We start from the raw sequence: 115,343 nt of genomic DNA on the forward strand, positions 1-115,343 counted from the left end.
TCATCATGCGATACCTACCTTATGGTAAGTGGGTTTCCCCATTCAGAAATCTCCGGATCACAGGATATTTGCCGCCTCCCCGAAGCTTATCGCAGGCTATTACGTCTTTCATCGCCTCTGACTGCCAAGGCATCCACCACATGCACTTAATTACTTGACTATACAACCCCAAACAGTCGTTAATCCCTACAAGGAGGATCAACAATGTGAACTTAATCACTTCTATTTGTTGCCTGTGAACTTAATCACTATACAGCTTCAATTTAATTCATATACCAAAACGCTTGATTCAGTTTTATCGCTAGTGCTCATTTCATTCAACATTAACAATTGCTTGCTAACATCAACTAAAACGAGTTTAAACAATTATTTCAACTCAAATATATTCTGTTAATGATTCACTACCGCCTCGTCAGCGAGTAGTTAACTGTGATAAATCACAGAGATTATCAACTGGCGCGTATACTACGCCATCCATTTGTTAATCTCTAGGATCTAATCAACTATATGCTTATTTCTTAACTTATCTTACGTCTATTTGAACATTTTAAGTTCAATGTAAGTGATGGTGGAGACTAACGGAGTCGAACCGTTGACCTCCTGCGTGCAAAGCAGGCGCTCTACCAACTAAGCTAAGTCCCCAGCTTAAGATCTTAATATATCTGCTCTTCTGTGTTCAGTAGACTTGGTGGGTCTGACAAGACTTGAACTTGTGACCCCACGCTTATCAAGCGTGTGCTCTAACCAACTGAGCTACAGACCCTCAGATACATCAATGAAGAACAACTTGTTGTGGATTCTTACCAATCGTCAATCTTTCGTTAAGGAGGTGATCCAGCCGCAGGTTCCCCTACGGCTACCTTGTTACGACTTCACCCCAGTCATCGGCCACACCGTGGTAAGCGTCCTCCTTACGGTTAGACTACCTACTTCTGGTGCAACAAACTCCCATGGTGTGACGGGCGGTGTGTACAAGGCCCGGGAACGTATTCACCGCGGCATTCTGATCCGCGATTACTAGCGATTCCGACTTCATGGAGTCGAGTTGCAGACTCCAATCCGGACTACGATCGGCTTTTTGAGATTAGCATCCTATCGCTAGGTAGCAACCCTTTGTACCGACCATTGTAGCACGTGTGTAGCCCTGGTCGTAAGGGCCATGATGACTTGACGTCGTCCCCGCCTTCCTCCAGTTTGTCACTGGCAGTATCCTTAAAGTTCCCACCCGAAGTGCTGGCAAATAAGGAAAAGGGTTGCGCTCGTTGCGGGACTTAACCCAACATCTCACGACACGAGCTGACGACAGCCATGCAGCACCTGTATGTAAGTTCCCGAAGGCACCAATCCATCTCTGGAAAGTTCTTACTATGTCAAGACCAGGTAAGGTTCTTCGCGTTGCATCGAATTAAACCACATGCTCCACCGCTTGTGCGGGCCCCCGTCAATTCATTTGAGTTTTAGTCTTGCGACCGTACTCCCCAGGCGGTCTACTTATCGCGTTAGCTGCGCCACTAAAGCCTCAAAGGCCCCAACGGCTAGTAGACATCGTTTACGGCATGGACTACCAGGGTATCTAATCCTGTTTGCTCCCCATGCTTTCGTACCTCAGCGTCAGTATTAGGCCAGATGGCTGCCTTCGCCATCGGTATTCCTCCAGATCTCTACGCATTTCACCGCTACACCTGGAATTCTACCATCCTCTCCCATACTCTAGCTTCCCAGTATCGAATGCAATTCCCAAGTTAAGCTCGGGGATTTCACATCCGACTTAAAAAGCCGCCTACGCACGCTTTACGCCCAGTAAATCCGATTAACGCTCGCACCCTCTGTATTACCGCGGCTGCTGGCACAGAGTTAGCCGGTGCTTATTCTGCGAGTAACGTCCACTCATCCTAGGTATTAACTAGAAGAGCCTCCTCCTCGCTTAAAGTGCTTTACAACCATAAGGCCTTCTTCACACACGCGGCATGGCTGGATCAGGGTTCCCCCCATTGTCCAATATTCCCCACTGCTGCCTCCCGTAGGAGTCTGGGCCGTGTCTCAGTCCCAGTGTGGCGGATCATCCTCTCAGACCCGCTACAGATCGTCGCCTTGGTAGGCCTTTACCCCACCAACTAGCTAATCCGACTTAGGCTCATCTATTAACGCAAGGTCACAAGTGATCCCCTGCTTTCCCCCGTAGGGCGTATGCGGTATTAGCATCCCTTTCGAGATGTTGTCCCCCATTAATAGGCAGATTCCTAAGTATTACTCACCCGTCCGCCGCTAGGTCAATTACCGAAGCAATCTCCCCCGCTCGACTTGCATGTGTTAAGCCTGCCGCCAGCGTTCAATCTGAGCCATGATCAAACTCTTCAGTTAAAAATCATTAGTGACTTAAGGTCACAATTCTGGCTCATCAATGTACTGACAAATTCTCTCAAATAAACTTCGAGTAATTTAAACCAATCAATCAATGATAATATTTCGATCAATCAATCAGTAAAAATCCACACAAGTTGTTCTTCATATTCTCTTAATGATCTTCTCAATGCTTCGTCAGCATCAAGCTAGGTCGGCTATACTACTCTCTATCTCTAAAAAGTCAATCAATAATGTTAATTATTTTTTCTAACAAACCCAACTCTAACCTCATCTTAAAATCTCAATTCGAAATCTTAACAACTTAATCAAGTACCTGATTTATCAGAAGTTTTATTTAACATCACCGCCGATGGATGTGCATTCTACAGCATTCCTTACCCAACACAACCCCTTTTTTTAATTATTTTTCATTTTATCTATCACTTGTTTATTTATTCTTCTAAAACAGCACTTTTTCTTTAAAAATCTGCTTTTTTGCATAAAAACACAGCAATAAAAAACCAATACCCCATCATATATTCACTAAAATAACTAAAACGGCCTCTTGTATGCCCTTAGCATTGTTATAAATGCAATTTAATAGAGATACGGCGATTAAAATCTATATAAGGAGATAGATCACTTTTATCATTGAATAAAAACAGCAAACTATTCCCAATAAAGAGATCAATGTTCTGTCCCAACTCAAACAATACTTAGCCTTGCTAAAACCAACGCTATAAAACCAACTCTATAAAATCGGGTTCGATAAAACCAAGCTTTATTTGTATTTGGATGTATGTCTATATAAGTCGAGTACAATCTATGAATCCCCCTCTCCCCATTAAATAATTTTCCTAAAGTGAATTAGGGTTGGCACCTTGCTCTAGATAAGCCAAAATCATCAAAGTTAATTCTTTTTTTAGCTGCTGTTCTGAAATTAGAAAATTATTATGACTGACATAACGCATCATAGTAAAAAGCGTACTATTGATAATGACAAAGGATTTATTTTTAAGTACTTCAAAACTCCAATGATTAAAAAAACGGCTAAATACATACAATCCCACTTCATAGAAATGCTTTTCTAACACTTTTGCTGCTTCTGAATTGTTATAGCCATGCCAATGTTTAAGCACTTCAATAAAAAAGCCACCATCGGCTTTCATCATGTCAAAACCGAATTGAAGACTAAGTGGAATGATTTCTTCTAAGCTCAATTCTTCTTGGCTAATCGCAATCTGTTTCAACGCAAGCCCCAGCTGCTCACTTTTACGACTTAAAAGCTCCTGAATAATTTCTTCTTTATTTCCAAAATACTGATAGATAGAACCAACACTGACACCTGATTTTTCTGAAATTTTGGGTGTGGTGACGTTGATTAAGCCATATTCAGCAACACATAATTGAGTTGCTTCCAAGATACTATCTACGACATTCCGAGCACGTTGTTGTTGTGGTTGTTTTCTCATTTTGCGGTTCACTCCAAAATGCGAATTGAATGCGAATAATTATTCATATTAGAGTTTGACTAAACAATAATCAGGTCGCGCTCAAAATGCAAACATTAATTAAGCCACAACGCCTTGCCTCATTTGAGAAGATGGCACGAACAAATATGAAGTCTAAGCTTTTTTATTATTTTACAGACCAGCAGTTACAACCGAGTTATGACGAATATCTTTCACTCAATCGTGCCTTGCAGACTGGTGATATCGCGATGGATAAAGTTATGGATTGGGTGATGACCAATCCTAGACAAAATAGAAAGCTTTTTGAAACAGCCTTGTATCAAGGTTTGGATAAACTTCCCAATGAAATCCCTGAATTAATTGATTTTTTTAAAATGGTTGAACAAGCGCCTACTTGGCTTGATCCAGCTAAAATTGAAACTGCGATCAAATTTACCCATCGTTTAGGGACAAATGGCACTTTTATTTTACGCGATGTGGCTTTAATGACGGGTTATCAATACCCTGGTTTTAATCAACCGTTAATTATGACAGGTGCTTTACATAAATACGCGGGAAAACGCTTAGCTGAAACCCACAAATGGTGGCTTGATGTCAATCAACAAGATAGTTTCTCTCGTTTTAACAATGGTTTTACTTCAACCATTTATGTGCGTTTTATTCATTCGTTGGTACGACATCAACTCAATAAATCCAAAGACTGGGATAACGATATATGGGGAGCGCCGATCAATCAATATGATCAAGCCATGACCAATATCGCATTTAGTGCGGTGTTACTTCTCGGTGTCAGAGCCATTGGTATTTTTCCAAGCAAAACCGAATCAGAAGCCATCATGCATTTTTGGAAATATACGGGCTGGTTAATGGGAGTAGATGAAAAATGGCTAGTCAATAAAGAGTCTGACGCATGGAAACTACTGCAATGGATGAATTATGCCCACCCCAAGGCCGATGAAAGTAGCAAAGCTTTAGCCATCAGCTTATCCAAAGAGCCTTTTGAACGACACTACAAACACTTCAATTCCTTTTTGCAAAAAAAGGCCTATCAAAATCATTTGGATATTACTCAGTTTTTTATTGGGCAACGTAAAATGAAAAACCTAGGACTCAAGCCACGTACTTTGGCTTGGTATCCGCTTTATTTAATTGCAAAAAATACCCTGCTCTACCGGAGCGCTAAACATATCGACAAACTGGATCAATATTTGCAACAGAATGGTCGTGCAGAACAAGAATATGCACTCGAACTTTATCAAAATGCCGAGAAACAATTAGCGAGTATGCATCAGTAAACAAAGGAAAAGTTAAGGCTTATGCCTTAACTTTGTTTTTCTAAACGGCGTTTATAGATATTGAGAACAACATCACTAAATTCATTAAGTACATAGCGTGTCCACAAGTCCGCATACCAATTCACTTCTGTTGATAAACGATAATCAATGGTTAACACCATTTTCGTTTGCTGTGGATTAACGGCGTCCAATTGATAGTCTGTTGTCAACAAATTAAAATATGCACCCCCCATTTTCAAATGATCATCTAAAGACCCTTTTGGAAATGATTCTGGTGTAAAAATATATGTCCAAGCCAACTGTGTAGGTGCATGAGACTGAATAATTTTCTCTTGAAAATGAATACCACGTTGCCAATAAATTTGACGAATCAAACCATCATCAGTTTGTTCCGTCATTCCAGAAATTGGTTTTGGAAAGCCCATTGTAAAAATTGGACTATATTTTATTTCATTTGGTTGAATCTGTTGGATATTGTTAATTGAAGCAAAAACATCATGAATAGGTGCATTGACAATAATTTCTTGGCGCGTAACACCATTATGATATTGGGATAGATCTGGTAATAAGAACAACCCCAACAAAGGTAAAAGTCCAATGGAATAAACTTTATTATAGGGCTTCCATAAACGTCTACACAAAAAATGCATACTAGTTGCACCTAAAGTCGTACAGAGCAAAAATATAGGTGCTGCCATGATAAGACAAATAACACCCTCTCTTAAAATCACTGCACCAACAACAATGATCCCTAATACAATATAAATTTGCTGAAAGAATGTTTGTTTTAAAGAATTTGGGGATTTTAAAGATTTCACATATTCAATGATCGCACCCAGACTAAAAGGTAAAAATAGCAGAAATGCAGTTGTCAGCATTTTGTCTACGCTTAAAGCAATGAGAGAGATGATTAAAAAATAACAAAACACGATACATAGCAAAGGTAACCAACGAAGAAATACCGTTCTTGCAGGATATTCCTGAAGAACTTTCATACTTGGTTGGTGAAATAACCTGCAAATTAATTTTCGATCAGGTTGTACAATGGCCTGATAAATTCGAATTTCATCAATCCCTTCAGTTTTTAGTTGTGCTCTAAATGCTTGTTCAAATTCAGTTGTCCAGTCATCATTTGCAATGGAAACTTCACCATATTGTTGAAAAATATTAAGATAAGCCTCTAGTTTTTCATTCATTTTTAATTATCTATACTGTTTGGCCCTATTTTAAATATTCTCAATGTAAAAGGAAGCCCTAAGGCTTCCTTTTACATTTCACGAGCTATTCACTTATTCATTATGACCATGCACTGGTGCAGAAGCCGAATGATCCATGTTTGGCATACTTTCATGACTCATCTTAGACATATCATGTTGCTGAGCTGCATTCTGTTTTTGGCTTGGCATATAGTCAGGCTCGTTGGTAATCGCCAAATAGAAGATTCCCATAAAAATACAGCTTAAAATAATTGCGATAATCAGCAACTTCCATCCCCAAAACGATTTTTCAGGTGACAACTTATTACTGTCATTACTCATAGAACATCCTCATATTTCTGTAAAAAATCAGTTTTAAATCAATTAAAATTTCATGCTAATACGAGCCCAATAATTACGCCCTGTATTATTAAATTGTTGAGTACCGACTTGACCATCTGCACCTACACCCAATTTGTTTAAATGCTCGGTATAGGTTTTATCTAAGACATTGTCGACACCAACAGCAAGATTTAGATCTTTTTGAATGTTATATGACGCATTCAATGCCAAGGTGGTAAAGCTTTTACTTTCACCAGTGTCATAACCCACAATATTACCTTGATTTAAGCTAATACGATCTTGTTTCGCCACTGCACGCCATAATAAACCTAAAGAATATTTATCTTGAACATAACGTAAATTCAAACGACCTTCTAAAGGTGCAATTTGTGGCAATGGTTTATGTGTATCGGTATTTTCGCCCCATGCATACATTGCACTTAAATCCGCTTGGATCGCATCAGTAAATTGATAACCAATCCCTGCTTCAGCACCCGCGATAGTTGCATCGACATTTTTTGCCCCAGCACTGAATGAAGAACCGTGATCATGCCCACCCATTCCAGCTTTTGGATGATTATGATAACTCAATAAAATAAAGTCATTAATCAACCCTGCATATGCTGATGTCCATACACTCAATGCATCATGTTGGTATTGATAACCGAGATCCAACTGTAAAGTTTTTTCAGTGTTTAGATCATTAAACGTCGGTTTAGACATACCAGTATTACCATGTGCAGTACTGAATAGCTCCCAATAATCTGGAACACGTTCCACATAACCTAAACCAATATAAGATTTGGCATTATGTTCAGGAGATTGATTTTCTAAACGAATAAATGCACTTGGCAAAGTTTCTTTACGTTGATCATTCAGTTTTAATGCATCAATTTTAACTTGATCAATTCGTGCACCTGTCACCAATTTATAAGCATCATTGAATTGATAGGTCATTTCTCCGAAAGCACCATAAGATTGGAAGCGCATATCCTCTCTAAATGCAACATTCATGGATGGCATGGTCGGTGATGACATACTGCCGCCATGTTTGTTCAGCTGAGAATCCACCCCAGTAATTAAACTGAGCTTATCCCATTCACTGGTCATGGCTAAACGGCTATTTAAAGTACGACGTGTCACCTGCATTGCCATTGGGTTTGGCATCAACATCTTCATGCCACCATGTGTCATTTCTGCCAATGGTGGAGTACGTAAACTAAAGTTATCCATAATATGGTCGTTATAACTATAGTTCACTTGCCCTTCGAGCTTTTTAATCACAGGGCTTAAATTCTTCTTTTCAACTCGTAAGCCTAAGCTTTCACGTGCAAATTGAGAACCATCCATGGTTCGGCCTGCGTATTCAGCCTCACCATCGGCTTTACCACCCGTCAGTTCAACCCATGTATCTTCATCGGGTGTCCAGCCTAAGGCTAAATCAGTATTCCAGCGCTCCCAAGAAGAAGGCACTTTATTGCCATCACCATCCTCATAGCTGTTTGACTCAGAACGATTGGCATTGATACGCATGTATTTTTTACTGTCACCTACAGCAGCTTCAATATTGTGATCCAAACGTCCAAAAGAACCGACTAAAACACTGGCTTGACCTTGATAATTTTTATCATCTGTTAAGGTTGGTTTTTGACGTTCAAAAATCACCGTGGCTGCTGAACCTGTATTGGCATATTGAACCGTCTGAGGTCCCTTTACCACCGAAATACGGTCAAAACTTTCAGGTTGAATATATGACGTAGGTGCATCCATGCGTGCAGGGCATGCACCTAAATTTTCCGTACCATCTGTTAAAATTTTAATCCGTGAACCAAACATGCCGCGGAATGTGACATCTCCATTGGTTCCACCGCTTTTAATCGAATTAAAGCCTGCAATACTTTGCAAATAATCAGCACCATCTGTGGCAGGTACAGGTTGAATCGGCTGTTTTGGATCAGCATGAATAATCAAACCATTGGCATCATTATTCAACTGTGCTGTAACCACGATTGGAGCAAGTTGAGATGCATGTTCCTGATCGTATGCAAATGCCGCTGTAGAATAACAAGCAACACAAACCGCAGCCGCTAAAGGCTGTAAAAAGAATTGAGGTTGAGCCATTTTCTTTCTCTTAAATCATAAATTAAACAAGGCTGGAGTCAATGAAGACCCTAAAAATTAAGTTTTTGATTTATGCAAAAAGTGGCGGGGCTCGCCCTTGGGGAAGTAGAAACAAACGTTGCAATACAAAATAGACATGTCGAAATGCTTTTTGAAATGCAACCAGTCGCACTTGGATACGATCTAATATTTCTTTGATTTCAAGTTCAGGAGGTAAAACCAAATTGCCATAGACTGTACAGTATTGGCACTGGTGACCCGCATCATGGTGATGTGAACTTGGTTGCTCTGGCGCTGCATGTTCAGCATGGGCCAATAGATGGTCATGACTGGCAGCTTCATGTGCAGAAGATGCAGATTGATGTTGATGATGGGTGCTATGTTGATGCTTTTCGTAGAAATGACTTTGTACTAAAGCTTGAGTAATAGTTTCACAGACCGGCGCAATTTGATATTGCTTCGGTAGCAAAGGCTGTAAAAATACAGCAATCTGTAAAAAAACTGCGGTAAAACCGAGCAGTAAACCTATTCTCAACAAAACGTTCGTCTCAACATTTTTCGAGCCAGAGTATAACAAAGCCCAAACAAAATTGGGCTTTGTATTACAGGAAAATTTTAAAAGTTTTTAAAATTCAACTGACTCAGATCAACGTTTTGCTGGAACTTTTTGCTTTTCACGCTGACGAACCACTTTTTCCACTTTTTCACGCGCACGTTGACGCTTTAAAGGGGATAAGTAATCCACAAATAATTTACCGTTTAAGTGATCCATTTCATGTTGAATACATACCGCCAATAGATCATCCGCTTCGACTTCAAAAGCTTGACCTTCAAGGTTAATTGCTTCAATTTTAACTCGTGACGGACGCTCAACTTTATCGTATATTTGAGGAACAGAAAGACAGCCTTCCTCATAAGATAAGGTTTCTTCTGTAAGCGGTGTTATTTTGGGGTTAATGAACACCATAGGTTGGTCTTTGTCTTCAGACAGATCCATTACGATAAGCTGAATATGCTGATCGACCTGTGTAGCAGCCAGACCAATACCTGGCGCTTCATACATGGTTTCAAACATGTCTGCTGCTAACTGGCGAATTTCATCAGTTACCACATCGACAGGTTTTGCAATGGTGCGTAAACGGGGATCAGGAAAACTTAAAATAGGTAATAAGGCCATACTGTACCCTCTGTTGCTATGCCATTGATCTTAAAACTAAATGAAGAATATGCTTCATTAAAAAAATGTGTGTAATATGCGTATTATAACGCATATAGAGACATAATTTTAGGAATTATGATAATGAAAAAGGTTTTAACTGGCATAACGAACTTTCATGCCAAGGGGTTCAAGAAACAATTACTTGCTGTGACACTATGTTTAAGTGCAGGATTCACTTACATGGAAATCACACACGCAAGTCCAAATACCAATCCACCTGCACTTAAATCCAGTGCACCCAATGTCTATGTGGTGAAACGTGGTGATACTTTATGGGATATTGCGGGGAAATTTTTAAGCAAGCCTTGGCACTGGCCTGAAATCTGGGCAAGCAATAAGCATGTTAAAAATCCACATTGGATTTATCCAGGCGATAAATTATTGTTGTGTACTTTAGATGGTCGCCCATTGATTGGTGTAGATGAAGGTGATGGGTGTGATGGAATTATCCGTCGTCATCAAGGTGGAACATCTTTACGCCCTCAAATACGCGTTGAATCCTTAAATAATGCGATTTCAGTAATTCCATTATCAGATATTCAACCATGGTTAGAACACAGTATTGTGGTCAATCCTGAATCTTTACAGAACATCCCTTATACCATCGGCGCTGCTGATAATCGTGTGATTACGGGTGCAGGACAAACCGTTTATGCGCGTGGAAATGGCTTAGTCGTGGGTCAACGTTATGGGATCTACCGTGAAGGCAAACCTTATACTTTCCTCAATGCTGAAGGCAAAAAGTTTAATGCAGGCATGGAATTAACTGAGGTTGCTTCTGCAACTGCAGCGGCTGGTGAAAATGATGTCACCACCCTTGAGTTAACCAAAAGTTATAATGCTGAAGTGCGTAAGGGCGACTATGTCCTACCAAGCTATGATGCTGAATTGCCGAGTTTGTTCTATCCAACCACCACCAATGAAGTCATCAATGGCGGTAAAGTGGTTCGTGTACAAGGTTCAATTGGTACAGCAGCGCAATATAGTGTAGTCACCATTGACCGTGGTAGCTTACAAGGTGCTAAACCTGGGCAAGTCTTTAGTATTTACCAACAAGGTGAAACAGTCCGTGACCCAAAAACTAAAGAGTCTGTGAAATTACCAAGTCAAAAAATTGGTACACTGATGATCTTTAAGAGTTTTGATCACCTCAGCTATGCCTATATTTTGGAAAGTAATTTACCAATTAAAATGGGTGCTGAAATTAAACCACCTGCAATTGCAGATAACTAAGTTTTTCATGATGTGATTTAAATATGTTGAAGCAAATATCCAATGACCAATATGATGCCATCAGACTTTGGTATTTGGTTCAACATTCGCTCAGCGCTTTTCGTAAATTAGAAACACATTTTGGTTCTATCGCAAAAGCGCTGCAAGCTGAAAATTTAAACCGCTGGTCTGAAGCCAAAATTCATAAAAACCATCTTGAAAGAGCCAGTGAATTTTTCACTGCGCTTGGGCAATCCAAATTTCAAGTTTGCTTCGATAAAATTCAACAACATACAGATTTTATTCTTTTAGATACCGACCCTCATTATCCTCAACAACTGCTACCTTATCCTGATCATCCACCAATTCTATTTGGTAAAGGTGCATTTCAGAATCTAAGTCAACCGCAAATCGCCATCGTGGGTAGCCGAAAGCCAAGTCCGCATGGCAAACAAGTGGCTTATGATTTTGCTTACTATTTGAGTGAAAAGGGCTTTTTTATTACCAGTGGCCTAGCACTGGGAATTGATGCCGCTGCACATATGGGTGGACTAAAACACCATCGAACCATTGCGGTGATCGGTACAGGCTTAGATCTGGTTTATCCTAGTCAAAATAGACAGTTACAAGAACAAATTTTGCAGCATTCAGGAACGATTTTGACTGAATACCTGCCAGAAACTCAGCCTATTCAGCGCAATTTTCCCTATCGAAATCGGATCGTGAGTGGTTTGAGCTTAGGTGTTGTTGTCGCAGAAGCCCAACTTGGTAGTGGTTCACTGATTACGGCACAAGCTGCCGCAGAACAAGGTAAAGTGATTTTTGCAATTCCGGGGCATATTTATGGAGAGCATCATCAAGGATGTCATCAGCTCATTCGTGAAGGGGCCATTCTGGTTGATCATCCAGAACAGATTGTTGAAGATTTAGCACTTCCCACCCAATGGCATTGTGCACAACAGTCTGAATCACAATCCCCAATGCCAGAAATTCCCGAGCATTTATTTAAGCTGTATCAATTGCTGGATTGGATTGGGCAAGACTTAGATACGCTTGCTCAAAACGCAAATTTAGACATTGCACAACTCACAAGCGATCTTATGGAATTAGAACTTTTGGGTCACTGTATTCAACAATCTGGGCTGTACTTACGTTGCCGAGTCAGTTATTAAGGTTCACAATAGTGGCTTATTCCACGAAATGGCAAGGTAAACATAGATGATTACAACCTCAGTTGCTGAAGCTGCACAAATTCTTCAACAAGGTAAAGTCTTGGCTTATCCAACAGAGGCAGTATGGGGTTTAGGCTGTGATCCGTTCAATGAACAGGCTTTTTTAGAAATTTTAAGGCTTAAACAACGCCCTATAGAGAAAGGCGTGATTTTATTGGCAGGACAGCTCTCACAAGTTGAGCATCTATTAACAGAAATTGACCCTATTATTCGTGAACAAATCATTCAATCATGGACGCAACGCTCTAGAACAGAACGGGCAACAACTTGGCTACTTCCAGCTGATGATAAAATTCCACAATGGATTAAAGGCCAGCATGCTCAGGTTGCAGTTCGTGTAACCAATCACCCTTTGTGCATTGCCTTATGTAATGCCTTTAATGGTTTTATTGTGTCGACCAGTGCAAATTCGGCAGGTTTAGAACCGGCAAGATCTTTACAACAAGCCAGTCAATATTTTGGTTCTGAATTGAATTATTTAAATGGTGATCTTGGTTTAAGTCGCGAACCAAGCAAAATCATTGACGCATCTACAGCGCAAGTGATTCGCGCTTAAACACGTTAAAATATTCATTCAAACATGGGTTCAGGGCCTGTTGGCATTTCATAAATGGCTTGCGTTGTAGGTTAAAATTGAGCATGAGACGTATACGTCGTAAAGCAGGAAATGAAGAGAATAGCGAGACTATTTTCGAGTTTCATAACGTAGGCTGAGATAATTTTAGCCACAACCCCGAGCAAGAACAAAGCACTGCTTTGTTTGCAGCGCAAGGCGTAGGCGAATTGTCAACAGACCCTCATATTACCAATAAAAAGGCAAAAAAAAAACTCAGCCACATATAGGGTTGGCTGAGTATAAAAAAGGATGCGTTAAACACATCCAGAGGGTATGAAAAATTCAGTGTAGAACAATTTAATTAAGAAATTCTTAATTCGCTACGATGAAAATATTATCCTATAAATTTTTTTTGAATACAAATATATTCTTCTGAGCAATATCTGTTCATTTGAGTGAATTGCAAATAACTTGGATTTCAATAATAAAACTAAGTGTTTAAATTTGTTTTACTATTTGAATTTTCAACAGTTAAATCACTAATTAAAAAACAAATTTTGCTCAGATTTAACACTTAAAAAGCGTTAAAAATAAAGATTTAAATGAACAATTTTCACTCAAAACACTTTAAATTTTAACTCAATAATGTACTTTTTTTGACACTAAGTGACTTTTTTTGTGCCAATGCAATTCCTACTAAAATGACAATACCACCAATTGTATGCGATATCGTCCAAGCCTCATGCAACCAGAAGTAGGCAATGATTGCAGTAAATACTGGCATTAAATTCATAAAAATGCTGGTTCGATTTGGACCTAGATATTGCACAGCCATCATCCACAATAAAGGTGCAACAAGAGAAGGTAATATACCCGCATATAAAACGCTAGCGACATTACCTTGATTAATCGCATCAATGCCATAATAAAGCACAAATGGTAAATGGTAGACCAAGGTCAACGCAATTTGCACATAGAGACTCAACAGTAATGGAACTTTCAATTGCCATTTTTTCAGAAAAACCCCATAAAAAGCATAAAAGAACACAGCCAAGACCATGATCAAATCACCAGAGTGCCCTGCCAATTGAGTCAAGTTGCTAAAATCCCCTCGGCCAATCACATACAGTAAACCAAGAAAAGACAAGATACTGCCGACAACAGCGAAGCGATTGGGAATTTCACGTAAAATAAGAATCGAAACAAAAATGGTAAATACTGGAATAAAGGCGTTGATAATGCCCATATTGGTTGCTGTGGTGTAATGCGCTGCGCTATATGCCAAGCCTTGATACAAGAACATACCAAAAGCACTCAGCACCACAAATTGCATAAAATGTTGTTTAACCAAATGACGTTGCTTCCACACTTGGGGCAACATAAATGGGGTCAAAATAATAAATGCCACTAACCAGCGATAAAAGCTAATACTGACAGGTGAAATATAATCCGAAACATAACGTGTAACTGCAATATTCATTGACCAAATCAATACTGCAATGATCGGTAAACTGATTGCCCACCACATGGGTTTTGAATTGCTATACATAATTTTGACTGTCGAATAGGATCTGGAAATGATTATCGATGAAGTCGGAATAAATTTAAATATGGCATTTCAGACATCTATAGGGCTTTTCAGACAAATGCTATTTTATGCTTTTTTAAACTTAGAATAATTCCCAAGTTTTAATTGCCAAAGTCACCACACTTTGTAATTGTTCAGCACTAACCCCATCACGAGCTTGCATGGTTAAACCTTGAATCACCGTTGAATAATAATCTGTCATCGCTTGAATATTGGCGTGTGGGTTTAAGTCACCTTCTTTGACACCCTGTTGCAAACGTTGGTAGATATTTTCTTTGACTTGTTGTCTTTTCAGCAAAAGATCATGCTGAATCGGTGCATGTTCTTGTGAACAATTCATGGTTGCGGTAACCAACATACAACCCGTCGGTTTATTTTGTTGAACCAGTTTTTTAAGGTTTTCATACAAATAAATTTCAATGGCGATTTTTGCTGTTTTGGCTTGTTGAAAAATAACCTCCAAAGGACATGCCTCATGCTTTAAGTAGTATTCCAAACAGGCATGAAACAGCTGTGATTTATCTCCAAAACTACTATATATGCTGGGTGCAGTAAGATTTAAGGCTTTGGTTAAATCGCTCATCGATGTGGATTCATAGCCATATTCCCAGAACAACAACATGGCTTTTTGTAGCGCTTGTTGTTCATCAAAACATTTAGGACGGCCACGCCCACGCTTAGGTGCTTGTTTTTCAGCGACTAAAGCATGTTTTTCAGAATCAGCCATAACTTTCACATATATTTTTATAACGAACATTATTAAATTAATTGACAACACAAAATTAATCAAATATTTTATTTTTATAACGATCGTTAATGAATTAAAAAATACCTCCATATGCTTTCGCTTTACAGCAGGAATATATCTTCATGAATATGATGCAATCAGAAGTTTCAGAACCACAGTCCTCTGAGATTCCCCCCAGTAGCCAAGGGAGCTGGTTGGCGCTATTGACAGTCGCAATTACTGCTTTTGCTTTGGTCACCAGTGAGTTTCTCCCAATTGGTGTCCTCAACGACATTTCCAGTGATTTGCATGTATCTGTTGGTACAGCGGGTTTGATGATCACTCTCCCAGGGATCATGGCCGCCATAGCAGCACCACTCCTTCCCGTTCTAGTCAAAAATTTAGATCGACGTTACTTACTCCTAGCCCTGTCTGCAACGATGGTGTTTGCCAATGCCATCACTGCAATTGCATCAACTTTTGAAATTTTATTGCTGAGCCGTTTCATTCTTGGATTTGCGATTGGTGGATTTTGGGCGACTGCGATTGCCTTAAGTGGTCGTTTAGCACCAAGCCATTTACCTATTGCGAAAGCAACAGCAACTGTCATGGCTGGGGTAACTTTAGCCACTGTTCTTGGTGTACCGATTGGGACATGGTTAAGTGATGCATATGGCTGGCGAACATCATTTGGAATTACCTCCGCCATCGGCTTCGTTGTTTTAGTGTTGGGAATTAAATTTATCCCAAGCTTAAAACCTGAATCCGCCATTCATTTTAAAGACTTACCTGCATTGCTAAGAATCAGTAAAGCCAGACAAGGTTTGATTATTATTTTGTTGATTGGTTTAGCTCATTTTTCATCATATAGCTATCTGACCCCGTTCTTTAAAAATTCAGCAGGCTTTGACAGCGCCACTATCAGTTCTCTACTGTTATTATTTGGTATCGCAGGTATCTTTGGGAATGCTTTTGCTGGTTATAGCGGTAATTTGAATGTGCGTTATACCTTTGCATTCGTTGCCATCTGTTTTGCGGTTGTATTCTTTGGCTTTCCTCTATTTGCCATTCATCCATCAGGCGCATTTATTCTTACAGCGCTTTGGGGTTTTGCATTTGGTGCATTTCCAACCACTGCCAATATTTGGATGTTTTTACACGCCCCTCAAGCTGTAGAAAAAGGTATGCCGTTATTTGTTGGTTTCTTCCAAGTTATGATTGCAACAGGTGCATTAATCGGTGGCTATGTTGTTGACCATTTTAATGCCAACATTTTATTGTATAGTGTACTGAGTTTTATTCTTTTGGCCTTTATTTCAATCTTCACGCTAAGTCGTGGATTAAATAACCCCAAAGCTGAAAACACTGCCATTCAATGTGAGAGTTAAGTCTTTTCAACTATGTATTCAGCGCTGATTTCTGTAGAAGAATTTTTCTACCAAAAGCATGATGTCGTTACACCCCATTCAAATTTATGGGGTGATTTTAATTTGAGTTTAAATGGGACTTTAGAACTCAATGTCGCAGAACAAACCTATCTGTCTCCACCAAGTTATGGTTTGTGGATTCCACCGCAAACCGAACATTGTTGTACAGCTGTGGATGATCAACTGACGCATTACATCTGTATCCGTATTCACCCTCAGCTTTGTCAAAGCTTATCCCAAAGCACAAAGACTTTAAGTATTCGCCCTTTTTTACGTCATACCATTGAAGAAGTTTTAGCGCAGCAGAAACAAGGGATTCCATCATCTCCCTATTATCAACACTTATTAGAACTGTTGGTCGATCAAATCCAAAATAGTGTGTGTTATGAGCATTATTTACCGCAAACCAACCATCCCATACTCAAGCCTATTCTTGAGCATTTGTCGGATACAACACGCTTCCCCCAAAGCCTTCAGGAAATTCTCGATACTTTTCAGATTACTGAACGGCATGCACTTAGACTTAGCCAAGAGCACCTTAAACTTTCGCTGTCTGAATGGCGTAATCGCGCCAAGATTATTTATGCAATTTCATTGATCCAACAAGGCGTCTCAATTAAAAAAATTAGCTTAGACCTCGGCTATCAACATACGTCCAGCTTCATTGAGTTTTTTAAGCGTTACACTCATCAAACCCCAGCACAAATGCGAAATCTTTAAGACTGGGGTGTTTTTCAAGCAGCCTAATTCCACTTTATTGATAAGTTTATATACAAAAATACTATAGAAAATTGCCTTAAAATTGTGCATTTTGCATCTTATGCTCTAGATTAAGCATATAACTTTTTGAATTTGTATATATTACCGTCAAATTCATAAGAATTTTAAATAATGAAGGGTTCGAATAAATGAAAAAATTACTACTAGCTACACTATGTGCTTCAGCGTTTGCTTTAACTGCATGTGATAAAAAACCAGCTGATTCAGCTTCAGGAACTGAGAACAAACCTGCTGCAGCTGCGGTTTCTTTAAGTACCAACAATACTGCTGATATCAAAAGCGATTTAACTGCACTTCAAACAATGTCTACAGCGAAAGCTAAAGAAGCATTGAACTTCCAAACAGAAGTGATGCAAGCTGCACAAAAGGGTGATAAAGATGCACTGAAAGGTGTTGTCGATAAAATGAAAACTTATGTGGATGGTTTCAACAAAGATCTTGATGGTTTAGCACTTAAAAGTACTGAAGTTGCGTCTGTACGTGACAAAATGAAAGAGTCAAATAACCTAGGCGTTGAAATGTCTGAAGCTGGTTTAGCGACTTCACCAGATCCACAAAAAATCATGGAACTTCAAAAGAAAGGTACTGAGTTACAACAAAGCCTGTTAACTGAAATGCAAGCACTTCAAGCCAAAGCAAACGCTGCACCATAATCGATTAAATTTGATGCAGTTTTTAAAAGCAGATCCTATGATCTGCTTTTTTTATTACACTTATATACAAATGTAACTTGCTGAAATCTTGGAATATCGCTAAAACATTAGACATATTTCTAATCACTGTCTTTTGATTTTTAAGGATACCCCTATGAGCAATTCCGTTTATGACATCCCAGTCAATACCATCAAAGGTGAAGCGACGACCTTGAATCAATATCAAGGTAAAGTTCTTTTAATCGTTAACGTTGCATCTAAATGTGGCCTTACTCCACAATATGAAGGTTTAGAAAAGCTATATACTGAAAAGAAAGATCAAGGTTTAGAAATCCTCGGCTTTCCTGCAAATAACTTTCTTGCGCAAGAGCCTGGAACAAATGATGAAATCGAGCAATTTTGCTCTTTAACTTACAATGTCGACTTCCCACTTTTTGCTAAAATTTCAGTTGCAGGTGATGATAAGCATCCACTTTATGACAGCTTAATTCATGCAATCCCTGAACGTATTGGTGAAGGTCCTTGGTGGAAAGACTTAGTCGATTATGGCCTAACACCAAACCCAAAACCTGAAGTCCTTTGGAACTTTGAAAAATTCTTAATCGGTAAAAATGGCGAAATCGTGGCACGTTTTGCACCAGATATCACTGCTGATGATCCACGAATTACATCTGCGATTGAAGCTGAATTAGCAAAATAAATCGAGCATTAAAAGCTCTATGCTTTAAATAAATTTTTATATTTTGCAGTTTTGATCGAAAATTTTATATTTTCGATCAAAACTCCCTCTAGCTTTATTCACAATTTAAAATTTCAACCACCTTCAATAGCGTGCTAAAAATGTATTCTTTTTTGCTTTTGTTTGAGTAGAAATGAATCTCTAAAGTTACAGACTGTATGTCCTTTGCAACAATCCTCAATCTCTACACTTTTGCAAATTATAGTGAATTCATAACCGATTAAATTACTTTTGGACAACGATGAAAAAGCTTTTACAAGGTGCGGTTTTGCCTTTTGTTATTTTTATTTCTGGCATGTTACTACTAGGCTGTAATCAAGCAGCTGAACAATCACGTCAACAAGATGACGCTCAAGCGATTGAAACTGCGCAAATGAGTGAGAATACATCCGACTCAAATAATAATAATCAATCAACAGCAAAAAGTACTGAAGATTTAAAACAAGGCAATATGTTTTATATCGCACGTGATGTTGCCAACGTACAGCTGAAAACTGGTGACTATGTTGAAAAATTACAGCAAAGCCAATCTAATTTACAACAAGCGATACAATCACAAAATCAAGCTGAGCTACAACAATCTGTCAAAACATTGACTCGTGAACTACAAGGCTTTAACACAGCATTGATTTCATTAGATTTAAAAAGCCAAGAGATTGATGGTATCCGCCAACAAGTGCTACAAGCCAATAAGCAAGTGCTTAACTCAGCACTGTTAAACGGTGATTTAGACATTTCAAAAGTTGATTTTAAGAAAATCGAACAACAAATGAATACCATCCAACTAGATATGCTTAAACTGGCAGGCATGATGATTCCTTGATCAAATACAGAGCAAGCTACTGAACAGAGTTAATTAGATTTGAACAGATCAGCCTTAGCTTGGCTTTGTAACATTACATAATGGATCTTGTCCTAGCGCGCGTTTAGCATCTAACTTAAAACGAGCTTGAGCAGACTTATAACTTGCGGGTAAAAATAGCGTTAAACGGGTTTTATTCTTTCCAATGGATTCCACCAAGGTTTTTGATAAATACGCCCCACCCTCTGTACGGGTAAACAAGGTTCCCATTTCTAAATCTCGTTCTAGTCGATTGTCGGTAAAGACAAAATCTTTTTCGCCAGTAAACGCAACACATTGCCCATAGGCCATTTTCAAATTTTTAAATGCGACAACATAATCGATATCTAATTCTGTTTCTAAACCATTTCCCACTGAATTTGCCACCAAACTTGCTTCAGTGGGTGCATTTGGTGTAGTGACAAATTGACTTTGACATGCTGAAACAGCACTCAGTAGAAGTATTGAAAATAAATACCGACATTGAACTAATTTTTTCATTTTAAGTTTATTGGTTTTCTACAACAATGAATGGATTGTAGCAAAGTTCATGAACATGATTTAATAGCAGATTAACCGTATTTTTGTAGTGTTTCATGCAACTGATTTTATTCACAGGCGTACAAGCTTCGGGTAAATCTACTTTTTATCAACAGTATTTTTATCATACACATCTACGTATCAATCTCGATATGCTAAAAACACGCCATCGTGAAAAGATACTGTTTGAAGCAGCTATAGCCTCTAAAACCAAAATCGTGATAGATAACACCAACATGAGCAAAGCCGATCGAGCCCGTTATATTCAACTTGCCAAAACTGCTGGCTTCGAGGTCATATCATATTATTTTGAAACGGATCTAGACAGCACTTTACAGCGTAATGCACAACGTGAGGGTAAAGCCAATATTGCTGAAAAAGGCGTTAAAGCCACCTTTTATAAATTAGAAGTCCCGAATCGTTCAGAAGGTTTTGATGCGCTGTTTAAAGTAAATATGATAGAAAATAATGGCTTTTCAATTACTCATAACTGAATAAAAATTTAATGTTGGGCCAATCGCCATGTTTTAAATGCGGTTTGCATCTGTTGTTGTATTTCTTTAGATACCTTACGAGCTGCTATATTGGAAAAATCTCCACGATAGGTTTCAGCCACAATTGAACTTGCCAAATCTTCGATCGCAATTCGACCTTTGTTGTGATACGCCTGAATTTCTACTCCGGTTAAATAAATATCCCAACATGAAACAACAGAACTCATATCTACGGCAATGCTGAGATAGTAGTCATCTTGCGTTTGATAAAGTTCCCAAAAGTGCGCTTGCTGTTCGATGAGGTGCATTAATATTTATGACCTAAATAATTAAAAAGCATAAACCAATTCATACACTCCACATTAAATAACTCACATAAATTGGGTACTTTTATATGCCTTTGATGATCTGGATTTTCCCAATTCAAAATTTTTGAGCGTGTTTCAGATGTTAAAACAACCGCATCATTTCCCAGAAATTTCGCAAAACTAACTATGTCGGAATCGCCATAATTATCTCTTGTCACATGTGGGCTTTTTCTAGCAGCACTGAAACCAAGTAAAGTTTCTTTTAATTCTAAAGTCTTCGAACCAAATTCATCTGATTCTGGAAAAATTACTTTATATTCTTTAATAAATACTTCGAAAATCGATACATCTAATTCATGTAACTCTATATAAGATAAAATTTCTTGATAAATTGAAGAGGTAATATAAAATCTAATCTGACTTGCTGATATACAACTAAGCAGATTTTCCCATAAGGCTTCAAAAACCTCATTTCCATAAAATCTATAACATAAATCTAATACAGCATTAGCATCTAAACTAAGCATTTTCATTGTTTAAAACACCTTTGACTGTAATCTTCCAAATGAATCTGTATTATTTTTATCATGGAAACGCAGTATATGCTTTGCAGTTGAGGCGGGAATAGCTTCACTCCACATTGCACTCATTACTTTTTCAACAAAATTAAAACCAAAATAATTCAACACTAAAGACTCCTTTTTAGGGCCACCTTTAATATCTCCATGTCTAGTATCTAAATCCGCAAGATACATAGTTAACTCTTTCTGAGATATAAGACCAACATTTTTGAATTGAATTGCTATCGCAGCTTTACTAGCCTTCGTAATACTTCTAATTTTTAAGATGTTACTTTCTAGTGAATTTAATGGATCATATTCCTTTTCGATAATACTTATTGGTGCAACTACATGCCCTGCAACCTCATCGCAATACCGTTCTAATTTTGAACTACTATGTAATAACTTACCATCAAAAATACTTTGGCCTAAGCCCAGATGAACTAATTCATGGATCAAAGTAAATAATCTTCTCGAATAACTTTGTCCCGTGCTTAATATACCTATTATAGGTACAACATCAAAAAATAGACAAAGCCCATCAGAACCAAAATCCTCTTTCGGCTTTTCTAAAACTAAGATTGATTTATCTTCAACAAGTGCTCTCCAAGATTTAAAATAATCGTCTTGGTTTTTTAAACTTTTTTTATGTTGATAGAAGCCAAAATATGAAATTATTAATTCCGCATCTTTAATAGCACTATCTCCTGATAATACTAATCTAAAAGGTAAAGGCTCTTCGTCTAAGCTATCTAAAACCGTTAAATAATTACTTCTTACAGCGCAAAACTCTTGGATTAATGCTTTATCCCTATATGAATTTTCAACAAAATTTTCTAAATTTCTAAATTCTGTTAGTTCTGGCTGTGTTCTTTCATAAATAAAACTATCTGTACTTAAATAAACTGTAGGAACAAATAGCTTTTCTGCAATCTTTTGAAGTTGCGATAGTTTAAGAACTTTTTCATCTGTACTTAAAACGCTGTCTATTTTATTTTCTGAAATACCTGTTTTTTTGGCGAGATCAGCTGCTGATATGTTCATATCAGTCATATAACGCATTAAAGCGATAGATGAATGTTTGACTAATTCAGCAGGCATTTTATAAAAACCATCATTGAGAGTATAAAGATTATACTATTTTTTATAATTTTAACTATAAAAAAACCACCCTCGCGGGTGGTTTTTCAATCTCAAACTGCGTGTTATAGCGCGCGGTTTTTGATTTTGCGGATGGTTTCCAACTGAGCAGCAGTTTCTGCAAGAGCAGCCAAAGCAGCAGCAGAGTCCAAATCGCTTTTTTGATTTGCAAGCAATTGTTCAGCATGTTTACGTGCTTCAAGAATTGCAGCTTCATCTAAGTTGTCAGCACGAACTGCAGTATCTGCAAGCACAGTAACAACATGCGGTTGAACTTCTAGAACACCACCAGATACATAGATTAACTCTTCTGTACCGTTTTCAAGCAGAACGCGAATTGCGCCCGGCTTGAGTAAGGTGACTAACGGAGCGTGACCAGGCATGATACCCAATTCACCGCCAGCACCTTTTGCGATAAGCATTGTCACAGTGCCTGAGTACAAAGACTCATTAACACTTACAACATCACATTGCATAGTCGACATGTGAATCTCCTAAATTAGAGTTGCTAATTAAAGCTTCTCGGCTTTAGCGATCACTTCGTCAATACCACCAACCATATAGAACGCTTGTTCTGGGATGTGATCGTATTCACCAGCTAGAAGACCTTTAAAGCCACGAATTGTTTCTTTAAGTGGTACAAGTTTACCAGGAGCACCAGTAAACACTTCAGCTACGTGGAACGGTTGAGAGAAGAAACGTTGGATTTTACGCGCACGGTAAACAATCAACTTATCTTCTTCTGCTAACTCGTCCATACCCAAGATTGCGATGATGTCTTTAAGCTCTTTATAACGTTGCAATACGTTCTGTACAGAACGTGCAATTTCATAATGCTCAGCACCAACAACAAGTGGATCTAACTGACGTGAAGTAGAGTCAAGTGGATCGATCGCTGGGTAAATACCAGAAGATGCGATGTCACGGCTCAATACTACAGTTGCATCTAAGTGAGCAAATGTAGTTGCAGGCGATGGATCTGTTAAGTCATCGGCAGGTACATATACCGCTTGGATAGATGTAATCGAACCAGACTTAGTCGATGTAATACGTTCTTGAAGAACACCCATCTCTTCTGCAAGCGTCGGTTGGTAACCTACTGCAGATGGCATACGACCTAAAAGAGCAGATACTTCAGTACCAGCCAATGTGTAACGGTAAATGTTGTCAACGAACAACAATACGTCACGGCCTTTACCGTTTTCATCTTTCTCATCACGGAAGTATTCAGCCATGGTCAAACCAGTTAACGCTACGCGTAAACGGTTACCTGGTGGCTCATTCATCTGACCGTAGACCATTGCTACTTTGTCAAGAACGTTAGAATCTTTCATCTCGTGGTAGAAGTCATTACCTTCACGAGTACGCTCACCAACACCAGCAAACACAGATAAACCTGAGTGAGCTTTCGCGATGTTGTTGATCAATTCCATCATGTTTACAGTTTTACCAACACCGGCACCACCGAATAAACCAACTTTACCACCTTTAGCAAACGGGCAAAGTAAGTCAATGACTTTAATACCAGTTTCTAAAAGGTCAGTAGAAGCAGCTTGTTCAGCATAAGAAGGTGCTTGACGGTGAATCGGCAAACGCGCTTCAGTCGCAACTGGACCAGCTTCGTCGATTGGGCGACCAAGAACGTCCATGATACGACCTAAACATGCAGTACCTACAGGTACAGAAATAGGTGCACCAGTATTAGATACGTTTAGACCACGTTTAAGACCTTCTGTAGATCCCATTGCGATGGTACGAACTACACCATCACCAAGTTGTTGCTGAACTTCTAAAGTAGTTTCAGTACCGTCAACTTGGAGAGCGTCATAGATCTTAGGAACGCTATTGCGTTCAAACTCGACGTCGATAACCGCGCCGATGATCTGAATGATACGACCGCTACTCATTGCTGTCTCCTCAATTCAAAATAATGTTAAACGGCAGCGGCACCACCAACGATCTCAGAAATTTCCTGAGTAATCGCGGCTTGACGCAGCTTGTTATAAATGAGTTGTAGGCTCTTGATAAGATCACCTGCGTTGTCAGTTGCAGCTTTCATTGCAACCATACGAGCAGACTGCTCACATGCGATGTTTTCAATCACACCTTGATAAACCATAGACTCAATGTAACGAACCAATAAACCATTTAAAAGCTCTTCAGCTTCTGGTTCATATAGATAATCCCAACCATATTGGCGGTTAAGATCCTCGTCCGTATCAGCCGCAGCTAATGGAACAAGTTGTTCGATTTTTTGGTTTTGAGTCATGGCATTGACAAAGCCGTTTGACACAAGATAAATACGATCTAACTCGCCTTTATCAAATGCATCTAACATCACCTGTACAGAACCAGTTAACTGTTCAAGACTTGGAGCATCACCTACTTGCGTAGTTGCGCCAAGTACTTTACCGCCGTAGTTTTTAAAAAACGAAACCGCTTTTTGACCAATTAAAGCAAATTGAACTTCAATTGACTGCTCTTGTTGCTGTTGTACGTGTTTTACCACTTTTTTGAACAAGTTAATGTTCAAACCACCAGCAAGACCACGATCTGAAGAAACAATGATATAGCCAACGCGTTTTACAGGGCGTTCAACCATATAGCGATGTTTGTATTCAGGATTCGCTTGGACCAAATGAGCAATTACACGGTGCATATTTTCGGCATACGGACGGCCCTGAGCCATGCGCTCTTGCGCACGACGCATCTTAGAAGCTGCTACCATTTGCATCGCGCGAGTAATCTTTTGCGTGCTCTTGATACTAGCTACTTTGGCGCGAATTTCTTTTAAATTTGCCATACGCTTAACCTAGTATTCGAAAGCCCTTTCGAGCTTCCGAAGGTTGATCCGTGAACCAAACCATAACTAACAACAACATACATTGAAATTAGTAAGTTTGAGTCGCTTTAAAGCTTTCAATACCTGCTTTGATTGCAGCTTCGATGTCTTTGTCGTAGTTACCAGTTTCATCGATGTTTTGCATTAACGCAGCATGTTCTGAACGGAAGTAAGAAATTAACGCAGTATCAAAGTCTACGATTTTCTTCACTTCAACGTCAGCCATGTAGCCTTCGTTAGATGCATAAATTGAAACAGCTTGGTCAGCAATTGAATATGGAGCATATTGTTTTTGCTTCATTAATTCAGTTACACGTTGACCATGTTCAAGTTGCTTACGAGTTGCTTCATCAAGGTCAGAAGCGAACTGAGCAAATGCTGCCAATTCACGGTATTGCGCCAAAGCAGTACGGATACCACCAGACAATTTTTTGATGATCTTCGTTTGAGCAGAACCACCAACACGCGATACAGAGATACCCGCGTTCACAGCAGGACGAATACCTGCGTTGAATAATGATGTTTCTAAGAAGATCTGACCATCAGTAATCGAAATTACGTTTGTCGGTACGAATGCAGATACGTCACCCGCTTGAGTTTCAATAATTGGCAATGCAGTTAATGAACCAGTTTGGCCTTTAACTTCACCATTAGTGAATTTCTCAACATAGTCAGCAGATACACGAGAAGCACGTTCAAGTAGACGTGAATGAAGATAGAACACGTCACCTGGGTAAGCTTCACGACCTGGTGGACGACGAAGAAGCAATGAAATTTGACGGTAAGCAACAGCTTGTTTAGACAAGTCATCATAAATGATAAGTGCGTCTTCACCGCGGTCACGGAAGTACTCGCCCATTGTACAACCAGCATATGGAGCAAGATACTGCATTGCTGCAGGATCAGCTGCAGCAGCTGCTACAACAGTTGTGTACGCCATAGCGCCAGTTTCTTCAAGCTTACGTACTACGTTTGCAATTGTTGATTGTTTTTGACCAATCGCAACGTATACACACTTAATGCCTGATTGTTTTTGAGCAATGATCGCATCGATCGCCATTGCTGTTTTACCAGTTTGACGGTCACCGATGATCAACTCACGCTGACCACGACCAACAGGGATCATTGTATCTACTGATTTATAACCAGTTTGTACAGGTTGATCCACTGATTGACGCCAAATTACACCTGGTGCTACTTTTTCAACAGCATCAGTAAGTTTTGCATCAATAGGGCCTTTACCATCAATCGGGTTACCCAAAGCATCTACTACACGGCCTAAAAGTTCTGGACCAACCGGAACTTCTAATACACGACCTGTGCAACGAGCTTTTTGACCTTCTTGAAGGCTTAAGTAGTTACCTAAGACAACGGCACCCACTGAATCCTGTTCTAGGTTCAGTGCCATACCAAATAAGCCGCCGTCGAATTCGATCATTTCACCGTACATTGCATCAGCAAGGCCGTGAATACGCACAATACCGTCGGAAACCATAACAATGGTCCCTTCGTTCTTAGCGGTCGCGCTGGTGTCCAGATCGCCGATACGCTGTTTAATGAGCGCACTGATCTCGGATGGATTCAGTTGTTGCATTGCGCTATACCTCAATCTTTTTAAAGTTCAGTCTTCTTTAGACGTAGTTATTTTTAACAATTACGCTAGAAGACGAGTCCGCATTTTTTCAAGCTTGCTAAGCGCAGAATCATCTATCACTTGGTCGCCTGCACGAATAACAACACCAGCAATCAATGCTGGATTTACTTCAACTGTAACTTTTACAGCGCTGTTCAAGCGTTTTTCTAACGCATGAGCCAACTTCTGTTCTTGTACTGAATCCAATGGAAAAGCGGATTCAATCACAACGTCTACAGTGTTGTTATTTTGCGATTTGAGTTGCTCAAATTCTGTGTCAATTTCAGGTAACAATGCTAAACGGCCATTGTCTGCAAGAAGTGTCAAAAAGTTTGACACAGCCGCAGTTTGTTCATTACCTAAAACTTTCGCAAAAAGATCAACCTGCTCTGCAGGTGTCAACTCAGGGCGATTTAAATAAGCGGAGAATGCTTCATCTTGCACCGCAGCACTGAGCAGTTGTAATGCATTTGACCAAGCGTCAGTTGCATTTTGCTCAGATGCATAAGCAAATGCTGCTTTAGCGTATGGGCGTGCCAACGTCAAGAATTCAGCCATATTCGCCTCTCTTAAAGTTTAGCAGCCAGCTGATTCAGCATGGCATTATGAGCTTCTGCGTCAACTTGTTGGTTCAGAATTTTCTCTGCACCAGCAACTGCAAGAGCAGCAACTTGTTGACGTAATTCTTCACGAGCAGAATTGATGTCTTGGTCAACAGCATCTTTCGCTTGTTGACGAATACGCTCACCTTCAGCAGATGCTTGAGTACGCGCTTCTTCGACCAATTGTGCCGCACGACGGTTCGCTTGTTCGATCAATTGAGCCGCTTGTGCTTTCGCCGCATCAATTTCTTGCTTAACTTGTGCTTGTGCATCAGCAAGATCAGCTTTCGCTTTCTCTGCAGCATTTAAGCCATCAGCGATTTTACGCTGACGCTCACTAATCGCATTGATTAGTGGTGGCCATACAAACTTCATGCAGAATGCGACAAATATCGCAAATGCAATCGCTTGGCCAAACAATGTGAGGTTGATATTCATTGCAAATTCCTCAAATAGTGAATTTCGGAATTAAGCTGATTAACCTACAAATGGATTAGCGAAGATGAAGAACAAGCCAATACCAACACCGATCATAGGCACAGCATCAAGAAGACCTGCGATTAAGAACATACGAGTTTGAAGTTGTGGAGCCAATTCTGGTTGACGAGCAACAGCTTCAAGGAAACGGCCGCCTAAAAGACCAAAACCAATCGCAGTACCTAAAGCACCAAAAGCGATCAAGATAGCAGATGCAATTGCAACTAGACCTAAAGTGAGTTCCATGATAATTCCTCAGAGGTTAGGTTTATACCAAATTAAAGTAAAAAAATTATACCTAACCACCGGATGACAGTTAGGCAATACCATTAATGTTTTTCGCTTGCCATGCTCAAGTATACGATTGTTAGCATCATGAAAATGAAGGCTTGCAATGTAATAACAAGAATGTGGAAGATAGCCCAAGGCACAGACAACGCCCACTGGATCCAGAAAGGTAACAACGCGATAAGAATGAAGATTAACTCACCCGCATACATGTTGCCGAATAATCGGAGTGCCAATGAAATTGGACGTGCAAGGAATGTTACTAATTCTAGAATTAAGTTCACTGGAATCAATAACGCTTTTGCAACTGGGTTACTTGGATTAAATGGGTTAAGTGCCAATTCACCAACGAAACCGCCGATGCCTTTTTCACGAATACTATAGAACAAGATCAACGCAAATACAGACAAAGACATACCAAGGGTAATGTTAGGGTCTGTAGATGGAACAACCTTGAAGTAAACGTGGTGAGGGTCCATACCAAATACGTTTGCACCAATCAATTGAGCTGTATACGGAATCCAGTCAACAGGAATTAAGTCCATCGCATTCATGAGGAAAATCCACACGAAAATGGTCAAGGCTAAAGGCGCAATTAAACGTGATTTACCATGAAACGTATCACGAACACTTGAGTCAACAAACTCGATAATCATTTCGATTGCAGACTGGAACTTGGTAGGAACACCAGAGTTTGCAGCTTTCGCTACGCACCAGAATATCAAACAGAAAATCACACCAAGGCCAATTGACCAACCCATTGAATCCAAGTGGATAGCAGTGAACCCCATCTGTTGAGCTTCTGCACCACTTTCAGCCAATTTCCAAGTACCATCTGGCATTTTGCCATAGGTCATATTGGTCAAGTGATGCTTGATATACTCGGTCGAAGTCAGGGCATGTTCTTCAGCAGCCATAAATCACACCTGGTCAATGTCAAATAATAAATAGAGTTAACGAATATCGCGTGCTGCATGATATCTCGTTAATCCCCAAAAAAATTTTCAATTTCTGCTGCGCTTATACTCGTTTTTGTTGCCGTGCTACCCAAAAAGGTGCAATCCACGACATCGCTTGAACGAGAATAAAACCACAAAACAATGCCACCGGAGATAACGGTTTGACATTGCATAAAATTAAAATGAAACCAACGATCACAATTGCAAATTTGCCCATTAAGCCTCTATACATGTTCGAAAGAACCTGTTTTGAAGCACGCGCCCCTGCTGCTCGAAACGACTGCCAAGAAAAATAACAACTGGCAAGCCAACATATCAGTGCACCTAACGCTGCACTCAGAGCCGCAGTCGAGTCTTTCAAGACCCACGCTACCAAGGCTGAAACAGGAATCATAAACGCTTGCAAATAGACCAAAGCTTTTGCTAATCGTCGGTCAATCAAGCGACTAGTTTGGCTCATTTTTTATCCACTCACAGCATAAATGCTTGACAAGTTTAGCTGATGATCGTTTTTAATCGCAGGCATTATAGAGTTACACCCCTGAACATGCAATCTTTTCCCGACCTTAGTCGTGTTTTTTTCGATATACAGGTTGCTTTGCATATGAACAATTGTTGATTAATTTTTGCATCATTTCCGTGCATTAAGTACGCAAGCTTGTGTTTGTTGAGCCAAAGTCTGCCATGCAACCACAAAATCTTGTTGTTTAGCCAAAGTTTCGTCTACCGCTTGAAATGAAATTTCACCCAATTTTCGGTACTGACTTGGGCTTGCGCTGCCTTCTGCCAGCAAGCACATTTTTTTGTAAGGTCGCGTGTCATTTAAAAACTTGATTTGAGTCACGGTCGGCGCAACATGCGGATCATCTGTCATCGCACCTGCAAATTTTAAGTTTAATGAGCGCTCTAAGTATTGGTAAGCATCATGATAAGCCCAGTATGGACGTGCGCTACCAGCGCTGATACTTTTCTGTGAAACGCGCAGCATTTCACTGGCAAACTTCTTCGCATTATTCCAATAGGCTGCTTTATTTTCTGGATGCTGTTGTGAACGTAAGGCGGCAATAAAGAAACCAATACGCACAGCATTGTTTGGATCTAACCAAACATGTGTATCAATCGTATCTTTCAGTGCAACACCTTTTGGACTTCTTAAAGGAAGTGCTTGAATAATGCCTGAATTGAGTATTGAAATCGCCTTTGTATTCTCACCTAGAACCTTTTCCAAAGGCGCTTCATGTTCTTTTCCCAGCCAAATCACCAATGAAGCGTCCATAATCGTTTTGCGATTATCTGGTGTAAGTTGCACATCATGCCCCGTTTGATTTCCCAAAAGCAAAACAGGCTCTTCTATGCCTTCAGTTATTTCTTTTGCAATCAAATAAATAGGATGAGTTGATACCACTAAAGGCGCTTGAGCCCAAGTGACACTAATAAATAATGCACATAAGCAAAAGGCGATAATGCGATTCATGGGAGTGTATTACCAAAAAAAATTTATGTTATAGTATAACAGAAGTTAAAAAATACCTACGCCATTCGTAAGTTGATAGAGCTTCATGTTAATATTTGCGATTCTCTTCCATTCAAATAACAAGTTTTGAGGTCTGATATGAGCTTATGTTCACACGAGCAGCATGATACTTTGCATGGTGTACACGATCATCTCAATGTAGAAGCTCGTTTATCAGAAGCAGAAAGCCTTTGTGCAACCTCAGGTGCCCGCCTTACCCCTTTGCGTAAAGAAGTACTTGAATTAATTTTGAATGCCTCAGGTCCTGTAGGTGCTTATGATCTTTTAGCCAAGATGAAAGGTGCTGCAGAACGTCCAGCTGCACCGCCTACCGTGTATAGAACCTTAGATTTTCTCTTAGAAAAAGGTTTTATTCATCGTTTAACCTCTATTAATGCTTATATCCCTTGTTGTCACCCACGTGAAGGACATCAAGCCGCATTTTTAATTTGCACTGAATGTCATACAGTGAAAGAAGCTTCAGCAAAAGGTTTGATTCAAGAATTAAACCACTTAGCCGCGTCAGATCACTTCAATGCACATCACAGTATTATTGAGATTTCAGGAATATGTCAGCAGTGCTCGAACAAAGCGTAAACTCCCCTCTCGTTCAACTGCAACAAATTAATGTCCGAATTGATGATCGTGACATTCTAAAAAATATAGATTTTTCATTACAAGAAAAAGAAATTGTCACGCTTATTGGTCCCAATGGCGCAGGCAAATCAACCCTGATCAAAGTATTATTGGGTATTTTAAAACCCAATGCGGGCAAAATTATCAGCTCAAAAAAAATTAAACTGGCATATGTACCACAAAAATTTAATCCCTCTCATAGTCTGCCTTTAAGAGTTAAAGATCTACTGAATCTTGAGAAATGTGATAAGGCCATTAAAGCTGAAATCATTCGAGATACAGGTATTGCCAAATTAGAGTACGCCAAAGTACAACAACTTTCAGGTGGTGAACGTCAGCGGGTTTTATTGGCGCGTGCTTTATTACGCCAACCCGATATTTTGGTTTTAGATGAACCTATGCAAGGTTTAGATATCCAATCTGAAGCTGAACTGTATGAATATGTGCGTAGCCTGCCACAACGTTATGGTTGCGCCATTTTAATTGTGTCTCATGATTTACAATGGGTAATGCAAGGCACTCAGCGAGTTGTCTGTTTAAATAAGCACATTTGCTGTAGTGGTTTACCTGACAGTATTCAGCAGCATCCAGAGTATCAGGCTTTGTTTGGCGACACATTTGGAAAATACCACGCTTTTTATCAACACCATCATGACCATTGTGCACATGGTGACTCCGCCAAAACTTGTGAACATGGCCCACATCCACACATTCACCCAGAACCGGAAGCTTAAACCATGATGGAATGGTTAGAATTACTGTTACCTGCATGGATTATGGGAACACTTTTAGTGTTTCTAACAGCGCCACTAGGTTGTTTGATGCTATGGCGCAGAATGTCTTTTTTTGCTGACACGATGGCGCATGGTACCTTGCTGGGTGTTGCGTTAGCTGCTGTTTTAACTTTACCGCTTTGGGTCGGTGTTACCTTTACTGCGATACTCTTGGTGGCTGTACTTTGGGTTTTACATGACCCTCGTTTACCCAATGACGCCTTACTTGCATTATGTGCTGCGACCTTACTCTGTTCAGGTCTATTGTTAATTCAACATTTACCCGCATTACGTCCTGAGTTATTAAGTTATTTATTTGGCGATTTATTAACAATTGAGTGGTCAGACCTACCGATTTTTGCAACTGTGATTATTGTTGCTTTAGCTGTCCTCTACCGTTACTGGCAAGCACAAATTCAAATTGCGATTGATCCAGATATTGCGGTAAGTGAAGGCGTAAACGCCAAATGGCAGCGCTTAATTTTTATGTTGTTATTGGCTTTATTCACCGTACTCGCTTTACGTGCCGTTGGTTCGTTATTGATGGGTGCGTTATTGGTTATTCCAGCACTGGCTTCACGTCTTATTTCGCACTCACCGAAACAAATGGTGATTGGGGCATTTGTGATTGCTCAAATTGGTGTGACTGTGGGGTTATGGTCAAGTGCAGCCCTAAACATTTCTACAGGTCTAAGCATCGTATTAACCATGTCTTTGCTGTTTGCTGTGATTTTCTGTGTAATGAAAGTAAGAAAGATGGCTTGATGGATCAATCATTTCCATCTTTAGCCGCACTCAATATTTAAACCATGCTTTTTAACGAAACATATAAACCATATACAGCAATGACAATCAGAATTAATCCGCAAAGCCCTAATATTTTTGGATAAATTTGACTTTTAGAAAGCTTATTAAACGACAGATAGACCAAAGATAACGTGAGAAAATCTAAAATAATCCATGTGACGACTAAGATGACTAGACTGGTATTTATATCAGCATGAATATGAATAAACTGCGGAAAAAATGATGAAAAGAAAATGATATCTTTAGGATTTGAGATACCCACTAAAAAGCCTTTGCTTAGCCCACCATCCACAGGCGACAACATCGTATTGAGTTGATGCTCCTGCTGGGATAATACTTCTTTTAGAATTCCATAACCTAGATAGGCAATATAAAGACATCCTAAAACTTTAATGATCAAGAAAAGGGTTTCATTGACACTAAACATGCCTTTTAAAATTAAAATAGAGGCTGTGATAAGTACCAAAGAAGCCAAATTTGTCCCAATAATGGTCAGTAAAGACTGTCGGTAGCCACCTTTTAAACCTGCACTTGCAACCAAGATCATGACTGGACCAGGCGTTGCAATCATGATAATCACACTAATGGCATACAGATAAAATTCTAAATAATTCAAAGTAACCTCGAAACAATGGCTTATTTATAGGGTCAAATCTCTAATATATGACTCAGTTAATCGCCTATGTTGTTATTGGTGAACCAGGCTTAATAAGCCAGCAGCACAACTAAACAAGACAGCAAAGGTACGGTTCATATATTTTTGTTGTTTTGGTGATTTTAATAGTCTTAACACTTTGGCTGCCAATCCCGTATAACCAGCCATGACTATCAAATCAATCGTGATCATGGTCGCTGCCATAATCACATACTGAATCCATTGTGGTTTAGACAAGTCTAGAAACTGTGGCAAAACAGCAAGTAAAAAGACGATGGCTTTTGGATTACTGATATTGACAATAAAGCCATATAAGATCAGCTTGGGAATAGATTTTGTCGGTTGCTCAGTTGGGATATCTATCGACTGTGTTTTCGTTGTCCATTGTATGTAGGCTAAATATAATAAATATAAAACCCCAAACCATTTCACTACGAAAAACGCCAGCGGTGTGGTTGCAAACAATACCCCAACCCCTGCTGCGACAATCGCAATTTGAACCAACAACGCCAGTTGTAAACCGATTGCATTCCAATAACCACGGCGAAAACCATAATTTAGACCGCTCGACATAGATGCGATCGCACCCGCACCAGGTGAAATACTGATCACCCAGCACGCCAACATATAAGCAAACCAGACTTGATACGACATAACAAAAGGATAGAAAACTTTTAACACGCTATTATAGCGGTTTTAAAACGATACATTTCGATTAATTTAATTGGTAAAAAGTATAAGACTTTACTATTCAGCTGTTGCTTGATCATGCACAATAAGAGGATTGATAAATAAAAATTGAGGAGCCATCACCATATGACAGCCCAATCTGTAATTCTACCTTTACCTTCTAATCATGCTCGTTTCATTGTTTTAAATTTAAAAAATCTGTCTATTGATGGTTTAAAAGAACAACTCAATGCGTTGTTAAATACACGTGATCGTTTAATTACCCAACACCCTGATGCTGAAATTAAAACATCTATTGCTTTTGGTCCTGAACTTTGGGCAAAACTTTATCACACAACTCCTGAAGGGTTTAAGCAGTTAGAACCGATTCAAGGCGCATTTGAGATGCAAGTGGTTCCTGCTGATGTTCTGATTCATATTGCGTCTGCACGTACAGATATTTGCTTTGCGCTTAGCCAATCCTTTTTTGATGGCATCCAAAATCAAGTTGAGGTTCTGGATGAACGGGTATGCTTCCGTTATCTTGATGGTCGTGACCTGACTGGTTTTATTGATGGTACTGAAAATCCTCAATTCCCTGATGATCGTGCGGAGACTGCGTTATTAGGTGAAGATTCAGGTATTTTTGAAGATGGTTCTTTTATTTTTGCACAACGTTATGTACACGAGCTTGAAAAGTGGAAACGTTTAAAAGTTGATGCACAGGAAAATGTGATTGGTCGTTCTAAATTAGAAAGTATTGAGATGGACGATGAACACAAACCTGAAAATGCCCATATTGCTCGTGTTGTCATTGAAGATAATGAAGGTGAAGAATTAGAAATCCTACGCCACTCTCTTCCTTATGGCGATGGTCAAGGTGAGCAAGGTCTATTTTTTATTGCCTATACCAAAGACTTAACCCGTATTGATCGTATGCTAGTCAATATGTTTGGTACTCAAGGCGATGGGATTCATGACCGTTTACTGCACTTTGTAACACCTATCGATGGTGCTTATTTCTTTGCACCGAATGAAGAAGTGTTGGAAGAGATTTTGGAAGATTGATAAATACTCATGAACAAGCAGCTTTATGAAGCTACTTGTTCATGAAAATAAAATTTTTTACGTTTATCGTATTTTTAATTAGATAGAAAGTACTTTAAAGATTCTCGCTTTTAAATGAGCTTTAATAAAAAATTAAAAGTAATTAACTTATCTTCTTAAAATATACCTTTTTACCTTCAGAACATACTCCATAGAAAATCCCATAGAAACCTTCTTTTACTGAAGGATTAGCCATATAGCTGTCACATTCCAAAAATAAATTCCCTGCTGTCTTCTTAAAAACTATTTTTTGCTTTTGATAATATGGAGCACCTTCATAATTATCATTTAAATAATACAATCCTAGTTTAGAATTTCTGGATTCAGCTTGCTTGCTCGCATAGCCATTCTTTATAAAATCAATCCCACCTAGAGTCAGGTTAATTTTATCAAAATTTAAACTTAGCTCACTGTTATCATTTCTATCAACTTTAGCTTTAGCCCATCCAACTTGAACATCTTCACTATAAATATTCTTATAGTATAAATAAAAGTCCCCATTACTCTCTTTTATATAAAACTCATCATGAGCTGGTTCAAGTTTTTTAAATAGATAATTATTTATCTTTTTTGTCGGTGTTAAATTCTGACATTTTCCAGATTTTTCACAGATTCGATATGAATAGTATAGTTCAGTATTACTTGGCTTAGGCGGATTAGCTTCAGTTGTACATGCAAACATCAAAATTATTACAAATAAAAAAAACAATCTATTCATCATTGAGTAATCTCTATATGCATAGCACCTTCTCCTGGCACATCTGCTGAAATAAAACCGGAAATAATTCCATCACTTAAAGCTTTCTCACAAGCAGCTTTAAACCTTTTCCCTACACTATTCAAAGTATTTCCTGTTCCAAAACCATTACTGTTCATGCCTAAATCAATAATATTATTTTTTCTATATTGCTCTTCCGAAACACAATGTTTCGAAACTCTCTGCCCTTTATTTTGGAACTCAACAATTTTTTCAACCATTTTTTGGATAGTCGCCTCTTTTCCAAGCCCCTTAGCAATACAGTCTGCTTTAACTTGTTTTACAGCCTCTCCAGGTCCAGCATATCTCGTTGCTTTAATATACATTGCTTCTGCTTGAGCTCTTGGGCTCCTTATTGTACTTGTAATAAAAAGTCTATTCATATTTGCTTCTTTAGCTAGATAAGCTAACACATTTTTCGTTTTCTGGCTTACGATAACTTGTCTTGCTTGCTCCTTAACACCGTTAAAACTTATTGTTACATCGGATACACTCGGGATAGCAGGTCTATCTAATTTCAGCTCAAAAGCTTTCATTCCTCTGCTAATTTCCCCATCAAAAACAACAAACTCCTTTCCAGCACTAGTAGCTGTAATTTTTATCTTTTGACCAATTTCCCCTTTATGTATTTTTTTCCCTAGACCATTCATGCCACTTGAATGCCCCTTTTTCTTACCTTTATATTCAATCGAATAATTACCACCACTAAATAATTGATTAGTTTTTTGATCATATGTATACACTGTAAATTCAGCTTCACCATTATCATTAACTAAAGTTTTTGGATGACCATCACCACTCGTTGATTGTTTTTGATCTCTTTTAGGTGTTTGATCTATACCTGACTGTTGTTTAGGGACTGGTATAGATTGAGTTGTATTACTTTTTTGTGGAGTATTTTCACTCACATCTGTTTTTAACTTTTTAGATGCTGATTCAATAACACCTTGTTCAATATAAATTTCCCTTTGTGTTTTATTCTTATCTACTTTTACAGCACCAATATTAGTACCATCTCTTAATTTATAATTTAATTCAAACCCAGGCATCGCCTTAACTGTAATTTTACCATTACTATTGGTAACTTTAGTTTTAGTTTGCCCTCTATAAGTCTGTACCAAATTTAAACTACTTATAGGCTTCTTTGAACTGTTATTATGATAAAAAATAATATCAAACGAATGTAAATCTATTTTTACTACTTGCTCTTTCACTCCTTGTGAAACAGTAAAAGATTTAAGAACTTGACGAGTGTCCTTCCCACTTATTTCAACAGAAATTTTTTCCCCTGAAGTAGCAATTATATTTTTTTCAATGCCATCTGTTCCAACTGAATGCTTTTTATCACTTCCTTTATATTTTAAAAAATATGAAAAATTGGGTAGTGCTTTATTTTCACTATCTACTATTTTAATATCAAACTTAACATCTGATGTATTACCATTCATTTGCTCTTGATCTACTTTTTTTTCATTATTTTGAGTATTTGTCGTACTTGATGGTTGTTGAACTATTGGAGATGGTGTTTGATTATGTATATCTGTTTTTGATTTAACTCCTCCTTTTCCGTTATTTACCACAATAACTGAAGCATAATTTCTACCATCTCCCAACAAAGATATTTCTTTATTATTCTTATCTTTTACCAAAACACCATTAACCTTAAATCTAGCACCCATATAGTTACAAACCTTAAGCTTTTTTATCCTGCCCTTTTGGTCTGTAATCAAATCCTTGAATAATGGCACTGGTTTTTTATCATTATATACTACATCAACTGTTGCGCCAGCTAATGGATTTCCAGCATTATCAACAAATGAAACATCAAATATTGAAGTTATTACCTTATACCAACGCATATCATCTTTTTCGGTCCCTGGTATTTGAACTTGTTGAGTAGGATTAGATTTACTCACCACAAAAGGAGGGACTAAAGAAGGATAATTAGATGGATCAGATTTATGCAATTCTGCTTGAGCCTTAGGGCTATAATAATATACAACTCCACCTGTAAAATCAGGCTCTGTTCCATTAAATATTGGTTCTACTGCTCTAATCAAACTCATTAATTTAGGTGAAATATCACCAGAATCCAAAGCTTTTTTTGCTCTTTTATAGGGTGGATTTTTTTGAGTGTACGCATCGTATCCTGTTTTCGTAACGATTTGTATGATATTACTCCATGATTTCCAGTTTGCAAAACCAATTCTATTTCTGATTGTATGTGCAATAACTTTCCATGAAGTTTCACCGCAATTTTCAGCTTCACCATTAATAGTTGCAACAAATATTTTAAAGTCTTCGCTATAATTCATTTTATTACTCACAAGTTTTCTTAATTATTTTGTTAAAATATAAACTATCACCATTTTTATCTACATCCGCCAACATTGCTACCAAATGTAATTGTCCTTTATCATCAAAATACGATTTTTCTTGAAAAGAGTTATATACAGCAACATCTACTGGAACACTATTAAATTCTTTATTTTTCAAATTAACTATTGTTTTTTTATTTTTATTAAATAGTTTTCTAGCATATATAACATTATTTTTAGAATCACTTTCAATTAAACAGTTATTTTTTTTATCTAAAGCAATAAACTCTTTAGTTTGGTCTTCTTGCATTTTACTTATGAAAAAGTGATATTGACATGGTGAACCACAACTACCATAAGCATGAAAAATATTTTCATTTACTTTATCAACCTGAGGGTATCTCATATTTTTTAAGATAAAATTGGTTTTATTATCAGAGTTTTTTACAATATCACAATACTCTTGATCATGACCCTTACATTTCAATTCAACATTGAATATATCTTTTGCATAGATATTTGAACCAATAATAGCTCCACAAAATGTAAGAACTAGAATGATTAAATTTTTAATATGAAATAGAAAAAAATGTATTATCTTCATTTGCAAAATTTCAATCATGTTCATGCTCTTCTCCACAACCACATCCAGTAATTTCTTCTTCATCCAAAGACTCTATTTCTTGTTCAGAAATTAATTCTTTAATTTCTGTCAAATAAGCTCCTTGTACTAAAGCAAGTTCTACATTATCAGCAGAATCACTGTAAACACGTGCACTACTTTCTTGCTCAAACTCATATTCTGCTTCAATTTTCTTTGAATGGTTGATTAATTTATATTTCATATTCTTCAATATATTAGTATCAAATATTTGACTCAGATCAAATCTCATACTATACATCCCACTCTCAGGCATTTTCGGCAATTCAGCATTCACTGTTGCCCCACTGGTAAACAACTGTTGCCCCGACTTCACTTCAAACTTTCCACCAGTTTTAATAAAGACACCACTACCATTAACCACAAGCTGAGTCCCACCTGCTTTTAAGTCAATTTCTTTAGAACTGGTCAGCTCAATCTTATCTTCAGTCGCGATCAGTTTAATCACTTTCTTGGCAATGATTTCAATCAAATCATCTTGCGCCTGAACTTTGATCGGACCCTTTGCAGCAAAAGCACTTAAACCTTTCTGAGCTGCAAACAAGCTGATCTTATCTTGTGCATGACCGACAATATTCTTCTGTGCACTCAAATTAATTGAGCCTTGCGCACTTTCAGCAATATCTTGTGAAGCTTGTAAGACAATATCTTCTGGGGTTGTCAGTGCAATCCCATTGGGTGAAGCCAGTAACATCAATGCCTGACGAAAGATCTTACCTTGCTCTTGTTTGGCACTATCACCACTATTTTCTAAGTCTTTTGTATAACTCTCCATAAAGCCCTGTAAGGAGCCTAAAGCCTGCATCGGATTCACATCCAATTTACTGCCTTTATTAAAAGTTCCACAAACACTGGTTAAATCAAAATCCTTAATTTCAACATTGGCAATTACCTTACCCACGTCTTTTAAAGCACTTAATGGTTCTGTATCAAATTTGTCTTTTAAACTGGTTAATTTTCCTTTTAAAACATCCGAACCATGTTCTTCAATATTTTCAATAAAACTCTTTAAGTTCTCAATCGACTCTTTGGAATCATTAAAAAAGTCTTTAAATTCGTCTACAATATTCTTGGTATCTTTACCAAATTTCTGGATGTCCTCAATAAAATCACCACTGTTTTTCAGTGCTGAAATTGGATCACTCCCCACAGCATTTTTAAATAAACCCACGGTTGCCTGTAAAGCCTGATTTGCACCTTTTAGTTCTAAAGAATTAATCAGTTTCGGCAAACGATTGACAACATTCAATGCATCCGTTTGTTGTTTGACTGCTATTTCACTCAGCACTTTCATACTTTCTGCACCTTGATTTAACAAGGACTGCGCTTGTGCTGCTTCTAAGTGGTCTGCAATCGCATTTTCTTGGGCATACGTCGTGATAAGCATGCCTTTGCCTGCACGCATGGCACCATAAGCATCGGTTCTTAACTCAAAACCTTCACCACGCCCATTGCTGGTTTCCTTATCTTTCGGATGGCTTAAGTTCCCGAGATTAAGTTGTGTCGCTGCATGACTACTTTGTAGCTGCGTACTGATTTGGCCTGTTGTATCATCAAAGCGGAGTTGATTAAAACCTGATCCACCCACTTCCGATGAGCGAATACCACTTAATTTTTTGGTATCAGGCAACTGGCCTTTGATATCAAACATGGTTTGATGACGTTCTGCTTCATGTAAACGTCCCATCACAAATGGACGGTCGACATTGCCATCAAAGAAATCAATTACTACGATTTCACCAATTCGTGGGTGGAATCTTGTGCCATAACCTTCTCCGGCCCAAGAGGTCAATACATCAACCCAAGCTGAGTCTGTATCATTGTCATTCGAGCCTGCACCACCATCATGACTATTGTCATCGGTACGGGTAAAGAGGAAACGAACTTTGATTCGCCCCCATTGATCGACATAAATCGTTTCGCCTTGCGGGCCAACCACTTTGGCACGTTGTGGAAATGCAGAAGGTCTATGCACTAAAGGGTTATACTCAGGAACAATCGGGATTCTACGGCGTACCAAGGACAACTCATTGGCTTGGCGTTGGTCTGTTATTAAATGGTTCCAATAGTTTAAATTAAGCAGCTTGGATAACTGATCTTGTAACTCTTTGGGTAAATTATTTTGATTGTAAAAAGTCTTTCCTAAGATTAAAAATTCACGATCTGAACCATCATGTTGATCAATTTCAGGGTGCTCTCTTAATTCAAACCAATAGCCAACTTGCGCATCGCGCACTGAACTGGTTGCGGTAAAATATTTGGACTGTAATTCTTGGTATTGTGTTAGTTGGGTATTTAATTTATCAACTTGAGCTGAACTGGAAACTGTGGTTTGGTCTTCACCATTGAGATCACTGGTCCAAGCTGGGCTAATTGTCCAAGCCTGCTCTAAACTTAAAGTTTCATTATCTTGTTGATCACTATGTTGGTGATTACTTAACTGGCTATCGCCCTGATCTTGTAAAAGGCTATCCGCTTGCCAACGTTGTACTTGTATTGCTGTTGATTGAATTGAGCGCTGGGCAATGAGGCTGGTGATCGTGTCAAAGCGTTCTGTTGCATGACTGCGATGGAAGCGTATACTGCGTCTAGGCATTGCCTCATATTGCGTATTGTCATCAATCAGACGTAATTTCTGTGCCTGAATCTGCGTTGCCGAAATAGGCACAATTCGTACAGACTCATCAACTAACCAGTTAATACCTTCACTGCGCCACAAGCGAGTTAAAAACTCATAATCCGTTTCATTGGCTTGCATTACAAAAGGACGGATATCGTATTGTTTTTTTAAACCACTACTGTCCAGACTGAGACTGGCAGAAAATAAGGCACTTTTCGCTTGCCACTCTTTAAATAAGATTTCCGATATTTCCAGAACACTTTTGTTCATAAAAACACGGCTATTACGACGCTTATGCCAAAGACTGGTTGCATCTTCAAGCGTTAATTTATAAACGCTTAACGCCCCATCACTCTGCCCTTGGCTTGCCCCTGTTACAATTCCAGTGGTTCGGTACAGTTCACCAAAATCGGTGACTTGATCAACTGCAACCTGACACCCGATAAATTGTTTCAAAGCAATATGCGCATTGGTTGAAAGGCAGAGTAATTCTGCCTTTAAGCCTTGGTTGATCTGTTGTTGCCCCTGAATGCATTGCAAGAATACACTGCTGTTTAAGGCTTGATTTGAGAATTGAACGTGGATCGCTCGTGTTTGTAGTCCCAAGCCAAAACTTTCAAGTAAAGTATTAATATTTCTAAGCATTTTATTTTTAAATGTTAAATTTTGTATAATAGTATTATAACTAATGTTCAAAAAATATAAACAGACCTAAATTACTTTTTATAAAAAAACTACAAATAACTAAATAAATAACATGATTACTTAAGGTTATTTTAAGGTTATTTTAAGGTTAATAAAAAAGGGGCGTATAGCCCCTTCTTTACAACATCCAAAAATTTCTAGAACGGTACACGTTTATAATCACGATATTCTGGTTTCCAGAAGTTCTGTTCAATACTTTCTAGCAATTGCTCATCACTGATCATCGGCGCTACACCATCTTGAATAGCGGCTTTGGCAACTTTAAACGCGATAATTTTAGACACTTGCTGTAATTCATTTAAATCAGGCAATAGGTCTGCGTGGATATCTTGCAACTTCGGTGAACAATCAGCCAAAGCTGAACTAGAAGCCATCAGCATATTGTCTGTAACACGGGTTGCTTGAACTGCTACCACGCCCAAACCAATACCAGGGAAGATATAAGAGTTATTGCACTGTGAAATCTGATAAGTTTCACCATGATAATTCACTGGGGTAAATGGGCTGCCTGTCGCAATCAATGCTTTACCATCTGTCCATTGAATAATATCAGCTGGCACGGCTTCAACTCGTGAAGTTGGGTTGGATAAAGGCAATACAATCGGATATTCACAGTTTTCAGCCAGCGTTTTAATGATTTCTTCTGTAAATAAACCCGGTTGACCCGATACCCCAATCAATACGGTTGGTTTGGCATTTTTCACAACATCAAGCAGTGAAATGATTTCCTCAGCATTACCCCAATGTGCAACATCTTCAGGTTTCTGCGCAAGCTTACGTTGGAAATCTAATAAGTTTGGCTGATTTTCAGTGATTAAACCAAAACGATCTACCATAAATACTTTGGCACGCGCTTCAGCATCCGTCAGCCCTTCAGCAACCATCTGTGCAATAATTTGTTCTGCAATACCACAACCTGCTGAACCAGCCCCTAAGAAGGTAATTTTCTGATCTTTGAGCTGTTTACCTGCGGCTCTACTCGCAGCAATTAAAGTACCGACACAAACTGCCGCTGTCCCTTGAATATCGTCATTAAAACAACAAATCTTATCACGGTATTTTTCAAGTAAAGGCATGGCATTTTTTTGCGCAAAATCTTCGAATTGAATCAATGCTTTTGGCCAACGACGTTTAACCGCTGCAATCACTTCATCGACAAATTCATAGTATTCATCCCCACTGACACGAGGTTGCGACCATCCCATATAAATCGGGTCATTCAATAATTGTTGATTATTGGTTCCCACATCTATGGTAATCGGCAATGTATAGGCTGGACTAATACCACCACATGCAGTGTAAAGAGACAGTTTTCCAATTGGAATGCCCATACCGCCAATACCTTGGTCGCCTAAACCAAGAATACGCTCACCATCTGTGATCACAATCACTTTGACATTTTTACGGTTTACGTTGTGAATGATTTCATCAATGTATTTACGGTCAGGATAGGAAAGAAATACTCCACGATGACGGCGATAAATATCGGAGAAACGCTGACATGCTTCACCCACTGTCGGTGTATAGATAATCGGCATCATCTCACTTAAGTGGTTTTCAATCAGGTGGTAAAAAAGCGTTTCATTGGTGTCTTGAATATTTCGTAAATAAATATGCTTATTGATCGCTTCACTGAAAGAACAGAACTGTTGGTATGAACGTTGACTTTGTTCCTCGATACTTTCGATCACATGAGGAATTAAACCGTGTAAGTTAAATTGAGTTCGTTCTTCTTCTGTGAAGGCTGAACCTTTATTTAATAAAGGCAGCTCTAATAAGGCATTACCTGCATAATGAATATATAGAGGATATTTTTTCAGGGTTTCCGTTGGCATTTCCATTCTCATTGAAGCAGACTGCCTGCTTCTATCTTTTGCTAAGCTACGACTTTGGTCTGATACAAGCTTAAGCCTATTTTTGACTAAATGGGTATTTAGATACGTGATAATGATATTCAAAGTATTTTACAGAATGATAAATTATTCTCAGTTTTACTGATCAAATTCTGGTTTTTATCTAATTTCATATTTTGCCCTAAAATAATGAGCCATGATCACGCCATTAAAACTGTATATTTGTACGCAATTTTGACCAATCATTGATTTTTTTTCTGTTTAGATTTATTTTGTTTAAAATACGATGAAGCTAAACCAATAACAATGAACACAAAGATCTCTCTACTCCTTCTTAGCACAGTCATTGCATGTACTGGCTGCCAAACTGCAAAAAAAGTCTCTTCTGGTGTTTCTAAAACCACTGAAAAAGTCAAAAGCATGGTGGGCTTAGGCGAAGCCAAAGTTCCAGAAGTTGATCAGCAAGGTGTGGTTGATGTCAGTAAAGCCACCCTCGAAAAACTAGAACAAATGAAGATCAATATGCCCACTGGACAATGGGTCTATATTGAAAATGATCTTCAAGGTATTTACACCTTACAAAACAAATCCAGTGATGGAAACGTCCTATATTTGCGTTTGAATTGTAAGATTCCTTCGCAGAAGTCTGGTTTTGCGATTGAAGATAAAGATGGCAAAGAGCTGCTTAAAGCACATGATGCGCAAACCGGTCAGGTTCAATTTTTAATCGACAATAAAAACTATGGCAATCCATTTGACTTAGTCAATGCGAAAAAAATGCCGACATTTAAAACGGCACTGAGCAAAGCCAAAGTGATTAAAATCTTTAACAATTCCAAACTTTATACCTTTACAAATGGCCATGCTGAGTTACTCAGCAAGCCTGTCACATGTAAAGAGTAGATCCATTATTTAGGCATATCCACAAATACGGCGGTTAAACGTCGTACTAAGGGTAAAACAATCAAAACCACAGGATATGCCACAGCCCATGATACCATCCATGCAGCAAGCCATTTGACCCAAAATCCGTTAATCAAACCCACATTGATCAACATATTAATCAATGACACCATGCCACTCATTAAACAAGATAAGAACAACGGCATAATCCATGCTGCAAATTTTGCAGGGAGTTTTGGGATATTGCCAATAATTGTGGGCGGAGTATTTGACATATATCGCTCTAAATTTACAAACAGGACACATTTTATTCCTTTAATGAACCTGAAACAATTAATCCTTCCACGTAACCTTAACCACATTTATAAAGAGTGAAATCGAGCATACTGCCATTTTTCTTATCGAATAAGTTTTATTCTATACAAATGCATTCACCTAAAAGGCGCAAAATTTGCTATATTTAGCGTTTTTCTGCGACATTTATTTCTCTATAGATTATGAATACGGCCATACAAGCAGCTCTTGATCATGCAGTGCAATCCCTACAAGCTGAAGGGACTCTTCCATCTGACTGGAAAAACACGAGTGTTTTAACGCGAACTAAAGACCGAAGCCACGGTGATTTCGCATCAAACATTGCCATGATGGGCGCTAAAGTTGCTGGTATGAAACCACGTGATCTTGCAGAGAAAATTTTGGCAAATTTACCCGAAGTAGTCGATATTGCCAAAGCTGAAATTGCAGGTCCGGGTTTTATCAACTTCTTTTTAAATGCCGATCAACGCTTTACTGTGCTGGATCAAATCCAAGCACAAAAAGAACAATTTGGTAAAACCCAAGCAAATGCAGCCAAGAAAATTCAGGTTGAATTCGTTTCTGCCAACCCAACCTCTAGCCTGCATGTAGGTCATGGTCGTGGTGCTGCATATGGTATGACTGTTGCAAACTTACTTGAAGCAACAGGTGCCAAAGTTGAACGTGAATATTATGTCAATGATGCTGGCCGTCAAATGGACATCCTCGCCACATCAACTTATTTACGTTATTTAGAATTAAGCGGCCAAACTTTAGTTTTTCCTAAAAATGCTTATCAAGGGGATTACGTTAAAGAAATCGCCCAAGGTATCATCGACAAACATGCTGATGCTTATGTACGTAGTGTGGCTGATGTTTACAAAGATGTTCCAGAAGATGTGCAATATGCTGAAGAGCTTGATGCCGATGGCAATAAAGTGGTTATTTCAGGCGATAAAGAAAAGCACATTGATGGCTTAATTCACAACTCACAATCTTTAGTGGGTGAAGGTTATCGTGTATTCCATCAAGCAGCTTTACATGCCATTTTAGATGACATTAAAGATGACCTTGGTGAGTTTGGCGTAACGTTTAATCACTGGTTTAGTGAAGCATCTTTGGCAGAAAAAATTGATGAAGCCTTACAAACATTAGACCAACGTGGTTTTCTTTATGAAAAAGATGGCAACATTTGGTTTAAATCAACTGAATTTGGTGATGAAAAAGACCGTGTAGTCAAACGTCGTAATGGACAAACCACGTACTTTGCCTCTGACATTGCCTATCATTTAAATAAATTACAACGTGGCTTTACTGACCTTGTTGATATTTGGGGTTCAGACCACCATGGCTATATTGCACGTGTTAAAGCTGCAATTGACGCGATGGGCTATGACTCATCTAAATTGACGGTACTTTTAGTGCAGTTCGTCAGCTTATGGCGTGGTGGTGAGATGGTACAAATGTCATCTCGTTCAGGTCAATTCGTGACATTGCGTGATCTTCGTAAAGAAGTCGGCAATGATGCAGCTCGTTTTTATTATGTGATGCGTAAATCTGAACAGCACATTGATTTCGATTTAGATTTAGCAGTATCTCAAAGCAAAGACAATGCCGTGTATTATATTCAATATGCACATGCTCGTATTTGCCGTATGTTAGAAAAAGCAGCAACAACAAACATTCAATTTGATACTGAAAATGCACGTCAATTTGCTGCAAAATTAGAACTTGATGCTGAAACTGAAATTTTAGCGAAACTTGCGGCTTATCCTGAAGTGCTTATTCGCGCTGCAAATAATTATGAACCACATCAGGTTGGTAATTATTTGAAAGAACTTGCTGCTTTATTCCATGGTTGGTACAACGAGAATAAAGTATTGGGTGATGATGCGGAATTGACTCAAGCCCGTTTATTGCTTTCAGCAAATATCAAACAAGTCTTACATAATGGTCTTGAATTATTGGGTGTCTCTGCACCTGAAAGTATGTAAGTCAAGAATTGCTTTACATGTTCCCAAGACCAAGGTCTGGCTCAACGTAAGCATTGAAGTGTGTAATAAATCATTACTTTACATCGTGTTCAAGCAAAACTATGCTTGAACACGATCTAAGCAATACATAATAAGAGGGTTCCACGTGTTTGGAAAAACGCAACGCGGTGTTTCAGAAAGGCCAACCAAACCTAAACAACCATTGATTCCTAAATGGTTAGGGATGCTTGTCGTCATTTTAATCGTGTTAAGTTTTGGTGTCGCACTGATGCTCTGGAAACCGTGGGCGCCCGTCCAACCCAAAAACGAAATCACATCTGAGCATTATCAAGAAGATACCAACAAAGACTATCGTTTTTATGATCTGTTACCACAACAACAGGTTACCCCTATTCCTGAACAAGCTGTTCCTGAAAGCAGAAATCAACAACAACCTGTAATTGTTGAAGCGCCCTCTCAATCTGAAAATGTTGATGTCGGTGTAAATGCTGAACGCACAACACCTGTTCAACCTGAATATATTCTTCAAGTTCGTAGTTATGATGATCCTGATGCTGCTGATGCACGTCGCGCTGAAATTATCTTAAATGGTTTATCTGCCGATGTGGTTCAAAGCACAGAAGCTGGAAAAACTTGGTATCGTGTGATTTCAGGCCCTTATGAATCACAAAATGCAGCAGTGATTGCCCAACAAACCTTACAACATAGCGGTATTGACTCTATAGTGGTTAAACGCTGATCTAATTTTCAGGCATGGCCTGATCAATCAATCGTTAAAACAGGATGCTTTTGCATCCTGTTTTATTCTTCAAAATCGTTTTTTAACCTTACTTAGATATGTGGACAAATTGAATAATTTTTACTCAAAAGAAATATAATTCGATAAAAATTTACCCAAATTGATCAAAATTAGAGTAATCTATTTTCCGCAATACATTACCCATGTTGTTGCCGAGATATCAAAAGTCACCAATACTTTTGATTTGCTGTCCTGTGATTGGCGTGACGATCAAATCCGAAGATTACAGGGCGCTCAGAAATTCACATGGGTAAAAGCCCACACCAATAGGCATTCAGCCAATTTCAAACAATAAAACAGTTCATCTAAACTTCACTGAAAATTCATTCGCCTAAGTATTTCAATTTGAGTACACTCCTATTGAGATTATGAGTTTTTAAATGCAATGAATAATAAAAAACAGATTTTATGTGTAGAAGATGATGCTGCTATTCTTATGCCGTTACGATATGCACTTGAACGAGAAGACTGGCAAGTGACTTGGGCCAATTCAGGCCTGCAAGCCATTGATTTTATTCAACAGAAACCCTTTGATTTTATTATTTTAGATGTTGGATTACCTGATTTAAATGGTTTTGATGTCTGTAAAAAAATTCGTCTCTTTAATCACACACCCTTGCTATTTTTAACCGCACGAGATGACGAAATAGATCGTATTGTGGGTTTAGAAATTGGCGCAGATGACTACTGTACCAAGCCATTTAGTTCGCGTGAAATTGTGTCTCGGATTAAAGCCATTTGGCGCAGAATGGAGATACAAAATCAGTTACAGCACACCTCACAGCCAAATACACAGCTTTCTACAACACCAGCTAAAGTTTGGCAATGCAATGATGAGGCTTTGCAAATCCATTACTTAGGTACAATACTGCAGCTGACTCGCTATGAATATCGCTTACTTAAATTATTGATTCAACGCCCTGAACAGGTGTTTAGCCGTCAACAATTGATGGATCATGTATGGGAGCACCCTGAGCATAGTTTAGAAAGAACAGTCGATACCCATATCAAAAGTATTCGCAATAAACTCAAGCAGATCTCTCCTGAGCAAGACCCGATCGAAACCCATCGAGGCTTTGGCTATAGTTTAAAAAGGCAAGCATAAACCATGTCCATTTTTATTCGTATTTGGTTCTTCTTTGGATTGATCATCTTGCTGGGTTTATGGTTTATGTCTTATACCTTCAATCAACAAGTAAAGCCCAATGTACGACAGGTCGTAGAAGATACCCTTGCGGAAAATGCTAATATTATCGCGATGTTAGTGGCTGAAGATGTCTATGAAAATAAAGTCAGTACCATTCAGTTTGATGAAAAAATTCAAAAAGCGCTGAATCGAAAACTCAATGCCACGATCTGGAAACATAATAAAAATGAGATCAATCAACAAATCTATATTACCGACAACAAAGGTATCGTCATTTATGACTCACAAGGTATCGCTACAGGACAAGATTACTCACGATGGAATGATGTTTACCTGACCTTAAAGGGAAAATACGGCGTTCGCTCTACACGCAGTTATGAAAAGGACAGCAATAGCAGCACTATGTTTATCGCAGCGCCAATCTATTATCAAGTTGGTCAACAACAGCAATTGATTGGCGTTGTCAGTATTGGAAAGCCCAATATTTCAGTACAGCCTTATATTCAGCGCGCTGAAAATCAGCTGATCCGACAAGCCGCTTGGATTACATTACTCAGTCTGTTTCTTGCCAGTTTGGTGGCCTATTGGCTAAAACACAGTATTGACCGTGTCCGTAAATACGCGCAGGCACTTGCACCTGTCAATCAAACCCCCTATTTTCGTTCGGCAAAAGAACTCAATCAAGTTGCTCAAGCAGTTGAAAATATGCGAGAAAAACTCGAAGATCGTGCTTATGTGGAACACTATGTCAATACACTGACCCATGAACTCAAAAGTCCGCTTACCGCAATTCAAGCCAGTGCAGAACTACTCAAAGAAGATTTACCACTAAATGATCAACAACAATTTGCCACGCATATTCATGAACAAAGCCAGCGCTTACGTAGCCTGATTGATCGAATGCTCTTATTGACCCGTCTGGAAAAATCTAAACATCAAATTGAAATGCAAGATTTCAATTTATCTGAACTGATTCAACAGACTTTAGACCAGCATGCCAGTCAAATTCAAGCCAAAAAAATCCAGTGTTTACTGGATATTGAAGCCAATTGTATGATTGGTGCAGATCGATTTTGGATTCAACAAACCCTAGCCAATATTTTAGATAATGCGCTGGATTTTTCTGCAGATTCAGCAAAAATCCTGATTCGGCTTCATCGTCAAATACACCAGCAGATAGAATTACAGGTTTTTAATGAGGGCGAATGGATTCCAGATTATGCACTCACGCAAGTGTTTGATACTTATTTTTCCTTGCCTCGTCCGATTAGCCAACAACGCAGTTCTGGTATTGGACTGAGCATTGTTAAACAAGTCATTGAACAACACCATGGACAGATTCACATTGGCAATATTCAAGGAAATGAAATCACCATCTTACAACCCCACCAAAAGGGTGTATTGGTAAAAATTCAATTGCCTTAGCACGACCAAACTTCACTTAAAATTCATATAAAAAACCTATACGCCTCAAACAAAACACATTGCTGTTTCGCACACTCAACACTGACAACAAACAACGGCGAAGGAAAACAGTGATGCGATCCAACTTTATTACATTCAAAATTATTGCAATCGCAATTTTAGTTGCCTTATTTGGGATAGGCTTACTCTTTATTACCAGTCTGGTCTCAGAACGACAAGATTATCAACGGGCATTTCTGAAAGAAATTGCACAAAACAATATTAGCCCTCAAACCGTGATTTCACCGTATATCCGTGTGCCCTACAATGAGCAAAAAAACTGCCTCGATGAAAAGAAGGTGGCCTATTTGTGTACTGAGGAACAATGGCTATATATCAGTGCTGACAGCACGCAATGGTCATCCAACTTTAATGTTTCTGACAACACTTATAAACGCACCATCTATCGAGCAATTAGCTACACCGCAAATCTCATGGCCAAAGGCGTATTCCAAAAACCAACACTTGAAAAGAAAGATTACCAATGGGAACGAGCTGAAATTATCTTCCCTGTACATGATCCTCGCGGCTTAGATACCCAACCGAACTTAAACATGCTCAATAAAAGTTATGCTTTTGAAATGAGTGCTCAAGGCAGTAACAGTTCTGGTTTTGACTTTATGTATGTTTCTGCAAAAAAATATCCTGAATTAATCAATGCCATTCAAAATGGTTTCACTTTTGATTTAACCGCCAATATTACGGGTCTGGGAAAATTCACCCTGATCCCAACCAGTCGTAGTGTCACTTATCAGGCCAAAGGCAATTGGGCGGATACCAAATATTCAGGACAAAACTTACCTTTTGCAAAAACCAGTACACCGCAACAATTCACCGCACAATGGAAAAATATTGCTCTAGGTCATCAAAACATCAGTAAATTGATTGATTGCGACAACAATGAGTGTATTCGCCAGTTTAGTAATGGCTATTTTGGCCAAGAACCGGCTTATATGGGAGAACCTAGTCAAAGTATTGGTTTATCAACAGAATTCCTAGAATCAGTCAATGTCTATACACAAACAGATCGTGCGATTAAATACGGTATCGTGATTATCATCATCACCTTTGCTTGTTTCTTTCTCTTCGAAGTGCTTAAAAGCTTACGGATTCACCCCATTCAATATTCTTTGGTGGCGATGGCTCAAGTGGTGTTCTTTGTTTTACTGCTTTCGATCAGTGAATACTATGCCTTTGCATGGGCTTATTTCGTTGCTGGAATTGCCTGTGTCGGGCTCATGAGCTGGTACTTATACTATGTGATGAAAGGTTTTAAAGCCGCTGGCCTATTCAGCATCATCCTGAGTTCACTTTATGCCGTGATGTATATGCTATTGCAATCTTCAGGCAAAACCTTCCTGATCGGCTCTATCATTTCATTTGTTTTACTTGCTGTAGTGATGTTTATTACACGGCATATCGACTGGTATCAAATCAACAATAAGCCTGAGCAAAAACTCAAATCCTATACGCCTCCGCAAGCTTGATAACGGCACAGTGAATAGCTCAAAGCGATTCACTGGCTTAAAAATAGATTCTAAATAATAGGTATTTCAATGAATATTTCCATACCACAGGAGCAGCAACACTTTAAGCAGTTGCAACAACTTTGTCCTCTGCAATGTTCGATTGCATTTTGTTTAAATCAGTTACGTGACGCGCAGATTCAATTTTTAAATTTAGGCAATTTCATTATTTGCCCAGAATATAACTGTTTGATTATTTTTAAGTATAAAATCCTCATTCGTATAGATAGATTCACCAACAAGCAACAAAGTTAATTTGCAGATTGTAAATGATGACGTAAAATTTAAAACATAAACAAACTTTGAGAATGATCATGACTGTACAACGTTTGCACGTAGAAAAACGCTTTTCTGAAATCGCAATTTCGAGAAATTTAGTTCACTTGGCGGGTCAATTGGCTACGGATTTAAGTTTGGATATCAAAGGGCAAACTCAACAGACCTTAGATATCATTGATCGTTTTCTTGCAGATGCGGGCACAGATAAAAAGCACATTATGTCTGTGATGATTTTTTTAAAAGACATCGAAAATGATTATGCAGGAATGAACGAAATCTGGGATGCATGGTGTTCAGATATGCAAGCTCTGCCGAGAACTTGTGTAGAAGCAAAGCTTTATCGACCTGATGTTTTAGTTGAAATGACGGTTGTTGCGGTCAAACCAGAATAAGCTCAATACTAAATTTTGAATGAACTAAAAAATGCATGTTTAAACATGCATTTTTTGCTTAGCTATATGCGCGATTTGAGTACAGATCAAACTTCCCCAGTACATGTTCCTCCAACATTTGCGAATGGCTCATTTCTGAAAATTCTGTTAAAAAATCTTCTCGCAAATCCTGATACTCTGGAATCCCCATATAACGAATCACACGATAACCTGCCGACTGTAACAAGGCATCTTCATAGGTATTTTGATTCGAGCGCTTAATCGCATTGATATCATCTAAAGCAATCACAGCTAAAACTTTATAATCTTTGTCCAGCACAACAAAGTCTGCAAACATTTGCTGATACTTACGACGTGTATGTAAATATTTTGTCGTTAACAAGGCATCAAAAGATACATGAGCCAAGATATTGGCTTCAGGTAAAATTTCTTTTAAACGCGTAAACGTAATTTGTTCATGTGAGTTAAATACTGCTCTTCTTCGTAAAGCACTATCTGCTTGTTGCTTATTTTTCAATCCTTTATAAGCAGCGGCAATCACGACAGCAAGTAATATCAAACTCGCAACGATTATCATGTCCATTTTTCATTTCCTAATTCTTTATTATAATTTGGTCTACGACCAGTTCTTGTGTATCAAAGATACTATTTTTAATCAGTTCAATTTTGTAATATGCCAGACGCATTCTCATATTTGCTTTTTCAAAATAATCAAATAAATCACATTTTTAACTTATTTATTGAACTATTATTTGTTTTATTCACTTGGTATTTCAACCAAATGAATTGAATTGCATCTCATATATATCGCGTATTGAATGCGAATACAACTGAATTTAATGAATCTTGCGTACTATTGTAGGACAAGGATATTCGAGAATTGTGTGTTTTTAGTACACTAAAGTTTTCAACAGTTTACAAAGACTTATCCACAGTTGCGTATTTTTATTATTCAATTGCTGATTTAAGAAAGGATGTTTAGGCATCCTCTCTTATTACTATTTCAAACAGCACCTAAGCTCTACTTTTTGACTTAGACTTTGCTTTGCTATTTCCAGCAAATGGTTTTTTATCACCTGTTTCGCGCGGCGGTAAACCTGTATGTTGTGTCAATATTTGACCACGTTCAGGACGCTTTTTGGTATTGGAAGGACGCGATTGCGTTTTCGCCTGTGAATTACGGCTATCCCCAGTACGCTTTTGCGAATCACCGTCAACAGTCGAATTTTTCTTACGCGCAGATTGGTATTGCCCTTCAGTTCCTTGCGGTTGATAAGTTGGAATCAGATGATGCTTAGAGTTACCAATCAAATCTACCCGGCCCATTTCACGTAATGCATCACGTAGTAATGGCCAGTTGTTTGGATCATGGTAACGCAAGAAGGCTTTGTGTAAACGACGACGCTTTTCACCTTTTACAATATCCACACTTTCGGTATAACGAGCCACTTTGGCCAACGGGTTTTTCCCCGTGTGATACATCGTGGTCGCTGTCGCCATTGGTGATGGATAAAAGGTTTGCACCTGATCGGCACGGAAACCATTTTTCTTAAGCCAGATCGCAAGATTCATCATGTCATAATCCGTTGTTCCCGGATGTGCAGCAATAAAGTACGGGATTAAATACTGTTCTTTACCTGCTTCCTTACTAAAACGATCAAACATCTGTTTAAAGCGATCATAGGTCCCGATTCCCGGTTTCATCATCTTCGACAATGGACCTTTCTCGGTATGTTCTGGTGCAATTTTTAAATAACCGCCAACATGGTGTTGAACCAGTTCTTTGACATATTCAGGGTTCAATACCGCAAGGTCATAACGTAAGCCTGAACCAATCAGAATCTTTTTGATGCCTTTTAATGAACGTGCTTTGCGATAAAGTTGAGTAAGTGGTGCATGGTCGGTATGTAAATTTTGACATACACCTGGATACACACAAGAAGGTTTACGACAGTTCTTTTCAATCTCAGGATCTTTACACTGCAAGCGATACATGTTTGCAGTTGGACCACCTAAATCTGAAATGATGCCTGTAAAACCTGGGGCTGTATCACGAATTTTTTCTACTTCACGTAAAATTGATTCTTCTGAACGGTTTTGAATAATACGACCTTCATGTTCGGTAATCGAACAGAATGTACAACCACCAAAACAACCACGCATGATATTTACAGAGAATTTGATCATATCAAATGCAGGGAAACGCGCTTCACCATAAGCTGGATGTGGTAGACGCGCATAAGGCAAGTCAAACACATAATCCATTTCTTCGGTGGTCAATGGAATCGGTGGTGCATTTAACCATACATCACGTTCACCATGCTTTTGTACCAATGCACGAGCATTCCCCGGATTGGTTTCAAGATGCAAGATGCGGTTGGTATGTGCATAAAGTACAGGATCCGTTGCCACTTCTTCAAAAGCAGGCAAACGAATCACAGCCAATTCACGCGGCGGTAATTTATGTTTAATTGCTTTAGATGTCGGCAATAAACGTACAATCTGGGTATTCTCATCCAGTTGATCACCTTCACGAACAACAGGATTTGCCACCAATTCTTTTTGGAAATTTTGATATTGGGTTAAAGAATTTCCTTTGCCTTGTTCAATTTCACAACCATCTAAATCTTCAGTCATTACATATGGATTGATGATTGGATCAACACGACCAATCGCATCAACATCATTCGATGCAATTTCAACAAACTTGGCTTTAGAAACACGATTAATTTTATTGACGATGAATGCCGTACCACGAACATCGGTGATTTCATGAATTTTTTCGCCTTTGGCAAGACGATGCATAACTTCAACAACAGACCGTTCACCATTGCCATACATCAATAAATCCGCTTTGGAATCCATCAGCACTGAACGACGAACTTTGTCTGACCAGTAATCATAATGTGCAATACGGCGTAATGATGCTTCGATACCGCCCAATAATACGGGTACATCAGGAAATGCTTCACGGCAACGCTGACAATATACAGTTGCTGCACGGTCAGGACGTTTATTGGGTAGATTATCTGGTGAATATGCATCATCAGAACGGATTTTACGGTCAGCCGTATAGCGGTTGATCATAGAATCCATATTACCCGCGGTCACACCCCATGCAATATTCGGTTTGCCTAATACTTTAAATGCTTCGGCAGAAGTCCAATCTGGTTGTGCAATAATCCCGACACGAAAACCCTGTGCTTCAAGCGTTCGGCCAATAATTCCTGAACAGAACGATGGATGATCGATATAAGCGTCACCACATACCAGAATAAAGTCACAACTATCCCAACCGAGTTGATCCATCTCCTCACGTGACATTGGCAAAAATGGTGCTGGTTCAAAGCACGATGCCCAATATTTGTCATAATCAAACAACGCAGTAGGCGCTGTCTGAGCAGTATAAGCGGTCGACATGGTGAGTTTCTCGATTGGCAGTTGGCGATCGGGAGAGATCTAAAATGAAAGTTGATCATTTTACCATGAATTTTACTCATGTTGTTTGATTAAAAAGTAAACATTTCTTCTTATCTTCTATTTAGTCTGTTATTGATAGCTTTTTAAGATGTTAAAGATATTCGTCATCCGTTATAAAAGGAAAATTTACCTATCATGATGGATCGTTTAAAAGCGCAGCGAAATTGAATAGAAAAGCTTATTTAACGCTATTTAGATGCAGCAGCTCATACTTTTACCTGATCTTTATGAAGTGTTTGATTTAGTTTTAAAGCCACCAAGAGCCCGATACAAAGTACACAAGTCATCGTAACTGTTAGGCCAAACCATCCATATTTTTCCCAGACTAAACCACTACTGCTGCCCAAGAAACTTGAACCAAGATAATAACAAAATAGATAAAGCGAAGAACCGACAGCGCGATACTGTAAGGATTGTACCGATACCCAACTGCTTGATGTGGAATGGGCGGCAAAAAATGAGAAAGTAAAAATCAATAGGCCAATCAAAATCACCCATAGTGATGGAATCAGCATCATCCATAAACCCAAAATCATGCTTGAGAACATCACAATCAGCACTTTACCTCGTCCAAATTGACGACTCCAACTGGCTGCACGAGGTGAACTATAAATTCCAGATAAATAGGCTATCGAAATTAAACCAATCCAAGTTTGTGACAATTCAAAAGGTTTTTCTAACAGATGATAGCTCATGTAATTAAACACGGTCACAAAGCATCCCATCAGAATAAAACCTTCGACAAACAATAGTCTCAGCTTTGGGTCAGAAAGATTTTTCTTAAAGGATTCGATAAAACGTGTGAATTGAATGGGATAAGATTTAAAGTGTTTAGAGGCAGGTAAGGCTATGTAAAATGTAATCGCGATCAATAAATTAAGTAGACCAATAATCATCGTCGCAGTTTGCCAAGAGATATAATCCAGCAATACCCCTGCAATCAAACGCCCGCCCATTCCCCCTATTGCTGTCCCTGAAATATACAGCCCCATGGCAAAGCCAACATCTTTTTGTGCAATTTCTTCACCGATATAGGTCATTGCTACAGAAGCAACACCACTAACAGCCAAGCCAATCATCATACGTGTTGCAAGGAATATTTCCCAATACGGTAAAAACGAACTCAGCAATAATAAGCTTGCGGTGGAAAATAAAGAAATGGCCATGATCTGCTTACGACCATAACGATCTGAAATCAGCCCCGCAAAAAGAAGCCCTAAGGCTAAGGCAATGGTGGAAAATGAAAGCGGGAAACTGCTATGGGTTGGCGTAACATGAAAAAAACTTGCCAAAAACGGCATCATCGGCTGAACACAGTACAACGATGAAAATACAGCAAAGCCAGCTAAAAACAATGAAAGTAAAATTGCGATAAAAGGCCGAGTGCCATACTCAATATAAGCTGTAGATTCAGGTGCTTCAGACATAATCATTCCTCATGTCCGTTCAGTATACGCCTATTTTTAACTCTTGATAAAAGCTAAAGTTTTATTACAGACTATGTCTTGATGATTCAAATAAGATATAAATCTTAAATATTTGATTTAAAATAAAATTAGATTAGAAAATGCAGAAATTAGAAAATAAAAAAGAGCATATTTTTAATACACTCTTCTCGTAATTTTTCAATATATTGAGGTTGAATTTAACCCGCAAAAATCTTAAACTTTTCGTTCTTCAATATTTAGTGCATTGATTGCGAGTACCGCTTGAGTACGGTTCTGTACACCTAATTTACGGAAAATTGCCGTCACATGCGCTTTAATGGTCGCTTCCGAAACATCAAGTTCATAAGCAATTTGCTTATTCAATAAACCTTCTGCAACCATCATCAATACACGGAACTGTTGTGGTGTTAACGATTGAATACGTTCAGCTAAAGCTGTTTCATCTGCAGCACGCGGGTCAAAATTCATATTCGCTGCGGGTAAGTTTGGTGGTAACCAAATATCACCATCAAGCACTTGGCGAATTGCTTCCCCAATATGGCTTGGATGTGCAGATTTAGGAATATAGCCCATTGCGCCATGTGCAATTGCACGTTGAATAATGGACGCATCTTCGTGAGCAGAAACCACAATAATAGGAAGTGCAGGATACTGTGCACGAACATGTACCAATGCAGAGAAACCCGATGCGCCTGGCAGATTTAAATCCAACAAGACGAGATCTGGTTCTGGACCATTTTCCAAACGCTCATAAAATTCATTAACAGCCGCAGTTTCACTAATTTGAGCCTGTGGCAAACTATAACGAACCGCCTGAATTAACGCATGGCGAAACAGTGGATGATCATCAACGATTAAAATATTCATAAGCGAAGCGAGAGATCTCTAGCGCAGTTATTTCATTCTAACCGCACTATTGCTATTTAGGATACGTAAATATTAACGAATTTTTGAATAATTTGTCGGCTTTAATTAAAATTCCCTACAATCTTTAGGTCATTTATCGAAATTAAGATTTAAATATCACTTTTAAATATAAAATAAACAGTTAAAAATGAATTACTTATTCATTTTAAGAATATTATTTAACTTCAAATACTTAAAAGACGAAATCGTGCATTATTCAAAGGCTTTCTGGTTTATCTTAAAAACAGATAACCAATCTGTTTTTCATTATTTTACAGCGCTTCGTCAAATATAGATTAATGAATGGCATTCCGAGATTCAATTTATTAGGTTGCCAACATGTCTATTTATACTCAACAAAAACCATTAAATATTGTTGCTGTTTCAGGGGGATTAAATAACCCTTCAAAAACCGAAAGTTTAGTGCAAGCGATTTTAGATGAGCTTGGTCAGGCAACACCGATTCATGTTCATTTTATTAAATTCAGTGAAATAGGCCATTTATTAGGGGGCGCAATTTATCGCAACCAACTGCCACAACGTGTTCAAGATGACTTAGCTGCCGTAGAAGCAGCAGATGCGCTCATCGTGGGAACTCCTGTTTATCGTGCATCATTTACTGGTTTATTTAAACATTTCTTTGATTTTGTTGAACAAACAGCGTTAGTCGATGTTCCTGTATTGCTTGCTGCATCGGGTGGTAGTGACCGTCATGCTTTAGTTCTAGAGCATCAGTTACGTCCATTATTTAGCTTCTTTCAAGCGCAAACTCTGCCTATTGGTGTCTATGCAACAGATCGTGACTTTACGCCTGAGTACACCATTAAAAGTGAACACATCCAAGACCGTATTACTTTAGCTGTCGCACGTGCATTGCCAATTTTAGAATGGGCGCCTGCAAAAGGTCAGCGAGCAGAAGTGGTGAAAGCCAAAACAGAACAAGCCAATCAAAATTTAGGCATCAACAAACAGATTGAGCAAGATGATGTGCTTCCTTCCGCGGCGATACCAGACTTGGATGCTGCAGAGTCTCGTCTACATGCAAAATCCAAAACACCACAATCACAGGTTGCTTAAACGTAACCTTGTTATGAATAAATCATAAAAAATTGAGGGTTATGATATGTCACAGTTTTCATCGAATAATGGTCAAGCAATTCGATTTGCCTATTGGGTTCCCAATGTCAGTGGCGGCTTAGTGGTCAGTAATATTGAACAACGTACAGACTGGAGCTATGACTACAATGTACGTTTGGCACAAGCTGCCGAAAAAAGTGGTTTTGAATATGCCCTCACCCAAATTCGTTTTACCGCAGGGTATGGCGCTGAAAATCAACATGAATCTGTGAGTTTTAGTCATGCACTTTTAGCCAAAACTGAAAAATTAAAAGTAATTGCAGCAATTCTTCCAGGACCTTGGAAACCGGTTTTAGCCGCAAAACAGTTGGCGACCATTGATTATCTGACCAATGGACGTATTGCGATTAATGTAGTAAGTGGCTGGTTCCGTGGCGAGTTTGATGCCATTGGTGAGCCATGGCCGGAACATGATGAACGCTATGTTCGTTCAGAAGAATTTATTCGTACGTTAAAAGGTATTTGGACAACAGATAACTATAGTTTTGATGGTAAATATTATCAGTTTAAAGACTACACTTTAAAACCAAAACCTTTGCAGAAACCCCATATTGAAGTATTCCAAGGTGGAAGTTCACGTGCTGCACGTGACATGGCTTCGCGTGTTTCGGATTGGTACTTTACCAATGGCAATACACCTGAGGAACTCAAAAAACAAATCGATGATATTCGTGAAAAAGCCAAGCTAAATAATCACTCAGTCAAAATTGGGGTCAATGCGTTTATCATTGCTCGTGACACTGAAGAAGAAGCTAAAGCAGTGCTACAAGAGATTATTGACCAAGCCAATGTTGAAGCGGTCAATGCCTTTGGCGATGCAACCCGTGAAGCGGGCGCGGCATCTAAAGAAGGTGAAGGTAACTGGGCAAAATCAACATTTGAAGACTTGGTGCAATATAACGATGGCTTTAAAACTAATCTGATTGGCACACCGCAACAGATTGCAGAACGTATTGTTGCACTCAAAAATGTAGGTGTAGATTTAGTGTTATCTGGCTTTTTACATTTCATTGAGGAAGTTGAATATTTCGGTGAAAAGGTCTTGCCTTTGGTTCGTCAAATTGAAGAAGCACAAAAAGATCAAATTACTGCAAAATCAGCTTAAGGTTTATCTCTTCATCGATGGTGCTGTGAAAACAACAATAAATAACTAAAACAGCTTTGCAGCTTTCCCTCTTGACTCGGCTTGAGGGATTTTTTTTTTAGAATAAATAAAAAGTATTTATAAAAAATAGAATCGTATAAATCAGTACAATTATCCTTATATAAATTAGCAAACTTTTGCTTTTTGTTTTATTGAATCATCGAGTGTATTTGTTCTATACATATACTCAACAACCGCAATCTTGGAAAAAATTTCTTTCAACCTTAAAATACGCCCTTTTTGTAGCATAGATGGAAAAAGTGGGTATGGTAGTTTTAAATAAAACAAAAACGATATTTTGCGTCCTCATCGGCAGCATGAGCTTGACGACCTATGTAAACGCCAACGAGATACCTGCAACGTCTATAAAGGTTGAAACTGCGATGAATACTGCATTTCAGCCATTAATGAAAACTTATGCAGTGCCCGGTATGGCAATAGGTATTTTGTATAACGGAAAAAGTTATGAAAAATACTACGGCGTACAATCACTTGCGAATGCAAAAGCCGTAAATAAAAATACTCTTTTTGAACTAGGTTCAGTCAGTAAGATTTTTACTGTAACAGCAGGTACTTATGCACAAAATTTAGGCAAAATTTCTCTTCAAGACCATCCCGGTAAATATATACCCACATTAAAAAACTCAGACATTAATCAAGTCACACTCTTAGAATTGGCCACCTATACCAGTGGTAATCTTCCATTGCAATTTCCTGATCAAATAAAAACAGATGCGCAAACACTTAAATATTTTCAAGATTGGAAAGTCAAAAACCCGATTGGTCAATTTCGACAATATTCTAATCCAAGCATAGGCTTATTCGGTGAAGCGACCGCTAAAGCCATGAACATGCCTTTTAGCGCTTTATTAGAACAAGTGATCTTCCCCAAACTAGAACTCCAACATACTTATGTTCAAGTTCCTAAAGCACAACAAGGCAACTATGCCTTTGGTTATGATCAAAATAATCACCCGCTTCGGGTCACTGCTGGCGCTTTTGATGCGCAGGCCTATGGTGTAAAATCTAGCCTACCGGACATGCTACATTTTTTAAATTTAAACTTAAATCCAGATCAAGCCAAAGCAGCGATTAAACCCGCAATTCTAGCGACACATACTGGTTACTTTAAAATGGGTGGTATGACCCAAGCCCTTGGCTGGGAATCGTTCAGCTACCCAGCAACATTAAACACACTATTAGAAAGCAACTCTGATCGGGTTGTGATGCAATCCAACCCTGTTGAAAAAACCCTCGTGAAGACTGGTTCAAGAGTCTTTCATAAAACTGGCTCCACCAATGGTTTTGGGACATATGTGATTTATATTCCACAAGAGAACTTTGGCTTGGTGATGTTGATGAACAAAAAAATCCCCAATGCTGAGCGAATTAAGGCAGCGTATGAAGTGCTCAATAGCTTAAAGCAAAAATCCAATCCTTGATGCTGAAACATGTCAGATCTGGCTAGGCTTTTGCTTTGTACATTGTTAAATCATTCATACTGTATCTATTGCATGGCAACATAATTGTCGCTGTTGGTAGGGGTATAACCTACCCCTTATCCAACACAGATTTTTCAATCTAAGATAAGGCAATACCAACGCTAAAGCGCTAAGAATGAACTTCTATAAAATGTCATCGGTCGGCTTAGGTTCAAGCGTAAAAACTTGGATCGGGCACTTTTCCAGTCAATACCCATTCCCCTACTTCCTGATACTTATAATCAATCGGATCATGCAAAGTCTGAGTACGGACATTTCGCCAAAAACGATCTAAATTCAATTTGGCTGTTGTCGCTCTGGCACCCATCACTTGAAAAATATTCTGCGTTATAAACAGTGAGCTATTGGTTGCAGCAATTTTTGCAGTCGCAATGGCAATTGAGACTTCACCACGTTGTTCTGCTGTTAATTGCTCACCAATATTCCAAGCCGTTTGCAATGCTGCAATGGCTTTATCGGCAAGTAAACGTACACTTTCAAGCTGTACATAAAACTCAGCAAAATGCTTCTGGTTAAACGGATCATTCACCGCATTTTCAGCCAAAGACGTTGACCATGCTTTCTGACTTTTTATTGTTTGTCGCGCAAGGTCAAAGGCACCTTCAGCAACGCCTAAAAACAGATGCACAAAAATCAATTGTGCAATCAAAGGTCGTAAACTGGAGTAAGGTGTACTTAATGGTCCTGGATTTAACAGTAACTCATCTTTGTGAATTTTGACCTGTTCAAAATGACTGGTACCGCTATCTGTTTGACGCTGCCCCATATTATTCCAATCACCTAAAAAACTTACCCCTTCTCGACATGTTGGGATCACAGCTATCAGTAATTTTCCAGCATCATTAAAGCCCGAACAAAGCAGTATGTCTGAATCTATTGATCCTGAGCAAAAGCTTTTATCACCATGAAAAATAAAGTCGTTCTCAGTGAGTTGTTGTACCTTCGTGCGCTGATCTAAAGGGTTTAAAGTATTACCCCAAAACAAGTTATTGCGGGCGGTGTGTTCAAACCATGACGAATATTGTTCAGGCTGAGCAAATAACTGCACAGTGGCGATTAGTAAATGATGAAAGCCATATACATGTGCTAAGGAACTATCGACTTGTGCAATACTTTGAATGGTCTGGAAAATTGTTTTCCAGTTTGCTCCTTGCCCGCCATATTGTTGTGGAATAGACAGTCCCAATAAACCACTTTGACGAATCAAATCCCGTTCCAGCTTCGGATTACCACCTGCTTTATCACGCTCAGCAGCAGTCTGCGCAAATTGTTCTGCCAATTGCTTTGCCGTTGTTAAAGCAGAAAGGTTTAACGCCTGTTGAGGTGCATTCATCATATTTACTCTTATTCCCAGTGCCTTGAGCTTATCAAATCAAGTAAGATTTCCTTATCTCAATGCCTGCATTACTTATTCTGTGGGTTGAAAATCAATAACAAAAAATACCGCTAGAATTTCTCTAACGGTATTCAACTTTTGGCTAGCAAAATCAAGAGACTTCAAACATTAAGAATTGGCCTTAACCTCCGTAATTAACTGATCTACCACACCTGGATCAGCCAAAGTAGAAGTATCGCCTAAACTATCTAGCTCATTGGCAGCAATTTTTCTTAAAATGCGTCGCATGATTTTTCCAGAACGGGTTTTTGGCAAAGCAGGTGCCCAATAAATTGCATCAGGTGTTGCCACAGGTCCCAGCACTTTACGTACCCAACTGACCAATTCTTTACGTAATTCTTCAGTTTCAGCTTCACCCGCCTGCAAGGTCACATAGGCCGCTATCCCTTGCCCTTTAATCTCATGTGGCATACCAACAACTGCTGATTCAGCAACTTTTGCATGCGCAACCAATGCACTTTCAATTTCAGCAGTGCCCAACCGGTGACCTGAAACATTCAGAACATCATCTACACGACCCGTAATCCAGTAATAACCATCTTTATCACGACGCGCACCGTCACCAGTAAAATAACTTCCAGGATAAGTTGAGAAATACGCTTCAATAAATCGCTCAGGATCACCCCAAATGGTCCGCATTTGCCCCGGCCAAGAATTCTTAATAATCAAATTGCCTTCTGCTTCACCTTCGAGTTCTTGACCCTCAGCATCAACCAATGCAGGTTGTACACCAAATAACGGACGAGTTGCCGAACCTGGTTTAAGTGGAGTTGCACCAGGTAGTGGGGAAATTAAAATACCACCTGTTTCAGTTTGCCACCATGTATCCACAATTGGACAACGGCTTTCACCCACAACGGTATAGTACCAATTCCATGCTTCTGGATTAATCGGCTCACCCACGGTACCCAATAGACGCAAACTGCTACGGTCACTTTCACGCACAAAAGCATCACCCTCACGCATCATGGCGCGGATCGCTGTTGGTGCAGTATAGAGAATGGTAATGTTATGCTTATCTACAATATGACCTGTACGTGCCCATGTTGGATATTGTGGGATACCTTCGGACATGACGGTGGTTGTACCATTGGATAATGGTCCATAAAGCACATAAGAATGCCCCGTAATCCAACCCACATCTGCGGTACACCAGAACACATCATCTTGTTTAATATCAAAAACTTCACGGAAAGTTGAATTTACATAAGTTAAATAACCACCCGTAGTATGTAACACCCCTTTAGGCTTTCCTGTTGATCCAGACGTATATAAAATAAATAAAGGATCTTCGGCATCCATCGGTTCTGGCGGACAGATATCTGTGACCGTCATAATTTCCATGTGATACCACAGGTCACGCCCCTCCTGCATTGTTATTGGATGACCTGTTCGATGCACCACAATCATTTTTTCAACGGAAGTGGTTCCATCCAACGCCAATGCTGCATCTACATTCTCTTTTAAAGGAATCGTTTTACCACCACGCATACCTTGGTCGGCTGTAATCACCAATTTAGCTTGACTGTCATCTATTCGACTTGCCAATGAGTCTGGAGAGAACCCACCAAATACCACACAATGCACTGCCCCTATTCGAGTACAGGCCAACATGGCGATCGCCGCTTCAGGGATCATCGGCATATACAAAATGACTCGATCACCTTTCCCGATTCCATTTTTCTTTAAGACATTGGCAAAACGACACACTTCATCATGTAGCTCTTCAAAAGAAATGATTTTATGGCGAGATGGATGATCCCCCTCCCAAATAATTGCTGGTTTCAGTGGGTGTTCTTTTAAATGACGATCTAAACAGTTGGCACTGACATTCAGTTGCCCATCTGCAAACCATTCAATTTTAAAATTATCTTTGTCGTAGCTGGTATTTTTTACTTGGGTGAAAGGCTTAATCCAGTCTAACTTCTTTGCAGCTTCTGCCCAAAACTCATCTGGATGGTCTACTGACTGTTGATAACGATCAAAGTATTCTTGTTCATTGGTCCTTGCTGTTTTTACAAATTGTTCTGGAACTGGATAGATTTCATTCATATTCTGCTTCCTTGATGTATCACCTCATCACGAGATGTATGCCTACTTTCTTGATTTTATTTGCTGCATGTCTTCAGTATTACGATAGCGCATTTCGGTTAACAATTGTGCTTTGGTCGTAGACACGGGGGTCACTTTAACCATCGGAAAATCTTAAGTCATTTGCCAAAATATTCGAATTTTCAATATCTATGGAGTTTTTTTGATCTTATAATTTGTATTCAGAAGTGCATATGGTTTTTTTCAGAAAAAAACATTTCCTTACCGAACTCATTCAACTGGACACGATCGTCATGCAAATACAAGAATCGTCGACATTTTTTTCAAAGCATCAAGTATCACCGGTAGATTATCCTCTTTCAACTCAAGGTCGTTTTAACCGCTTAAGTTATATTGCTTGGTTTGGATTCTTGCATCTCATTTTTACTGTTGCATTGCTTGCCCTCGGTCTAGTCTTTGGCATTGTGAATTTAAATTCACTGCAATTCAGTCAACATGCAATAAATTCGATTTCAGGATTAGGACAGTTCACTTACCTCTTACTCAGCTGTCTTTATTTTTATGCAATGATAGTTGTAATTATTCGCAGGCTGCATGATCGTAATAAATCTGGTTGGTTTATTCTGTTATTGCTGATTCCAATTGTGCAATTCTTGACTCTACTGTATTTACTCTTTGCGCGTGGTTGTAATCGTGCCAACCGTTTTGGCCACCCACGCCCATCGACTTTTATTGAAAAATTAATGGCTTGGCTCATGATAATAGGCTTTATCATCAGCTTATTGACCTCTCTAAGCGTAGTGTCATTTATGATGGGGACTGGAGAAATTGAAAATCCAACAACAATCATTGAAAAAGGAACTAAATATTTTTAAGGATAATTGGGGTCTGTTGACAATTCGTCTATGTTTGCGACTACGTGTGTTTTTTAGGCGATACTAGGCGCGAAATACGAAATTTAGTCATTCTAAATGATGAGAAACGTCGTTTCGCAAGGTAACGACGTAGCGGCAAAAAACACGCTAGTCCCCCGCTGCGCCTTGCGCTGCAAACAAAGCAGTGCTTTGTTCTTGCTCAGGGTTGTGGCTAAAATTATCTCAGCCTACGTTATGAAACTCGAAAATAGTCTCGCTATTCTCTTCGTTTCATGCCTTGCCTGCTCAATTTTAACCTACAACGCAAGCCATTTATGAAATGCCTACAGACCCCATTCCTTGATGATCCACTAACATGGGTTGAATATTGATTCACAAATATTATTTTTAATAGTCCGTCATAAGAAAAACTGTAATCAAAGCTTAACTTCTTTGAAATTTCAGGCAAAATATGCCAATTATTTTATTGGACATGATTGTGGCTGAAGAAGCAAATGCATTGAGTACCGTTGCGCAAGACACGACTCAATTGATCCATTCTGCAGGCGAAAAAACTGCACAAACAGTGATTCAACATACTGAAAAATATAAAGACGCATACTCAACCATCGATAAGTTTGTTGATGGTTTTTGGGAGCGTATGCCATATTTATGTATTGCGCTGATCGTCATCACTATTTTCTGGTTGCTGTCTAAGCTTTTTAAATTCTTTGTCCGTAGAACACTCGAAAACCGTACCTATACGCGCCAAAATTTAGTTCTGGTACTGAATCGTGTCGGCAGTACCGCAATTATCTTTTTTGGTTTCTTAATTGCCATGGTCATTGCAATTCCAGGCTTTACTCCTGCTCAACTGATGAGTGCTTTGGGGATTGGTTCGGTCGCGATTGGTTTTGCATTTAAAGATATTTTCCAAAATCTACTTTCTGGAATTTTGATTCTTTTGGGCGAACCGTTCAAGATTGGTGATGACATCATTGTCAACAATATGGAAGGTACTGTTGAAGATATTCAAATTCGTGCAACTTTTTTACGTTCCCCTGATGGACGACGTATCGTGATTCCAAACGCAACTGTGTATACCAGTGCCGTGACGGTAAATACCGCTTACCAACGCCGTCGTTGTGAGTTTGTGGTTGGGATTGGTTATGAAGATGATGTACAGAAAGCCAAAGATATTATTCTTAAATTGCTTGATAAAGACCAACGTATTTTAAGCCAGCCGGGCTTTACTGTGAATGTTTCTGCTTTGGCGGATTTCTCTGTCAATTTAACCGTTCGTTGGTGGGTAGATACCACCCAAGTGGTTACTGCAGCATCAATCAGTGAAATTCAAGAACGGGTACTTGAAGCCTTTGCGGATAATAATATTTCGATTCCCTATCCTGTTCAGGAAGTCAAAGTTTACCGCGGTGATCCATCAGCGGATGACATTGAATCAGCTCGTGCTAAATAAACGCCCCAATACATAAGGGATCGCGGTTTCAGTACGCAAAATACGGTTGCCTAAGTTCACTGCTTGGCAGCCGTTTTTTATCAGTAAATCTACCTCGTAAGGTATAAAACCACCTTCAGGCCCAATGATCACAGTACATGAATGATCGATAGCAAATGGCATTTTTTGTTCGGTATACGGATGCGCAATATAAGCAGGATTCTGTGGCGTAATGAAGCTAGGTAAGACATCTTCAACAAAGGGTTTAAAGCGTTTATATAGTTCAATTTCGGGAGCAATTGTGTCTCCTGCCTGTTCTAATCCCAAGATGATGTAATGATCAATTTGCTGTAAAAAAGGACTTTGCCAATAACTTTTGTCAACCCGATAACTATGAATTAAAATTAATTTTTCTACCCCCAGTGTCACCGCATCCATGATTAAACGGCGTAAAACTTTGGGCCGTGGTAATGCCACTATTAAAGTTACGGGCAATTTTGCTGGAACAGGCTGTTCTTGAATTGGTCGAATTAAAATCCTATGTTCCGAGGTATCAACAATTTCAGTTAAATAACGACTGGCGCCTCGAACGCCAACTTTAAGCATATCTCCGACTTTCGCAGCAAGATGTGTGTGCAAATGTTCAACTTGCCTTTTTGAACTGATTGTCCAAGTTTCAGCTTGTGTTTGATGAGGATCAAGAAGGACGATATTCATAAAATTCTGGTTCGTTTTACTTTTAGCTAATGGTGTTTATTCATCAGCAATGTATAAATTATAAATATTGATCAATCACTGCAATATGTTTGTATAAAGAACCCTTATTACGCTTTAAAACATCAATCGCATGTTGGCTTAACTGCTGGGCAAAAGCTTGATCTTCCAAACAACGCACCAATAACTGAACCACCTCATCGACTGTTTTCCCTACTTTTAAGGCATCTGCCTGTAAGAACTCATCCACAATCGCTTGAAAATTAAAATAATGTGGTCCAATTACGGTGGGTACATCTAAAACCATAGCCTCTAAAATATTATGCCCACCACCGGGTTCATTTAACGATCCACCAACAAAACAAGCTTGGCTCAATGCATACCACAGCCACATTTCGCCCATACTGTCTGCCAAATAAACTTGGGTATTCGACTCGATCGCTTGCTCTAAGCTACGACGCTGTGTGGTTAAATTTAAACTTTGTGCAGCAGCAAAAACCTCATCAAAACGTTCAGGATGGCGAGGAACAACAATCAACAACCAATCTGGATATTGTTCTAAATAGGTTTTAAATGCGAGAAATAATTTTTCTTCTTCAGGTGCATGTGTACTGGCGATGGTGATGATTTTTCGATTTGCTAAATTCCAGTCCTGCTGCAATTGTTGTGCTTTATGAATAAATTGTTCAGGTGCAGAAATATCAAATTTAATACTTCCAAGTACTTGTGTTTTATCCTGTGGCATACCTAAATCTATAAATCGTTGTTGCGTAGCAGTATCTTGCGCCAATAACTGATCTAATTTCTGTAGCATTGGACGGGTTAGGCTTGGAACTTTGGCATAGCCTTTGGCAGATTTTTCTGAAAGCCGTGCATTCACTAAAATACAAGGCACTTTAAACTGTTGAGCTTGGTCAATAAGATTTGGCCATAGTTCAGTTTCAACCAAAATCAGCAATTTGGGTTGGTATTTCTGATAAAAATCAGCAACTAAATAGCGCTGATCGGCAGGCAAATATACCGCTTGAAATAATGCTTGATAAGGTGCTTTTAAGAATAACGATTTGGCACGTGCTTGACCTGTTTTTGTCGTATTGGTGACTAAAACACTATGACCTGCTTTTAAATAATGTTCTATTAAAGGCTGAGCAGCATTGGTTTCTCCGACTGAAACACAATGAAACCAAATGGCATGCTGATTCTTTACATCTTGAAAGGGGCCAAATCTCTCAACACATTCTTGTTGGTATTCTGCGCTATCTTTCGCACGCTTTTTGATACGCCATTGATATAAAGGCTTAACGATTTTAAGTGCTGTGTTATACCAAAAAGGAGTAGCCAAGCAGAATGTCTCAATATAGATGAATCGGCAAATATAACAGAGCCATATTCAGTTGTTAATGAATAATATTTAACGATTTGTTGTCAGCATGGTACTAGACCTTATGCTAGAGCAAATCTGATCTATCAACCAGCAATAACGCTGGCAAAACTTGGCTTTGCAGGGATGAAAAACGGTTTTTGGTTAAGAACTATGTTGTACGCCTTAACCAATGGCGATATCCATATCGCCATCCACTGGATCAGCGCTGTAGTGGTCAAATATTCAAAGACTAAGCCTTTGAATATACGATGTGGAATGTATTCCATGCATACTAACAGAGCATATAGTCTCAATATTATACTAAAGCAGGATAATCAATATAGCCTTCTGCAGTTTGTGAACCAATCATATTTTCGAACACCAATTCATTTAAAGGTGCATCTTGAATCAAACGTTCATACAAATCAGGATTGGCAATATAAGCCTTGCCGAAAGACACAGCATCTGCTTGACCTGATGCCAAGAGTTTGATGGCATCCTCACGGCTTAAACGCATATTGGCAATATATGGCACACCGTTTGAACGTTGTTTCATATATTCACTGATACTGTCATCGGCTAAATATTCACGTGTAAAGAAGAACGCAATTTTACGCTTACCCAATTGTTCCAAGACATAACCAAAGGTTTCACGTGGATCAGCATCACCCATATCATGCTCATCACCACGAGGCGCTAAATGTATGCCCACACGGCCTGCGCCCCATACTTCAATTAAAGCATCCATCACTTCAAGTAAAAGACGTGCACGGTTTTCAATAGGACCACCATATTCATCTTCACGATGATTGGTTGAGCTTTGTAAGAATTGATCAATCAGATAGCCATTGGCTGCATGTAATTCAACGCCATCAAAACCAGCCGCTTTGGCTTTAATTGCAGCCTGTTTAAACTGTTCAGTGATGGTATGAATTTCGGAGATTTCCAAAGGGCGTGGCACGACATATTCACGTTTTGGACGTAGTAAGCTGACTTGTCCTGCTTGTTGTATTGCACTTGCAGATACAGGCGTTTCACCATCGAGTAGATCTGGATGTGAGACACGTCCCACATGCCATAACTGCGCCACAATCAAGCCACCTTGATCATGAACTGCTTGGGTTACAGACTTCCAACCTTCAACCTGTGCATCGGTAAATAGCCCTGGTGTATTTGAATAGCCATTGGCTTGTTCAGAAATCACTGTTGCTTCAGAAATGATTAAACCCGCACTGGCACGCTGTGCATAGTGTTCAGCCATGATTGCTGTGGGTACCCGATCAGCAGTAGCACGGCTACGGGTTAAAGGCGCCATCACGACACGATTTTTTAAATGTAAATCACCAAGTACAAGGGGAGAGTTAAGTTCAGCCATATTTGCCTCATCACTCGCTTTCTGATTGAGATCAGGCGTTAAAGCGAGTTTTGTAGATAATCAATATATTGCTGAATGAGAGCTTCATTACGCGAGAAATATGACCATTGCCCATACTTTTCGGCCTGAATTAATCCTGACTGTTGCAAAACAGACAAATGATTTGACATCGTAGATTGAGAGACATTACCGAGCTTCTCGATATTCCCTGCACAGACACCACGACCAAAGCCACCGCACTGCTCTTCCGACAAATATTGTTGTGGCTTCTTGAGCCATTCCAAAATTTGTCGGCGAGTCGGATTCGCTAATGCTTTAGAAATTAAATCAATATCCATCTTAGACACATTCAATTCAGAGCAAAGCTCCATTCAGCATCTTTGCACCCAATATATCGCATTTTTTCGATTTTAATATCGATTTTTTTAGATATATTGCAAAAATACGAATAAAGCTTTGCTTTTGTTAAAAATTTAAATTAAAGACCTTGTTTTAAGCTGGCTTCAATAAATTTATCTAGATCGCCATCCAATACTGCACCCGTGTTCGAGTTCTCAACACCAGTACGCAAATCTTTAATACGAGAGTCATCCAGTACATATGAACGAATCTGACTCCCCCAGCCGATATCCGACTTTGAATCTTCAAGTGCTTGAGCAGCTTCATTACGTTTACTCATTTCCAGTTCGTACAATTTTGCACGTAACTGTTTCCAAGCATGATCACGGTTTGCATGTTGTGAACGCTGATTCTGGCATGCCACCACAATCCCAGTTGGTGCGTGAGTCAAACGTACTGCTGAGTCAGTTTTGTTAATATGCTGACCGCCTGCACCAGATGCACGATATGTATCTGTACGTACGTCAGCAGGATTAATATCAATCTCAATATTATCGTCCACTTCAGGCGATACAAATACTGCCGAGAATGAGGTATGACGGCGATTACCTGAGTCAAATGGTGACTTACGTACTAAACGATGTACGCCAGATTCGGTACGTAACCAACCATAAGCATACTCGCCTTCAACACGGATTGTTGCAGATTTAATCCCTGCAACATCACCATCTGATTCTTCCATTAATTCTGCTTTAAAGCCATGACGTTCGATCCAACGCATATACATACGTAACAGCATTGAAGCCCAATCTTGTGCTTCTGTACCGCCGGAACCCGCTTGAATTTCCACATAACATGGATTTGGGTCCATTGGATTACTAAACATACGACGGAATTCAAGTTTTGCTAACTCTTCTTCCGCTGCAGTCAATTCCGACTGAACATCTGCCAATAAGCTTTCATCATCTGCTTCAACAGCAAGATCAAGCATCGCTTGTGCATCATCAAGCTGTGTCGCCAAGCCTTCTAAAACGTTGATCACGTTTTCAAGCTCGCCTTTTTCTTTTGCCATCGCCTGTGCACGGCTTTGATCATTCCAGATCGCTGGATCTTCTAACTCGCGGAGAACCTCTTCTAAACGCTCTTTCTTTAGATCGTAGTCAAAGATACCCCCGTAGTGTTAGACCACGGTCATTTAAGTCTTTTAGCTGAACTAGATAAGGATTAATTTCCACGAGTTTTAATCTCACATTTGACGTCTTTTAATTCGCAGGCATTCTACCACAGAGTGGAAAAAGTTGAGATATGGGATTTTATAGATCCATCTATAGCTCAATAACGCTATAACAAGAGAAGTGAAATGCATTGATTTTTTTGCAATCAGAAAAATCGTCATATCGTAGTCAAAGCTTGTGTTGATAAACTCTACAATTGATCATTTACTTAAAAGTATTTTAATTTCCGAATACTTTTTTATTACTAATTATGTCCAAGCCTTACTCAAAGCGTACCAATATCCACACTATCTACACAATTTTAATAAAACAAAACATAAGTTTTATACATTTATTTTCAATAAGTTAAATAAATTTTGTTACACAAACTCACCAATATTACATTTCAGTTACTATAGCGTGGTTGACGATTTTCATATTTGCCCTAGACTCGAAATTGTAACCAAACATGTATAAATCAATCAATTCTTCATAGGGGCGAATTCCATGAAAAAATTAGCAATCGCATCTGCAATCTTTTCCGTAGCCGCTTTAACTGGCACTGCACATGCTTACCAAGCCGAAGTTGGTGGTTCATATACATATAATGATCCAGATAATTTTGATGCAACTCATAGCTTTGGTGTAGATGGTACTTATTATTTTAAACCAGTACAAACTCGTAATTCACCGCTTAATGAGGCTGCATTCTTAGATCGCGCAAGTAATGTAAAAGCCAATGTAAATTATGCTAAAAATGATGGTGTAAAAGACAGCCAATACGGTGCAGGTCTTGAATACTACGTACCTAACTCAGACTTCTATGTAAGTGGTCGTGTAGGTCGTGATGAACTTGAAGTTGATAACACCAACATCGACAATAAAGTAACAACTTATGGCGCTGAAGTGGGTTATTTACCAGCTCCTGGTTTATTACTTGCACTTGGTGTGACAGGTTATGATGTTAAAGATGGTGATGACGGCGCAGACCCAACTGTACGTGCTAAATATGTAACTAAAGTAGGTCAATATGACGCTAACTTTGAAGCTTTTGGTGCATTCGGTGACTTGGATGAGTACAAAGTACGTGGTGACTTGTATTTAGATAAGACCTTAAGTGTAGGTGCTGACTACTACAACAATGATTTAACTGATCGTGATGAATGGGGTATTTCTGCGAAGAAATTCTTTAATCAAAATGTTAGCTTAGAAGGTCGTGTAGGTTTTGGTGATGACTACAACACTTACGGCGTTCGTGCTGGATACCGTTTCTAAGTTTAAATCTATTTAGCAATCGCTCTTTTGGAGCAACAAAAGCCAGTCAATTGACTGGCTTTTTTATAGGTGTATGAATCTTAAGTAAAGTGACATTGGCAGCATTACACAAAATCGAGAGAAGTTAAGTAATAATAGTCATTAGCTCATATAAATTGTGTATTGTTGATTATTACGCATCACTAAACTCCTTGATACGTTGCCAATTTTCAGCGATATCTTCCATACTGAAACATTCAACTCGCGCGAGGTTTTCAGGATAAATAACCTCTGGATTCTCGCAAAAACGTGTTGCTGTAAACTGGCTATTACTGGCACGGAGAATGATACCTGTATCTTGGCATAATGAGCTCGCCAAATAGAGAACACCTGGGCTTACCCATTCTGGTTTAAGGTCCTCTGATGGTTGAGTCATCCCCCACATACGGGTTTTCGCAACAGGGGAGATTGCATTAACCAGAATACCAGATGGTTCGCCTTCTTTGCTTAAGGCGTTCATGATTCCTATTTGAGCCATTTTACCCGCTGCATAAGCAACAAGACCCGACTGTGCATACTGTTGATACATGGCGCGGTCAGATGTGTTCAGTACAATCCGTGCAGATGAAGACTGCTTGAGATGCGCCCAAGCATACTTACTTAACCAAATCGGTGCACGCACATTAATACCAATTGCACGCTCAAGAAAATCATTTTCCTGGTCTGCTATTGACTGATAACCCACCCATCCAGCGTTATGAATCAAAATATCCAACCCGCCAAATTTCTCAATAGCCAGCGCCACAAGCTGCTTGCAACCAGCCTCATCATCTAGGCGCCCACTGTGTTCAACTAACTGCCCATCAGATGCTTTCAAAGCACGGACTGTCTCGGCAACTAGGCTCTCATCAGCTCCCTGACCAAGCCGATCTGTACCTAAATCACTGATGACGACACGAGCACCACGATCAAGTAATGCTTGTGCATAAGCGCGTCCAAGCCCTTGGCCTGCGCCAGTGACGATAGCAACTCTATCTTTAAAAATCTTATTTATGTGAGTATATTTCTGTTCCATCATGCATCTTCGTAAACCTCAATGTCATGATGATGGAACATCTACCTGAGTCCGTAAAATATATTATTTATACCAAAACAATATTTAAAATATCTCAATCTTCGGCTCGAATGCCATTATGTCACGTACTGTATTAATCAACCTGTCCCGAATTGCGCAGTGTTTATGTTCATTCCATACCATCAACAATTCGACATGCAGTAATGAATCTGGCGCAACCACCTGAATTGGACGAAATACCACGTCCTTTCGCTCGTGCTGTACAAGTGAAGCTGGCAATAATGCAACACCAAAACCACCAGCGACTAATGCCACCAATGTTTGAAGTTGTCTTGCTTGCTGGGCAATAAGTGGAACAAAACCTGCTGCCTGACAAAGCTGAATTAGTTGGTCATGAAAACCCTGACCCAAATGTCGGGGTGATGAAACAAAAGCCTCTTTACAAAGTTCAATCAGCGAGACTGTCTCAGAGTTTGCAAGAAAGTGTGTACTCGGCAGAGCGACCACGATGGACTCTCTCAGAATGGGCTCAAATCGAAGGCCTGGTGCGGTTCTACCAGGCCTTCTCATAAAAGCAAGATCAGCATTACCACCTTCTAGAGCTTCAACCTGTTCTTGTGTCGTGGCTTCTTGCATCGTAAATGAAACAGCAGTATAGGTAGAATGGAAATGGCGTATTGCTGAAAGTAATCCGACATAAGGTGTGATGTTAATGAAAGTTAACCTGAGATGACCATCTATACCTTGTGCCACACGCCGGGCTTGTTCAACACTATCATCAAGAAGATACAGCACTTTTTTAGCCGACGCTAAAAAGTTTGTACCAGCCGGCGTTAGTGATACACTACGATTGGAACGCTCAAAAAGCGGTGTACCAAGCTGCTGTTCCAACCGACGAATAGCTTGGCTTAGTGGCGGCTGTGCCATGTGAAGCCACACAGCTGCCCGATTGAAATGCAATTCCTCGGCTACAGCAATAAACTGGTAAAGCAATCTGGTTTCTATCATAAGACTTTATTTATATCACTATGCATGCATTTATATCTAAATAATATGATTAATCAGACTACTGGTCGAGCCTGATACTAGTGATCGTGACGTTAAAACTATTAAGATAATTCACTTTTTAAAGTGGGTGTCTGTAGGTTGAGAACGTCCAATAGTAATTACATTCCGCCTTCATGATAAGCCACCCCCTCTTTTTCTTATAAATTTTATCTGCAAGATGATGAGACAAAAAAGAGCACCTAAGTGCTCTTTTTAAAAGTAATTTATCAAATTCTACCAAGAATAAAGCCCTTGGCGTAATTCAGGCAAGAAGCTTCGCTTCTTGAAATCCTGCTTCCGCGAGCATAGCTCTTGGCGTAAAATCAGTAAAATGCGTTGCATTTTGAAACCCTGATTTTACTCCCATTCAATTGTTGCTGGTGGTTTAGAAGAAACGTCATACACCACACGAGAAACATCTTTAATTTCGTTCATGATACGTGTTGAAATTTTATCTACCAACTCATATGGAAGATGCGCAAAGCGAGCCGTCATAAAGTCAACAGTTTCCACGGCACGAAGTGCAATGACCCATGCATAACGACGGCCATCACCTACAACACCTACCGATTTCACAGGTTGGAATACTGCAAATGCTTGAGCAGTTTTGTCATACCAACCACTTGCACGAAGCTCTTGCATAAAGATGTCATCAGCAAGTCGAAGAATATCAGCATATTCTTTTTTCACTTCACCCAAGATACGCACGCCCAAACCTGGACCAGGGAATGGATGACGATAAAGCATTTCATGTGGTAAACCTAAAGTTGTACCTAAACGACGTACTTCATCTTTAAATAGGTCACGAATTGGCTCAACCAATTCAAATGCTAAATCTTCAGGTAAACCACCCACATTATGATGTGACTTAATCACATGCGCTTTACCATTTTTAGTTGCCGCAGATTCAATCACGTCAGGGTAAATCGTACCTTGCGCAAGGAAGTTTACGCCATCAAGCTTACGCGCTTCTTCAGCAAAAACTTCGATGAATTCACGACCAATAATTTTACGTTTTTTCTCAGGATCAACTTCACCAGCAAGTGCAGATAAGAAACGCTCTTCTGCATCCGCACGAATCACACGGATCCCCATGTTTTTCGCAAACATGTCCATCACTTGCTCGCCTTCATTTAAACGAAGTAAGCCATTGTCTACGAATACACAGGTCAGTTGATCACCGATTGCTTTATGCAACAATGCTGCAACCACAGATGAGTCAACACCACCTGAAAGACCTAAAAGAACTTTTTGATCACCAATTTGTTCACGTAATTGTTCAACACGTAAATCAATAATGTTTTCAGAATTCCAAAGATTACGGCAACCACAAATGCTGTGAACGAAGTTAGACAGTAATTCTGCGCCTTTGGCAGTATGTGTCACTTCTGGGTGGAATTGCACCCCGTAGAAACGGCGCGTTTCATCACTCACTGCAGCAAATGGGCAGCTTGGTGTGCTTGCAGTCACTTTAAAGCCTGCTGGAATCGCAGAAACTTTGTCACCGTGGCTCATCCAAACATTGAGTTTGTCATCACCATCATTTAAATCACCAAGCAATTGATCACGTACTAAAACGTCAACCGCAGCATAACCAAATTCATGTACTGTACCTGGCTCTACTTTACCGCCAAGTTGTTCTGACATGGTTTGCAGACCATAGCAGATCCCCAATACAGGTACACCCAAGTTGAACACAACTTCTGGCGCACGTGGACTACCTTCCTCATGCACACTTTCAGGACCACCAGACAAGATGATACCGTTCGGATTAAACGCGCGAATGTCTTCTTCAGACATATCAAAAGCATACATTTCAGAATATACACCAGCTTCACGTACACGGCGTGCAATAAGCTGGCTATATTGAGAACCGAAATCCAAGATAAGGATACGATCTTCAGTAATTTGAGTATTGGTAGTCATGAGTCAACAACTATGCAGGCAAACGAATATAAGCGCCATATTCTATCATTTTTATAAGCCGTACGCACTCCATTCAATCAAGTTACTTTGCTTTCTAAAAAATCATTTTAAATAATCAGCTTATAGATTCATTTTGGCTTTAATGATGCCAATCAGTTCACTGGGAGTCATTGTTAAAAATGAATTGAATATTTTTAAATAGCATACACCAAGTGAACCATTTGAATGACGCTAAATAAACACACACAAAAGCCAGATAGAGATCTGACTTTTCAAAACTGTATTTATGTTTAAATTATTTTTCTATTACATGATCGACACTCAATTTCCCTGCACCATGCAACATCAAGAAAAACAAACCACCTGCCATTGCAAAGTTTTTCATAAAATTAATTGCATCTGCTTCACCACCATGAAATAACAACGCAGTAATCAAACTAAATATACCTAAACCAAATGCTGCAAAGCGTGCCTGAAAACCAAATAGCAATGCCAAACCACCACCAAACTCAACCAGAATGGTCAAAGGTAACATGGCACCTGGTACACCCATTGATTCCATATAACCGACAGTTGCGCTGTAAGCCGTGATTTTGCCCCAGCCTGCAACAATAAAAATATATGCCATAAGAATACGCGCAATCAATGCAATGATCGCATTCGCGGTGGGTTGATTCACAATATTTTTAACAACGATATTTGGATTAAACATGCTGTGACCTAATTTGTATTTCGTTCTGAAGATGTATACATATTAATCACTAAACATTTCAAGTTAAATACTTAAAAACTAAACTCATCGTTGCAAATTAAGAACAATAATAAGTTTTAAAAAATTACTTTTTAATACTGACTTTCATAACTCACACTGCTAGGATTTGTGCACCAATTCGCATAGTTTCTTCCTTATGGATCTGATTGACTTTATTTTGCACGTAGATGAACACCTATTTGAATTTATTAGAAATTATGGTATCTGGGTGTATGGAATTTTATTCCTGATTATTTTTGTTGAAACAGGTCTAGTGGTGATGCCTTTCCTGCCCGGGGATAGCTTACTTTTTGCCGCGGGTGCTTTAGCAACCTCCACGGGTGCAATGGATCCTATGGTTTTAATTCTTCTGCTATTTATTGCGGCAGTTCTTGGTGATACCCTCAATTATCATATTGGGAAATATGTTGGACCTCGTGTTTTTGAAATTGATTCTAAATTTATCAACAAACAACACTTGTTGAAAACATCACAATTTTTTGAAAAACATGGTGGAAAAACCATTATTTTTGCCCGCTTTATCCCTTTTGCCCGTACTTTTGCACCCTTTGTCGCGGGTGCAGGAAGCATGAATTATAAGTATTTCCTAACTTATAATGCAGTCGGTGCAATTTGCTGGGTTGGCTCGTTTATTACTTTGGGTTATTTATTCGGTAATATGCCGATTGTGAAAGATAATTTTACCCATTTGGTTTTCGGTATCATTATTTTGAGTGTCTTGCCTGGTATTATTGGCTATATACGTCATAAATTTTTTAATAAAAATAAAATGCCCAACAATTAATAAACACTATGTTAAAAGTGATAAAAAGCCGATTTCTAAAATCGGCTTTTTATATAACATCAAAACAGTTATTTTTTGACATCCTGACGCTTAGGGACATAAGGACAATTTTTAAATTGAGCTGCCTGTGAAAGGGCATCTTGTTCACCATACAATCGGGAAAGCTCAGTATTTTTGGTATTTGAAGATTGCCCTAAATTTACAGAAATACTTGGACCAATGCCCCAACCACCACCGACGCCTAATCCAACACCCACGCCTGTACGTTTCGCAGGTTGTACACCATTATTAATGTATTGTTGGATACGGTTAAATTCTGTATTCAATTGCATACAGTTCATTGCCTGATATTGCGTAGGCGATACATATGTAGGTTTAACCGTCGTCGTACAAGCAGATACGACCATTGTCGTTAAAGCAACGACTGATAATTTAACAGAAGTCATTTTCAATGATTTCATCACGATCTCGAAATTATTTTTTATCAATCTCATTGAACAATGATTGATAGGCTTGAGTCAATTTATGATCTGTAGCCAAATGAATTAATGGTAGATTTTTATGATGCGATTCTTTCATTAATACTGAAGGTGGCAACATATTTTCTAAAACAGGTAAACCTTCATCTTTAAGCTGTTGTACTACTTCACGTGGCAATTTAGCCTGAGCTTGATATTGATTGACCACAATCCCTTCAATTTCAAGTCGATCATTATGGTCATCTTGAGTTTCGATAACATTTTCAATGAGGGTCTGTAATGCACGTTTTGAAAATACATCACAATCAAACGGAATCAGGACACGTTCCGCTGAGATCAGTGCTGATAAGGTAAAAAAGTTAAATGCTGGCGGTGTATCAATATAAATACGATCATATTGGCTGGTTAAAGTCTGAATCGCATCACGTAACTTATAAATTTTATGCTTTGATTCTAAAGCATGCTCTAACTCACCTAAAGTGGGACTAGCGGGTAATACATCCAAATCTTTAAACGGTGAACGATGAATATATTGCTCGAAACCTTTATTTTTTGTTTTTAAAAGACTACCAATGGCATTACCAATCAATCCTTTTTGTTGATGATTCCCCAGCACATCATTAAAAAAATTTTCAATATTGGGTTCTAATGCGGTTTTTTCAGCCGAATAGGTGGCGTCATCACCCAAAAGATATTGGCTTGAATTTGCTTGAGGATCTAAATCAATTACCAGAGTTTTAAAACCCTGATATGCACTAATCGCAGCAAGATTCACTGTAATACTTGATTTTCCCACACCGCCTTTTTGGTTAAATACCACACGAGTTAGCATACAAGTTCCCCAAGCTATCATTATTTTTAAACTTGTATCTAGTTTAACCTAGACACTCTCCAAGTGTGAAATTCATGTCTAACAATCAGCTAAAAACTGGTTTAAGCACCACCAAAACTAAAGTTGCAAGTAAAGCAATTCCGCCAATCACTAAACCCGCTCGACGTTGTGCCAAAAGAATAGTGTCATCCTTTTTATAGGCTTTTATTTGTGAGGAAAGGAAAACCATAAACAAAATAATTTTCGCATAGAACCAAGGCTGCACTTTAAACTCATTCATGATCAATAAAGTTAGACCTGTAAATATAACCACCGTGAGGGAAAGATGTTGCAAGGCAACAAAAGCCACCCGCCCTTTAGGATTCGGCTGCTGGTTGTGTGTTTTAATAAATAATGTTGAAGCGCGTAAAACAAAAACCAGTATCAATAATGCAACACTGGTCATGTGAATGATTTTGATCAGCAAATGTATATCCATTTTAAATTACTCTGCACTTTATACTTTAGGTGCGTGAGCGCATTCTGGGCTTGCTGGTGCTTGACCTTGCCACTCACTTGGAAGATAAGCATGGATCGCTAAGGCATGAATTTTTCCAGGACTGAGTAAGTCTTTGGCTTCTGCGTACACTTTTTGGTGGCGTTGTACCAAACGTAACCCTGCAAATTGTTCACTGACAATGATCACCTTAAAATGCGACTCTTTTCCAGGAAAATACCCACCATGACCAGCAGACTCATTGATCACTTCTAAATGTGATGGCTCAAGTTGATTTAAACTTTCAATCAATTGTTGTTCTAAACTCATGCTGATTCCTTAGAGATCGATCAATGGATGAATGACATAGTATAGCGGATTCTTTGAGCATCGCTGAGTGTTCAACAAAGCTTTTGCTGTTCGATTTGATTTTTTTAAATTAAATTTTGATTTTTTTTCATAAAAATGTCTTTATTTTATGCAATTAGTGTTTTCCTTTGCAGAAAAATCTTGACCCTACCATCTGTTGATGTATTATACACCGCATGCGGGAATAGCTCAGTTGGTAGAGCATAACCTTGCCAAGGTTGGGGTCGGGAGTTCGAGTCTCCTTTCCCGCTCAAATTTTTTTATTCAGTTTTTTATTTAAAAAATTGGACAGACTCCGCGGGAATAGCTCAGTTGGTAGAGCATAACCTTGCCAAGGTTGGGGTCGGGAGTTCGAGTCTCCTTTCCCGCTCCAAAATTTTTTTATTCAGTTTTTTATTTAAAAAATTGGACAGACTCCGCGGGAATAGCTCAGTTGGTAGAGCATAACCTTGCCAAGGTTGGGGTCGGGAGTTCGAGTCTCCTTTCCCGCTCCAAATTTAAAAAGCCCTGATCGAAAGATTGGGGCTTTTTTTGCATTATTAATTTATAAATCATCAAAATACACTTACACACTTTATGCTGATTCATTCAATCAGTGTGTTGATCACAAAACGGTAAAAGCACAAAAAAACCAATCCGAAGATTGGTTTTTTAAAATAATCACCACATGATGCAATTATCTTTCTCTTAAAGCCTCTTTGGCTTTATTAAATGGTTTCAATAAATATTCAATAATTGTTTTTTGACCAGTACGAATATCTACCGTTGCCACCATACCTGGTGTTATTGAAAAGGATTTACCCGCTTTATTGGTCAACTTATCTTTATCTGTACGAATATAGACTCGATAGTAAAACTGATCTTGTTTAACTTCATCACGGATGGTATCAGGAGAAATCACTGTCACTTTCCCTTCCAAGCCACCATAAATTGAATAATCATATGCTGTGATTTTTACCAATGCAGGTTGACCAGGGTGAATAAACGCAATATCTCGTGGCGAAATCCGAGCTTCAATTAATAACTGCTCATCAATCGGTACAATAGTCATCAATTTGCCATTTTGTGGAATAACCCCACCAATGGTTGTCACCGCAATTTCTTTAACCACACCACGTACTGGTGCTTTAAAAGTAGAGCGTGTCACTGAATCATTACGACCAGCAACAACTTGCTGTAATGACTGAATATCAGCGTTGGCTTTTGCCAATTCTTCACGTGACTTTACATAGTAGTCATTACGCTTATCATTGATTTGATTTTCAAAATTATTGATATCTCGTTTTAAGCGTAGCACTTCAACTTCAGAAGCAGCGCCTTTTGCCACCAAAGGTTGTGTCATTTGCAATTCATTTTGAACCAAAGATAATGCATGTTTTAAACCAGTAATTGATTCGTCTAAATTTGCACGACGCGAACTATACAGTGCACTTTCTTCTCTCACTAACGCAGGAACGGCCAAAACCTGTTTTGGAAACTTGATCGCTGTCCCATTTACTTCAGCTTCTAAACGTGATGCAGTGGCCAGTGTGGCAAGTAATTTCATTTGGCTTTCACCCACTTGTGACTCAAATCGAGTAGGATCAATTTGCGCAAGCGTCTGCCCCTTTTGAATAATGTCTCCCTCTTTGACATCTAAGCTGGTCAACACACCACCATCTAAAGATTGAATCGTCTGTTCTTTTGATGACGGAACAACCTTACCCGTTCCTGTAGAAACTTCTTCCAATTTAAATGCACAAGCCCAAATTAAGAAAGCCAACAAGCCAATTGCAACGATCCAAATAATAAATGTGGATTTCGGTAAAGGCGGTTCTGAAAATTTTAATGCAGAGGGATTAGTTGGCCGTTGTAACACATTGGAGACATGATCAACTTGAGCAGGTTCAGCATCTTGAGCTGTGATATTTTGGTCATTTTTTTCTTGGCTCATGTTGAAGTCCCTCCTGCATTTGCCTGCTGGGCAGGATTCAAAATGGCATCACGTGGCCCATCTTTGATAATCTTACCTTCATGTACAACGATAATACGATCAACAAGTTGCAAAACCGCAGGACGATGCGTCGCAACCACTAAAGTCCGATGACCTAACCATTCTTTTAAATGCTGGATCAACACTTTTTCAGAAACATCATCAATCGAAGCAGTCGGTTCATCCAATAACACAATATTTGGATTTCGGAGCAATAATCGTGTGAGTAACAGTGCTTGTTTCTGTCCTCCAGAGAACCCCACACCACCCTCAAGAATAAGATGATCTAGGCCTTCCTTTTTTTGTTCCACGATTTCTAAAGCATTGGTGATTTTTAAGGCTTGGATAATTTCATCATTGCTTGCTAATGGTGCACCCAGAGTTAAATTTTCACGAATGGTACCAAAGAACAAATGCGCGTTTTGATTTAGTAATGCCATATCACGGCGAATATCATCGGGATCAAGTAAAGATTGATCGACACCATCCAAACTGATCTTGCCCTGTACTGGCAATTGCATTCCTGAAAGTAACTGTAATAAGCTAGATTTCCCTGCCCCATTACGTCCAAGAATTGCAACTTTTTCACCTGCCTGAATTTTTAACTGTGGAATGACTAAAGTTGGGCGTGGATCATCTTCAGTATATTTAAATATCACACCTTTAAAATCATAATCACCTGAGAGGACTTTACGCTGAATCAATTGTGCTCGATCAGGACGGTCTACTGGCTTTTGCATCAGCTCATCTAAACCATTTTTAGCCACTTTGGCTTGTTGCCAACGACCTAATACACCTGTGATTTGTGAAATTGGCGCAAGCATACGTGAAGATAAAATCGAACACGCCACCAATGCCCCAGTGGTCATATCCCCTTTCATCACCGCAAAACACCCCACTAAAACCACAATCGCATAGGTCAGTCCTTGAATTTTTTGTGTCCAAGCATTTAACCAACCCACGATTTTACGTTGACGCATACTGACATCTGCAGACACTTCATTCATGTGATTCCATTGATTTTGAAATCTGGCTTCAGCACGTAATAACTTGATGTCCTCAATACCTTGAACCGCCTCGACCAAAATTGCGTTGCGAATTGCAGATTCACGCATCCCTTCAGTGGCTAAATGAGCTAACTTTTTCTGCACCAAGAACCCAGGAATAATCATCAGTGGTACAACCAGTAACATCACCCAAAAGATGTTGCCGCCAATAATCCAGAAAATCGCTAAAAATAGGAAGAAAAATGGTAAATCTGCAATTGCACTGATTGTTGTTGAGGTCACCAACTCACGAACACCTTCGAGTTCACGAATCTGTGATATGAACGAACCCGTTGAGCGGGCACGATCTTTATTTCGAATACGTAGTGCATGACCAAAGACGCGGTCTGAAATCTTGAGATCTGCGCGTTTACCAATAATGTCTGACAAATAAACCCGTGCAATGCGTAACACAAACTCAAAAACGGCTGCAATCAACACCCCACCTGCAAGCACCCACAAGGTTGGGATAGATTGAGATGGCACAACTCGGTCATAGACTTGCATAGAGAAAATAATGGTTGCCAATGCCAAAATATTGGCAATCATCGAAGCAACCATGATGTCTGTATAACGTTTCCAATCTTTTAAAACGATGTCCCAGAACCAGCTTTTTTCATAAGGTTTGATATATTCATCAACACGTGCATCGGGAATCGATGTTTCTGGTCGAAAAATATAAACACGACTGGCATTGGCTTGAAGTTCATGCAAGTTAAAAGTTTGTGAAAGGCCTTGATCACCACTTAACTGTAAGCTTGCATTACCCTCATTGTCGACTTTCTCGATAACCGCAACTTGACCATTGTTAAACTCTACAACAACCGGCAACCTCCATGGATTTAGTACATCCGTGGTGAAGTCTGCTTTGCGAACATTCAAACCCACTTGACGGGTAATAATGGACAACATGTCATCAATATTTGTGTATTTATTCCAATCCAGTTGCAGTCGAATTTGTTCTTCAGCAGGTTGCATCCGATAATGCTGAGCAACCGTAATGATCGCTTGTAACCAGGGTTGATAATTTAATGTTTTTGTATTCATGGTTGAACTTCAAACCCCTGAATTTGAATGTTATTTAAATGATAAGCATTTCTACTTTTACCGGTTACCTTGATATACAAAGCGATCGTGTCATAGATATCAAAGCGTGCCGCTTCCCTTTCTATTCTTGAACTTTGATAAGATTGCTCTGAACTTAATAAATCTAAGATTGAACGCTTACCTAATTTATATTGTTCTTCATATAGCTCACGAGTTTTTGCTGTTGAACGTTCCCGATCCAATAAAACCCAGATCTGCTTATCTGTGTTTTCAATGCTTTCTCGCGCAATTTGTGTTTGATCCATAATATCTAGGTAAGTTGCATTCAACTTTGCACGTGCCGCTTGTTCAGCAAAATTTGCAGCCTTAACTTGAGATCCCAGTGCACCACCTTGATAAAAATTACTGGACATCTGCACGCCGACAGAACCATCAGTATCATTTTCTAAACCAGTATTTGGATTTTGACCATTCAGTGCTTTGCTGACTGATCCTACTAATGAAATTGTGGGATAAGCACTCAATTGGGTTTGTTTCTTTTGGCTCTGCGCAACATCAATCTCTGCTTTTGCTGCAATCATCGTAGGAATGGTATTCATTTCAGGGTCGTCATAAAGACCTGATTGTTTTACAAATTCATCAGGAATATTAAAATCCATTTGACTCACATCAAAACCCAATAATGTGCGTAATTTTTGTTCTTGTTGTTTTAAAAAATTTTGCTGAGTAATTAAGTAAGAACGAGCGTACTCAACATAGCTTTGTGCTTGTACAGGATCGGCATTACTGCTGATTCCTGCGTCTGCTCTTAAACGGGCAATCTCATGTAAACGACTGACCCCATTTAATTGATCTTGCGCTATTTTGATAATATTGCGATAGCGCAGTAAGGATAAAATATCTCGCGCTGTTTGTGTCGATATATCATCAATACTGATTAATACATTGGCTTGCTCAACTGCCAATTTATTTTGTTGCGTGGTGACACTGGATTTTACTTTGCCAAAGTCATAAAGCAATTGGTTGGCTTCAACTGAATACAATTGGCGACCTTTGTCATTGGATGTAAAATCACCCGTATTCATACCCGCTTTTAACTGTGGGTAATATTGTGCTTTTGCCACATCAATATTGGCATTTTGTCCTGCCAATGTTGAAATCGTTTGAGCGATATTGGGGTTTCTTTTTACTGCAATCTGAATCGCATCTTCAAGACTTAAGATTTTTGCTTGGCTTGAATACGCCTTGCTTGTTTGCGCTTGTTCTAAATATAAATTATTGAGTGATGCCTTTTGTCCAGTATATGGCTTTACTATAGGCAGTTGATTCTGATTGCCTATATGTGTATCGGGTTGATATTTAAAATCGGTCAAATCCTTGAGCTGTACGGTTCTAAATGACTGATCATCTTTAGGTTTTATAAAACCTGTCACACCTTCTTTGATATTTTTTAAGTAGCTTGTTTCTTGTGTATAACCATTGTTCTGCAATAGAACCAATAAACTGACAGCACTCAAACTTTTTAACAATATAGTGGGCTTTTTTGCTATTAACATTCGCGAATGGCACCTAGAAAAGCTTTTAATTATCGGTATTGAATTATTTTGAATTATTTCCCTACCTCATTTCTATTCTACACATTATAAAATCTAATCAAATGCTTATTTTTACTTTTTAAAGTTAATTTTCTTTAATAAAATATTTTAAATTCAAAGAGTAATGATGATAAAACGTGACTCTTATCACATGAATTATAAGATTCCACATAGATCATCTCAAAAGCTATAAATTGGCAATGTGCAAATCATCACGGATGATCAAACATGATATTAAGAGTTCGGCTTGATGAAGTAGACACTTATTTAATTTCACACTTCAACTAAATTTACATCTTCCAATATAATTTCTTATACACTTTAAGGTTAAAATGATGTTTCACTACCAGCCAACCTTAAACAATATAAAGATGAACATGAATAAACTGACTTGTTTCAAAGCCTATGACATTCGAGGCAAACTGGGCACAGAGCTAAATGAAGAAATCGCTTATAAAGTAGGACGTGCTTATGGTCAAATCTATCAACCGAAAACTATTGTTATCGGTTGTGATATCCGTTTAACCAGTGAAGCATTAAAACAAGCAACGATTCGGGGCTTAAATGATGCTGGGGTAGATGTTCTTGATCTTGGGATGACGGGGACAGAAGAAGTTTACTTTGCTGCTTTTCATCTCGATGTTCAAGGTGGTATTGAAATCACAGCAAGCCATAACCCGATGGATTATAATGGCATGAAATTGGTTCGTGAAAATGCCCGACCAATCAGTGCAGATACGGGACTAAAAGATATCCAATCATTGGCTGAATCTGAACAATTCATTGAAGTCGAGAAAAAAGGCTCAGTCCAAAAATATAATATCCTGCCTGAATTTATTGAACACTTACTTACTTATATTGATCCGAGCAAAATTCGCCCGCTTAAACTAGTGATGAATGCAGGCAATGGTGCGGCGGGTCATGTCGTTGATGCAATCGAAGAAAAGTTCAAAGCGCTCAATATCCCAGTAGAGTTTATTAAAATCCATAATCATCCAGATGGTACTTTCCCAAATGGTATTCCCAATCCAATCTTGGTGGAAAATCGAGATAGCACTCGAAATGCGGTTTTAATACATCATGCGGATATGGGAATTGCGTGGGATGGCGACTTTGACCGTTGTTTCTTATTCGACGAAAAAGGTCAATTTATTGAAGGCTATTATATTGTTGGATTATTAGCCCAAGCTTTCTTGTTAAAACAAGCCGGTGAAAAAATCGTACATGACCCTCGCTTAGTTTGGAATACACTGGATATCATTGAACAATATAATGGTATTGCTGTTCAATCTAAATCTGGACATGCCTTTATTAAAGATGTGATGCGTGAACACAATGCGGCTTATGGTGGAGAAATGAGTGCACATCACTATTTTCGCGATTTTGCTTACTGTGACAGCGGGATGATCCCTTGGTTATTGGCGATTTTGGTGGTATCAGAAACCCAACAATCATTATCAAGCCTTGTTGAAGGGATGATTGAACGTTTTCCGTGTAGTGGTGAAATCAACTTTAAAGTCGAAGATACTCAAAAAACCATTCAAAAAATCTTCGATCATTTTGCTGATCTAAACCCTGCAATTGATCAAACAGATGGCGTTAGCCTTGATTTTGGTGAATGGCGTTTAAATGTCCGTGCATCCAATACCGAGCCATTATTACGCTTAAATATTGAAAGCCGTGCAGATAAAAATCCTAAACCAATGCAAGACTATGTAGATGAGTTAACTCAGTTGATTCAGGGTTAGTTCTAAATGGCGATAAAAAATAGGCGCTTAATGCGCCTATTTTTTTACAGTTAAATTTATACTTGATAGCCTGTTGGATTTTGCTTTTGCCAATTCCAACTGTCTGCCAACATATCTTCAAGCGTATATTTTGGCGTCCAACCTAATTCTATATTGGCTCGCGATGCATTTGCATAAAAACTCGGTAAATCACCAGCTCGGCGGCTTACAAATTCTGAATTTATATCGATATTATTTATTTTTTCAAAAGTACTCTTAATTTGTAATACTGAAATAGGTTGACCTGTCCCAATATTCCAAGCACGGCAGCCTTGGCTTTGTATTCTATTTTCAACAGCTAAAACATGTGCTTTTGCTAAGTCGACCACATGGATAAAATCTCTTTCACATGTTCCATCTTGAGTTGGATAATCATTTCCAAAAATCGAAAGTTTTTCACGACGCCCTACAGCGACTTGAGTCAAATAAGGCATTAAGTTATTTGGAATACCCAATGGATCTTCTCCAATACGGCCACTTTTATGCGCACCAACTGGATTAAAGTAACGCAATAACGCAATCGACCAACGCTCATCCGCAATGGATAGCTTTTCCAATAACTGCTCAACGATTAACTTAGTATAGCCATAATTATTATTCGGTAGACCTAATTGCATATCTTCCTGATAGGGAGAAGGATTACTTTCTCCATAAACTGTTGCAGATGAACTAAAAACCAAATTAAAAACACCGGCTCTTTGCATCGCTTGTGCCAGCTGGACTGATCCTGCAATATTATGCTCAAAGTAATTCAGTGGAATTTTTTGGCTTTCTCCCACTGCTTTTAAACCCGCAAAATGAATCACAGCATCAATTTTGTTGGTTAAAAAGGCTTGATCTAAATCATTTTGATAGCGAATGTCACCTTGAATAAATTTCAGTGTTTTTCCAGTCAACGCTTGAACACGTTTTAATGATTCTTCCGAGCTATTTGATAGATTATCTAGAACAATAACCTCATGCCCAGCTTCGAGTAACTCCACACAAGTATGTGATCCAATATAACCTGCACCGCCTGTTACTAAAATATTTGTCATAAATTTTTCTCTATTCTTTACCCAGCAAGATCTTGATTAAACCCTGTGTTGAAGCATCCAGTTGTGACACGTCTTTTTCTTTACCATTGAGAATAGGGAGTAATTGATTGGCAATTTCTTTGCCCTTTTCAACACCCCATTGGTCAAATGGATTAATATTCCAAATGACAGATTGCACAAACACTTTATGTTCATACAATGCGATCAACATCCCTAAACTATAAGGGCTCAGTTCTTGTAACAACAATGTCGAACTTGGTTGGTTACCTTCATATTGTTTATATACAGGTAGATCTGATAATTCATTGGCATTTAATGCTGTGTTACCAAAAGCCAATAATCGTGATTGCGCCAAGCAATTGGATAAAGCTAAATGATGTTGCTCAATTAAGGATTCCGCACTTTCTGCATAGGTGAATTGATTAGAGTTATAACGCTGTACTGGCGCAATGAAATCACAACTGACTGCATGGGTGCCTTGATGCAAAAGCTGATAAAAAGCATGTTGCGCATTTGGTCCCACTTCACCCCAAACGATTGGACAGGTGTTTAAATCAACTTTTTCATTATTTCTTTGAATCGACTTACCATTGGATTCCATCTCAAGTTGCTGTAAATAAGAAGCAAAATATTTTAGACGGCCATCATAAGGCAATACTGCATGGGTCTGAATATTTAAAAAATTATTATTCCAGACCCCAAGCAAACCCATCAAGACTGGAATATTTTGTTCAAATGAAGCTTTTTGGAAATGTTGATCAATCGCATAAGCGCCTGCGAGCAATTGTTTAAACCCATCAGCACCAATCTGCAATGCAATCGGTAAACCAATACATGACCACAACGAATAACGACCACCGACCCAATCCCAAAGTAAGAACTGGTTTTCTGCTGCGATTCCCCATTCTGTCATTTTCTCAGGCTTGGTTGAAACCCCAATAAAATGATGTTGGATCACACTGTTTTGTGTGCCCAAATCTTTTTCTAACCACTGACGAACTGTTTGAGCATTGGATAAAGTATCAATCGTACCAAAAGACTTGGATGAAATAATAAATAAGGTGGTTTCTGGGCGTAATTGATGTAATAAATCAGAAAGCTGACTACCATCCATAGTTGAAACAAAATGTACTTTTAATGATTTAGCAGTACTGACTTTATAATCTGATAAAGCATGACTCACCATCAATGGCCCCAAATCAGAACCACCCACCCCGATATTGACCACATCTTGAATCACTTCACCTGTCGAACCACGACATTGTCCTGCATGGACTTTTTCAACAAGCTGATACATTCGATCTAATTGTTGATGTACCAATTCAGCCAGTTCAGGGTAATCTTGATCATGTTTCGGTAAGCGCAATGCCCAATGCATTGCTGCTCGGTCTTCCGTATAATTGATCGATTCTTCGGTAAATAAACGTTTGATCCATTGCGTTAATTGTTTTGAATCTGCAAATTTAAACAGAGCATCGCATGCATTTTGGTCAATACGATGTTTACTATAATCAAAACTCAGTTGATTAAAATGTACTGAGAACTTGTCAAAACGCTGTGGATCTTTTTCAAATAAATCGGTTAAGCGCAATTGCTGTTGTTCTGTAGCAAGATTTTGCAATCCTGATAAATGCTGCTTTCTTTGATCATTATCTAATATAGAATTTGTCATACTCGCCCTACACCCTGATAAGCAAAACCTTGTGCTTTGACGAAATCTGGATCTAACATATTACGACCATCGAGAATCAAAGGATGTGCCATTTTCTGTAAAAGTTGTGAATAATCAGGACTCCAATATTGCTTCCAAGCCGTCAATAAACACAATGCATGTGCATTTTCTACGGCTTGGTATTGATCATGACATAAAATTAAATCAGCGCGTTCGCCATAGAAATTTGCTACCCGTTCTAAGGCTTGTGGATCATGCAACTGGACAATTGCTCCTTGTGCCCAAAGCGCTGCAAGCATGGCATGAATCGGTGAATTTTCAATACTCGAGGTATTTTCTTTAAAAGAAGCCCCCCAAATCGCCACAACTTTACCTGTTAACTGCCCTTGATAGTAATTCCACAGTTTTCTAAATAAAATTTCTTTTTGTTGTTCATTGATATTCCAAACCTGATCCAGCAATTGGCTTTTGATCCCTGAACCTGCCACTGTACCAGTTAAGGTCAAAATATCATGGGAGAAATTTTCTCCCCCAAAACCAACACCTGCAGATAAGTATGATGCACCAATTCGACTATCGGATGCTAATCCCTGTTTAACATTATGAATATCAATATTTAATTTTTCAGCGACTTGCGCCATATCATTCATATAGCTGATTCGTGTTGCCAACATGCCTGAAATACTCAGCTTGGTAAATTCAGCATCCAAAAATGGCATAAACAAATATTGATGTTTCAACTGAAAAAAAGGTCTTAATAATTCTTTGATAATCTGCTGTGTTTCAGATTGATCTACTCCCACAATTAATTGCTTTAGGTCGATAAAACTTTGAATCGCATTGCCTTCTTGAATAGTATCAGGCAAATAAGCCCAATGATCAGCCACTAAAATTTGCTTTAGCTCTTCAGTGCCCTGTAAACCGAATGTAGAACCGTTGATCATCAGTCTTGGATGAATGATAGGAAAGCGTTTTAACTCTTCAGCCAAATGCTTGGCTTGATCAAATTCAGAAGGATTGAAACTAAATAAAAATACTTCACTTTGCAATTGAAGTTGTTTTAACCCGACCAATTGAACTGAATTATTCTTAATCTGTTTTTGAATGAGTTGATTTAAATCTTGATCTTGATAATGTACTGAGTATTGATGATCAGCGCCTACTTGAGGACACCAATACACGTGGTGCCCATATTCAGCAAACAAGCCAGCAAGTACGCCAGCTTGGAGTGTTGTGCCAAATACACAAATATTCATATCAGATCCAAATATTATAAATTCAATTCTTTGATAAGCTGTTTAAATTCTTCACCCAACTTAGGATGCTCCACGCCATAGTGTAACACTGCTTTTAAATAACCAATTTTACTACCACAGTCGAAAGTCTGACCTTTCATACGATACGCTTCGACATTTTCTAATTTTTGTAAAGCAGCAATTGCATCCGTTAATTGGATTTCATTACCCGCACCTTTGGGCGTTTGTTCTAATAACTGCATAATCTTAGCAGGCAGTACATAACGCCCCACTACAGATAAATTTGAAGGTGCACTACCAACTGCAGGCTTTTCGATAATCCCTTTCATCATGATACTTTCACCCTCAACAGGTAAAGATGCAACATCCACAATACCATATTGATCCACAAGATGATCAGGCACAGCCTCTACCATAATTTGCGATGCTTTAGAAGTATTAAAACGATGAATCATTCGCGCTAAATCATTTTCTGTACTTTTTTCTTTCACTAAAACATCTGGCAATAACACAGCAAAGTCATCATTTCCAATCACAGATTTCGCACATAACACAGCATGTCCTAAACCCAATGGTTGAGGTTGACGGACACTAATCACGCTGACATATTTTGGTAAAATTTCAGTAATTTCTTTAAGTAAATCAATCTTTTTCTTATTCTCTAAGGTTGTTTCCAGTTCAAAATTACGGTCAAAATAATTTTCTATGGATGCTTTAGAAGAATGCGTCACTAAAATGATTTGCTCGATTCCTGCAGCTACAGCTTCTTTAACAACATATTCGATTGCAGGACGATCTACAACAGTCACCATTTCTTTAGGAATTGATTTACTTGCAGGTAAAAAACGAGTGCCTAATCCAGCAACAGGTAAAATGGCTTTTTTGATCATGATTTACTTTAACACTATTAATGATTGGTCGATTTGGTATCAGTTGTATCTGAACCTGAAAAACGGCTTGCTCCAACAGCTTGATCGGGCGAGTCTATTCCTTCCTTTTTAAACATCACTTCAACGGTTTTAAACATAATTTTAAAATCGAGAAAAGTGGACTGTCTTTCAACATACTGTACATCTAAGTCAAATTTTTCTTCCCAAGATAAATTATTACGTCCACTCACTTGGGCCAGACCAGTCATCCCTGGTTTAACATTGTGTCGGCGCAATTGATGAGCCGTATAGTGTTCTACAAATTCAGGAAGCTGCGGTCGTGGTCCAACAATACTCATATCACCTTTTAAAACATTAAGTAATTGTGGCATTTCATCCAAACTTGTTGAACGCAACTTCTTCCCAAAAGGCGTAATACGTTGATCATCAGGCAACGGTTGACCACTTTTATCAAATGCATCTTTCATAGAACGGAACTTAATCATTCTAAAATGTTTACAATCTTTTCCTGGGCGCTCTTGGTAAAAGAAGATAGGGGAACCTAAATTTTTACGTACTTTGTATGCGACTAAAAGAAAAATAGGCGACAGTAATAAAAGTGCTATTGACGCAATAATAATATCAACAAGTCTTTTCATTACTATAAAACCTCAATTTCTTATTTAATATTAGAGACATATTGTAAGACCTCTACTATTTTTTTCATTGCTACTGGCTCAGAATAATTATTAATTAAAACATCTCTAGACGATTGTATATTATCTTTGGAAGTGTTTTCTATGATCTCTAGTATAGCTTTTGCTAAAAGCTTAGGGTTTTCAGGTGGAACAATCCAACCAATTTGATGCGCTTTAATCATACAAGCAACTTCAGAGTATTCATCCATAATTGCCAATAAAGGCTTATCAGCAGCCATTGAAAAATAAGCTTTACTCGGCACTCCTAAACCCAACATTCCATCAGCTAGAGTTACAATAGCAATATCTCCAGCATTTAATCCATTAGATTTCGCATTCTGTTTCACAGGTCCAATATATCGTATATTTGGATCATTTAATGTTTCTATTGCGTGATTAAGTTGTTCCACATACGCCCCATCCCCCATAAATAAAAATTTAGGTCTCTTCGACGGTTCGATCAGCTTAATCGCTTCAATAATATTATCTACACCTTGTACACGACCAATATTACCAAAAAATTGAAATACTGGTGACTCATTTTCCCAATTTAATTTTTTCAATATCTCATTTGAGCTTTTTTCTTCTACTTCAATATCATTTTCATCAATCCAATTTTGGATCACAACGCTATTACTTTGATTTGTTTTGGTGTCGACTAAATCTTTCATATCTTGGCCAATTACAATCAACTTTTCAGGAGTTGCATAGAAAACATCAAAAACTTTTTTTAAAACTTTATAAAGAAAATTTTCCTTTTTCAAAACCTTAGCAGCCACTAAGTTTTCAGGAAATACATCATGAACAAGTAATACCCATTTAAAACCTATCACTTTTTTAGCAAAGTAAATGACAACCAATAGAAAAATAGGTGTGGTTCCCGTAAACACAATATCTTGTTTTTTAACATTTTTTAATATTTTAATCAAAAAACGAAAAGAAATGATCAATTCAAAAAACAACCTTTGAATCAAACTCTTCTTATTCAAATTCAAATCTTTAACAATGATGCTTTCAGGATCGATAACATCATTGTTTTTGTCTTCTTTGATAATCAAGCATAGCTCAGAACCATATATCTTTTTCAAATGGATATATAACTTATGAAATAGATATCCTGTCGTATTTTGATTTGAATGATAATATTCCGTTACTAAGTATGTCTTTTTCATCATCTAATTGCCTTAATATTTTTTCCAAATTACACGATTAACATAGTCTGTATAACTTAAGATAATGCGTGCTATTTTTTCTGAAACATTTGGCATACTGTAATCTTCGACTAATCGGAGCGTTCTTTCATCCCCTCTAGCTTGGTATTCTAAAATCTGCAACCCTTGCAAAATACGTTCAGAAGTTAAGCCAACCATCATGACCGCTGCTTCCTCCATACCTTCTGGACGCTCATGCGCTTGTCGTAAATTCAGAGCTGGAAAGTTTAGAATAGAAGACTCTTCATTAATCGTTCCACTATCAGATAAAGCTGCTTTGGCACAAAGTTGTAATTTATTGTAATCACTAAAACCTAGTGGTTTTAACAATTGTACTAACGGATGAAATCTTACGCCCATTTGTTCGATACGTTTACGTGTTCTAGGATGAGTGGAAACGATCACAGGATAATTATATTTTTCCGCCACGGCATTTAACATTTCAACCAAATTTAAGAAATTTTCATCTGAGTTGATATTCTCTTCTCGATGTGCACTCACAATAAAATATTCGTTCTCTTTCAACTTCAATTGTTCTAATACATTTGAAGATAGAATTTTCTCTTTATAATAAGTTAATACTTCAAACATTGGGCTACCTGTTTTGATCACAAGATCAGCGGGCAAACCCTCAGCAAGCAAATAATCACGGGCAATCGTGCTATAAGTCAAATTAATATCAGCAGTATGATCTACAATTCGTCTATTAATCTCTTCAGGCACTCGCATATCAAAACAACGGTTCCCCGCTTCCATATGGAATGTCGGAATTTTACGTCGCTTTGCTGGAATAACGGCTGTACAACTATTGGTATCACCTAATACCAATAATGCATCAGGTTGAGCTTCCTCTAGAACCTTATCTACTGCAATGATAACATTACCAATTGTTTCTGCCCCAGTAGCCCCTGCTGCATTTAAAAAATGATCTGGCTTACGTATACCTAAGTCCGTAAAGAAAATTTCATTTAATTCATAATCATAATTTTGACCAGTATGTACAATAACGTGATCAAAATATTTATCGCATACGGCCATCACACGAGATAAACGAATAATTTCTGGGCGAGTCCCTACAACTGTCATTAATTTTAATTTTTTCACAAAATAACTCTTTAATTAGATAATGGCATTGCATATGTATCTGGTTTTGAACGGTCAAATATTTCATTTGCCCATAACATCACCACCATTTCATCACCACCAATATTAGTAATGTCATGCGTCCAACCAGGTACTGTTTCAACAATTCTAGGCTCTTCACCAGAAGTTTCCATTTGATAAAACTCACCAGTAATCACATTTTTAAACTTAAATAAAGCCTTACCTTTAATGACCAAAAATTTTTCAGTCTTGGTATGGTGATAATGCCCACCACGTGTAATGCCTGGATGAGCTGTAAAATATGAAAATTGTCCCGCATCAGGTGTTTTCAACATTTCTACAAACACACCACGATTATCTCCATATTTCGTTACGGTATAATCAAACTGCTTTGGACTAAAAAAACTTAAGTATGTTGAATACAATGCACGAATTAAACCTGTACCTACTCGATCTGTAATCAAAGACTCTCTTGAACCTTTAAATCCATAAATTGTTTCAGCAAGTCGCCCAACGGAAATTTGATATTCAGGTTTTATTTCAAATGGCTCATTTGCTGGATATTTTTGGTTTAAAATATCCCAAATCGTTTCAACTACATCATCAATGTATACCAATCGAATCAATCCATTTGGATCATTGATTTGTATAGGTAAATCATTTGCAATGTTGTAACAAAAAGTTGCAACTACTGAGTTGTAGTTCGGTTTTGACCATTTACCAAAAATATTGACCATTCTAGAAATGTAAATTGGATTCTCATTTTCTTGATTTAATTTGGTTAAAGCTTGTTCGCCACCAAGTTTGCTTTGGCCATAAACATTGTGTCTTTCTGCCTGAATAGAAGAAGATAATATAATTGGTGTTTTTTTATTATTTTCTCGTAGAATGTCACAAATTTTTTCAGTAAGTGAAACATTCCCTTCTATAAATTCTCCATCGTTTTTAGGTCGATTTACACCAGCTAAATGTACAATCCATTCAGCATCTAAAACTAATTGCTCTAACTCTTGCTCAGTTGAATCACGATATAATTTCAATATTTCAATATTTTCTTTTTCAGATAAATATTGAATCAAATTTTTCGCAACAAAACCATTTGCACCCGTAATCAAAACTTTCATTTTAAACCTCAGGGGATTTGTAAATACCGTTGGTTAAATCACGGATAAATTCAAGTTTAAGCAATAATTTTTTCATACCATCAACATCTAAACGTGTTGTATTGTGTGAATTATAATCTTCATATTCAACAACTTCGGTATTACCGTCTTCAATATATTTTTCATAGTTTAGATCACGCTGATCTGCTGGGACTCTAAAATAATCTCCAAGGTCTTCAGCACATGCTTTTTCTTCTCGACTGAGAAGTGCCTCAAAAGCTTTTTCACCATGACGAGTACCAATCACATTGATTTGGTGGTCTTTTTTATTAAGCATTTGTGTAATTGCACATGCTAGTGTATCAATGGTTGCTGCTGGTGCTTTTTGTACGAAAATATCACCATTTTGACCATGATTAAATGCATACAGTACAAGATCAACTGCATCTTCAAGTGTCATCATGAAGCGAGTCATATGTGGATCTGTAATCGTAATTGGTTTTTCTGCTCGTATCTGGTCAACAAATAATGGAATAACTGAACCTCGAGACGCCATAACATTACCATAACGAGTACCACAAATGACGGTCCCTGTGCCTTCAAGGTTACGTGATTTTGCAACCATTACTTTTTCCATCATTGCTTTCGAAATACCCATAGCATTGATTGGATAAACAGCTTTATCTGTACTTAAACACACCACTCGAGAAACTTTATTTTGAATCGCGGCTTCGAGTAAGTTTTCTGTACCTAAAACATTTGTTTTAACTGCCTCTAAAGGATAAAACTCACATGAAGGAACTTGCTTGAGTGCAGCAGCATGAAAAATATAATCCACTCCACGTGTTACGTTGAGAACTGAATTAAAATCACGGACATCTCCGATATAAAACTTAAGCTTAGATGATTGGTACTTTTTACGCATATCATCTTGTTTTTTTTCATCGCGACTAAAGATACGAATTTCTTTAAAATCACTGTCTAGAAAACGCTTTAGTACAGCATTACCAAATGACCCTGTACCACCTGTGAGTAATAAAACTTTATTTTCAAACATTAAAAACTCTCGTTAACTAATCTTGTGATTAAATCTTTTTGCTTCAACCATTTACTTTCAGGAGTTAGATAAGACTTTTGAACCTGTTCCAAACCTTTTTGAAGCAATACTTTTTGTTTAGACTCATTAGATTCTATTTCTAGAATTTTTTCAGCAATATCTTTAGCATCATATGGATCAAAGTAGACTGCAGCCTCACCACACAATTCTACTGCAAAATCCAGATTAGATGTTAACAACACCTTTTGACTAATAAATGACTCTGGATACACTGCGGTAGAAGCTTCTGCTAATGTTGGTAATAAGACAAAATCTGTTTTAGCATAAAGATCAACCATCTGCGTGTTATTTACTGGACCAAAAGTATTAAAAAAGTTTTCGACTTTTTTACTTTTTGCATCCGAAATAATTTTAATCCAATGTTCTGACTTTTCATCAATCAAAAAATTAAAAACAATATGTGTTTTATCGCTACAAAGTAAATTCGAAGCAACATCAACTAAAATTTCTAAATTTTTGTGTGGATAATATGCAGTAGGAACAAGAATCTCTAACTTTTCTTTACTCTTTCTTTCACTTTTTTTATTCAAGAAATTGGCATTAAAACTATTTTCAATTACAAAAATTTTAGAATCATTAAAACCTAAAAACTTACTTACACGATCTTTAAAAGCATTAGTTTCAACTACAACATAATCTGAGTTTTTTCTCATTATTCTGGCTTTATATGCATTCAGCATTTTTTGATAAAAATATTCAATTCTATTATTTTTATAAACATTGTTTCTTGTATCAGGATATACCATTAATGGCAAGGCAAATCCTTGTAAAGTTTTGCCTTTAGGCCTCCAATAAGACGGGCCAAAAACAACAAATACTAAATCTGGATTATGTTTTTTTTCAATATTTAATAATCTTTTACCTTGTCTTTTTTTTCCAAAAATATTTTCATTTTTTTCAGGATAATAATGTTTAACGCTAAACTTTATTTTGCTTGTAAGTTGAGCATCAACTTCCTCTGAAGTAACACATATAACTTCAAATGCAGGGTCGAGAGCAATATTATTGATCAGTGCTAAAGCCACTTGTACTCCACCACCTTTTGAGCAAATCGAAGCATCTACTAAAACTTTCATGAACTACCCACCAACTCTTGAAATAAGACTTCCCACTTCTTCATTATATTTCCAATTTTATAATCATCTGATTTTTTAAGTGCTCTTTTAGCCATTTCATAACGTAAATCCTCATTTAATATCATTTTTTCAATTGACTCAGCAAGCTTATCAACATCACCATTTTTAACTAACAATCCACAATCATTATCCACAATAATTTCACTAGGACCAGTTTCGCAATCAAATGAAACTATAGGCAATCCGCAAGTTATACTTTCAATTAATACCATTGGTAACCCTTCAAAACGAGAAGACATTACAAAAAAAGAACTATCATATAACTCTTTTTCCACCATTTTGGTCAATCCTCGTAAAAAAATAGATGAAGAAAGACCAAGATCTTCAATTTGTAATTGTAATTGATTCTTTAGCTCCCCATGTCCAAAAATATCTAACTTCCAATCAGTATGTTGATTGGATATTTTTGACCATGCACTTATAAGCATATCATAGCCTTTTTGAACATCTAACTTACCGATTGCTACAACTCTCTTAGAATTCAAATTAGGAATTTTTTTTGTTTTATTTATTATTGGAGATGGATTCGGTATCAATTTTACTAAATTCGAAGCTCCCCCCCAAGCATTTAAATTAACTTGCGTAAGAACAACTATCTTATCCAATTTCCTTGCTTGCAAATCATGCTGTATATCACGAATTTTACCTATCAATTTCCAGAATAAACTTATTTTACCATTTGCTTTCAAAAAACTACTTCTAAAGTGCTTATTGAAATGACTTTCGTAAATTTTTTTACAAGGTAAATCCAAATCACCTAAAAACTCTAGCTCTTTACCACCCATTGTAATACAAATATCAATAGAATATTTTTTGATGATACTTTCAATTGATTTTCTATAACTATTATTTAATTTGTGAATTTCTTTTATTTTATCTAGAAAGTTTTTAGAAAAAAGATCATTATAATTTAATTCCAAAAAAACAACTTCAACTTCCCTATTTAAATGAAAAAAAACTGTATCATTAGCTCGCATTTCAGTCGTTACTATAACAACATGATATATTCCTGTAGCGATTAAATAATTAGCTTTTTCAACCAAAACTCTTTCCATCCCTCCTGACGTTGTAAGAGAAGGTATAAAATACAAAATATTAATCACAACTTACCTCTATTTATTTAGAAATATAACCTTGATAATCGACAATTTTAAGCATCTTCCTATACTCCTCATCACTATAAAACATTATTTGCAAAGGAGAAATTAGAACCATACTTATAGGATTTCCATTTAAAAGTGAATCCTTTCGAATATAAATATCTATTAAAAGAAAGTTAATGCATAAAATTAAAATCAATAAACAATTTACAATTTTTCTACCATTAATAAACACTAAAAAAACTACAATATAAACATAAGAAAACAATGTTATATGAGTAAAATACCTAATAAATACTATAAAACTGATAGAAGCAAGGCAACCCGAAATAATTAAAAAATTTAAAAAATTTGAATATTCCTTTGCTTTTTCAACCTTTGGCAATACATTCATAAAATAAAGCAAAGCAAAACAAATATTGGTTAATGCTAAGATTGAATTAACTATAAAAGCTTGAAAATTCCCAGAACCTGAGTCTGCACCGGTATTCGTATTTGTTAAATAATTTGAGAATTGAATTTTTATTAATTCAAATGGTATAAAATCAATCAAGTATGATATAAAAACAAAAGAAAACATTATTGAAAATAAAGAAACTACAAAAGCAATATTTTTACTAATTTTAAAAAATCTTGATAAAATAAAGAATATTATCAAATAGGCAAATGACAGATGAAAAAAAGCAGAAAAAAGTACTAGAATATATCCTATTTTTTTCTCCTTAAAAATAACTAAAAAAACACCATACATAAAAAACCCAGAAGCTAAATATGCTCTTAAAACTGTACTAGCAAAAATTGGATTTATTAAAATAACAAGCCCAAATATCAACAATAATTGTCTCTTAATAGACCAATCAAAATAATTATAAACAATATCAATAGCTTTCAAATGAAGAAATATAATAAAAAAAACAAATAGACTTGGAAGAAAATAAAAAGGAATTCTTAATTCATTAAAAACAGTTGACACCAACTGAAACGAAAAATAGTTGTGAAATACTAATTCGATATTCCGACTAGAATCAAATAAGTCTAAATACCTAATTAAGTCATAAAGCGGTGGATTCTTTAAAACCATTAAAGCAAAAAATAATGATAAAAGTATATAAAAGAAATTTAATTGTCTTTTTTTTATGCCATGCATTGCGACAAGAAGTCCAATAAGTGGAGAAATAAAAAAAATAACTCCACTTAATAAATTTTTCTTATCAATCTTGCCATTATACATTATCATACCTACTTAACTTCAAACAATCAGCTTACATTCGACCTAAAATCTTATACAGGATAACAAAAAATAATCCAAAAAAATAAAAAAGTTTGCTTGATCTCATTAGCTGGCTTATCTCGACTTCTGGAATTTTCCGAAGTTTAGATATATTAAAAGCTTGAATAAAAGATTTTTTTGAAATTAAAAAGCTAACATATGCCATCAAAAAAGATACATAACTTCTACTATACAAAGTATTACTCTTTAGCCTAAATCTATATTCATTAATAATTTTTTTATAGCTTTCATCCAATTTTATTAAATTTTCGGAACTTTTGTTATTCAAACTACTTGTTAAGTTGGTTCGATATAAATAAAGACTATCTTTTAAAAACATAATATTACTAGCCTCTATAAATAACTTTGGCATTAACCAAGCATCTTCAAAATACATTTCTGAAGGAAATAATTCATTTAAAAACAACTCTTTCTTATAAATATTCAACCATGGAAACCATGCCCCCTGATTAAATATTTTTATTAAAATTTCAAAATTTTTCTTATAAAAAAAACTATTCTGTATAACTTCTATAAATTTCGCACTATCATTTCTATCTTTAATAAAACTACGAGCACTAAATCTTATAATATCAGGACTATAATTATTAAAAACATTAAAAATCTCTATAAAGTAGTTACTTTCTAAAATATCATCTGAATCTAAAAAAGCAATATAGTCTCCATGAGATTTTTTAATTCCATTATTTCTAGCTACACTTTGCCCCCGATTTTCTTGATCAATAAAAATAAACTTATCCAAATGAAAGTTATAATTTTCAGCAATATATTTTTTTGCCATTTCCATTGATTTATCTGGTGTTCCATCATTAATAAGTATAACTTCAACACCATCAATTAACTGAGTGCATACACTTTCTAAACATTCAATTATATAATTTTCTACTCTATATATAGGAATAATAACACTTAACTTAACCATCAAACCTGCTCATTTCTATATGTTGACAATAAAAACATACGCTTCTGTGTATCAAGTATAATTTGATCTCGATAAAAGTAATTAAACAAAGTAAAAGACATAACCTCTGTAATCAAAATTGCAAAAATTGCGCCATACAGTCCCCACATATAAACAAATAGAGCTGTTAAAATGATATTAAATGCAACAAGGTATAAAGTTTTTTTCTTTAAATAGTCATATGCATTAAATTTCAATAAATATTTTTCTGCAATAGTTGATAAACCAGAAAACAGTGTAACAACTACAGCAAAAAGCAAAATTTGATTGACGCCAGCATATTCTACACCATACAACATCTGAATAATATAATTCCCTGCAATAGCAAAAAAGAGCATCACAGATAAACAAATACAAATTATCACTAAGCTTAATTTAGCGACCATTTTTTGGCATTTTTCAAAATTTTTTTCTGTATAAATCTGTGTAAAATAAGAACTAATAACTGCAACTAAAACAAAGTAAAAACTATTCCCCAAAGTCATAGCAACTGTATAGATACCAAGATCATGTGGCGATTTTACTCCTAGGAAAAGCTGTGATGTTTTTGTAAAAATTGCAACCGATAAAGAATAAAAGACAAGTTTACGTCCAATCCCCAACATAAACTTTCGATATCTCTTAATTTTTTCAATTGTAATACTTACTTGAACGTGCTTTCGTTTTAAATACAAATGTCTTCTAATCGTAAATGGAATGAGTGTAATTAAAACAATGGGAACACCCAAACACTCTATGGCAAGCTGAAATTTTGCTATACAATATCGAATAATTAATGAAATAATTAATGCTAAAATATTACAATAAGCATTTATTTTTGATTGGAGAGTTGCATTAAAATATATTGAATAAACATCATGCACTGCAAAGTAAATAGCAATACTTGTCGCAATTGAAAAGACAAATGTTAAATAATCTGCAACAAAATAAATATAAAATAAAGTCGACAATGATAAAGTTAAATATATTATATCTCTTATAATTTTTGTCGAATCAATAATGTATTCCCCCAATCTTCTGTCTTTTGCTGTTTTTTGAAAAATAATATTTTCAGAGCCTAACATTGCAACTGTTTGAATGATTGCAAAAATTGAACTAGCAAATGTTAACTTTCCAAAATTTTCAGGACCGATATATTTAGCGACAAAAGATGTTACAAAAATAAGACCCAAAATAGAAATAAGTTTTTCAGACATCATCCACAGTGAGTTGGTGAAAACTTTATTTTTAAATTTTTGAAATATTTTCACTAACTCACACTACTTTGAAATGACTGCTTATAAATTAACTAATAAATCATACTATTTACGAATTTTTTGAGCGATCCTAGAATGATAATAGTTTGGCCAAATTAGACTTGTAATCTAACTGTTTACAATAGTATCAGACTTTATAAATGAAAAAGCTATTAGATACATTCCTACATACATTTTTATGATACCCAACCTGCCTTTTTTAGCTTACAATTCACTTTCAAGATGAGACTTTAAGCAACAACGCAATATAAAATAAGGGTTTTGAATGTGAAGTATCCGTACACATCACTGTTGACAATTTTAGCGATTTCGTTTTCTGGTTGTGCGATCACGTCAGGACTTCAAACCTATGATCTGCCTGAGCAAGGCCACTATAAAACTGATCAGGGCGCCGAACTTTCAGTTGTACAACTGAATCAAAATAATATTCCAATTTTAAATACAACTAGCCAATTAAGTTCAAATAATCTTGTATCATTATTTAATAACCCACAAAATATTTATCGTTTAAGTGCTGGAGATGTGCTTTCAATTCAGCTTTGGGCGTACCCTGAAATTACCCCACCAATCCAGGATGCAACCAACATTAAAGCTGTGGGTTACCCGATTGATCCGAATGGCAATGTCCAATTACCTTTAGTAGGGTCAGTGCGTATTGCAGGTAAAACTTTAGCGGAGACTAATCGCTTTTTACATCAGCAATTTTCAAAATACCTTAAACATCCTGATGTTGTGGTTCGCGTGCTTTCTTATGAAGGACGTCGTTATTTTGTCAATGGTCAAGTCATGCGTAGTGGCCAATATACTTTAAATGACCAACCAATCAGTATTTATACTGCATTGGGTCAGGCAGGTGGTATAGATACTAAAACAGGTGATACCACCAATATCCAACTGATCAGAAACGGGCAGACCTATAATCTGAATACCATTCAGCTCGAAAAACAAGGATTGTCTCTGCATCAATTATTAATCCAACCCAATGACACGATTTTTGTGAATACTAAACAAGATCAAAAACTCTATGTCATGGGTGAATCAAGCCGTAGCCAAGCGTTGACTCTTCGCGATCAAGGGATGACCTTAAGTGATGTACTTGGTGAAAGTGAAGGGATTAACCCAACTTCAGCAAGTGCTGCACGTATTTATGTAATGCGTACTGACCTTAGCACCAAGCAGTCTACAATTTATCATCTGAATTTAAGCAGTTTAGGTAATTTAGCCTTAGCCAATCAATTTGCCATGCAAAAAAATGATATTGTTTATATTGATGCTACAGGGTTAACCCGTTGGCAACGGATTATGAATCAAGTGATTCCATTCTCAAGCGCTCTATATAGCTTTGATCAATTGGGTAAATAGAATGCAGATTCAAAACATCTTGGTGGTTTGTGTTGGCAATATTTGCCGTAGCCCAATGGCAGAGTTTTTTTTAAAGCAAAGCCATCCTAATCTAAAAATAGAATCCGCAGGGCTTGCTGCCATGGTTGGTCATTCAGCCGATAATAAAGCCATTGCTTGTATGGATGGTTTAAATATTGATATGCGTTCACATGTTGCACGACAAATCAATGCAGAATTGATCAAGAAAGCTGATCTCATCCTAGTGATGAGTAAAAACCAATTACAACATATTGAACAAAAGTGGCCTTTTGCTAAAGGAAAAGTATTTCGTTTAGGGCATTGGCAAGCTCAAAATGTGCCAGATCCATATCAACATGATCAAGCTTTTTTTGATGAAACATGTAAAAATATCCAAGCTTATGCCAATGACTGGCAATCACATCTATAAATTTTAATTAGTTGTTTACCTATGAACCAAAATTCAAAAACTAATGATGATACGATTGACTTAAAAGAGTTATTCTTCTCTTTAATCGCTCAATGGAAAGTGATTGCGCTTTGTGTCATTTTATCCTTAATCTGCGCGCTACTTTATTTACGTGTAACATCACCTGTCTATTCTACAGATGCACTGGTTCAAGTTGAAGATGGAAAAAGTGCTGCCTCTGCTGCTCTTATGGGGGAACTCAAAGATGTTGCTGGTGGCTTGGGGCAAAAGTCTCCTGCTGATGCTGAAATAGAAATCTTAAATTCGCGGCTTGTACTTGGAAAAGTGATAAAGAATTTGAATTTAGATATTCAAATTCAAGACAATGTAGATACTTTCTTTCATAAATTAGTATCCAAAGAAAAATCTAAACTTAGCTATAGTGCCAAAGCAGTTGATTTTCAAAAGAATCAGTCTAATTTTTCTATTTTAAAGCTAGATATTCCAGAATATTATTATGATAAAAAACTCACTTTAAAATTTATAGATAAGAAACAATTTAGTTTAGCTTATAAAGATCAAGTTGTATTTCAAGGCACACTCAATCAGCTTAACCAATCTCAAGACAATAAAGGATTGTGGTCGGTTCAAATTAATAGTTTAAATCCTTTTCAACAAGACTTTACCATCACTAAACTTTCTCTCCCTTCAGCTGTCAAATTAATTCAAACAAGTTATTCGGTGGCTGAAAAAGGAAAAATGACAGGAGTCATTGGCCTCAGTTATAACGGAAATGATCAACAGCATATTACTCAGGTTCTCAACAATATTCTGAGCGTTTACCATGAACAGAATATTGAACGTAAAAGCTTAGAGTCTAAACAAACCTTAAGTTTTCTGGATCAGCAACTGCCAGAGTTGAAACAGCAACTTGAAGAATCCGAGATTAAATTTAATAAATTCCGCGAACAATACAATACCGTTGATGTCACTCAAGAATCAGAGTTGATGCTAAAGCAAAATGTTGAATTGGAGAAAATGCGGATAGAGTTAAAGCAAAAACAAGCTGAATATTCTGCGAAGTATACTCCTGATCATCCACTGATGACTGAAATTAATGCACAGCTTGCTGCGATTGATAAAAAATCAACTGAGCTTAACCAAGCCATTAAACGTTTACCTGAAACCCAACGCTTATATTTACAACTGTATCGTGATGTTAAAGTCAATACCGAACTTTACACCTCATTATTAAATAGTTACCAACAATTAAAAATTGTGAAAGCGGGTGAAATCGGTAATGTTCGTATCATTGATACTGCCGTAGAACCTGTTAAACCAATTAAACCAAGAAAATTGATTGTGTTAATTCTTTCCATTTTTGTTGGTGGCTTTATTGGAGTAATGATTGCATTACTACGTAATATGCTTTCATCGGGTATTAAAGATTCAAGTCGTATTGAAAATGAACTTGATCTCCCTGTATATGCCACTGTACCCCGCTCTCCGATTCAAGAAAGCCGAGTACAATTGCTGAAAAAGAAAAAGTCGATTCCTATTCTTGCGGCTAAAAATAGTGAAGACATTGCCATTGAAAGCTTGCGTAGCATTCGAACTACGATTCACTTTGCTTTAAATAAAGCAAAAAATAATATTATTGCCATTTCAGGACCCGCTCCAGAAATTGGTAAATCATTTATCTCGACCAATTTGGCCGCGATTTTTGCTCAAGGAAATAAAAGAGTTTTACTCATTGATGCCGATATACGCAGAGGCTATTTACATAAATATTTCAGTCATGACACTTCACCAGGTTTGACTGAGTACTTAGCAGGTCAAAACACTATTGAACAATGTATTGTTCATTCAAACACTGTAAACAATTTAGATTTTCTGCCACGTGGTAAAAATCATAGTCATGCTGCTGAAATGCTCGGTTCCAATCGTCTTAGCGAATTATTGGAACAGCTTTCTCAGCAATATGATCATATTATTATCGATACACCGCCTATCTTGGCAGTAACGGATGGCATCATTATTTCTCAATTTGCTGGTGTAAACCTTGTTGTTGCACGTTATGCAAAAACTCAGATGAAAGAACTTGAATTAACCATCAATCGCTTTGAACAAGCAGGAAGCAAAGTGAATGGTATTATTCTCAATGATGTTCGAGCAACCGCTGGAGGTAATTATGGCTATAATTATGCTTATGCCTACACCGCCTCTAAAGATGATTGATATCGAATGAGTAGCAAAAAAGCCAGATTGAATCTGGCTTTTTTGTGCCGAGTTTTTAAACAATATAACTGTATATTTTTAGTTGTCATCATCAGATAACTATATCGTTTACGATGAAGAAGTTATATGCTTGAGCAGATTATGCTAATGATCAAATTAGCCTCTTAAAAGATTAAAATTTGGAAATTTTTATGAGTAAAGCCTTACCCATCGCAATTGCTGTAATCTTAGGTGGTGCTGCACTTGTACCTGTTTATTATGCATCTCAACATCCTGCTGATGTAAACAGTCATTCAATGTCAAAAAATGCTAAACCTGTAGAAAAAATTAGTTATGCACTTGGTTATGAAGTTGCGAGCCAAACCCCACCGGAAGTCGATGTGAATACATTTATCAGTGGTATTCGTGATGGTCATGCTAAAAAACAACGTGCCTATACAGATGAAGAATTACAAGCTGCGTATGTTGACTTCCAAAAAGAAATGCAACAAAAGCAATTACAACAAAGCAAACAAACAGCTTCATCAAATGACTCATTCTTAGCTGAAAATGCGAAAAAAGAAGGTGTTAAAACAACAGCCTCAGGATTGCAATATAAAATCACCAAAGAAGGTACAGGTAAACAGCCTGCTGCTACTTCACAAGTCACAGTACATTACAAAGGTCAGTTGTTAGACGGCAAAGTATTTGACAGTTCGTATGATCGTGGTCAACCCGTTGAGTTCCCTTTAAATCAAGTGATTCCTGGTTGGACTGAAGGTTTACAACTGATGAAAGAAGGTGGAAAAGCAACCTTATATATCCCTGCAAAATTGGCTTATGGTGAACAAGGTGTTCCGGGCACGATTCCTCCAAACAGCACTTTAATTTTTGATGTTGAACTTGTTAAAGTGAAATAACATTTAAGAAAAGGAGAGATTTACTCTCCTTTTTTGGATTTAAATTATGAAAAAAACACTTATTGTGCTTAGTCTTAGCATGCTGAGTACAGCAGCTTTCTCAGCACCGATTAACAATAAAAGCTCCCAACAAGATCAACTGGGTTATAGCTATGGTTATGTCATGGGCCGTACCAATGCTGACACCTTAAAACAAATTAATTTAAATGCCTTTATCCAAGGGATTAAAGAAGGTTCTACGGGTCAGAAAGCAAGCTTAACTGATGAAGAAATGGCAAAAGCACTTGCACAATATAAACAGCAAACTGAAGCAAAACAAATGCTTGAGTTTAAGCAAGCTGCAGATGTAAACGCCAAACAAGGCGAAGCTTTTCTTGTAGAAAATGCGAAGAAAGCAGGTGTGATTACTCGCCCAAGTGGTTTGCAGTATAGTGTTTTACAACAAGGCACTGGAAAATCGCCCTCTGCAAAATCTAAAGTCTCTGTAAACTATGAAGGTCGTTTATTGGATGGGACTGTATTCGACAGTTCTTTTGCACGGAATGAAGCTGTTGAATTTCAAGTTAGCCAAGTAATTCAAGGATGGACTGAAGGTTTACAACTGATGAAAGAAGGCGCGAAATATCGTTTCTTTATTCCAGCAAAACTTGCCTACGGCGAGATTGGTGCGGGTGATGCGATTGGCCCAAACAGCACATTAATTTTTGATGTAGAACTATTAAAAGTTTTACCTTAGTTTCAATGCTAAATAGTTTTAAAAATAAAAAGCATCGCTCAATTGCGATGTTTTTTATGCTCTAATAAAAAATCTTATCGCATTTCATAGACGTAAATTCATTCCTTGGTCAAACTTACAGTACTGTATCTTATATTCATAGTCAAACCAGCTAATTATTCACACAAGTGATTTCTATCAAGTTACTGATTATAAACTAAGCTTATGTTTTTATATGAACTTTTAGAAACTGTTGTTATCAATTCATTTTTTTACTTTTGAATCATAGATGATTATCCTACCGTGGGGCGACATGGATGTCGCCGTTGGGCGGGGGTACAGGACGTACCCCTCGCCTAACATGAGCAAAAACAAAGCACTGCTTTGTTTGCAGCGCAAGGTTTGGCATCCTCTACGAAAAGTGAGACATCGCCTGCGCAAAGGTATTTAAACGTTAAATGTAAGGTGTGGCATTGCAAGATTTTTTATAATTAAATAATTTATTTTTCCATTTAGTTGATTTAATTGAAAATATTAATTAAAAGAAATTATGTTCTTGTGTCTGAGTTTTTGACAGGTTAACTATAGAATTTAAATTCTATCCCACACGATGGTGACATCCTTGTCACCATGCGCTAGATACATCACTTATGCATGAATGATGCTCAAAATAAAAGCTGTCTCATTTATATTCTGTTGATTGGTCTTAATTTTAGTGTTTTAAATGTCTTGGTCTAAAACCTGCTGCGAGCAGAGCAATACCATAAGCTACAATACCCACCACACATAACCCGATAACTTCAAGAATTCGAAGCCATTGCGACGCTGTACCATCATACCAATTTAAAGCAAACCATAGCGCACCAATCATCACGATATTAGCTATGGCAAATTGAAGGAATAATTTTTTCCAGTGCGCGCCAAAACGGAAAATATTTTTCTTATGTAAATAAAAATATAACATCCCAGCATTGACCAAAGCTGAACCTGAAGAAGCAATCGCTAAGGCCATATGCTCAGCTTGCCAATCAATCAATTTAAAAATACCAATAAAGATAATATTTAAAATCGCATTGGCTGCAACAGCCATTAAGCCGACACGTACAGGGGTTTTGGTGTCCTGAATGGCATAAAAGCCTGGTGCAAAAACTTTAATCAACATAAATGCCAGTACACCACCACTCATACATTGCAGTGCCATAGCGGTCATTTGCGTATCACGTGCATCAAAAGCACCATGCTGGAAAAGTGCTTGAATAATTGGCGTAGATAACATGAACAAAGCAATACTGGCTGGCACACCCACCAAGACAATCACACGAGCTGCCCAGTCTAACATTCTACGGAACTTGGCCTGATCTTGTTCTGCTTTACTCACAGAAAGAGACGGAAGAATCACGGTACCAATGGCAACACCAATCAATCCAAGTGGCAACTCGGTCATGCGTTCAGCACTATATAACCATGACACCGAGCCATCTTGCATGAATGATGCCCAGATTGTATTTAACAATAAGTTAATCTGAGTGACTGATACACCAAACAAAGCGGGTAACATCAGTTTTAGAATCCGATCTACACCTTCATGTTTAAAATCAACTTTAGGTGGAATCAGTAATTTTTTATTCCATAATTCAGGGATTTGAATGGCAAGTTGTAAAACCCCTGCTGCAACCACAGCCCAGCCTAAAGCCATGATCGGTTGAGCCATATGCGGGGCTAACCACCAAGCACCAGCAATCATTGCCACGTTGAGTAATACAGGCGAAAACGCTGGAGAAGCAAAAGACCCATAACTATTTAAAATACTGCTGGCAAATGCAGTCAATGACATAAACATCAGATAGGGAATCGTTAAACGAAACATATCTACAGCCAGATCAAATTTTGCAGGATCATTATGAAAACCCGGTGCATAGACATACAAGATCACAGGCGCAATAATCATACTGATTAAAGTTAACAACGACATCACCATTAACAAACAGCCAAACACACGACTAATGAGAATCTGTACTTCTGCATGCAGTTTTGTGGTTTTATATTCGGTGAGTACAGGAATAAAGGCTTGTGAAAAAGCCCCTTCTGCAAATAAACGCCTGAAAAAATTGGGAATACGAAAAGCAACCACAAAGGTGTCAAAATCCTTACCTGCCCCAAACACATTGAGCAAAACCATATCTCTGACTAAGCCCAAGACTCGTGACAACATGGTCATTGCACTGACAATAAAGGTGGATCGCCACAGCGCCATCGTATTCACCTAGTTAAAATAAAGTCGCTATTGTAATTAAATATTCTTAAAATTGCGTTGTTAAATCATAACCAGACGCTTATTTACTTCACTTGTTCTATCTTAATTTTTTCTGATTCAAACTTTCTCTAAACTGCTGCCATTGAAAATGTGGTCCAGGATCAGTTTTTCGTCCTGAAGCAATATCAGAGTGCCCTGTTAAATGATGATCAGTTTTCGGATAAGCGTGTTGCAAAGTGGCAACCACATCAACCAGTTGTTGATATTGGATAGCTTCAAAATCGCGATCATCACTTCCTTCAAGTTCAATGCCAATTGAATAGTCATTACACTCAACTTTACCCAGATAAGCTGAACGTCCTGCATGCCAAGCCCGATCATTAAAATTAACAAACTGGATAATTTCACCAGTTCGTAGAATCAATAAATGTGCAGAAACCTGCATACCCTCGATGGTTTGGAAATAAGGATGTACTGACCAATCCAGTTGATTTTGAAAAAACTGTTCAATATAACCTCCACCGAACTGTGAAGGGGGCAAACTAATATTGTGAATCACAATCAGCTGAATCTCTGTATTTTCAGGACGTTGATTATAGTTGGGTGATGGGACTTGTCTTGCGCCAATCAATTGACCATTTATGACCTGAAACTGCGGTGCAGATTGCATATCTTATTCCTACAGGATTTTTCTATTTTCAATAAAGCTGATTTTCAATATTTTAGTGTACTCTCGGGTCTGTTGACAATTCGTCTATGTTTGCGACGACGAGTATTTTTTAGGCGATACAAGGCACGAAATACGAAATTTAGTGATTCTAAATGATGAGAAACATCGTTTCGCAAGGTAACATGTAGTGGCAAAAAAGACTCTAGTCCTCAGCTTCGACTTTCACTGCGAATAAAGTAATGCTTTGTTCTTGTTCAAGTTATGACTAAAATCATCTCAGTTTCCGTTATGAAACTTAAAAATAGTCTCACTATTCTCATTCATATTTTACGATGTATACGTCTCGTGCTTAATTTGAACCTACAACGCAAACTATTTATGAAATGTTAACAGATCCTAATCTATATAAAATAAAAACTTCTTCAAACTTGCAATGACAGTGCTAATATATCGCTCAGTTTTTAAGGGTGACTAAAATAGGGATATCCATGAGCATACCTGAATCTTTGCTTGAACAATCTATTCAAATTAATATTCAACAAGCACTCCAAGAAGATATTGGCGATGCTGATATTACTGCCCTACTCACACCAGAAGATGAGCAAGCGACTGCCACGATCATTTCGCGTGAAGATATGGTCTTGGCGGGACAACCTTGGGTCGATGCGCTGATTAAAGCGTATGATC

105 protein-coding genes, 5 tRNA genes, 2 rRNA genes and 1 pseudogene (2 of these 113 cut by a window edge) are annotated in these 115,343 nt (G+C 37.9%); 39 read left to right on the forward strand and 74 right to left on the reverse strand.

The genetic code is table 11. From position 1 onward, the window contains the following. From AC4CUY_RS19905 to AC4CUY_RS19925, 5 genes are all read right to left on the reverse strand, one after another. A 23S ribosomal RNA gene (locus AC4CUY_RS19905) occupies positions 1 to 160 on the reverse strand (it extends 2,731 nt beyond the left edge of the window). Between the two features lie 406 nt (positions 161 to 566). Further along, positions 567 to 642 (reverse strand) — tRNA-Ala (locus tag AC4CUY_RS19910). A gap of 44 nt (positions 643 to 686) precedes the next feature. Next, positions 687 to 763 (reverse strand) — tRNA-Ile (locus AC4CUY_RS19915). 59 nt (positions 764 to 822) lie between these two features. After that, positions 823 to 2,361, reverse strand: a 16S ribosomal RNA gene (locus AC4CUY_RS19920). Together the 16S and 23S rRNA genes with 2 tRNA genes alongside form the textbook arrangement of a ribosomal RNA operon. Positions 2,362 to 3,200: 839 nt before the next feature. Further along, a complete protein-coding gene (locus AC4CUY_RS19925; RefSeq protein ID WP_004723394.1) occupies positions 3,201 to 3,815 on the reverse strand; it encodes a TetR/AcrR family transcriptional regulator in 615 nt (204 codons plus the stop codon). 86 nt (positions 3,816 to 3,901) lie between these two features. Here AC4CUY_RS19925 and AC4CUY_RS19930 point away from each other — a divergent pair, with 86 nt between their 5' ends. Beyond that, positions 3,902 to 5,110, forward strand: coding sequence for an oxygenase MpaB family protein (locus tag AC4CUY_RS19930; RefSeq protein WP_419280615.1), 1,209 nt, complete (start codon positions 3,902 to 3,904; stop codon positions 5,108 to 5,110). A 26-nt stretch (positions 5,111 to 5,136) separates the two neighbouring features. Here AC4CUY_RS19930 and AC4CUY_RS19935 read toward each other — a convergent pair whose 3' ends face one another. The 5 genes from AC4CUY_RS19935 to def all read right to left on the reverse strand — a co-directional run bounded on the left by AC4CUY_RS19935 (position 5,137) and on the right by def (position 9,946). After that, positions 5,137 to 6,306, reverse strand: coding sequence for a hypothetical protein (locus tag AC4CUY_RS19935; protein ID WP_419280612.1), 1,170 nt, complete (start codon positions 6,304 to 6,306; stop codon positions 5,137 to 5,139). A 93-nt stretch (positions 6,307 to 6,399) separates the two neighbouring features. Then, the gene (locus tag AC4CUY_RS19940; protein WP_096735345.1) at positions 6,400 to 6,648 is read right to left on the reverse strand and encodes a hypothetical protein; all 249 of its coding nucleotides are present in this window, start codon (positions 6,646 to 6,648) and stop codon (positions 6,400 to 6,402) included. Between the two features lie 42 nt (positions 6,649 to 6,690). Beyond that, complete coding sequence (locus tag AC4CUY_RS19945) at positions 6,691 to 8,769, reverse strand: TonB-dependent copper receptor (protein ID WP_419280609.1); 2,079 nt, start codon at positions 8,767 to 8,769, stop codon at positions 6,691 to 6,693. A 70-nt stretch (positions 8,770 to 8,839) separates the two neighbouring features. Beyond that, a complete protein-coding gene (locus tag AC4CUY_RS19950) occupies positions 8,840 to 9,307 on the reverse strand; it encodes a DUF2946 family protein (protein ID WP_004823725.1) in 468 nt (155 codons plus the stop codon). Positions 9,308 to 9,415: 108 nt separating this feature from the next. Continuing rightward, entirely contained in the window at positions 9,416 to 9,946 is a 531-nt protein-coding gene (gene def / locus AC4CUY_RS19955; RefSeq protein ID WP_004723400.1) for a peptide deformylase, read from the reverse strand. A 123-nt stretch (positions 9,947 to 10,069) separates the two neighbouring features. On the opposite strand from def, the gene AC4CUY_RS19960 reads away from it, so the two are divergent. The 3 genes from AC4CUY_RS19960 to tsaC are packed head-to-tail and all read left to right on the forward strand — an operon-like array spanning position 10,070 to position 12,988. Further along, positions 10,070 to 11,221 (forward strand): LysM peptidoglycan-binding domain-containing protein, encoded by a 1,152-nt coding sequence (locus AC4CUY_RS19960; protein WP_490774608.1) that lies wholly within the window; start codon positions 10,070 to 10,072, stop codon positions 11,219 to 11,221. Between the two features lie 23 nt (positions 11,222 to 11,244). Beyond that, the gene (gene dprA, locus AC4CUY_RS19965) at positions 11,245 to 12,372 is read left to right on the forward strand and encodes a DNA-processing protein DprA (protein ID WP_353164337.1); all 1,128 of its coding nucleotides are present in this window, start codon (positions 11,245 to 11,247) and stop codon (positions 12,370 to 12,372) included. A 46-nt stretch (positions 12,373 to 12,418) separates the two neighbouring features. Continuing rightward, a complete protein-coding gene (tsaC, locus tag AC4CUY_RS19970; protein ID WP_096735350.1) occupies positions 12,419 to 12,988 on the forward strand; it encodes an L-threonylcarbamoyladenylate synthase type 1 TsaC in 570 nt (189 codons plus the stop codon). Positions 12,989 to 13,622: 634 nt separating this feature from the next. On the opposite strand, the gene AC4CUY_RS19975 is transcribed toward tsaC, so the two are convergent. Together AC4CUY_RS19975 and AC4CUY_RS19980 are read right to left on the reverse strand one after the other, a co-directional pair. Continuing rightward, the gene (locus tag AC4CUY_RS19975) at positions 13,623 to 14,516 is read right to left on the reverse strand and encodes a DMT family transporter (RefSeq protein ID WP_004723406.1); all 894 of its coding nucleotides are present in this window, start codon (positions 14,514 to 14,516) and stop codon (positions 13,623 to 13,625) included. Between the two features lie 142 nt (positions 14,517 to 14,658). Further along, positions 14,659 to 15,303, reverse strand: a complete 645-nt coding sequence (locus AC4CUY_RS19980) for a TetR/AcrR family transcriptional regulator (protein WP_004823720.1) — start codon at positions 15,301 to 15,303, stop codon at positions 14,659 to 14,661. 149 nt (positions 15,304 to 15,452) lie between these two features. Here AC4CUY_RS19980 and AC4CUY_RS19985 point away from each other — a divergent pair, with 149 nt between their 5' ends. The 5 genes from AC4CUY_RS19985 to AC4CUY_RS20005 all read left to right on the forward strand — a co-directional run bounded on the left by AC4CUY_RS19985 (position 15,453) and on the right by AC4CUY_RS20005 (position 19,725). Continuing rightward, positions 15,453 to 16,691, forward strand: a complete 1,239-nt coding sequence (locus AC4CUY_RS19985) for an MFS transporter (RefSeq protein ID WP_353164346.1) — start codon at positions 15,453 to 15,455, stop codon at positions 16,689 to 16,691. Between the two features lie 12 nt (positions 16,692 to 16,703). Next, positions 16,704 to 17,450: an AraC family transcriptional regulator gene (locus tag AC4CUY_RS19990; protein WP_353164335.1), complete on the forward strand. Its 747-nt coding sequence runs from the start codon at positions 16,704 to 16,706 to the stop codon at positions 17,448 to 17,450. A gap of 188 nt (positions 17,451 to 17,638) precedes the next feature. Continuing rightward, entirely contained in the window at positions 17,639 to 18,163 is a 525-nt protein-coding gene (locus AC4CUY_RS19995; protein WP_004723410.1) for a PM1805 family lipoprotein, read from the forward strand. A gap of 154 nt (positions 18,164 to 18,317) precedes the next feature. After that, entirely contained in the window at positions 18,318 to 18,863 is a 546-nt protein-coding gene (locus AC4CUY_RS20000) for a glutathione peroxidase (RefSeq protein WP_004723411.1), read from the forward strand. Positions 18,864 to 19,143: 280 nt separating this feature from the next. Continuing rightward, the gene (locus AC4CUY_RS20005) at positions 19,144 to 19,725 is read left to right on the forward strand and encodes a PM1805 family lipoprotein (RefSeq protein WP_490774609.1); all 582 of its coding nucleotides are present in this window, start codon (positions 19,144 to 19,146) and stop codon (positions 19,723 to 19,725) included. Between the two features lie 54 nt (positions 19,726 to 19,779). Here the strand turns inward: AC4CUY_RS20005 and AC4CUY_RS20010 are convergent, their stop codons facing one another. Further along, entirely contained in the window at positions 19,780 to 20,244 is a 465-nt protein-coding gene (locus AC4CUY_RS20010; RefSeq protein ID WP_490774610.1) for a hypothetical protein, read from the reverse strand. 95 nt (positions 20,245 to 20,339) lie between these two features. On the opposite strand from AC4CUY_RS20010, the gene AC4CUY_RS20015 reads away from it, so the two are divergent. Further along, a complete protein-coding gene (locus AC4CUY_RS20015; RefSeq protein ID WP_151956319.1) occupies positions 20,340 to 20,777 on the forward strand; it encodes an ATP-binding protein in 438 nt (145 codons plus the stop codon). A gap of 8 nt (positions 20,778 to 20,785) precedes the next feature. On the opposite strand, the gene AC4CUY_RS20020 is transcribed toward AC4CUY_RS20015, so the two are convergent. The 13 genes from AC4CUY_RS20020 to AC4CUY_RS20080 form a co-directional block, all read right to left on the reverse strand. Next, positions 20,786 to 21,085: a hypothetical protein gene (locus tag AC4CUY_RS20020; protein ID WP_419280599.1), complete on the reverse strand. Its 300-nt coding sequence runs from the start codon at positions 21,083 to 21,085 to the stop codon at positions 20,786 to 20,788. Beyond that, positions 21,085 to 21,618 (reverse strand): DUF4411 family protein, encoded by a 534-nt coding sequence (locus AC4CUY_RS20025; protein WP_419280596.1) that lies wholly within the window; start codon positions 21,616 to 21,618, stop codon positions 21,085 to 21,087. Before AC4CUY_RS20025 ends, AC4CUY_RS20020 begins: the two co-directional genes overlap by 1 nt. Positions 21,619 to 21,621: 3 nt before the next feature. Continuing rightward, on the reverse strand, positions 21,622 to 22,746 hold the full coding sequence (locus tag AC4CUY_RS20030) for a helix-turn-helix domain-containing protein (protein WP_335954283.1): 1,125 nt from the start codon (positions 22,744 to 22,746) through the stop codon (positions 21,622 to 21,624). A 104-nt stretch (positions 22,747 to 22,850) separates the two neighbouring features. Continuing rightward, a complete protein-coding gene (locus tag AC4CUY_RS20035; protein WP_004723419.1) occupies positions 22,851 to 23,270 on the reverse strand; it encodes a F0F1 ATP synthase subunit epsilon in 420 nt (139 codons plus the stop codon). Between the two features lie 27 nt (positions 23,271 to 23,297). Further along, positions 23,298 to 24,692 carry a F0F1 ATP synthase subunit beta gene (gene atpD / locus AC4CUY_RS20040; RefSeq protein WP_004723420.1) on the reverse strand — a complete coding sequence of 465 codons (1,395 nt, stop codon included), beginning with the start codon at positions 24,690 to 24,692 and terminating at the stop codon, positions 23,298 to 23,300. A gap of 26 nt (positions 24,693 to 24,718) precedes the next feature. Next, on the reverse strand, positions 24,719 to 25,588 hold the full coding sequence (gene atpG, locus AC4CUY_RS20045; protein ID WP_004723421.1) for a F0F1 ATP synthase subunit gamma: 870 nt from the start codon (positions 25,586 to 25,588) through the stop codon (positions 24,719 to 24,721). Positions 25,589 to 25,676: 88 nt separating this feature from the next. Beyond that, positions 25,677 to 27,221 (reverse strand): F0F1 ATP synthase subunit alpha, encoded by a 1,545-nt coding sequence (atpA, locus tag AC4CUY_RS20050; RefSeq protein ID WP_004723422.1) that lies wholly within the window; start codon positions 27,219 to 27,221, stop codon positions 25,677 to 25,679. A 60-nt stretch (positions 27,222 to 27,281) separates the two neighbouring features. After that, entirely contained in the window at positions 27,282 to 27,818 is a 537-nt protein-coding gene (locus AC4CUY_RS20055; RefSeq protein ID WP_004823704.1) for a F0F1 ATP synthase subunit delta, read from the reverse strand. Between the two features lie 11 nt (positions 27,819 to 27,829). Further along, positions 27,830 to 28,300, reverse strand: coding sequence for a F0F1 ATP synthase subunit B (locus AC4CUY_RS20060; RefSeq protein ID WP_004723424.1), 471 nt, complete (start codon positions 28,298 to 28,300; stop codon positions 27,830 to 27,832). A 39-nt stretch (positions 28,301 to 28,339) separates the two neighbouring features. Further along, a complete protein-coding gene (atpE, locus tag AC4CUY_RS20065; RefSeq protein ID WP_000424060.1) occupies positions 28,340 to 28,585 on the reverse strand; it encodes a F0F1 ATP synthase subunit C in 246 nt (81 codons plus the stop codon). Between the two features lie 83 nt (positions 28,586 to 28,668). Beyond that, on the reverse strand, positions 28,669 to 29,544 hold the full coding sequence (gene atpB, locus AC4CUY_RS20070; protein ID WP_004723427.1) for a F0F1 ATP synthase subunit A: 876 nt from the start codon (positions 29,542 to 29,544) through the stop codon (positions 28,669 to 28,671). Positions 29,545 to 29,647: 103 nt separating this feature from the next. Next, positions 29,648 to 30,046: an ATP synthase subunit I gene (locus tag AC4CUY_RS20075; RefSeq protein WP_004723429.1), complete on the reverse strand. Its 399-nt coding sequence runs from the start codon at positions 30,044 to 30,046 to the stop codon at positions 29,648 to 29,650. Between the two features lie 171 nt (positions 30,047 to 30,217). Then, positions 30,218 to 31,060 carry a metal ABC transporter solute-binding protein, Zn/Mn family gene (locus AC4CUY_RS20080; protein ID WP_004723430.1) on the reverse strand — a complete coding sequence of 281 codons (843 nt, stop codon included), beginning with the start codon at positions 31,058 to 31,060 and terminating at the stop codon, positions 30,218 to 30,220. A gap of 138 nt (positions 31,061 to 31,198) precedes the next feature. Here AC4CUY_RS20080 and AC4CUY_RS20085 point away from each other — a divergent pair, with 138 nt between their 5' ends. Genes AC4CUY_RS20085 through znuB form a run of 3 tightly spaced genes read left to right on the forward strand, consistent with a single transcriptional unit; the run spans position 31,199 to position 33,273 of the window. Continuing rightward, positions 31,199 to 31,696 (forward strand): transcriptional repressor, encoded by a 498-nt coding sequence (locus AC4CUY_RS20085; RefSeq protein ID WP_004723431.1) that lies wholly within the window; start codon positions 31,199 to 31,201, stop codon positions 31,694 to 31,696. Then, positions 31,669 to 32,469 carry a zinc ABC transporter ATP-binding protein ZnuC gene (gene znuC, locus AC4CUY_RS20090; RefSeq protein ID WP_096735359.1) on the forward strand — a complete coding sequence of 267 codons (801 nt, stop codon included), beginning with the start codon at positions 31,669 to 31,671 and terminating at the stop codon, positions 32,467 to 32,469. Before AC4CUY_RS20085 ends, znuC begins: the two co-directional genes overlap by 28 nt. Before the next feature lie 3 nt (positions 32,470 to 32,472). Then, positions 32,473 to 33,273 carry a zinc ABC transporter permease subunit ZnuB gene (gene znuB, locus AC4CUY_RS20095; protein ID WP_056518353.1) on the forward strand — a complete coding sequence of 267 codons (801 nt, stop codon included), beginning with the start codon at positions 32,473 to 32,475 and terminating at the stop codon, positions 33,271 to 33,273. Positions 33,274 to 33,310: 37 nt separating this feature from the next. Here znuB and AC4CUY_RS20100 read toward each other — a convergent pair whose 3' ends face one another. Further along, positions 33,311 to 33,931 carry a LysE family translocator gene (locus AC4CUY_RS20100; protein ID WP_239044706.1) on the reverse strand — a complete coding sequence of 207 codons (621 nt, stop codon included), beginning with the start codon at positions 33,929 to 33,931 and terminating at the stop codon, positions 33,311 to 33,313. 72 nt (positions 33,932 to 34,003) lie between these two features. Beyond that, positions 34,004 to 34,624, reverse strand: a complete 621-nt coding sequence (locus tag AC4CUY_RS20105; RefSeq protein WP_056518349.1) for a LysE family transporter — start codon at positions 34,622 to 34,624, stop codon at positions 34,004 to 34,006. A 162-nt stretch (positions 34,625 to 34,786) separates the two neighbouring features. On the opposite strand from AC4CUY_RS20105, the gene AC4CUY_RS20110 reads away from it, so the two are divergent. Then, positions 34,787 to 35,707: a Dyp-type peroxidase gene (locus AC4CUY_RS20110; RefSeq protein WP_490774611.1), complete on the forward strand. Its 921-nt coding sequence runs from the start codon at positions 34,787 to 34,789 to the stop codon at positions 35,705 to 35,707. Positions 35,708 to 35,849: 142 nt separating this feature from the next. Here AC4CUY_RS20110 and AC4CUY_RS20115 read toward each other — a convergent pair whose 3' ends face one another. From AC4CUY_RS20115 to AC4CUY_RS20135, 5 genes are all read right to left on the reverse strand, one after another. Continuing rightward, positions 35,850 to 36,467 carry a hypothetical protein gene (locus tag AC4CUY_RS20115; RefSeq protein WP_171501842.1) on the reverse strand — a complete coding sequence of 206 codons (618 nt, stop codon included), beginning with the start codon at positions 36,465 to 36,467 and terminating at the stop codon, positions 35,850 to 35,852. Next, positions 36,464 to 38,818, reverse strand: coding sequence for a hypothetical protein (locus AC4CUY_RS20120; RefSeq protein WP_166782820.1), 2,355 nt, complete (start codon positions 38,816 to 38,818; stop codon positions 36,464 to 36,466). The genes AC4CUY_RS20115 and AC4CUY_RS20120 overlap by 4 nt, the downstream gene beginning before the upstream one ends. Positions 38,819 to 38,822: 4 nt before the next feature. After that, entirely contained in the window at positions 38,823 to 39,449 is a 627-nt protein-coding gene (locus AC4CUY_RS20125; protein ID WP_490774612.1) for a hypothetical protein, read from the reverse strand. Next, the gene (locus AC4CUY_RS20130) at positions 39,436 to 42,747 is read right to left on the reverse strand and encodes a type VI secretion system Vgr family protein (RefSeq protein ID WP_490774613.1); all 3,312 of its coding nucleotides are present in this window, start codon (positions 42,745 to 42,747) and stop codon (positions 39,436 to 39,438) included. Before AC4CUY_RS20130 ends, AC4CUY_RS20125 begins: the two co-directional genes overlap by 14 nt. A 197-nt stretch (positions 42,748 to 42,944) precedes the next feature. Then, positions 42,945 to 44,642, reverse strand: a complete 1,698-nt coding sequence (locus AC4CUY_RS20135; RefSeq protein ID WP_004723444.1) for an NAD-dependent malic enzyme — start codon at positions 44,640 to 44,642, stop codon at positions 42,945 to 42,947. 324 nt (positions 44,643 to 44,966) lie between these two features. On the opposite strand from AC4CUY_RS20135, the gene AC4CUY_RS20140 reads away from it, so the two are divergent. Then, positions 44,967 to 45,563, forward strand: a complete 597-nt coding sequence (locus tag AC4CUY_RS20140; RefSeq protein ID WP_154129786.1) for a YfjT/YkfB family phage-associated protein — start codon at positions 44,967 to 44,969, stop codon at positions 45,561 to 45,563. A 5-nt stretch (positions 45,564 to 45,568) separates the two neighbouring features. Here the strand turns inward: AC4CUY_RS20140 and AC4CUY_RS20145 are convergent, their stop codons facing one another. Further along, positions 45,569 to 45,838: a DUF2798 domain-containing protein gene (locus AC4CUY_RS20145; RefSeq protein ID WP_004723447.1), complete on the reverse strand. Its 270-nt coding sequence runs from the start codon at positions 45,836 to 45,838 to the stop codon at positions 45,569 to 45,571. Positions 45,839 to 46,060: 222 nt separating this feature from the next. Here AC4CUY_RS20145 and argS point away from each other — a divergent pair, with 222 nt between their 5' ends. From argS to AC4CUY_RS20180, 7 genes are all read left to right on the forward strand, one after another. Further along, a complete protein-coding gene (gene argS, locus AC4CUY_RS20150) occupies positions 46,061 to 47,851 on the forward strand; it encodes an arginine--tRNA ligase (protein ID WP_490774614.1) in 1,791 nt (596 codons plus the stop codon). A gap of 145 nt (positions 47,852 to 47,996) precedes the next feature. After that, complete coding sequence (locus tag AC4CUY_RS20155; protein WP_004723450.1) at positions 47,997 to 48,590, forward strand: SPOR domain-containing protein; 594 nt, start codon at positions 47,997 to 47,999, stop codon at positions 48,588 to 48,590. A gap of 445 nt (positions 48,591 to 49,035) precedes the next feature. Continuing rightward, positions 49,036 to 49,755, forward strand: coding sequence for a two-component system response regulator CreB (creB, locus tag AC4CUY_RS20160; RefSeq protein WP_490774615.1), 720 nt, complete (start codon positions 49,036 to 49,038; stop codon positions 49,753 to 49,755). Positions 49,756 to 49,758: 3 nt separating this feature from the next. Further along, positions 49,759 to 51,222 (forward strand): two-component system sensor histidine kinase CreC, encoded by a 1,464-nt coding sequence (gene creC / locus AC4CUY_RS20165; protein WP_419306671.1) that lies wholly within the window; start codon positions 49,759 to 49,761, stop codon positions 51,220 to 51,222. A gap of 113 nt (positions 51,223 to 51,335) precedes the next feature. Continuing rightward, complete coding sequence (gene creD, locus AC4CUY_RS20170) at positions 51,336 to 52,748, forward strand: cell envelope integrity protein CreD (RefSeq protein ID WP_056518326.1); 1,413 nt, start codon at positions 51,336 to 51,338, stop codon at positions 52,746 to 52,748. A 69-nt stretch (positions 52,749 to 52,817) separates the two neighbouring features. Next, entirely contained in the window at positions 52,818 to 53,042 is a 225-nt protein-coding gene (locus AC4CUY_RS20175) for a hypothetical protein (RefSeq protein WP_004723455.1), read from the forward strand. A 59-nt stretch (positions 53,043 to 53,101) separates the two neighbouring features. Then, on the forward strand, positions 53,102 to 53,458 hold the full coding sequence (locus AC4CUY_RS20180; RefSeq protein ID WP_490774616.1) for a RidA family protein: 357 nt from the start codon (positions 53,102 to 53,104) through the stop codon (positions 53,456 to 53,458). Between the two features lie 58 nt (positions 53,459 to 53,516). Here the strand turns inward: AC4CUY_RS20180 and AC4CUY_RS20185 are convergent, their stop codons facing one another. From AC4CUY_RS20185 to AC4CUY_RS20200, 4 genes are all read right to left on the reverse strand, one after another. Then, complete coding sequence (locus AC4CUY_RS20185; protein WP_004723457.1) at positions 53,517 to 54,041, reverse strand: DUF2726 domain-containing protein; 525 nt, start codon at positions 54,039 to 54,041, stop codon at positions 53,517 to 53,519. Between the two features lie 431 nt (positions 54,042 to 54,472). Continuing rightward, positions 54,473 to 56,878, reverse strand: coding sequence for a YgiQ family radical SAM protein (locus AC4CUY_RS20190; protein WP_166782828.1), 2,406 nt, complete (start codon positions 56,876 to 56,878; stop codon positions 54,473 to 54,475). 266 nt (positions 56,879 to 57,144) lie between these two features. After that, entirely contained in the window at positions 57,145 to 58,365 is a 1,221-nt protein-coding gene (locus AC4CUY_RS20195) for an MFS transporter (protein ID WP_423853385.1), read from the reverse strand. A 234-nt stretch (positions 58,366 to 58,599) separates the two neighbouring features. Next, complete coding sequence (locus tag AC4CUY_RS20200; protein ID WP_004823671.1) at positions 58,600 to 59,253, reverse strand: response regulator; 654 nt, start codon at positions 59,251 to 59,253, stop codon at positions 58,600 to 58,602. 378 nt (positions 59,254 to 59,631) lie between these two features. On the opposite strand from AC4CUY_RS20200, the gene msuE reads away from it, so the two are divergent. The 3 genes from msuE (at position 59,632) to ampC (ending at position 63,015) form a co-directional block, all read left to right on the forward strand. Then, positions 59,632 to 60,369, forward strand: a complete 738-nt coding sequence (gene msuE, locus AC4CUY_RS20205; protein ID WP_004723461.1) for an FMN reductase — start codon at positions 59,632 to 59,634, stop codon at positions 60,367 to 60,369. A gap of 46 nt (positions 60,370 to 60,415) precedes the next feature. Continuing rightward, entirely contained in the window at positions 60,416 to 61,534 is a 1,119-nt protein-coding gene (gene sfnG / locus AC4CUY_RS20210) for a dimethylsulfone monooxygenase SfnG (protein ID WP_004723462.1), read from the forward strand. A gap of 356 nt (positions 61,535 to 61,890) precedes the next feature. After that, positions 61,891 to 63,015, forward strand: a complete 1,125-nt coding sequence (gene ampC, locus AC4CUY_RS20215) for a class C beta-lactamase (protein WP_419328338.1) — start codon at positions 61,891 to 61,893, stop codon at positions 63,013 to 63,015. A 211-nt stretch (positions 63,016 to 63,226) separates the two neighbouring features. Here the strand turns inward: ampC and AC4CUY_RS20220 are convergent, their stop codons facing one another. Beyond that, positions 63,227 to 64,411, reverse strand: coding sequence for an acyl-CoA dehydrogenase family protein (locus AC4CUY_RS20220; protein WP_336953782.1), 1,185 nt, complete (start codon positions 64,409 to 64,411; stop codon positions 63,227 to 63,229). 168 nt (positions 64,412 to 64,579) lie between these two features. Further along, positions 64,580 to 66,523 (reverse strand): acetate--CoA ligase, encoded by a 1,944-nt coding sequence (gene acs, locus AC4CUY_RS20225; protein ID WP_336953783.1) that lies wholly within the window; start codon positions 66,521 to 66,523, stop codon positions 64,580 to 64,582. Between the two features lie 293 nt (positions 66,524 to 66,816). Between acs and AC4CUY_RS20230 the strand changes: the two genes are divergently transcribed. Both AC4CUY_RS20230 and AC4CUY_RS20235 read left to right on the forward strand, forming a co-directional pair. Next, positions 66,817 to 67,398, forward strand: a complete 582-nt coding sequence (locus tag AC4CUY_RS20230; protein WP_336953784.1) for a DUF805 domain-containing protein — start codon at positions 66,817 to 66,819, stop codon at positions 67,396 to 67,398. A 472-nt stretch (positions 67,399 to 67,870) separates the two neighbouring features. Next, complete coding sequence (locus AC4CUY_RS20235; RefSeq protein WP_373868811.1) at positions 67,871 to 68,854, forward strand: mechanosensitive ion channel family protein; 984 nt, start codon at positions 67,871 to 67,873, stop codon at positions 68,852 to 68,854. On the opposite strand, the gene AC4CUY_RS20240 is transcribed toward AC4CUY_RS20235, so the two are convergent. From AC4CUY_RS20240 to prfB, 6 genes are all read right to left on the reverse strand, one after another. Beyond that, positions 68,837 to 69,550, reverse strand: coding sequence for a 16S rRNA (uracil(1498)-N(3))-methyltransferase (locus tag AC4CUY_RS20240; protein ID WP_490774617.1), 714 nt, complete (start codon positions 69,548 to 69,550; stop codon positions 68,837 to 68,839). The genes AC4CUY_RS20235 and AC4CUY_RS20240 overlap by 18 nt on opposite strands. Before the next feature lie 58 nt (positions 69,551 to 69,608). Next, positions 69,609 to 70,889 carry a 3-deoxy-D-manno-octulosonic acid transferase gene (locus AC4CUY_RS20245; protein ID WP_490774618.1) on the reverse strand — a complete coding sequence of 427 codons (1,281 nt, stop codon included), beginning with the start codon at positions 70,887 to 70,889 and terminating at the stop codon, positions 69,609 to 69,611. A gap of 125 nt (positions 70,890 to 71,014) precedes the next feature. After that, positions 71,015 to 71,197 (reverse strand): hypothetical protein, encoded by a 183-nt coding sequence (locus tag AC4CUY_RS20250; protein WP_336953787.1) that lies wholly within the window; start codon positions 71,195 to 71,197, stop codon positions 71,015 to 71,017. 29 nt (positions 71,198 to 71,226) lie between these two features. Beyond that, positions 71,227 to 72,285 carry an alkene reductase gene (locus AC4CUY_RS20255; RefSeq protein ID WP_490774619.1) on the reverse strand — a complete coding sequence of 353 codons (1,059 nt, stop codon included), beginning with the start codon at positions 72,283 to 72,285 and terminating at the stop codon, positions 71,227 to 71,229. A gap of 38 nt (positions 72,286 to 72,323) precedes the next feature. After that, the gene (locus AC4CUY_RS20260) at positions 72,324 to 72,623 is read right to left on the reverse strand and encodes an ArsR/SmtB family transcription factor (RefSeq protein ID WP_034614967.1); all 300 of its coding nucleotides are present in this window, start codon (positions 72,621 to 72,623) and stop codon (positions 72,324 to 72,326) included. A gap of 140 nt (positions 72,624 to 72,763) precedes the next feature. After that, positions 72,764 to 73,859 (reverse strand): peptide chain release factor 2 gene (prfB, locus tag AC4CUY_RS20265; protein ID WP_096735380.1). Its coding sequence is split into 2 segments (ribosomal slippage): positions 72,764 to 73,786 and positions 73,788 to 73,859, totalling 1,095 coding nucleotides; the frame shifts between segments, so codons are not numbered across the junction. A gap of 486 nt (positions 73,860 to 74,345) precedes the next feature. Between prfB and AC4CUY_RS20270 the strand changes: the two genes are divergently transcribed. Then, positions 74,346 to 75,113 carry a putative porin gene (locus tag AC4CUY_RS20270; RefSeq protein ID WP_336953789.1) on the forward strand — a complete coding sequence of 256 codons (768 nt, stop codon included), beginning with the start codon at positions 74,346 to 74,348 and terminating at the stop codon, positions 75,111 to 75,113. A 172-nt stretch (positions 75,114 to 75,285) separates the two neighbouring features. Here AC4CUY_RS20270 and AC4CUY_RS20275 read toward each other — a convergent pair whose 3' ends face one another. The 5 genes and pseudogenes from AC4CUY_RS20275 to AC4CUY_RS20295 form a co-directional block, all read right to left on the reverse strand. Continuing rightward, positions 75,286 to 76,170, reverse strand: coding sequence for an SDR family NAD(P)-dependent oxidoreductase (locus AC4CUY_RS20275; protein WP_419328329.1), 885 nt, complete (start codon positions 76,168 to 76,170; stop codon positions 75,286 to 75,288). Positions 76,171 to 76,251: 81 nt separating this feature from the next. Next, positions 76,252 to 76,962, reverse strand: coding sequence for a LysR family substrate-binding domain-containing protein (locus AC4CUY_RS20280; protein ID WP_419328340.1), 711 nt, complete (start codon positions 76,960 to 76,962; stop codon positions 76,252 to 76,254). Positions 76,963 to 77,001: 39 nt separating this feature from the next. Beyond that, a pseudogene (locus AC4CUY_RS20285) lies at positions 77,002 to 77,175 on the reverse strand (LysR family transcriptional regulator); the annotation flags it as partial. A 396-nt stretch (positions 77,176 to 77,571) separates the two neighbouring features. Continuing rightward, positions 77,572 to 79,140 carry a glutamine-hydrolyzing GMP synthase gene (guaA, locus tag AC4CUY_RS20290; protein ID WP_004823655.1) on the reverse strand — a complete coding sequence of 523 codons (1,569 nt, stop codon included), beginning with the start codon at positions 79,138 to 79,140 and terminating at the stop codon, positions 77,572 to 77,574. A gap of 295 nt (positions 79,141 to 79,435) precedes the next feature. Then, the gene (locus tag AC4CUY_RS20295) at positions 79,436 to 79,852 is read right to left on the reverse strand and encodes a DoxX family protein (protein ID WP_419328330.1); all 417 of its coding nucleotides are present in this window, start codon (positions 79,850 to 79,852) and stop codon (positions 79,436 to 79,438) included. Positions 79,853 to 80,048: 196 nt separating this feature from the next. Here AC4CUY_RS20295 and AC4CUY_RS20300 point away from each other — a divergent pair, with 196 nt between their 5' ends. Continuing rightward, positions 80,049 to 80,696 carry a DedA family protein gene (locus AC4CUY_RS20300; protein ID WP_490774620.1) on the forward strand — a complete coding sequence of 216 codons (648 nt, stop codon included), beginning with the start codon at positions 80,049 to 80,051 and terminating at the stop codon, positions 80,694 to 80,696. Positions 80,697 to 80,764: 68 nt separating this feature from the next. Here AC4CUY_RS20300 and AC4CUY_RS20305 read toward each other — a convergent pair whose 3' ends face one another. The 4 genes from AC4CUY_RS20305 to AC4CUY_RS20320 form a co-directional block, all read right to left on the reverse strand. Then, a complete protein-coding gene (locus tag AC4CUY_RS20305; RefSeq protein ID WP_490774621.1) occupies positions 80,765 to 81,157 on the reverse strand; it encodes a hypothetical protein in 393 nt (130 codons plus the stop codon). A gap of 13 nt (positions 81,158 to 81,170) precedes the next feature. After that, complete coding sequence (locus AC4CUY_RS20310; RefSeq protein ID WP_336953794.1) at positions 81,171 to 82,007, reverse strand: ParA family protein; 837 nt, start codon at positions 82,005 to 82,007, stop codon at positions 81,171 to 81,173. Between the two features lie 85 nt (positions 82,008 to 82,092). Continuing rightward, positions 82,093 to 82,485 carry a SirB2 family protein gene (locus tag AC4CUY_RS20315; RefSeq protein ID WP_490774622.1) on the reverse strand — a complete coding sequence of 131 codons (393 nt, stop codon included), beginning with the start codon at positions 82,483 to 82,485 and terminating at the stop codon, positions 82,093 to 82,095. Positions 82,486 to 82,503: 18 nt separating this feature from the next. Further along, complete coding sequence (locus AC4CUY_RS20320; RefSeq protein ID WP_336953796.1) at positions 82,504 to 82,812, reverse strand: BolA family protein; 309 nt, start codon at positions 82,810 to 82,812, stop codon at positions 82,504 to 82,506. A gap of 217 nt (positions 82,813 to 83,029) precedes the next feature. On the opposite strand from AC4CUY_RS20320, the gene AC4CUY_RS20325 reads away from it, so the two are divergent. The 3 genes from AC4CUY_RS20325 to AC4CUY_RS20335 all read left to right on the forward strand — a co-directional run bounded on the left by AC4CUY_RS20325 (position 83,030) and on the right by AC4CUY_RS20335 (position 83,345). Beyond that, a tRNA-Gly gene (locus AC4CUY_RS20325) sits at positions 83,030 to 83,102 on the forward strand. Between the two features lie 46 nt (positions 83,103 to 83,148). Continuing rightward, positions 83,149 to 83,224, forward strand: a tRNA-Gly gene (locus tag AC4CUY_RS20330). 45 nt (positions 83,225 to 83,269) lie between these two features. Beyond that, a tRNA-Gly gene (locus AC4CUY_RS20335) sits at positions 83,270 to 83,345 on the forward strand. 182 nt (positions 83,346 to 83,527) lie between these two features. Here AC4CUY_RS20335 and AC4CUY_RS20340 read toward each other — a convergent pair. From AC4CUY_RS20340 to AC4CUY_RS20350, 3 genes are read right to left on the reverse strand one after another with little or no spacing between them, the layout of a single operon-like run. After that, positions 83,528 to 84,784 carry an HlyD family type I secretion periplasmic adaptor subunit gene (locus tag AC4CUY_RS20340; protein ID WP_333669461.1) on the reverse strand — a complete coding sequence of 419 codons (1,257 nt, stop codon included), beginning with the start codon at positions 84,782 to 84,784 and terminating at the stop codon, positions 83,528 to 83,530. Continuing rightward, positions 84,781 to 86,916 (reverse strand): type I secretion system permease/ATPase, encoded by a 2,136-nt coding sequence (locus AC4CUY_RS20345; protein WP_336953797.1) that lies wholly within the window; start codon positions 86,914 to 86,916, stop codon positions 84,781 to 84,783. The genes AC4CUY_RS20340 and AC4CUY_RS20345 overlap by 4 nt, the downstream gene beginning before the upstream one ends. Then, positions 86,913 to 88,472 carry a TolC family protein gene (locus AC4CUY_RS20350; RefSeq protein WP_333667306.1) on the reverse strand — a complete coding sequence of 520 codons (1,560 nt, stop codon included), beginning with the start codon at positions 88,470 to 88,472 and terminating at the stop codon, positions 86,913 to 86,915. The genes AC4CUY_RS20345 and AC4CUY_RS20350 overlap by 4 nt, the downstream gene beginning before the upstream one ends. A 416-nt stretch (positions 88,473 to 88,888) precedes the next feature. On the opposite strand from AC4CUY_RS20350, the gene AC4CUY_RS20355 reads away from it, so the two are divergent. Next, on the forward strand, positions 88,889 to 90,259 hold the full coding sequence (locus tag AC4CUY_RS20355) for a phosphohexomutase domain-containing protein (RefSeq protein WP_419819838.1): 1,371 nt from the start codon (positions 88,889 to 88,891) through the stop codon (positions 90,257 to 90,259). A 56-nt stretch (positions 90,260 to 90,315) separates the two neighbouring features. Here the strand turns inward: AC4CUY_RS20355 and galE are convergent, their stop codons facing one another. Genes galE through AC4CUY_RS20425 form a run of 14 tightly spaced genes read right to left on the reverse strand, consistent with a single transcriptional unit; the run spans position 90,316 to position 106,052 of the window. Continuing rightward, complete coding sequence (galE, locus tag AC4CUY_RS20360; RefSeq protein WP_419360084.1) at positions 90,316 to 91,335, reverse strand: UDP-glucose 4-epimerase GalE; 1,020 nt, start codon at positions 91,333 to 91,335, stop codon at positions 90,316 to 90,318. A gap of 10 nt (positions 91,336 to 91,345) precedes the next feature. After that, a complete protein-coding gene (gene pgi / locus AC4CUY_RS20365; RefSeq protein WP_419360086.1) occupies positions 91,346 to 93,007 on the reverse strand; it encodes a glucose-6-phosphate isomerase in 1,662 nt (553 codons plus the stop codon). Further along, positions 93,004 to 94,263 carry a nucleotide sugar dehydrogenase gene (locus AC4CUY_RS20370; protein ID WP_419360088.1) on the reverse strand — a complete coding sequence of 420 codons (1,260 nt, stop codon included), beginning with the start codon at positions 94,261 to 94,263 and terminating at the stop codon, positions 93,004 to 93,006. Before AC4CUY_RS20370 ends, pgi begins: the two co-directional genes overlap by 4 nt. 14 nt (positions 94,264 to 94,277) lie before the next feature. After that, on the reverse strand, positions 94,278 to 95,153 hold the full coding sequence (galU, locus tag AC4CUY_RS20375) for a UTP--glucose-1-phosphate uridylyltransferase GalU (RefSeq protein WP_419360090.1): 876 nt from the start codon (positions 95,151 to 95,153) through the stop codon (positions 94,278 to 94,280). Positions 95,154 to 95,170: 17 nt separating this feature from the next. Further along, positions 95,171 to 95,791: a sugar transferase gene (locus AC4CUY_RS20380; protein ID WP_419360092.1), complete on the reverse strand. Its 621-nt coding sequence runs from the start codon at positions 95,789 to 95,791 to the stop codon at positions 95,171 to 95,173. Positions 95,792 to 95,811: 20 nt separating this feature from the next. Continuing rightward, on the reverse strand, positions 95,812 to 97,005 hold the full coding sequence (locus tag AC4CUY_RS20385) for a glycosyltransferase family 4 protein (RefSeq protein ID WP_419360093.1): 1,194 nt from the start codon (positions 97,003 to 97,005) through the stop codon (positions 95,812 to 95,814). Positions 97,006 to 97,014: 9 nt separating this feature from the next. Then, the gene (gene wecB / locus AC4CUY_RS20390; protein WP_419360095.1) at positions 97,015 to 98,145 is read right to left on the reverse strand and encodes a non-hydrolyzing UDP-N-acetylglucosamine 2-epimerase; all 1,131 of its coding nucleotides are present in this window, start codon (positions 98,143 to 98,145) and stop codon (positions 97,015 to 97,017) included. An 11-nt stretch (positions 98,146 to 98,156) separates the two neighbouring features. Then, a complete protein-coding gene (gene wbjC, locus AC4CUY_RS20395; protein WP_419360097.1) occupies positions 98,157 to 99,269 on the reverse strand; it encodes a UDP-2-acetamido-2,6-beta-L-arabino-hexul-4-ose reductase in 1,113 nt (370 codons plus the stop codon). Position 99,270: 1 nt separating this feature from the next. Continuing rightward, positions 99,271 to 100,305 carry a polysaccharide biosynthesis protein gene (locus AC4CUY_RS20400; protein WP_419360099.1) on the reverse strand — a complete coding sequence of 345 codons (1,035 nt, stop codon included), beginning with the start codon at positions 100,303 to 100,305 and terminating at the stop codon, positions 99,271 to 99,273. Next, complete coding sequence (locus tag AC4CUY_RS20405; protein WP_419360101.1) at positions 100,305 to 101,441, reverse strand: glycosyltransferase; 1,137 nt, start codon at positions 101,439 to 101,441, stop codon at positions 100,305 to 100,307. Before AC4CUY_RS20405 ends, AC4CUY_RS20400 begins: the two co-directional genes overlap by 1 nt. After that, complete coding sequence (locus AC4CUY_RS20410) at positions 101,438 to 102,604, reverse strand: glycosyltransferase family 4 protein (protein WP_419360103.1); 1,167 nt, start codon at positions 102,602 to 102,604, stop codon at positions 101,438 to 101,440. Before AC4CUY_RS20410 ends, AC4CUY_RS20405 begins: the two co-directional genes overlap by 4 nt. A 13-nt stretch (positions 102,605 to 102,617) precedes the next feature. After that, positions 102,618 to 103,832, reverse strand: coding sequence for an EpsG family protein (locus AC4CUY_RS20415; RefSeq protein ID WP_419360105.1), 1,215 nt, complete (start codon positions 103,830 to 103,832; stop codon positions 102,618 to 102,620). Between the two features lie 31 nt (positions 103,833 to 103,863). Continuing rightward, positions 103,864 to 104,814 (reverse strand): glycosyltransferase family 2 protein, encoded by a 951-nt coding sequence (locus tag AC4CUY_RS20420; protein WP_419360106.1) that lies wholly within the window; start codon positions 104,812 to 104,814, stop codon positions 103,864 to 103,866. After that, a complete protein-coding gene (locus AC4CUY_RS20425) occupies positions 104,814 to 106,052 on the reverse strand; it encodes an MATE family efflux transporter (protein WP_419360144.1) in 1,239 nt (412 codons plus the stop codon). Before AC4CUY_RS20425 ends, AC4CUY_RS20420 begins: the two co-directional genes overlap by 1 nt. Positions 106,053 to 106,376: 324 nt before the next feature. Here AC4CUY_RS20425 and AC4CUY_RS20430 point away from each other — a divergent pair, with 324 nt between their 5' ends. The 5 genes from AC4CUY_RS20430 to bamJ (AC4CUY_RS20450) all read left to right on the forward strand — a co-directional run bounded on the left by AC4CUY_RS20430 (position 106,377) and on the right by bamJ (AC4CUY_RS20450) (position 111,753). Further along, a complete protein-coding gene (locus AC4CUY_RS20430) occupies positions 106,377 to 107,471 on the forward strand; it encodes a polysaccharide biosynthesis/export family protein (protein WP_419360108.1) in 1,095 nt (364 codons plus the stop codon). Position 107,472: 1 nt separating this feature from the next. Further along, on the forward strand, positions 107,473 to 107,901 hold the full coding sequence (locus AC4CUY_RS20435) for a low molecular weight protein-tyrosine-phosphatase (protein ID WP_419360110.1): 429 nt from the start codon (positions 107,473 to 107,475) through the stop codon (positions 107,899 to 107,901). A gap of 21 nt (positions 107,902 to 107,922) precedes the next feature. Continuing rightward, positions 107,923 to 110,118, forward strand: a complete 2,196-nt coding sequence (locus AC4CUY_RS20440) for a polysaccharide biosynthesis tyrosine autokinase (protein WP_490774623.1) — start codon at positions 107,923 to 107,925, stop codon at positions 110,116 to 110,118. A 191-nt stretch (positions 110,119 to 110,309) separates the two neighbouring features. Then, positions 110,310 to 111,017, forward strand: a complete 708-nt coding sequence (gene bamJ, locus AC4CUY_RS20445) for a BamJ family beta-barrel-assembly machinery protein (protein WP_333664539.1) — start codon at positions 110,310 to 110,312, stop codon at positions 111,015 to 111,017. 46 nt (positions 111,018 to 111,063) lie between these two features. Next, a complete protein-coding gene (gene bamJ / locus AC4CUY_RS20450; protein WP_419360115.1) occupies positions 111,064 to 111,753 on the forward strand; it encodes a BamJ family beta-barrel-assembly machinery protein in 690 nt (229 codons plus the stop codon). A gap of 691 nt (positions 111,754 to 112,444) precedes the next feature. Here the strand turns inward: bamJ (AC4CUY_RS20450) and murJ are convergent. Continuing rightward, on the reverse strand, positions 112,445 to 113,995 hold the full coding sequence (gene murJ, locus AC4CUY_RS20455; protein WP_419360116.1) for a murein biosynthesis integral membrane protein MurJ: 1,551 nt from the start codon (positions 113,993 to 113,995) through the stop codon (positions 112,445 to 112,447). An 88-nt stretch (positions 113,996 to 114,083) separates the two neighbouring features. After that, on the reverse strand, positions 114,084 to 114,656 hold the full coding sequence (gene ampD, locus AC4CUY_RS20460; protein WP_490774624.1) for a 1,6-anhydro-N-acetylmuramyl-L-alanine amidase AmpD: 573 nt from the start codon (positions 114,654 to 114,656) through the stop codon (positions 114,084 to 114,086). Between the two features lie 488 nt (positions 114,657 to 115,144). Here ampD and nadC point away from each other — a divergent pair, with 488 nt between their 5' ends. After that, a protein-coding gene (nadC, locus tag AC4CUY_RS20465) for a carboxylating nicotinate-nucleotide diphosphorylase (RefSeq protein ID WP_490774625.1) crosses the window boundary here: on the forward strand, positions 115,145 to 115,343 show its beginning. The gene runs 647 nt beyond the window's last position; only the first 199 of its 846 coding nucleotides appear in the window; the start codon lies at positions 115,145 to 115,147; its stop codon lies off the right edge, out of view.

The sequence above is a fragment of the Acinetobacter sp. 778_lipA genome, assembly GCF_058242985.1.

What these genes read in the sequence shown, in the direction of transcription:
- AC4CUY_RS19925 (WP_004723394.1), bottom strand. Translation starts at nt 3,815, where the DNA reads ATGAGAAAACAACCACAACAACAACGTGCTCGGAATGTCGTAGATAGT.
- AC4CUY_RS19930 (WP_419280615.1), top strand. Translation starts at nt 3,902, where the DNA reads ATGCAAACATTAATTAAGCCACAACGCCTTGCCTCATTTGAGAAGATG.
- AC4CUY_RS19935 (WP_419280612.1), bottom strand. Translation starts at nt 6,306, where the DNA reads ATGAATGAAAAACTAGAGGCTTATCTTAATATTTTTCAACAATATGGT.
- AC4CUY_RS19940 (WP_096735345.1), bottom strand. Translation starts at nt 6,648, where the DNA reads ATGAGTAATGACAGTAATAAGTTGTCACCTGAAAAATCGTTTTGGGGA.
- AC4CUY_RS19945 (WP_419280609.1), bottom strand. Translation starts at nt 8,769, where the DNA reads ATGGCTCAACCTCAATTCTTTTTACAGCCTTTAGCGGCTGCGGTTTGT.
- def (WP_004723400.1), bottom strand. Translation starts at nt 9,946, where the DNA reads ATGGCCTTATTACCTATTTTAAGTTTTCCTGATCCCCGTTTACGCACC.
- AC4CUY_RS19960 (WP_490774608.1), top strand. Translation starts at nt 10,070, where the DNA reads ATGAAAAAGGTTTTAACTGGCATAACGAACTTTCATGCCAAGGGGTTC.
- dprA (WP_353164337.1), top strand. Translation starts at nt 11,245, where the DNA reads ATGTTGAAGCAAATATCCAATGACCAATATGATGCCATCAGACTTTGG.
- tsaC (WP_096735350.1), top strand. Translation starts at nt 12,419, where the DNA reads ATGATTACAACCTCAGTTGCTGAAGCTGCACAAATTCTTCAACAAGGT.
- AC4CUY_RS19975 (WP_004723406.1), bottom strand. Translation starts at nt 14,516, where the DNA reads ATGTGGTGGGCAATCAGTTTACCGATCATTGCAGTATTGATTTGGTCA.
- AC4CUY_RS19980 (WP_004823720.1), bottom strand. Translation starts at nt 15,303, where the DNA reads ATGGCTGATTCTGAAAAACATGCTTTAGTCGCTGAAAAACAAGCACCT.
- AC4CUY_RS19985 (WP_353164346.1), top strand. Translation starts at nt 15,453, where the DNA reads ATGATGCAATCAGAAGTTTCAGAACCACAGTCCTCTGAGATTCCCCCC.
- AC4CUY_RS19990 (WP_353164335.1), top strand. Translation starts at nt 16,704, where the DNA reads ATGTATTCAGCGCTGATTTCTGTAGAAGAATTTTTCTACCAAAAGCAT.
- AC4CUY_RS19995 (WP_004723410.1), top strand. Translation starts at nt 17,639, where the DNA reads ATGAAAAAATTACTACTAGCTACACTATGTGCTTCAGCGTTTGCTTTA.
- AC4CUY_RS20000 (WP_004723411.1), top strand. Translation starts at nt 18,318, where the DNA reads ATGAGCAATTCCGTTTATGACATCCCAGTCAATACCATCAAAGGTGAA.
- AC4CUY_RS20005 (WP_490774609.1), top strand. Translation starts at nt 19,144, where the DNA reads ATGAAAAAGCTTTTACAAGGTGCGGTTTTGCCTTTTGTTATTTTTATT.
- AC4CUY_RS20010 (WP_490774610.1), bottom strand. Translation starts at nt 20,244, where the DNA reads ATGAAAAAATTAGTTCAATGTCGGTATTTATTTTCAATACTTCTACTG.
- AC4CUY_RS20015 (WP_151956319.1), top strand. Translation starts at nt 20,340, where the DNA reads ATGCAACTGATTTTATTCACAGGCGTACAAGCTTCGGGTAAATCTACT.
- AC4CUY_RS20020 (WP_419280599.1), bottom strand. Translation starts at nt 21,085, where the DNA reads ATGCACCTCATCGAACAGCAAGCGCACTTTTGGGAACTTTATCAAACG.
- AC4CUY_RS20025 (WP_419280596.1), bottom strand. Translation starts at nt 21,618, where the DNA reads ATGAAAATGCTTAGTTTAGATGCTAATGCTGTATTAGATTTATGTTAT.
- AC4CUY_RS20030 (WP_335954283.1), bottom strand. Translation starts at nt 22,746, where the DNA reads ATGCCTGCTGAATTAGTCAAACATTCATCTATCGCTTTAATGCGTTAT.
- AC4CUY_RS20035 (WP_004723419.1), bottom strand. Translation starts at nt 23,270, where the DNA reads ATGTCGACTATGCAATGTGATGTTGTAAGTGTTAATGAGTCTTTGTAC.
- atpD (WP_004723420.1), bottom strand. Translation starts at nt 24,692, where the DNA reads ATGAGTAGCGGTCGTATCATTCAGATCATCGGCGCGGTTATCGACGTC.
- atpG (WP_004723421.1), bottom strand. Translation starts at nt 25,588, where the DNA reads ATGGCAAATTTAAAAGAAATTCGCGCCAAAGTAGCTAGTATCAAGAGC.
- atpA (WP_004723422.1), bottom strand. Translation starts at nt 27,221, where the DNA reads ATGCAACAACTGAATCCATCCGAGATCAGTGCGCTCATTAAACAGCGT.
- AC4CUY_RS20055 (WP_004823704.1), bottom strand. Translation starts at nt 27,818, where the DNA reads ATGGCTGAATTCTTGACGTTGGCACGCCCATACGCTAAAGCAGCATTT.
- AC4CUY_RS20060 (WP_004723424.1), bottom strand. Translation starts at nt 28,300, where the DNA reads ATGAATATCAACCTCACATTGTTTGGCCAAGCGATTGCATTTGCGATA.
- atpE (WP_000424060.1), bottom strand. Translation starts at nt 28,585, where the DNA reads ATGGAACTCACTTTAGGTCTAGTTGCAATTGCATCTGCTATCTTGATC.
- atpB (WP_004723427.1), bottom strand. Translation starts at nt 29,544, where the DNA reads ATGGCTGCTGAAGAACATGCCCTGACTTCGACCGAGTATATCAAGCAT.
- AC4CUY_RS20075 (WP_004723429.1), bottom strand. Translation starts at nt 30,046, where the DNA reads ATGAGCCAAACTAGTCGCTTGATTGACCGACGATTAGCAAAAGCTTTG.
- AC4CUY_RS20080 (WP_004723430.1), bottom strand. Translation starts at nt 31,060, where the DNA reads ATGAATCGCATTATCGCCTTTTGCTTATGTGCATTATTTATTAGTGTC.
- AC4CUY_RS20085 (WP_004723431.1), top strand. Translation starts at nt 31,199, where the DNA reads ATGAGCTTATGTTCACACGAGCAGCATGATACTTTGCATGGTGTACAC.
- znuC (WP_096735359.1), top strand. Translation starts at nt 31,669, where the DNA reads ATGTCAGCAGTGCTCGAACAAAGCGTAAACTCCCCTCTCGTTCAACTG.
- znuB (WP_056518353.1), top strand. Translation starts at nt 32,473, where the DNA reads ATGATGGAATGGTTAGAATTACTGTTACCTGCATGGATTATGGGAACA.
- AC4CUY_RS20105 (WP_056518349.1), bottom strand. Translation starts at nt 34,624, where the DNA reads ATGTCGTATCAAGTCTGGTTTGCTTATATGTTGGCGTGCTGGGTGATC.
- AC4CUY_RS20110 (WP_490774611.1), top strand. Translation starts at nt 34,787, where the DNA reads ATGACAGCCCAATCTGTAATTCTACCTTTACCTTCTAATCATGCTCGT.
- AC4CUY_RS20115 (WP_171501842.1), bottom strand. Translation starts at nt 36,467, where the DNA reads ATGATGAATAGATTGTTTTTTTTATTTGTAATAATTTTGATGTTTGCA.
- AC4CUY_RS20120 (WP_166782820.1), bottom strand. Translation starts at nt 38,818, where the DNA reads ATGAATTATAGCGAAGACTTTAAAATATTTGTTGCAACTATTAATGGT.
- AC4CUY_RS20125 (WP_490774612.1), bottom strand. Translation starts at nt 39,449, where the DNA reads ATGAACATGATTGAAATTTTGCAAATGAAGATAATACATTTTTTTCTA.
- AC4CUY_RS20130 (WP_490774613.1), bottom strand. Translation starts at nt 42,747, where the DNA reads ATGCTTAGAAATATTAATACTTTACTTGAAAGTTTTGGCTTGGGACTA.
- AC4CUY_RS20135 (WP_004723444.1), bottom strand. Translation starts at nt 44,642, where the DNA reads ATGCCAACGGAAACCCTGAAAAAATATCCTCTATATATTCATTATGCA.
- AC4CUY_RS20140 (WP_154129786.1), top strand. Translation starts at nt 44,967, where the DNA reads ATGAACACAAAGATCTCTCTACTCCTTCTTAGCACAGTCATTGCATGT.
- AC4CUY_RS20145 (WP_004723447.1), bottom strand. Translation starts at nt 45,838, where the DNA reads ATGTCAAATACTCCGCCCACAATTATTGGCAATATCCCAAAACTCCCT.
- argS (WP_490774614.1), top strand. Translation starts at nt 46,061, where the DNA reads ATGAATACGGCCATACAAGCAGCTCTTGATCATGCAGTGCAATCCCTA.
- creB (WP_490774615.1), top strand. Translation starts at nt 49,036, where the DNA reads ATGAATAATAAAAAACAGATTTTATGTGTAGAAGATGATGCTGCTATT.
- creC (WP_419306671.1), top strand. Translation starts at nt 49,759, where the DNA reads ATGTCCATTTTTATTCGTATTTGGTTCTTCTTTGGATTGATCATCTTG.
- creD (WP_056518326.1), top strand. Translation starts at nt 51,336, where the DNA reads ATGCGATCCAACTTTATTACATTCAAAATTATTGCAATCGCAATTTTA.
- AC4CUY_RS20175 (WP_004723455.1), top strand. Translation starts at nt 52,818, where the DNA reads ATGAATATTTCCATACCACAGGAGCAGCAACACTTTAAGCAGTTGCAA.
- AC4CUY_RS20180 (WP_490774616.1), top strand. Translation starts at nt 53,102, where the DNA reads ATGACTGTACAACGTTTGCACGTAGAAAAACGCTTTTCTGAAATCGCA.
- AC4CUY_RS20185 (WP_004723457.1), bottom strand. Translation starts at nt 54,041, where the DNA reads ATGGACATGATAATCGTTGCGAGTTTGATATTACTTGCTGTCGTGATT.
- AC4CUY_RS20190 (WP_166782828.1), bottom strand. Translation starts at nt 56,878, where the DNA reads ATGTCGACCGCTTATACTGCTCAGACAGCGCCTACTGCGTTGTTTGAT.
- AC4CUY_RS20195 (WP_423853385.1), bottom strand. Translation starts at nt 58,365, where the DNA reads ATGTCTGAAGCACCTGAATCTACAGCTTATATTGAGTATGGCACTCGG.
- AC4CUY_RS20200 (WP_004823671.1), bottom strand. Translation starts at nt 59,253, where the DNA reads ATGAATATTTTAATCGTTGATGATCATCCACTGTTTCGCCATGCGTTA.
- msuE (WP_004723461.1), top strand. Translation starts at nt 59,632, where the DNA reads ATGTCTATTTATACTCAACAAAAACCATTAAATATTGTTGCTGTTTCA.
- sfnG (WP_004723462.1), top strand. Translation starts at nt 60,416, where the DNA reads ATGTCACAGTTTTCATCGAATAATGGTCAAGCAATTCGATTTGCCTAT.
- ampC (WP_419328338.1), top strand. Translation starts at nt 61,891, where the DNA reads ATGAGCTTGACGACCTATGTAAACGCCAACGAGATACCTGCAACGTCT.
- AC4CUY_RS20220 (WP_336953782.1), bottom strand. Translation starts at nt 64,411, where the DNA reads ATGATGAATGCACCTCAACAGGCGTTAAACCTTTCTGCTTTAACAACG.
- acs (WP_336953783.1), bottom strand. Translation starts at nt 66,523, where the DNA reads ATGAATGAAATCTATCCAGTTCCAGAACAATTTGTAAAAACAGCAAGG.
- AC4CUY_RS20230 (WP_336953784.1), top strand. Translation starts at nt 66,817, where the DNA reads ATGCAAATACAAGAATCGTCGACATTTTTTTCAAAGCATCAAGTATCA.
- AC4CUY_RS20235 (WP_373868811.1), top strand. Translation starts at nt 67,871, where the DNA reads ATGATTGTGGCTGAAGAAGCAAATGCATTGAGTACCGTTGCGCAAGAC.
- AC4CUY_RS20240 (WP_490774617.1), bottom strand. Translation starts at nt 69,550, where the DNA reads ATGAATATCGTCCTTCTTGATCCTCATCAAACACAAGCTGAAACTTGG.
- AC4CUY_RS20250 (WP_336953787.1), bottom strand. Translation starts at nt 71,197, where the DNA reads ATGGAATACATTCCACATCGTATATTCAAAGGCTTAGTCTTTGAATAT.
- AC4CUY_RS20255 (WP_490774619.1), bottom strand. Translation starts at nt 72,285, where the DNA reads ATGGCTGAACTTAACTCTCCCCTTGTACTTGGTGATTTACATTTAAAA.
- AC4CUY_RS20260 (WP_034614967.1), bottom strand. Translation starts at nt 72,623, where the DNA reads ATGGATATTGATTTAATTTCTAAAGCATTAGCGAATCCGACTCGCCGA.
- AC4CUY_RS20270 (WP_336953789.1), top strand. Translation starts at nt 74,346, where the DNA reads ATGAAAAAATTAGCAATCGCATCTGCAATCTTTTCCGTAGCCGCTTTA.
- AC4CUY_RS20275 (WP_419328329.1), bottom strand. Translation starts at nt 76,170, where the DNA reads ATGATGGAACAGAAATATACTCACATAAATAAGATTTTTAAAGATAGA.
- guaA (WP_004823655.1), bottom strand. Translation starts at nt 79,140, where the DNA reads ATGACTACCAATACTCAAATTACTGAAGATCGTATCCTTATCTTGGAT.
- AC4CUY_RS20295 (WP_419328330.1), bottom strand. Translation starts at nt 79,852, where the DNA reads ATGTTTAATCCAAATATCGTTGTTAAAAATATTGTGAATCAACCCACC.
- AC4CUY_RS20300 (WP_490774620.1), top strand. Translation starts at nt 80,049, where the DNA reads ATGGATCTGATTGACTTTATTTTGCACGTAGATGAACACCTATTTGAA.
- AC4CUY_RS20305 (WP_490774621.1), bottom strand. Translation starts at nt 81,157, where the DNA reads ATGAAATCATTGAAAATGACTTCTGTTAAATTATCAGTCGTTGCTTTA.
- AC4CUY_RS20310 (WP_336953794.1), bottom strand. Translation starts at nt 82,007, where the DNA reads ATGCTAACTCGTGTGGTATTTAACCAAAAAGGCGGTGTGGGAAAATCA.
- AC4CUY_RS20315 (WP_490774622.1), bottom strand. Translation starts at nt 82,485, where the DNA reads ATGGATATACATTTGCTGATCAAAATCATTCACATGACCAGTGTTGCA.
- AC4CUY_RS20320 (WP_336953796.1), bottom strand. Translation starts at nt 82,812, where the DNA reads ATGAGTTTAGAACAACAATTGATTGAAAGTTTAAATCAACTTGAGCCA.
- AC4CUY_RS20340 (WP_333669461.1), bottom strand. Translation starts at nt 84,784, where the DNA reads ATGAGCCAAGAAAAAAATGACCAAAATATCACAGCTCAAGATGCTGAA.
- AC4CUY_RS20345 (WP_336953797.1), bottom strand. Translation starts at nt 86,916, where the DNA reads ATGAATACAAAAACATTAAATTATCAACCCTGGTTACAAGCGATCATT.
- AC4CUY_RS20350 (WP_333667306.1), bottom strand. Translation starts at nt 88,472, where the DNA reads ATGTTAATAGCAAAAAAGCCCACTATATTGTTAAAAAGTTTGAGTGCT.
- AC4CUY_RS20355 (WP_419819838.1), top strand. Translation starts at nt 88,889, where the DNA reads ATGAATAAACTGACTTGTTTCAAAGCCTATGACATTCGAGGCAAACTG.
- galE (WP_419360084.1), bottom strand. Translation starts at nt 91,335, where the DNA reads ATGACAAATATTTTAGTAACAGGCGGTGCAGGTTATATTGGATCACAT.
- pgi (WP_419360086.1), bottom strand. Translation starts at nt 93,007, where the DNA reads ATGACAAATTCTATATTAGATAATGATCAAAGAAAGCAGCATTTATCA.
- AC4CUY_RS20370 (WP_419360088.1), bottom strand. Translation starts at nt 94,263, where the DNA reads ATGAATATTTGTGTATTTGGCACAACACTCCAAGCTGGCGTACTTGCT.
- galU (WP_419360090.1), bottom strand. Translation starts at nt 95,153, where the DNA reads ATGATCAAAAAAGCCATTTTACCTGTTGCTGGATTAGGCACTCGTTTT.
- AC4CUY_RS20380 (WP_419360092.1), bottom strand. Translation starts at nt 95,791, where the DNA reads ATGAAAAGACTTGTTGATATTATTATTGCGTCAATAGCACTTTTATTA.
- AC4CUY_RS20385 (WP_419360093.1), bottom strand. Translation starts at nt 97,005, where the DNA reads ATGATGAAAAAGACATACTTAGTAACGGAATATTATCATTCAAATCAA.
- wbjC (WP_419360097.1), bottom strand. Translation starts at nt 99,269, where the DNA reads ATGAAAGTTTTGATTACGGGTGCAAATGGTTTTGTTGCGAAAAATTTG.
- AC4CUY_RS20400 (WP_419360099.1), bottom strand. Translation starts at nt 100,305, where the DNA reads ATGTTTGAAAATAAAGTTTTATTACTCACAGGTGGTACAGGGTCATTT.
- AC4CUY_RS20405 (WP_419360101.1), bottom strand. Translation starts at nt 101,441, where the DNA reads ATGAAAGTTTTAGTAGATGCTTCGATTTGCTCAAAAGGTGGTGGAGTA.
- AC4CUY_RS20415 (WP_419360105.1), bottom strand. Translation starts at nt 103,832, where the DNA reads ATGTATAATGGCAAGATTGATAAGAAAAATTTATTAAGTGGAGTTATT.
- AC4CUY_RS20420 (WP_419360106.1), bottom strand. Translation starts at nt 104,814, where the DNA reads ATGGTTAAGTTAAGTGTTATTATTCCTATATATAGAGTAGAAAATTAT.
- AC4CUY_RS20425 (WP_419360144.1), bottom strand. Translation starts at nt 106,052, where the DNA reads ATGATGTCTGAAAAACTTATTTCTATTTTGGGTCTTATTTTTGTAACA.
- AC4CUY_RS20435 (WP_419360110.1), top strand. Translation starts at nt 107,473, where the DNA reads ATGCAGATTCAAAACATCTTGGTGGTTTGTGTTGGCAATATTTGCCGT.
- AC4CUY_RS20440 (WP_490774623.1), top strand. Translation starts at nt 107,923, where the DNA reads ATGAACCAAAATTCAAAAACTAATGATGATACGATTGACTTAAAAGAG.
- bamJ (WP_333664539.1), top strand. Translation starts at nt 110,310, where the DNA reads ATGAGTAAAGCCTTACCCATCGCAATTGCTGTAATCTTAGGTGGTGCT.
- bamJ (WP_419360115.1), top strand. Translation starts at nt 111,064, where the DNA reads ATGAAAAAAACACTTATTGTGCTTAGTCTTAGCATGCTGAGTACAGCA.
- ampD (WP_490774624.1), bottom strand. Translation starts at nt 114,656, where the DNA reads ATGCAATCTGCACCGCAGTTTCAGGTCATAAATGGTCAATTGATTGGC.